This is a genomic window from Cellvibrio fibrivorans (assembly GCF_031457055.1).
GTDB lineage: Bacteria > Pseudomonadota > Gammaproteobacteria > Pseudomonadales > Cellvibrionaceae > Cellvibrio > Cellvibrio fibrivorans.
The window spans coordinates 749,731-865,073 of record NZ_JAVDVX010000002.1 but is presented as its reverse complement, the minus strand read 5'-3'; the positions used below and the strand labels follow the sequence as shown (position 1 = coordinate 865,073).

Here is a 115,343-nt window from a genome sequence, read left to right as displayed (position 1 = left end):
ACTGCTAGTACAGGCCAAGGTAGTGGCGCTAACGATGGTGCAGGTAAGGCGCTGGAGTCTGAGTTGGCTGTGACTTTGGAGGAGCTGGATAAATCCAAAGCGGAAAATACTGAATTAAGTTCGCGGGTAAAAGATCTTGAAGCACAGATCGAAACCATGGAGCGTTTGGTTGAAGTAAGCAATGAAAAATTGCGTGCATTACAGGTGGCCGCTGGCCAGGCTGCATCATCTCCAGCAGAGGTGGCTGAGGCTCCTATTGTCGCAGAGCCAGTTGCTGCGGTGGCGGATGTTGCCAGTTCTGAAGCTGTTGTAGCCAGCTCTGAAGCCGCCGCATCTAGTGTTGCTGCAGTGGCACCGCCACAACCAGCCCCGCCGAAGAAGGTCATTGTTCCACCTAAACCTGAGCCGACATTAGCCGATACTGCAGTTGAAAATGCACCTTGGATCGGCTTGGGGATTTTGGGTTTGGCCGGTGCAGGCTATTTTGCTTACCGCCGCCGCAAGCAGGCTGAAGAGCAGCAGGCTGAAGAGCAGGATGATGTTTTTGCCATGGATGATTCAGCTGGTGACAATGAAGAAGTGGCTGATGAAGCAACTCACTTCAATGAGACCGATGAAACGTCACTTTTTGATGAACCTAATGAAACGACTGCAGTTGCTGAAACGGGCGATGTAGTTGGCGAAGCAGATATTTATATCGCTTACGGTAAGTTGGATCAGGCTGAGGAAATGCTTCTCAACGCCCTGCAAAAAGATCCTGACTCAGCTGATATTCGCATGAAGTTGCTGGAGGTTTACTCCCAACAGCAAAATGGCCCTGCATTTGATAAGCATTACGCGGCGCTCTTGCCTCTGGCGGGTGGAGCCCTGCTGGCACGTGCATCTGAGTTGCGCGAGGGCATCTCAGGGGCGGGTGAATTCGATCCTGCCGCTTCAGTTGCAAATGAAGCACAGGATGCAGATCTGGATCAATTCTCTCTCGATGATTTTAATCTTGATGATGACCTTTCTGTCGCACCAGTCGCGACAGCAAGTGAGCCAACTAGTTTTGATTTTGACCTCGATCTGGACGATGACGAGTCCAATCTCTCGTCTGCTATCGCAGATGCGCCTGCAGCAGTGGAAAATGAATTTGAGTTGGATTTTGATGATGATCTGGCTGCTGAAGCCGAAGATTTGTCTGAGTTGTCATTGGCTCTCGATAATTTGGATGCTGACACTCTTCCTGAAGATCTGGAGGTTAAGGCTCCTTCAATCGAAGATGGGTTCAACTTCGATTTGGACGACGACCTTGAATTGAGTGAATCGGCAGTAGAGGAGTCTGCTGAACTTGTTGCGGCAGAGTCGGAGTCGTTGGAGGTCGCGGCAGATGATTTTAATCTGGACATGAATGTTGATGATGTCGATCTTGCAGCGCTTGACCATGAAATGGAAAGCCTGGATGTAGATTTTGATGATGACCTTTTAGGTGAAGATGGGGACTTGGGAATTGAAGATCTCGATCTCTCTGATGTGAAGTCTGCACAAGATGAAATTTCGACGTCAAAACTTAGCTTGACCGATGATTTGGATAAGCCTGAAACATCCATGGGTTTTGAACTGGATGATGATCTAGTTGATTTTGGTGTTGATGATAATGCCGAAGACCTGGAGGTGGATCTTGCAGGCGATACTGAAGCTTTGGCAGAAGCCAGTGCAGATGAATTGCTGCCAGATTTTGATTTGGGAGATGATGACACTTTTAGCTTTGAAGAAGACGCATTGGCTGACGGTGATTTGGATCTGGCTGCGCTTGAAGATGATCTTGGGGAGTTAAGTGAATCTACGGAATTTGACGGCGCTGACTTTGCGGTGGCGGATGATATTGTTGATTTGGAATTGCAGGATGAAATTCCTTCACGGCCAGAACCTGTCCAAGAGTCTCCTGCAGTTATAGCAGACGAGGCTGCGCTGGTTGATGCCGAAGAAGAGCATGACGAAGATTTGTTTGCGCAGGCGCTTTCAGATTTTTCAGGCGATTCAGACGATATCGATTTGAATGAGTTCTCCAGCGACGAGGCCGCACTGGCCGATTTGTCAGATGACGACATGGATGCAGAATTGGATTTCCTTGCCGATGCCGATGAGGCTGCAACCAAGCTGGATTTGGCGCGCGCTTATATCGATATGGGCGATAGTGAGGGTGCGAAAGATATCCTTTCTGAAGTCCTCGGTGAAGGTAACGATGAGCAGCGTAAAGAAGCCAATGAGTTGCTCGGCCGAATAGGCTAATTTTTTGCCTGATCGCAAAGCCTTGCATTCCGGTGCAAGGCTTTTTTATTTTGTGCAGTTTGGTTTCTGTTTGATGGTTTATTCCCATGAGTGAAAACTACATCCCCAGTTCTAAGCCCTATGCCCGCAATGGTGAGGTGGTGGCCGATACTATTTGGCCGCAAGGGATGCACCGTATTGCCTTGGGTGTTGAATATAAGGGGACGGACTACCACGGTTTTCAGGTGCAGCCAAACGGTGTTAGAACTGTGCAGCAGTCTTTGGAGAAGGCCTTATCTACAGTGGCGGATGAGCCTATCAGTCTCGTTTGTGCTGGCAGGACCGATGCTGGCGTACATGCGACTAATCAAGTTATCCATTTCGATACGCTTGCCTTACGCCCGGAAAAAGCCTGGTTGCGTGGCACCCGGCCGTATTTACCAGATTCGGTGTCGGTGCGTTGGGCGCGTGAGGTTGTACCGCAGTTCCATGCGCGTTTTAGCGCACTTAACCGCACTTATCGCTACTTGATGACCGATGCCAAAACCCCGTCCGGTTTATTGCATGACCAGGTGACTTGGTCATCGCGCCCGCTCAATGTTGAAGCCATGCGTGAGGCTGCAGCCTATTTGGTTGGTCAGCATGACTTTACATCGTTTCGTGCAACCCAGTGCCAGGCGAAAAGCCCGGTGCGTCGGATTGAGTATTTGCATCTGGTGCGCCGCGGGGATTTGATTGTTTTGGAGGTGCAAGCCAATGCATTCTTGCATCATATGGTGCGCAATATCGTTGGTGTATTGACGGCCGTGGGGGCGGGTGACAGGCCCCCCTGCTGGGTTGCTGAGGTGCTGGCGGCGCGCGACCGCAGTGCTGGCGGTGTGACGGCTAAACCTTTTGGTCTTTATTTGGTTGGAGTCGATTACCCGGTGCATTTTGGGTTGTCAGTGTGTCCTCCGGGGCCACTATTTTTTGCTGAACCGCTAGGTGGTTTTGCTTCTCAATGAAAAATGAGCCCTCGGCTTTTCGAGGTTATTTCTGTTAATATCCCCCCCTAATTTTTGCTTCACCCCTCGCCTTGCGAGTGAGTCAATAGCGTTTGGAGAGCCTGAGTTTGTCCAGAGCACGAGTCAAAATCTGCGGAATAACCAGCATTGAAGATGCTCTAGCAGTGGTTGATGCAGGTGCGGAAGCCTTAGGGCTCGTGTTTTATGCAGCTAGCCCGCGTGCTGTAACAATTATGCAGGCACGCGCGATTGCATTGGCAGCGGGGCCATTCACCGTGGTTACCGGTTTATTTGTGAATGCTGATCCAGAGTTTGTGGATGCCGTATTGAAACAAGTGCCGCTGCAATTATTGCAATTTCACGGTGATGAAGATCTGGATTATTGTGAGTCTTTTGCACGCCCTTATATGAAGGCAATTCGTATGCGGCCTGAACTGGATGTGGCAGCTACTATAGCGGAGTATCCCAGTGCATCAGGAATTTTGTTGGATGCCTATCGCCCCGGAGTTCCGGGTGGTACAGGTGAAACCTTTGATTGGGCGCGCGTACCCCGGCAATCGGCCAAGCCTTTGGTTTTGGCTGGAGGTTTAACTGCCGCCAACGTCTCAGATGCTATTCGGGCGACCCAAGTCTATGGGGTTGATGTCAGCGGTGGTGTAGAATCGGCACCCGGTAAAAAAGATCACGGAAAAATAACCTCTTTTATCAATAACGTACGGTTTGCTGCATCTTGATGTGCAGTCTTTACCGGCATCTTACAGGTGATTAAACGGTGAGTAACACTGAGCATTTTTCAGCTATTGATTACAGTGCTTTTCCCAATGCGGAAGGTCACTTCGGCCCCTATGGCGGCCGCTTCGTTTCCGAGACGCTGATTTATGCGCTCGATGAACTCCAATCTATCTATTTTAACTTGAAAGATGATCCTGGCTTTCAAGCCGAATTTGACAAGGACATGGCGCATTATGTTGGCCGTCCTTCACCTCTTTACCTCGCTGAGCGCTGGACCCGTGAGTTGGGCGGTGCGCAGATTTATCTGAAACGCGAAGATTTAAATCACACGGGCGCACACAAAGTAAATAACACTATTGGCCAAGCATTGCTGGCGAAATTTACTGGAAAAACCCGTGTTATTGCAGAGACAGGAGCTGGGCAGCACGGTGTTGCTACTGCGACAGTTGCAGCGCGTTTGGGTTTGAAATGCCGCGTTTATATGGGTGCCGAAGATGTTAAGCGTCAGGCACTCAATGTGTACCGCATGAAGTTACTCGGTGCAGAAGTGTTTCCGGTAACCTCCGGTTCGCGCACATTGAAAGATGCAATGAATGAAGCCATGCGCGATTGGGCGACTAATGTTGACGACACGTTTTATATCATTGGCACCGTTGCTGGCCCCCATCCTTATCCACAACTGGTACGTGATTTCCAATCGATTATTGGGCGCGAGGCGCGCCGCCAATGTCTGGAGCAGGCAGGTCGCTTGCCCGACGCGCTGGTTGCGTGTGTTGGTGGCGGCTCCAATGCGATAGGCTTGTTTCATCCATTCCTCACAGATGAATCAGTAAAAATGTACGGAGTTGAGGCGGGTGGTTTGGGTATCGAAACCGGTAAACACGCCGCGCCATTGAATAAAGGTATTCCCGGTGTATTGCATGGCAATCGCACCTATTTGATGGAAGATGAAAATGGCCAGATTATCGAAACCCATTCGGTGTCGGCTGGTTTGGATTATCCCGGTGTAGGTCCTGAACATTCATGGTTAAAAGATATTGGCCGCGTAAACTATGTGGCGATCAATGATGATGAAGCTCTGGCCGCATTTCGCAAAATTACCAAAACTGAAGGTATTATGCCGGCGCTGGAATCCAGCCATGCCTTGGCTTATGTGGAAAAACTGGCGCCAACCATGAGCAAAGACCAAATTATTATCGCCAACCTCTCCGGTCGCGGCGATAAAGATATTTTGACTGTCGCCGGATTGGATGGCATTACCGTTTAATCCAAAGCGTCAACAAGCTATTAAAAGATGCCGCTTACTGGGCGGCAAATAAAAATCAGGAATTTTCGATGAGTCGTATTTCCCAGCACTTGAGCCAAGCCAAAACGGCGGGTAAAAAAATATTAGTCGCTTATGTGGTTAATGGCGATCCTTATCCCCAAGCCACTTTGCCAACCTTGCATGCGTTGGTCGAGCAAGGTGTTGATGTTATTGAATTAGGCGTGCCTTTTTCTGACCCTATGGCAGAAGGCCCGGTGATTCAAAAAGGTCACGAGCGTGCGCTTGAACATCACATCAGTTTGCGCGGCACCCTCGAAATTGTTAAACAATTTCGGGCTACCAATAACATCACACCAATTGTGTTGATGGGTTATGCAAACCCGGTTGAGCGTTTTGGTTACGCAGAATTTGCCAAGGCAGCGGCAGAAGCCGGTGTTGATGGTTTATTAACTGTTGATTTGCCACCTGAAGAAGTTGTTGTGCTCAAAGGTGAGTTAGACGCGCATGGTTTGGATAATATTTTCCTGCTTGCCCCAACGACTACGCTTGAGCGCGCGCAAAAAATTGCAGCTTATGCCAGCGGTTTTCTCTATTACGTTTCACTCAAGGGTGTAACGGGGGCAGGCCATTTGGATGTTAATGCGGTAAAAGAAAAGCTTGCCGGTTTTGGTCAATTAACTGACCTGCCAGTATGTGTAGGCTTCGGTATTAAAGATCCTGAAACCGCCAAAGCAGTTGCGGTATTGGCTGATGGTGTTGTGGTTGGCAGTGTTCTGGTTGAAAAAATGGGTAGCATGGCCGACAAAAGTGCCAATGAAATTGCCGCAGCAGTAGGCGATATCGTTGGCAGTATTCGTGTAGCCATAGATTCTATTTGATAGCCCACAAGTTCAATTAATAGCAACGAAATTCCGGTGGCTCGCATGCGGGCACAACCAATCAACTAAATTGACATTGAGTACAGAGAAGCGACCATGAGTTGGTTAGATAAAATTATTCCGAGTATTTCCCGCACTGATACCAAGCGCAGCAACAAAGTGCCTGAAGGTCTGTGGGAAAAATGTGTTAAGTGTGATGCGGTTTTGTATAAGCCGGAAATGGAAAAAACGCTCGATGTTTGCCCCAAGTGCGATCACCATATGCGCGTTGGTGCGCGGGCGCGTTTGAATATGTTTTTGGATCCGCAAAATCGCCAGGAGTTGGCAACTGAAGTTGAGCCAATTGATCGCCTGAAATTTAAAGACATTAAAAAATACAAAGACCGTTTGACGGCAGCACAAAAAGAAACGGGTGAAAAAGATGCGCTGGTGGCAATGCGCGGTGAATTAAAAGGCATGCCGATTGTTGCAGTGGCTTTCGAATTTGCGTTTCACGGCGGCTCTATGGGTTACGTTGTAGGTGAACGTTTTACCCGTGCAGCGACTATTGCGCTGAAAGAAAATATTCCCTTCGTTTGCTTCTCCGCCACTGGCGGTGCACGTATGCAGGAAGCGTTAATTTCGCTGATGCAAATGGCCAAAACCAGTGCGGTTATTGAACGTTTAAAAATGCAGGGGACACCCTATATTTCGGTAATGACTGATCCGGTATACGGCGGTGTTTCTGCCAGTCTTGCACTGCTTGGCGATCTGAATATTTGTGAGCCGGGTTCACGTGCCGGTTTTGCTGGCCCAAGTATTATCGAGCAGACTATCCGTCAAAAATTGCCTAAGGGTTTTCAGCGGGCAGAATTTTTGTTAGAGCACGGCGCTATCGATATGATTATCCATCGCCGCGACATGCGCGATAAGTTGGCGTCACTGCTGGCGAAATTTACGCGCAAAGCAGCAGTGTAATTGTTGTTTTTCGATAGCCGCTACTATGCAACTTGATTCGCTATCGGCTTGGTTGGATTGGTTGGAAAAAAACCATCCGACCGAGATTGATCTCGGCCTTGAACGTATCACTCGTGTTGCGCAGCGGATGGCGCTCTTAAAACCAACGGCAAAAGTGGTCACTGTCGCTGGTACCAATGGAAAAGGCTCTTGCGTTACTGCCACGGCAGCCTTGCTCGGTGCTGCTGGTTTTTCAGTTGGTGTTTACACTTCCCCGCATTTACTTCATTACAACGAACGCATAGTGGTTGATGGCAACCCTGTTGCCGACGCAGAAATCTGTTCTGCTTTTGCAGCCATCTTTAATGCATGCCAGCAAACCTGTGCGGATTATCCTGAACCTATAAGCCTGACTTATTTTGAGTACGGGACCTTGGCGGCATTAGAAATTTTTCAGCGTCGACAAGTGATGGCGACGGTGCTTGAAGTGGGTTTGGGTGGGCGTTTGGATGCAATCAATATTATCGATGCCGATGTAGCGGTGATTACCAGTATTGCGCTCGATCATACCGATTGGTTGGGCGATAACCGCGAAGCTATCGGCTATGAAAAAGCCGGCATTATGCGTGCCGGCAAACCCGTGGTCTGTGCAGATTTTTCGCCCCCACAATCGCTGCTGGATCATGCGCAAAATCTTTCCGCGTCACTCCAGTTAATTTCGCGCGATTTTGGTTATTCAGTTGCGGGTGACTCCACCTGGAATTGGTGGAATAACAACGTACAATTTTCTTCGCAGACTCTTCCCCAGTTGCCACTTCCCAGTCTTGCAGCGGCACTGCAAGTTGCGTGCATTTTCGGTTTGGATTTGCTGGCAATAGATGCATTTACCCGCTTGGCTGCACTGCGTGTTCCCGGGCGTTTTCAAACAGTGCATTGGCGCGAGCGACAAGTGATTCTCGATGTGGCCCATAATCCTGCGGCGACCGCCTATCTGGTCGAACGTTTAGTGCAGGGTGGGGCAGTGGGTTCAAAAATACACGGCATAGTGGCGATGATGGCAGATAAGGATCGCGCCCAAAGTCTGGAAAATCTCAAAGGGTATATTAGCAACTGGTATATCGCCGATTTATCATTTATTCCGCGCGCGGCGACGGTTGAACAATTACGTCAAAATCTGGTCGATTTGGATGTGGAAGCAGAATTTTCCGGCAGCGTTTCTGATTGTTTGCACGCGGCCTTCAATAATTCAGATCCCGGTGATCGTATTCTTGTTTTCGGGTCTTTTTATACGGTAGCTGCCGGTTTGCAGGCGCTCGCCGCAACGACAGCATAATCCTGTTGCGTTTTAATCCTAGGTTATTGGTGCAGAGGTTTTAGGTGAGAGAATCCGTAAAACATCGTTTAATTGGTGCAGCAGTACTGGCGGCGATTGCCGTATTGTTTTTGCCCAGTTTTTTTAAGGATCGCCAACAATACCAAGTGGACACCAGCTCCCATATTCCCGGCCGCCCCAGCATTACCGCCGTGGATTTCAACGAACCTACGCGGCCAGAAGGTATTGAGCCTGCGCCAGCGCCCGAAACTATGTTTGTGCCTGATGAGGCTGAGTCAGTGCCTGTTGCTGAAGTCCTTCCCTCCGGGCAAGCCATAGTTGCTCCCGTGGCAACATCTTCTTGGCAATCGGCATCTTCTAAATCTGCTGCAACTGATGCCTCCGTGCCAGTTATCCCGCTTAATGCACAAGGCTTGCCTGACACATGGGTGATTCAGGTGGCCAGCCTCAGCGCGCAAGCAGCGGCAAATAAATTGCGCGACCAGTTACAAGCTGACGGTCATAAGGCTTATGTGCGTGCTGTCCCCAGCGCTAATGCGACTATTTATCGCGTATTTATCGGCCCTAAGCAGGATAAATCCGAAGCCCTTGCGATCAAGTCGCAATTAGACAAACGTTTGAAAGTGAATTCCCTTGTTTTACCCTTCAAACCCTAAAGCCATAATCTTGCGCCTCTGTTAGAATGCGCGCCTCTGTAAACCTCCCATCAATGATTTTGGAGTGGGCGCGCGAATGAATTGGGCTGATTGGGCCATTATTGGGATTTTTTCCCTGTCCTGTTTGATCGGTTTGATTCGTGGTTTTGTGCGCGAAGCCTTGTCACTAATAATTTGGGTCGCGGCTGTGTTGGTAGCCAAAGTCTTTGGTGGCCAGCTTGAAATCCTGTTGGCCGGCCAAATTGAATCACCCTCTGTGCGACTTATGACAGCCTACGCTGCGCTGTTTATCGCCACTCTATTGCTAGGCGCTATGCTGAGCTTCCTTATTGGTGCTCTGGTACGTGCGACTGGCTTATCTGGTACTGATCGTCTTCTGGGAATGGTTTTTGGTGCAGCACGCGCGTTTATTATCGTGATGGCCTTGTTAATTCTCTTGCCTGGTTTTATACCGGTCAATGAAGAAGCATGGTGGCAGCAGGCGCAATTAATACCCCATTTTCTCGCTTGTGAGGAATGGGTCAGGACAGCTTATGAGCAAGTCAGCCAGTGGCTAATGGCACTGTTTGGCAATGTTGAAAGTGGTCAGAAAGTTTAAAGTTGTTAACAAGTATTGAGGCAATCTTATGTGCGGCATTGTAGGTATTGTGGGTAAACGCGATGTGAATGTGCAGCTTTACGATGCGTTGACCATTTTGCAGCACCGTGGACAGGATGCGGCGGGGATGGTGACTTGTCAGGATGGCCGCATGAGCCAGCAAAAGGCTAATGGCCTTGTGCAAGATGTGTTTAGAACCCGCCATATGCAGCGTTTACTTGGCACTATGGGGATTGGTCATGTTCGCTACCCCACTGCGGGCAGTTCAGGCCCGGCTTTGGCTCAACCTTTTTATGTTAACTCACCATACGGAATTGCCCTTGCGCACAACGGCAATTTGACTAACGCCGATAAACTCACAGAAGATATTTTCAAAACTGATTTGCGTCATGTGAATACCGATTCAGATTCAGAAGTATTGCTCAACGTTTTCGCTCATGAATTGCAGATGCAAGGCAAGCTCAACCCGACCGCCGACGATATGTTTGCTGCGGTTGCCGGTGTTCATAATCGTGTGACCGGCGGTTACGCGGTAGTTGCGTTGATCGCTAATTACGGCTTGGTCGCCTTTCGTGATCCAAATGGTATTCGCCCGTTAGTGTATGGCAAGCGCCATTCGGAGGAAGGCGGTGTTGAATATATGGTTGCGTCCGAAAGTGTTGCGCTCGATGTGCTGGGTTTTGAATTGATCAGCGATGTTGCACCGGGCGAGGCAATTTATATCACTGAAGAGGGCGAATTAAATCGTCGCCAATGCGCCAAGTCACCGCGTTTGACGCCGTGTATTTTTGAGCACGTATATTTTGCGCGTCCAGATTCTATTATGGATGGCATTTCGGTGTACAAGGCGCGTTTACGCCAAGGTGAAAAATTGGCAGAAAAAATTCTGCGTGAGCGTCCGGACCATGACATTGATGTGGTGATTCCCATTCCGGATACCAGCCGTGTTGCAGGTCAGGCATTGGCTCAAAAATTAGGTGTGAAATTCCGTGAAGGTTTGGTAAAAAACCGCTACATCGGCCGCACTTTTATTATGCCCGGCCAGCAACAGCGTAAAAAATCCGTGCGTCAAAAACTCAATCCAATTGAATTGGAATTCAGGGACAAAATTGTATTGTTGGTGGATGATTCCATCGTCCGCGGTACTACCTGCCAACAAATTATCCAGATGGTGCGCGATGTCGGCGCGAAGAAAGTGTATTTCGCTTCAGCAGCGCCCGCGGTGAAATATCCCAACGTCTATGGCATCGATATGCCAACAACGACGGAGTTGATTGCAAGTGGTCGTACTGAGGACGAAGTGTGTGAAGAAATCGGCGCTGATTGGCTGATATATCAGGACCTTGAGGATCTGATTGCCGCATCTTCCGAAGGCAATAGTGAAGTCACCGCATTTGATTGTGCTGTATTCAATGGCGAATACTGTGCCGGCGACGTCACTCCCGAATATTTGGAGAAGGTTGCAGCCGCGCGCAACGATAGTGCTAAATCCGGTAAAAAATCCGTCAAACAAATGGAATTGCCGATTGGTTTACACAACGGTGCGGCGCGCGGATAAATTATTAAGTTGATGAGTAGATATGGAAAATTTTGACGAACAATTAGCTGAAGATCCGCTGTTCGGTGCGGCGCTGGATACCTTGGCGATTCGCGTCGGGCAATCGCGTTCGCACGAAGGTGAGCACAGCGAAGCGCTGTTCCTGACTTCAAGTTATGTTTTTGCGAATGCGCAAGAAGCGGCAGATCGTTTTTCTGGCGAACAGCCCGGCAACGTTTATTCGCGCTACACGAATCCCACCGTGCGCATGTTTGAAGAGCGTATAGCAGCATTGGAAGGTGCTGAGTCTGCCGTCGGCACTTCATCAGGTATGGCGGCAATTTTATCGACGTGCATTGCGCTGCTGAAATCGGGCGATCATATTCTTTGTTCACGCAGTGTGTTTGGTACGACGACAGTGTTGTTTACTAAATATCTACAAAAATTTGGTGTAACTACCACGTTCGTCAATCCAACTAATTATGTCGAGTGGGAAGGGGGCTTCACCGAAAATACTAAATTGGTATTTGTTGAAACGCCGTCTAATCCTTTGTGCGATGTTATCGACATTCAACGGCTTGCCGATCTAACTCATGCACGCGGTGCGTTGTTGGCGGTAGATAATTGCTTCTGCACTCCAGCATTACAAAAGCCACTGGAGTTGGGCGCGGATTTAATTATCCACTCAGCAACCAAGTACATTGATGGGCAAGGCCGCTGCCTCGGTGGTGTGGTTGCTGGTGCAAAAAAATATGTAGATGAAGTGCTCGGATTTATTCGCAGCGCTGGCCCAACGATGAGCCCTTTCAATGCGTGGGTATTCTTAAAAGGTCTTGAGACATTGCGTTTGCGGATGGAGGCTCATTCACGCAATGCGTTGGAACTGGCGCAATGGCTTAATGCCCACCCTAATGTAGAAAAAGTGTTTTATGCAGGTTTGCCAAGTCATCTTGGTCATGAGCTGGCTGCAAAACAGCAATCTGCTTTTGGTGGTGTCTTATCCTTCCGCGTAAAAGGCGGCAGGGCAGAGGCCTGGAAGGTTATCGACGCAACACGCATTATGTCGCTCACCGCTAATCTGGGCGATACCAAAACCACTATCGTCCACCCGGCTACAACAACGCATGGCCGTTTGTCGCCGGAGCAAAAAGCCGATGCTGGTATTACCGAAAACCTGATCCGTGTTGCCGTTGGTTTGGAAGATATTGGCGATTTAAAAGCCGATCTCGCACGCGGTTTAGGCAATTACTAAGGGTTTGCGAGGCCAAGGCACAAAAAAGTGTTGTTGGGTCTTGTCCTTGCGAATTCACCTTGGTAAAGTGCGCGCCTCTTTAGGACTATAGCTCAGTTGGTTAGAGCACCACCTTGACATGGTGGGGGTCAGCAGTTCGAGTCTGCTTAGTCCTACCAAAGTTCCTTAGAAAAGCCGCTTCTTAGCGGCTTTTTTATTGCCTGAAATTTGCATCCCCACAGCACCCTTGAATTCTTTGGCTACTACCCCATCTAGTGCACATCCCCGTCATTACATGGCGGATATTATTTGTTCACATCTTAGTTGTATGTACCCAGGAGTTAGAAAATGACCGTTGATGCCCGCAAAGAAACCCGTGGCTTTCAAACTGAAGCCAAGCAATTGCTGCATTTGATGATTCACTCGCTGTATTCGAACAAGGAAATTTTCCTGCGTGAATTGGTATCCAATGCGTCGGATGCCGCTGATAAATTGCGTTTTGAAGCAGTATCCAATGGCGACCTATATGAAGGCGATACGGAATTAAAAATTCGCATCAGTTTCGATAAAGATGCAAAAACCCTCACCATCAGCGATAACGGCATAGGTATGTCGCGTGATGAGGTGATCGAGAACTTGGGTACTATCGCTAAATCGGGCACTGCGCAATTTATGCAAAAGCTGTCAGGTGACCAGAAAAAAGATGCACAGTTGATTGGTCAATTTGGTGTTGGTTTTTATTCGGCATTTATTGTTGCCGATAAAGTGGTGGTAACCAGTCGTCGTGCCGGTGCACCAGCAAGTGAAGCAGTGCGCTGGGAATGTTCGGGCGATGCGGAATTTACTGTAGAGTCAGTTGAGAAAGCTGATCGCGGCATGACCGTTGAATTACACTTAAAAGATGATGCTTTGGAATTTGCCGACCATTGGCGTTTGCGTTCTATCATCAAAAAATATTCTGATCATATCGCCATTCCGGTAGTGATGAAAAAACAAACTCCGGTTGGCGATGATGCTGCCAATGCAGAACCGGAAGATGAAGTGATTAACACTGCAACTGCGCTCTGGACTCGTTCGCGTTCCGACGTGACTGATGAAGAATATAAAGAGTTTTATAAGCATGTGAGCCACGATTTTACCGATCCATTGAGCTGGAGCCACAACCGTGTGGAAGGTAATCTGGATTACACCAGTATGTTATTTATTCCAGCACGTGCCCCCTATGATTTATACAATCGTGATGCTTCACGTGGTTTGAAATTGTATGTACAGCGCACCTTTATTATGGATGACGCTGAACAATTCTTGCCCTTGTATCTGCGTTTTATTAAAGGCGTTGTGGATTCAAATGATCTTAGTTTGAACGTCTCGCGCGAGATTCTGCAAAAAGATCCCAACATTGATGCCATGCGTTCAGCGCTGACCAAACGTGTGTTGGACATGTTGGCGAAATTGGCAAAAAGCGAACCGGAAAAATACGCAACTTTCTGGAAAGAGTTTGGCCAGGTCATGAAAGAAGGTCCGGCAGAAGATTTTGCCAATCGCGAAAAAATTGCCAAATTGCTGCGCTTTGCTTCCACTCACACTGATACCGCTGAACAAAGCCAATCGCTCGACGATTACGTCTCGCGTATGAAAGACGGGCAGGAGAAGATTTATTACATTGCCGCTGAAAATTTCAACACGGCGAAAAGCAGCCCGCATCTGGAAGTCTTCCGCAAAAAAGGCATTGAAGTATTGCTGTTAAGTGACCGTGTTGACGAATGGTTGATGAGCCACTTGGCCGAGTTTGATGGTAAATCATTGCAGGATGTAGGCAAAGGCGAGTTGGATCTCGGCAAGCTTGACAGCGAAGAAGAGAAACAAGCACAAGAAAAAGTCGCTGAAGCTCTGAAGCCATTGTTGGATCGCGCAAAAGCCGCATTGGAAAATCAGGTATCGGAAGTGCGCATTACCCATCGTTTGACCGACTCACCAGCGTGTGTAGTCGTGGGCGATCACGACATGGGTGCGCAGATGCGTCGTATTCTGGAAGCTGCCGGGCAAAAAGTGCCTGATTCCAAACCGATTTTTGAATTAAATCCTGATCACCCGCTGGTGAAAAAGCTGGAGCAGGAGGCTAACGAAGAGCGCTTCGGCGATTTGGCGCATATCCTGTTTGATCAAGCCAATCTTGCTGAAGGTGCGCAATTGCAAGACCCGGCTGCTTATGTGCAGCGGTTGAATAAATTGTTGCTGGAATTGAGCAATTAAATTTTAGTTTTTCATTAAAGCTGCTATTAAAGATGACTTTGCCTATAATCGGGCAAGGTCATTTTTTTAACTGATAATTAACGGTTGGCGAATTAATTCTGACCTTATGAATCAACCCGGTGGACTATATGGAATACAAAGAGATTAGCCTACCTGCGGCAAAATCGATTGCGCTGGTAGCACACGACAACAAAAAGAAAGATTTAATCGCATGGTGTAAACAGAATCGTGCTGATTTAAGCATTCATACACTCTTTGCTACCGGTACAACCGGCACATTAATAGAAAAAGAAACCGGCCTGCCAATAAACAAACTTATTTCCGGTCCTTTAGGTGGTGACCAGCAAGTTGGTGCATTAATTACCGAAGGCAAAGTCGATATGCTGATTTTCTTTTGGGATCCATTTGAACCAATGCCGCACGATCCGGATGTAAAAGCTTTACTGCGCATTGCAGCGGTGTGGAATATCCCGATTGCGTGCAATCAAAGCTCCGCTGATTTTATGGTGTCATCGCCACTCTTCAACGGCGAGTCGCAACACTGGGTTCCCGATTACGCGGCCTATATGGCCAAGCGTTCGCAAATATAATTATGTTGGCGATTATCGGTGGCTCCGGCTTAAATCAATTTCCTGAATTGGAAATTGTTGGCGAACAGAAAGTCCAGACTCCGTATGGCGATTGTTCTGCTCCGCTCACTTTCGCCAGATTACGCGATCTTCAGCTAGTATTTCTTCCGCGTCACGGTCAAGGTCACAAGCTGCCGCCACATCAAATTAATTACCGTGCAAATATGTGGGCTTTAAAAGATGTTGGTGTAACGCGGGTGTTGGCGGTTAATGCGGTGGGAGGAATAAATTCTACGATGGGGCCTGGCGTGTTCGTGGTGCCGCACCAGATTATCGATTACACCTATGGCCGCGAGCAGAGTTATAACTTTCTTACTGATGGTTACATCAACCATATCGATTTCACCCATCCCTACAGTCAGGTCATGCGTCAACAATTGATCGCCAGTTTATTGGCAGCAAACCTGCGGTTTCAGGAGCGAGGTGTTTATGCCTGCACCCAAGGCCCGCGTTTGGAAACTGCGGCAGAAGTCTTGCGTTTGCGGCGTGATGGTTGTGATTTGGTTGGTATGACGGCTATGCCAGAGGCAGCACTAGCGCGTGAGCTGGGATTGGAATATGCCGCGCTTTGCCTAGTGGTGAACTGGGCTGCTGGCTTGGATAGCAATGAGCTAAATATGGAGGACATACTTAAAACTCTTGCCGCTGGCATGGCTGACATTAAAAAAACTATTTTCATATTTGCAAACCAGTAGGCTTGCGTAAATAAGCAACAAAAAAATCCCCTCTTATTTCTAACTTTTGTTAATATCTGTTAACACGGGTTTTTTCGTTCTATAAACCCGGTTGTGGATAGCTGCTGGCCTGCTGTGCTGGCGATCAACGGATGAAGCAAACCGAGCAAATAACAATAAAGCTTAAGGCTGTAGAGGTGTTTCATATGGCAGATCGTGAAATGGGCACTGTTAAATGGTTTAACAACGTGCGTGGATACGGTTTCATAACCAGAGGAGAAGGAGGCGAGGATATTTTTGTTCACTACCGAAATATCCGTGCGGAAGGTTACCGCTCATTAGCTGAAGGTCAAAACGTTGAGTTTCAGTTGCAACAAGGTGATAAAGGCTTACAGGCAGAAGATGTTGTGCTATTGGGCTGATGTAAACTTCACTCAGGTTTAAACGTTGTTTAAATAAAAACGCCGGCAATTGCCGGCGTTTTTATTTTGGAGAAAAGAAACCTGTTGTCATTGTGCCGTTGGCAAAGGAGTTGTTGCAACGGATGGGTAGGGGGTTACTTGAATGATGACATTCAATGCTGGGTGATCTATGTAATGGACTTCGCTGGTGCGCATATCGCGCTCTTGTTGCAATAATATAATTTGCCGAGTGACATAATTATTGGCTTCTGGTGCAGCTGCATTTGCATCAAAATTACCGTTCGACCACTGGGGATTTTCGTTCGCCAATGCTTGTTCCAATTCAGCTTCTACTTCTGAATCCAGTGACAAATTATTTATAGTTGCTGCTGTGTAGTTAGGTCGCAGCGGAATTTCGGGCCATGTCTGAGTAATTTCCTGGCCGACATTGACATCAAATTGTGCGAGCCACAAATTGGTTTGCAGTTCCAGATAGGTTGCCACGCTTAAACGAATACTGCCTTCCAATGCCTGATGTTGGCCAAACGTTTGGCCACCGTTAATAAGAATGGCTTTGGATTCTTTTTTATTGGTAATAACCTGCCGCCAAGCGTTGTGGAACAAAACTTCAAAGCGTGGGTTTCGCTGTAGCTTCTGCGCTTGTGTATTTAATTGGCGTTCACTCGCGGGTAACAAATAAAACGCTTCTTTGGTTAGATCCACTACGGGCGCAGTTGCAGTTGCAGATGCACTGTTATTTGTAGTATTGGGCACCTCAGTTGCATTGGGATCTTTCAATTCGACCCAGTCTCCGGGATAGCGCAATTTAATATTGCTGGGCCAGTGTTCCTGACCGGTATCATCTTTTCGAGCTACCACTATCATCTCTACTTGATACCAACCTTCGTGGGTTTTTGTTTGCGCTTGAGCCGATGGCGCCACTAATGCGCTCGTGAGAACAGCCGCAATGCCCAGTAATGTCGGCAGGTGTTTTATTGGCAGCAGTTTTATTAATTGATAAACCATAAATTAATTCCACCAGGGGGTGATAAGGATCAGCATTATTTGCCGGTCGTCAAATGATCTAATAAATCGACAACAGTTTGGATGCGCTTTTCAGTTGCTTCCAAATCCATTGTGAATTTCAGTTGATTGGCGCCTTCCAGCTTGTAGATGCGCGGTTGGCTTTGTACCAGTTTTACTATTTTGAGTGGATCCACCCGTGTGTCGCTGGAAAATTCAATTTTTCCGCCGCGTGCGTTAGCTTCCAGTTTGGTAATGCCAATCGTTTCGGCGGTAATTTTAATTTGCGTAACACGGAACAGGTTTTTAATTTGTTCGGGCAACATGCCAAAGCGGTTGATCATCTCAACTTGCAAGTCGCGCAGGGCTTCCTCGCTATCGGCATTGGCCAAACGTTTGTACATCACCAGCCGTGTGTGAACATCGGGCAAATAATCGGCAGGAATCAACGCCGGGATGCGCAGATTGATTTCAATTGCTTCGCTCAGTGCTTTTTCAAGATCCGCTTGCTTGCCTTGGCGAATTGCTTTTACCGCGCGATCCAGCATATCCATATAGAGCGAGAAGCCGATGGTTTGAATTTGGCCGCTTTGTTCGTCGCCCAATAATTCACCGGCACCGCGGATTTCCATATCGTAAGTTGCCAGGGTAAAACCTGCGCCCAAATCTTCCGCAGCGCTAATTGCTTCAAGGCGTTTTTGTGCATCGTCGGTCATCGAGCGGCGATCCGGCGTTAATAAATAGGCATAGGCTTGGTGATGCGAACGGCCAACACGACCGCGCAATTGATGCAATTGTGCCAAGCCAAATTTATCGGCGCGGTTAATAATAATTGTGTTGGCGCTGGGGATATCGATACCAGTTTCGATAATCGTAGTGCAAACCATAATGTTGAAGCGTTTGTGATAAAAATCCGACATCACTCGTTCAAGATCGCGCTCGCGCATTTGGCCGTGGCCAATACCAATGCGCGCCTCGGGAATTAATTCCTGCAACTCGCGCGCGACTTTCTCGATGGTGTCCACTTCATTATGCAGATAATAGACTTGGCCGCCGCGCAGGATTTCACGCAGTATCGCTTCTTTGATAACGGCTTCGTCATAGGTGCGCACAAATGTTTTTACCGATAAACGGCGTGCAGGTGGCGTAGCGATAATCGATAAATCGCGAATGCCTGCCATCGACATATTGAGTGTGCGCGGAATTGGTGTGGCGGTGAGCGTAAGAATATCGATCTCCGCGCGCAGGGCTTTGATCTGGTCCTTTTGTCTTACACCAAAACGATGTTCTTCATCGATAATCAATAAACCCAGATCTTTAAATTTAATATCAGGAGATAAAAGCTTATGTGTGCCGACAACGATATCCACTTTACCTTCTGCCAAACGCTCCAACACTTGGTTCACTTCTTTGGTGGTGCGGAAACGCGACAGCACTTCGACGGTGATTGGCCAATCTGCAAAGCGATCTTTTAAAGATTCATAATGCTGTTGGGCAAGCAGGGTGGTGGGCGCAAGAATCGCAACTTGTTTGCCGCTGTGGCTGGCAATAAAAGCGGCGCGCATGGCGACTTCGGTTTTACCAAAACCGACATCGCCGCACACAAGGCGATCCATCGGTTTGGACGAGAGCATATCTTCCATTACTGCTTCAATTGCGCGCTGCTGGTCGGCCGTTTCTTCAAACGGAAAGCTGGCGGAAAATGCTTCGTACGCAATTTTAGGATCGGGAAATTTGTGGCCTTTGCGCGCTGCACGGCGAGCATAGACTTCCAACAATTCTGCTGCGGTATCGCGGATTTGCTCGGCGGCTTTGCGGCGCGCTTTTTGCCATGACTCACTGCCGAGTTTATGCAGCGGCGCTAAATCATCTTCTGCACCACCGTAACGGCTGATTAAATGCAAGCTCGTCACCGGTACATAAAGCTTAGCTTCGTCGGCATATTCCAGCGTTAAAAATTCGTTGGTTTGGTTGTCGATGGTGATAGTTTCCAAACCGCGATAGCGGCCGACACCGTGGTCAATATGGACTACCGATGCGCCGATTTTTAATTCAGTCAGATTTTTAACAATCAGATCGGCGTTGTCTTGCGTCTGTTTACGGCGGCGCTGCTGTTGGATGCGCTCACCAAACAATTGCGATTCAGAAATCAGCGCAATTTTAGGCTTGGTTTGTAATAAGCCCTGCTCAAGTGGCGCAACGGTGATGGCCAGTTTTTCGCTGTGCGCCAGAAATTCACTCCAGCTATCAACAGTCGTGGGGCGAACGCGGATGCGGCCTAATAATTCTAGCAAGGTTTCGCGGCGGCCTGCGGATTCTGCGCAAAATAATACTTTGCCATCAAACTCCATTAAAAAGGCTTGTATGGCGGCGAGGGGATTATCCGCTTGCGCGCGAATAGGCAGTGACGGAGTGGCAGCAGTGGCAAAGTTATAATTACCCGCTTTTTCTTCCAATGTTGCTGATTCGACAAAGGTGCGGGAATAATTCTTCAGGTTGCCAAAAAATTCATCGATAGCGAGATAAATATCGCGTGGCGCCAGCAGTGGGCGCAAAGGATCTACCTTGCGGCTTTCATAGCGGCGCAATAATTCCAGCCAAAAGTTCTCGGCGGATTTTTCGATATCGCCCAGCGCATAAATTTGGGTGTTGACGGGCAGGTAATCAAATAGCGTGCTGCAAGCATCAAAAAATAACGGCAAATAATATTCGATACCAGGGGGCGATATGCCCGCACTCACATCCTGAAATACTGGACAGGCTTTGTGGTTGACATCAAATCGCTCCAACCATTTTTGTTTGAATAAACTGATCCCCGCTTTGTTTAGTGGGAATTCTTTGGCGGGCAGCAATTGGATTTTATCGACCTTGTCGATGGTCATCTGGTTTTCAGGGTCGAAGGTACGCAGGCTTTCTATTTCGTCATCAAATAAATCGATGCGATAGGGCGTCTCGCTGCCCATGGGAAAAATATCGATGAGCGAGCCGCGCACTGCAAATTCGCCGTGTTCGTAAACTGTATCAACACAATGATAGCCAGCGCGCTCCAGGTTCTGGCGCAGTTGATTAGCGTCCAGTTTTTCGCCGACGGAAACCATAAGGCTATTGCCGACTAAATAGGATTGCGGCATGAGTCGCTGCAACAATGTAGTTACCGGAACTACGAGAATGCCTTGTTTGACGCTGGGCAATTTATAGAGCGTGCTGAGGCGCTCTGAAATAATGTCTTGATGCGGCGAAATCGTATCGTAGGGCAGGGTTTCCCAATCAGCCAAATGCAATACCGGCAGCGGGTCCTGTCCTTTTGCGAAAAACGATAGCTCGCCCTCCATGCGAATGGCGGCACTGGTGTCGGCAGTCACCACTAAGCTCAGGCCTTGATAAGCTCGAGCGGCATTCACAATGGTGAGTGCTTGGGCGCTGCCAAATAGCTGTCCCCAATAGTGACGGTTGCCGGGCTTGTTAGAGATGGGAGGATTACTTGGGAGCTGTTGGGTCATAAATCGTTTATTAATCGCACGTCCAATAGGTGGTGCGCATTTTACCTGTGTTATGAAGCCTCTTGGGTGGCTGCTATGCAAATAAAAAATCAAAAAGATATTTGCCACTATGCTTAATCGATGTGCAAGCTTAATGAGAAGAGTTTTCATTGCTGCATTTGTAAGTGAGAAATGAGCGTAAAAAGAATTCGAATTTACCGAAAACGTGAGTAAAACATGCATCAAATCAATGCATTGCTATGGTGCTTGGTCGGGGTGGCGTTTATAATTCGCGGGTTTTATCGGGGCTAACTAAAACTTCTCATAAATCAATCTCTTGTGTGTTCTTTGCGCTTTGTGGGGCAGATGTTGATACAGAAATTGGCTGAAAGTTACTTGCCCTATGCTCCAGCGGTTTATTTACATCGTAGATACGCTCTGGTGCGCTCGCAGCCCAAGCACCTCCTCCACAAAGTCCCATCCAGTTCCCGCCAGGAAGTAACTGGATGATGACAGCTGGTTTATCGCTTGCTGCATCCTCACGGCCTGGGTTACCAGGTCTACATCCACAAGAACGACTAGGCAGAGACGTATGATAAAGATTCGTCGAGGATTGGATTTGCCCATTACCGGCAGCCCCAATCAATCTATTGAAGATGGCCCGCAGGTTCGCCAGGTAGCTTTAATCGGGTTTGATTACCATGGTATGAAGCCCACTATGGCGGTACAGGTTGGTGATAAAGTGAAACTCGGTCAGGAATTGTTTTCTGATAAAAAGAACCCCGGTGTTATTTACACTGCGCCTGCATCAGGTACTGTAAGCGCCATTAATCGCGGCGACCAGCGCGTATTCCACTCTGTGGTAATTGATGTGGAAGGTGATGATGCTATCGAGTTTGCTAAATATCCAGCTAATGATTTGGCTGGCTTGTCACGTGAAAGTGTCCAGCAAAATTTAGTGCAATCCGGTCTTTGGACTGCGCTGCGCACTCGTCCCTACAGCAAAGCACCAGCATTGGATTCAAAACCAAGTTCGATTTTTGTGCAGGCAATTGATACCAACCCATTAGCCTCTAACCCACATGTCATTATCGCAGGCAAAAAAGACGCTTTTGCGAATGGTTTGACGGTATTGGCGCGGTTGACTGACGGCAAAGTATTTGTCTGCCAGGCTGAAGGTGTAGATCTTCCCAAAGGGCAGGGCAGCAATATTGTCACTGAGACTTTTGCTGGCGTTCATCCAGCGGGCAATCCGGGCACTCACATTCATTTCCTTGATCCAGTCAATGCACATAAAACGGTATGGACTATCGGTTATCAAGACGTGATTGCTGTAGGTGAGTTGTTCACTACCGGTAAATTGAATGTTGAGCGTGTTGTTGCGCTGGCTGGTCCTCAGGTAGAGCGTCCACGTTTGGTGCGCACTCGCATTGGTGCCAATCTGGGTGAATTAACCCAAGGCCAAACCAAAGCCGGTGAAAACCGCGTAATTTCAGGTTCGGTATTTGGTGGCCGTCGTTCGCATGGCAATCTGAGCTTCCTTGGTCGCTTCCACAATCAAGTCAGTGTGTTGCTTGAAGGCCGTGAGCGCGAAATGCTTCACTACCTGCGCGCCGGCACTAATAAGTTCTCAGTACTGGGAATTTATATCTCCAAATTGCTTCCCTCCAAAGCCTTCGGTTTCACTACTTCTACTAATGGTTCAGAACGCGCCATGGTACCGGTAGGGTCATATGAGAAGGTGATGCCACTGGATATCCTGCCAACACAATTGCTGCGCTCGTTGATTGTGGGCGATACCGAAATGGCACAGAAACTGGGTTGCCTTGAACTGGACGAAGAAGATTTGGCGCTGTGCACTTTTGTGTGCCCCGGCAAATACGAATACGGCCCGATTCTGCGCAACAACCTTAGTCGCATTGAGCAGGAGGGCTAATTGATGAGTCTGCGAAAGATACTCGACAATATGGAGCCGCATTTCCATAAAGGCGGCAAATACGAAAAATGGTACGCACTTTATGAAGCTGCAGACACCATTTTCTACAAACCTGCAGATGTAACCAAATCCACCGCCCACGTACGTGATGGCGTAGATTTGAAACGTATTATGATCACCGTATGGCTTTGCGCATTTCCGGCAATGTTCTTCGGTATGTATAACGTGGGTTTGCAGGCAAATACGATTCTTGCTGCAACCGGTGCAACCGGTATCGATAACTGGCACGGCGCTTTGACGGCGATGTTTGCCGGCCACAACCCAGATAGCATTTGGGATAATCTGGTGTTGGGTGCCTCTTACTTCCTACCTATATATGCCACTGTATTTATCGTGGGTGGTATTTGGGAAGTGTGGTTTGCGATGGTTCGCGGTCATGAAGTTAATGAAGGATTCTTCGTAACCTCTATCCTGTTCGCCCTGACTTGCCCACCGGATTTGCCTCTGTGGCAAGCGGCTTTGGGTATCAGCTTCGGTGTAGTAATTGGTAAAGAAGTTTTTGGTGGTACTGGTAAAAACTTCCTCAACCCGGCACTTACTGGTCGTGCCTTCCTCTTCTTTGCTTACCCTGCAGAAATGTCCGGTGATGCAGTGTGGACTGCGGTTGATGGCTACACTGGCGCCACTTCACTTTCAATCGCTGCGCAAGATGGTATGAATGCCTTGGCAGGTCACGTTACCTGGATGGATGCATTCCTTGGTTTTGAGCAAGGTTCTATCGGTGAAACCTCCGTATTGGCATTGATGATTGGCGGTATCGCTCTGTTAGTAATGGGCATTGCATCCACACGTATCGTGCTCGGTGTTTTGATTGGTACTGTGCTGACCGTGCTGCTCTATAACTGGTTAGGTGCAGATAGTAAAAACCCGATGTTCCAAATGCCGTTCTGGTGGCATTTTGTTCTGGGTGGTTTTGCCTTCGGCCTGTTCTTTATGGCGACGGATCCTGTGTCCGCCTCGATGACAAATACGGGTAAGTGGATTTTCGGTGGATTGATTGGCTTTATGGTAATCACGATTCGAGTGGTCAACCCGGCTTATCCAGAAGGCATGATGTTGGCAATTTTGTTTGCGAACATGTTTGCTCCAACCATCGACTACTTCGTCGTTCAATCCAACATTAAACGGAGACTGGCGCGTGGCTAACCAACAAACAGCAAAATATACCATCACAGTCACATTGATTATGTGCTTGGTGGCATCCGTACTGGTAGCTGGTTCGGCAGTCCTGTTGAGACCCGCACAGGTTGCTAACAAAGCACTGGATTTCAAACGCAATGTGCTGTCGATTGCAGGCATTTTGAATAAAGATCAGTCAGTTGAAGAGCAGTTCAAACAAGTTGAGATTAAAATTGTTGATCTGAGCACCGGTCGTTTTACCGATGCCATCACTGACATTGAAAAATTTGATCAAAATGCGTCAGCTAAAAAGCCAGATCTTTCCGATAAGTTGTCAGCAGAAGAAGACATCGCAAAAATCATCAGCCGTGAAAAGTACGCCAAAGTATTTTTGGTAAACGATGCTAATGGTTTGTCAAAGGTGATTCTGCCTGTGCGCGGTTATGGTCTCTGGTCAACTATGTCAGGTTTTGTTGCATTGGATAAAGACCTGAATACTGTCCTCGGTTTCGGTTTCTACTCTCATGCTGAAACCCCTGGCCTTGGGGGCGAAGTTGATAATCCAAAGTGGAAACAAATTTGGATTGGCAAAAAGATTTACTCAGAAACCGGTGAAGTTAAAATCGACGTGATCAAAGGTCATGTAGATGATGCAACTGCCGATGCCGAGTACAAAGTAGATGGTTTGTCAGGTGCAACACTTACCAGTAATGGTGTGCGTAATCTGATGAAGTTTTGGATGGGCGACAAGGGTTATAAATCATTCCTTGCTAACTTGAAGAACGGAGAAGCGTAATCATGAGTACGAAAACCAAAGATCTTCTCGTAAAACCAATTTTGGAAAATAACCCGGTTATTTTGCAAATTTTGGGCATTTGTTCTGCCTTGGCAGTAACGTCCAGTGTGAAAGTTAGTTTGGTAATGGCGATAGGTTTGACTCTGGTATCTGCTTTTTCCAACTTCTTCGTATCTCTGGTGCGTAATTTTCTACCTAACAGTGTGCGTATTATTGCGCAGATGATCATTATCTCTGCATTAGTAATCGTGGTTGATCAGGTATTGAAAGCGGTCGCTTACGACATTAGTAAACAGCTTTCAGTATTTGTTGGTTTGATTATTACCAACTGTATCGTGATGGGTCGTACGGAAGCATTTGCACTGAAAAATCCACCAATTCCAAGCTTTATGGATGGTATTGGGCACGGCTTGGGCTATTCGGCATTGCTGATTGTCATTGCGACTTTCCGTGAAATTTTCGGTGCGGGCAAGTGGTTTGGTATCCAAATTCTGCCTACCGTTTCTGAAGGCGGTTGGTACGTACCTAACGGATTGCTGCTGCTCCCTCCAAGTGCTTTCTTCATCATCGGTATTATCATTTGGGGTATGCGTACCTGGAAGAAAAATCAGGTAGAGAAAGCGGACTTTAAAATCGCTCCTAACTCAACTACCACACAGGAGATCGCATAATGGAACAGTTGCTCGGTTTGTTTGTGCGCTCGATTTTTATCGAGAACATGGCGCTCGCGTTCTTTTTGGGTATGTGCTCATTTATGGCAATGTCCAAAAAAATTAACGCGGCTATCGGTTTGGGTATTGCGGTTATCGTTGTGCAAACCTTAACCGTTCCGGCTAACAACCTGATTTTGACTTATCTGTTGAAAGAGGATGCACTGGCGTGGGCTGGTGTAACCGGCGTTGATTTAACTTTCCTCAGCTTTATTTCTTTTATCGGTGTGATTGCTGCGATTGTGCAGATTATGGAAATTGTGATGGATAAATATATGCCAGCGCTTTACAACGCGCTGGGTGTGTTTTTGCCATTGATTACCGTGAACTGCGTAATTATGGCGGGTTCGCTGTTCATGGTTGAGCGCGACTATCATTTTGTCGAGAGTGTTGTTTACGGTGTTGGTTCTGGAACCGGTTGGGCAATTGCTATCGTTGTGCTTGCCAGCATCAAAGAGAAAATGAAGTACTCCGATGTACCTGAAGGTCTTCGTGGCTTAGGTATTACCTTTATCACCGTGGGATTGATGTCATTGGGCTTTATGTCCTTTGGCGGCATCTCTCTCTAGGCTAAGCGAGGAATCCAATGAATACCGAGATTTTATTAGGCGTAGGAATGTTCACCTTCATCGTGCTTGCACTGGTGGTGGTGATTCTTGTTGCCCAAGCAAAATTAGTGAACAGCGGCGATGTGCAAATTCTTATCAATGATGAGAAGACCATTACAGTTCCAGCAGGCGGTAAGCTGCTGCAGACACTCGCAGCGAGCAACGTATTTTTAGCTTCAGCTTGTGGTGGCGGTGGTAGCTGTGCTCAATGTAAATGTGTGGTGAACGATGGTGGCGGCTCTATTCTGCCAACAGAAGAAGCGCACTTTAATCGTCGTGAGCAAAATGAAGGTTGGCGTTTGAGCTGTCAGGTTCCGGTAAAACAAAACATGAAAATTCATGTTCCGGAAGAAGTGTTTGGTGTGAAGCAGTGGGTAACTACTGTGGAGTCCAATCCTAACGTGGCGACTTTTATCAAAGAGTTGACGCTGCGTCTGCCTGAAGGTGAAAGTGTTGATTTCCGTGCGGGTGGTTATGTACAACTTGAGTGCCCACCCCACCATGTTAAATTTTCTGACTTTGATATCGAGCCTGAGTATCGCGGTGATTGGGAGCGTTTTGGTTTCTTTAATTTGGAATCAAAAGTAACCGAGCCGGTGATTCGCGCCTATTCGATGGCAAACTATCCTGAAGAAAAAGGTGTGGTTAAGTTCAATATCCGTATTGCAACTCCTCCACCCAAATCGCAGGGTATTGCTCCTGGTCAAATGTCTTCCTACGTGTTCAGCTTGAAGCCGGGCGATAAGATTACTGTGTACGGTCCATTTGGTGAGTTCTTCGCCAAGAAGACCAATGCAGAGATGGTGTTTATCGGCGGTGGTGCTGGTATGGCGCCGATGCGCTCGCATATTTTTGATCAGCTGCGCCGCTTGAAAACCGATCGTAAAATGACTTTCTGGTACGGGGCTCGCTCTCTGCGTGAGCTGTTCTATAAAGAAGATTACGACATGCTGCAAGCTGAGAACGAAAACTTCAAATGGCATGTGGCGCTGTCCGATCCTCAACCAGAGGATAATTGGTCAGGCTTGACCGGATTTATTCACAATGTTCTCTACGAGAATTATTTGAAAGATCATCCGGCACCAGAAGATTGTGAGTTTTATATGTGCGGCCCACCAATGATGAACGCCGCCGTAATTAAAATGTTGAAGAGTCTGGGAGTTGAGGACGACAACATTTTGCTCGACGACTTCGGTGGTTAATGCATAAGGAAAACGAGGCTGGGTAACCTGCCTCGTTTTTTCTTTTAGTGGTAAGTATTTTTAAATTCTTAATAAAGGCATTGTTGCCTGGGAGTCAATCGTGGCTGTTCTTGTGGTTACTCTATTAGTGATGTTGTTTGTTGCGCTCGCATTGTCTATCAGTGTTCTCGCCGGAAGAAAACCAGTATCGGGCTCTTGCGGAGGTGTTGGTAAGGCGCTCGGTGATCCTAATTATGTGTGTGAGCTTTGTGGTGGCGATGAAGCCAAGTGTGCCGAGGAAAAAGCAAAGCCAACACGGTCTGCAACAGACAGTGCCGATCTTTCTTATGATGCGAGCAGGCCATCAAAAAAGTAAAAAGGAATAATTGTTGCTAGACTATCAGCGTATTCGGTTAATAAGATTAAGGGGAATAAATTGACTGGTCGTAAAAAATCGGCAGATCACAGCTACGATCTTTTGGTTATCGGTTCCGGTCCCTCGGGTGAGGCAGCAGCTATAGCCGCGTCCAAAGCGGGAAAGCGGGTCGGTGTGGTAGAGAATAGGGCGCTGGTGGGCGGTAGTTGTGCACACAAGGGAACCATTCCTTCCAAATCATTGCGTCATGTCGTTAAGCAAGTTATTCAGTTCAAGAGCAACAGCTTGTTTCGCGAAATTGGTGATAGCCGCCGTTTAACTTTCCCTCGGGTATTGCAATCAGCCGTTAAAGTTATTCCCAAACAAGTTGAACTGCATACAAATTTTTATGTGCGCAACCGCGTTAATGTACATATCGGCCAGGCTTCATTTATTGATGCCAACACTGTAACTCTGGTGCAGCTGGATGGTGGTATTGAAACCATCTCGGCTGACAATATTGTTATTGCTACCGGTTCGCGCCCCTATCGCCCAGCGGATGTTGATTTTAATCATCCGCGTATTTACGACAGCGATACCATCCTGGATATGCAACATACACCACGGCATATTATTGTTTATGGTGCAGGTGTGATTGGTTGCGAATATGCCTCAATTTTTTCCGGCTTGGGAATGCGTGTTGATTTGATCAATAACCGCGAGCGGTTATTGTCATTTCTCGATGATGAAATTTCTGATGCGTTAAGTTATCACCTGCGGGATAGCGGCGTCACTGTGCGTCACAGCGAAGAATATGAGGCGATAGAGGCGAGCGATTCAAGCGTTACCTTATTTTTAAAATCGGGTAAGCGTTTGAAGGCAGATGCAATTTTGTGGTGTAACGGCCGCAGTGGTAACACTGATGGATTAAATCTTGAAGCGGCAGGTTTAACTGCCGATCATCGCGGTAATTTAAAAGTTGATAATTGCTATTGCACCCAAGTTCCCAATATTTATGCGGTAGGTGATGTGGTTGGCTGGCCAAGTTTGGCGAGTGCTTCCTATGGTCAGGGGCGTGCAGTATCCGGAGGTATTTTTGGTGATGAATGCAAGTTAGTGCAGGATGTTCCCACTGGTATTTATACGCTGCCAGAAATTAGTTCTGTCGGTAAAACTGAAACCGAATTGACTCAGGCAAAAGTGCCCTACGAAGTTGGCCGTGCATTATTTAAAAATACCGCGCGCGGGCAAATCAGCGGTGAAGATGTGGGTATGCTGAAGCTGTTGTTTCATGTTGATACCTTGGAAATTCTTGGCGTACATTGTTTTGGCGCTGAAGCAGCAGAGATTGTCCATATCGGCCAGGCGATTATGACGCAGAAAGGTGATGGCAATAATATCCATTACTTCCTCAATAATATTTTCAATTATCCGACTATGGCTGAAGCCTATCGAGTTGCTGCGCTTGACGGTATAAACCGTATCAGCCGCCGTTAGTTAATGATGCGAACTCAATAAAAAAGGGTGCAATCTATTGCGCCCTTTTTTATTGCTACACATTATTGTGTGGATACTACGGGTTTTCTTTGGTGGGATTTGCTTCGGACGGGTTAGCTTTGGGCTGAAAATTTCTCACGCAGTGAATGACCGTATTGCTATCAAAATACACCGTAAATTCTTGATACTTCCAGCGCGAGATAGGTGGTTGCCCCTTTGCTGGAATTTCTTCCAATGGCTCACCAAACAGCGCTTTCACCCGCTCTTTGCTCATGCCTTTGGTGGGCATATCAACAGGTATTTGATTTTTGGCTTGTTCGCCAACTGGGATCCGAATGTCTTCTGCGAGTGAAGTCTGAATACAGATAGTAAATCCCACCACACAGACGAAGAATAGGTTTAGGAGTTTTCGCGGGGTCATATTGGTCAAATCACCTTTAACAATCATAGTTACTGGAGCGAATGCTGACTTCTCCGGCGTTCGGCCATTTGTGCCCGCATTATTTGTTGACCGATCAGCTGCTGTTGCGCATCGGTCACGCTATGAAATTTTGCCGCAATTTGATATTCCCCTGTGTTACTGGGTTCACAGCGAATGATTTTGGCAAACAGGACAAGGCCCGCGTTGCTTGGTAAAAAAATCAGCCTTAGGGCGATGTGGGAGTTTGCTTCCAGTGCGCGCGAGCTGCCAAAGGCGATTCCACCCTCGCTCAGGTTTACCTGTTTAATCGTTTTTGATGGGGGCAGGGGTTTGGAGTCGGTCATCAACTGTTGGCTGATAATGTCTAACTTGCGGTTCAGGTTGTGCAAGTATTCACCCAGTGCGCGGCTGGTATCTTTGATCTGGTGAAATAGATGGGCATTGTCATTGTCAATCTTGCGTAATTCAGCAAAGAGTTTAAGCGATGCGGTATTGGGGAACTGCAACTCCGCCGCAGCGGTGTTTGCGGTAATCTCATCAACCTCTTTGAATTCAATAGCGATACTTTCATCAATGCGAAAGTAACTGCGACGTTCGCTCATAACCCGGCTCTTCCAAATTTTGTGATGCAGTAAACATAGCACAAGCCAGCGATAAGTGGCGCGGCTTTATCGATTATGGGGAGCGGTTTTGCTTGAGCAAATGGGGCCAATTGGGTTTAATGCGCCCATGTTAAAAAACATCCCTCTTTATATCGGCTTGCGCTATACCCGCGCCAAGCGCCGAAACCAGTTTATCTCTTTCATTAGTGCCTTCTCATTGGTGGGTATGGCACTGGGTGTTATGGCTCTGATTATCGTATTGTCGGTAATGAATGGCTTTGACCGGGAAATGAAGGAGCGCATCCTTAGCGTAATCCCCCATGGTTTTGTCGATCAGCTTCCTGCCCTGAAGGATTGGCAAGCACTATCCGCGCAGGTTAACCAGCATCCACAGGTAGTGGCTTCTGCCCCCTATATCGCCAGCAGTGCCATGGTGAACTACGCCGGTGGCGTGGAGGCGATAGAGTTACAGGGCATATTGCCTGAGGCTGAGGCACAAGTATCAATTGTCGAACAGAGAATGGTAGTTGGCTCAATGATGCAGTTGCAGCCAGGTGAATACGGTATTGTCATGGGGCGTTTGCTCGCGAGCCGTTTAATGCTGGCTCCCGGCGATAAAATTCGTATTACCTCACCCGAAATCAACATCACCCCGATGGGAGCTTTTGCTCGCTCGCGCAGTTTTACATTGGTTGGTGTCTTTGAAGTCGGTGCTCAAGTGGATAGCACTCTTGCGCTCATTCATGTGCAAGATGCGCAAAAGTTTTTGCGTAAACCTGGTGTGCAAGGGCTACATGTGAAAACCGACAATATGTTTGTGGCGGCGCAGATAATGAGTGAGCTGCGTGCACAATTGGGTGATGACTATAGAGTTAAGGATTGGAGCCAAACCCAAGGCAGTTTATTCCAGGCTGTGAAGATGGAAAAAATCGTCGTAGGTTCACTGCTGATGATTATTATCGCGGTCGCGGCGTTTAATATTGTCTCCAGTTTGGTGCTGATGGTTGCTGACAAACGCTCGGATATTGCGGTATTGCGAACCATGGGTGTGAGTGCGCGGCAGGTTATGGCGATCTTTATTGTGCAGGGTAGTGCGATAGGTTTTTTTGGAACCTTTATCGGTACCGTTATAGGGTGCATTGTTGCTTCGGCACTGACGCCTATCATGAGCGCGGTAGAATCATTATTTGGTGTGCAGGTATTTGATCCAGAGATGTATTTCATTAGTCAATTACCTTCAATTTTACTCTGGCAAGATGTTGCATTGATTTGCTGTATCGCATTGCTACTGAGTTTTATCGCCACACTATATCCCGCTTACCGCGCCTCCCAAATCGAACCTGCGGAAGCCTTGCGTTATGAATAAATGTTTCGTCTTTGATTATCCTTGCGTTCGCTATACGGGCCCAGTGTTATGAATGATTCCGCTCCGGTTTTAGTTTGCCAGCAGGTAAGTAAAAGTTATCGCCAGGGTGCACTTGCGGTAGATGTGCTGCGCAATGTGAATTTCCAAATTAATTCGCGTGAGCGTGTGGCGATTGTCGGTGCGTCCGGCTCCGGTAAATCCACGCTGTTAAATATTCTCGGTGGTTTGGATGTGCCCGATAGCGGTGATGTGAGTGTGGCAGGTGAACGTTTATCGCATCTGAGTGCCGATGAGCGCGGTCGTTTACGCAACCGCAGTTTGGGTTTTGTTTATCAGTTTCATCATTTATTGCCTGAATTTACTGCGCTTGAAAATGTCGCTATGCCATTGTTGATTGGTAAACAGTCAATGGCAATTGCAAAACAACGTGCATTGGAATTGTTGGCGCGTGTTGGTCTGGCCAAACGTGTGGATCACAAACCCTCCGAGCTTTCGGGCGGTGAACGTCAGCGTGTCGCCATTGCTCGCGCGTTGGTAACCAATCCAGCCTGCGTGTTAATGGATGAACCGACGGGCAATCTCGATAGCCATGCAGCAGATGCGATTCAGGCGTTAATGCTGGAGTTAAATCAATCCATTGGTACTAGTTTTGTGGTGGTAACTCACGACCCACGCCTTGCTGCGCGTATGGATCGCACGCTCACGTTGGTCGATGGCGCCTTGGTTGGCGCAGAGGCTTATTAATGTTTAGCCGCTATATATTTCTGGTTGGTACCCGCTACGGAATTTCACAGGGGCACAGTCACTTAGTTTCATTTATTTCGCGTTTGTCCACCGCAGGTTTGGTAATTGGCGTTGCGCTATTAATTCTGGTCATGTCGATCATGAATGGTTTTGATAAAGAGCTGCGCGAAAATATTTTGGGCGTTATGCCGCATGCGAGAATCTATCACAGTCACGCTATTAAACATCCCGAAAAACTAATTGCTGATCTGAAACAACATCCTCGCGTCCTTGCCGCATCGCCTTATGTGGAATTACAAGGCTTGCTTAGCTATCAAAAGCGCGTAGCACCGGTGGCTATTTTTGGAGTCGATGCTGAACTGGAAAAAGCCACTTCCAAGCTGCCTGGGTTACTACCTAAAGGAACACTTGAATCGCTGGCAACAGCTGAAGCGGGAATTGTGATAGGTCGAGGAGTTGCGGAAAAATTAAATGTGGCTGAGGCCGATTCGATCAGTTTAATCATTCCTGTTGAAGGCGGTTCATCACCGCGTGTTAAAGTCGTTACTGTGTTCGCCATTTTTGATACCCATAGTGATGTTGATAACGCACTGGCTCTTATGGATATCAATGCCGCAGCAGAGCTTTCGGGTTACGCAGGGCAAATTACCGGTGTGCGTTTAAAAGTAGATGATTTATTCGCTGCCCCGGAAATCGTGCGTGGAATTATGCAAACGTTACCACAGGATTATTACGGTTCCAGCTGGATGGCCACCCACGGCGGTGTGTACCAGTCCATTAAAATGTCTAAAAATATGGTTGGTATGTTGCTGTTTTTAATTATCGCTATTGCTGCGTTTAATCTGGTGTCCACCCTGATTATGGTAGTAGTCGATAAGCAGGGTGATATAGCGATACTGCGCACAATGGGCGCGTCCACCGCAGAGATCATAACGATTTTTATGGTGCAGGGCGGCTTGATTGGTTTGATTGGAACATCTATTGGTTTAGTGCTGGGCGTGACGCTCTCTTATTTTGTTACACCGCTGGTGCAATGGATTGAAAAAATTTTTGGCGTTCAGTTTTTACACTCAGATGTATATCCCATTACTTACTTGCCATCGGAATTGGTTGCCGGTGATATTGCCAAAGTGGTCATTACGGCGCTGCTGATTAGTTTTTTTGTCAGCCTGTATCCCGCTTGGCGCGCGAGTAAAATCCAACCGGCAGATGCACTGCGTTACGAGTAGTTGGATAAAATATTGTGCACAAAAAAGCCCGCGCTAGCGGGCTTTTTTTACGATTTTATTTTTGCTCTTCTGCCATTTTATCAGCACGCATTTTTTGGCGCTTTTTCCAGTTGTGGTTTACATGCCAGCGCCAATAGAGTTGCATTCCAAAATATCCCAGTGCCCCAAAAATCAAACCGGTTAACACCGAGCCCGCCAATAGGGGTTTCCATAGGTGGCCGAACTCATTGGCCAGCCAATCCCAAGTTAATTCCGGCTCAACCATCAGTGGTTCAGACTGCAAAATCACACTGCCGACTTGATAAGTGATAAAAAAGAAAAACGGCATGGTGAAAGGGTTGGTAATCCACACTAATGCAACAGAAATAGGCAGATTGCAGCGAAACAAAAGCGCCGCACCCGCTGCAACAGGCATTTGTCCAGGAATAGGTAAAAGTGCAATGAACAAGCCCCAAAAAAAAGCAACAGAGACTGAGTGGCGGTTTAAGTGAAATAGGTTAGGGTCATGCAGCAAGTCCCCTAGAAAGTGCAGGGCAGGGTTGCTTTTGATTGCAGCGGGGGTGGGAATAAACCGTTTCAGTAGATTGCGAGCCATGCTTAAACCAGAGTACTGCCAAAAATGAACCGGCATTATGCCTTTAAATGATCATGAAGACTATGTGATCTGCAGATGAGGGGCATGTGAGCTGCGACCTTGTCTGCTGCCGCAGGATGCCATAAGCTGCGCGACAATCTGATGACAAAGGAATTTCGGTCAGCAGGTTGTACCTGATGTAACCACTGGCAATAAGGAATATCGCCATGCCCTTCGCATTATTGCTGTTTTCCCTCGGTGTTATCGCGGTTAGTTTTGCCCCTCAACTACCTCCTTTATGGAGCCTGGTGTTTTTATTTCCTCTCTTTGTAGCGTGTTGGCGGTGGCGGACTATGCGTCATTGCTTGGCCATATCACTTGGTCTGGCATGGGGGATCGCTGTTGGCCATAGTTTGCTTGCTATGCAGTTGGATGATGATCTGGCGGGTAAAGATCTTATTGTCACCGGACATATTCAGGGGCTACCAGAGCGCGATGATCGTCGCTTACGTTTTAACCTTCGCGTCAATTCCGCTGTCACTGCTGCAGGTCAGGCTATTCCTGTCGAGCACTTTCCCGCCAAGCTTCAACTGAGCTGGTACTTGTATCAACGCAAAGGGTCCTTATCCGACCTTCCTGCTCTTGCAATTGGTGATGAGTGGCAGCTGCGTGTGCGGCTCAAGCGACCGCGTGGTTTTGTCAATCCGGCGGGGTTTGATTATCACGCCTGGCTGTTGCGCCAGGGTATAGGTGCAACCGGTTATGTGATTGATCATCGCAATAATCATCACCTCAATTCAGGTGATGATTATTTTAATCTGGATGATTGGATCAACCAGCAGCGTTACCAACTGCAGCAGTGGATAGTTGCGCGCAGTAAGAGCAGCGAACGCGGAATTTTAATTGCGCTATTGATTGGCGATTCCGCCTTGGTTGATAAAAGCCAATGGGCGCGTATGCAGCAGACAGGCACTAGCCACCTGATAGCGATATCCGGCCTTCACGTTGGTTTTCTTGCGATCTTTGGCTTTTATGTCGGCCTCTCGTTGGGGAAGTGTGTGCAGCTGGTGTGGCATCGTTGCCCTGCGTTAATGATCGCCTGGTGTTCGGCGATTCTGTGTGCGAGTTTTTATTCGGCGCTCGCCGGTTTCAATATTCCCACTGTGCGCACCTTGATTATGTTGGTGGTTTTTTATCTCGCCTGTTTAGGGCGGCGCAGTATTAACATCGCGGATATTTTCTGTCTCGCACTTGCGTTGGTGGTAGTGCTTGATCCTCTCGCCGCGTTGGATATGGGATTTTGGTTATCCTTTGGTGCGGTGGCGCTATTATTAATTTATTTTTCCGGGCGCTTGGTGCCCAAACAAACCGCCGAGCCTTGGTCGGGTTACAGTGTTGCTAATTTGATAGTGGGTTTTATTCGCTCGCAGTGGGCCATGTTCATTGGTTTATTAGTGCCGCTCAGTGTGTTAGTCAGTTGTGTCTCTTTGGTAGCGCCTGTCGCCAACGGTATTGCCATTCCCCTGATTACTTTTTTAGTGGTTCCACTGCTATTAGTTAGCGCAGCTACTCGCAATCTCTTGGGTGATACCAGCGATTTTTTATTGAGTGGTGCAGGCTGGTTGATGGAAATATTAAAAATATTTTTAGAGGGATTACTTGCGGTTGGCGGTGCTTGGTCAAGCCCTGTTGTAGCTTTTAGTCCGACACTGGCTTTATTAATCGCATTGAGTTGTTGTGTGTTGCTGCTTCCCAAAGGTTTATTTCCCCGCGTACTGGGTTGGTGTGGTTTATTGTTGGGTGTGGGGTTGGGTATTGTTATTGATCCGCCGAATCAGCCTGATTTAAAACTGAAAATATTGGATGTGGGGCAGGGTAGTGCCTTTGTTGTACAGGTTGGTGAGAAAACACTGGTATACGATACTGGCCCAAAATATACCGACGACTTTAATGCGGGCAGCGGCATAGTCGCCCCTTATTTATATGCACAGGGAATTAACCATATTAATCGATTAGTGGTGAGCCATGGGGATATGGACCATGCCGGCGGCTTAACGGGATTGCTGGAAAAAATAGCGGTGGAGCATCTTTTCGCGGGCGAGCCGGAAAAAATTCCGCCAGAAGTGGCGAACACAATTGAATCACAATCTTGCCATCAAGCGTCTGAATGGCAGTGGCAAAAAGTGCGCTTCCAGTTTTTACAATTTGCACAAGCAACGGGGACCAGTGCTAATAATCACTCCTGTGTATTGTTGATCAGTTATGCGGGGCAACATATTTTATTGCCCGGCGATATTGAAACGTCTGTTGAGAATCAATTATTGCGCAATCAAAATCTGCCGGAAAAATTGAATGTATTATTGGCTGCACATCATGGCAGCCGCACGTCCTCCGGGGCAGGTTTTGTTAATAAAATGCAACCGGAGGTGGTTATCTATTCTGCAGGCTATCGCAGTCAGCACGGTCATCCGCACCGGCAAGTCCGGCAGCGTTATCAGGCCGTGGGTAGCCGTGAGCTCAATACCGCGTACTCTGGTGCGATTTTATTTGAGTGGGATCAGGGCAGCTTGCATCTAGTTCGTGAGTACCGCCAGTCTAATCGGCGGTATTGGTTTGACTGATACAGCCAATACCGGGTACAGATGCAACTTCTTCACACATTTGCAGACAAAGCAGTCTGCCCCATGGCAATCCCTGGTTCTTGTGGTAATGTACGCCGCGACATGGAGCCATGCGCTCAACTGATTTGTACAATAAGAGGAAGCATCTGTGTTTGAGATTTTTTTAGCTGGCGGTATTTTGATGTGGCCAATCCTGGCCTGTTCATTGATTGTGATTGCAATCAGCGCCGAGCGTTATTGGACGCTCAATCCCGCCAAAATTGCCCCTAAGACCTTGTTGGCACAAGTGTGGAGTTGGATTAAAAACAACCAGCTCGATGCCTCCAAACTGCGTGAGCTCAAGCAATCTTCCCCTTTGGGCCAAATTCTCGCCGCTGGTTTGAGCAATTCCAAACATGGCCGCGAAGTGATGAAAGATTCGGTGCAGGAAGCGGCGAGCCAGGTAATCCATGAGCTCGAGCGCTATGTAAACATTCTTGGCACCATCGCGAATATAGCGCCGCTCCTCGGGTTGTTGGGTACTGTGTTCGGTATGATCCAAGTGTTTAATTCGATTATGGTTCAGGGCACAGGTAATACCGGAGTGTTGGCTGGCGGTATTTCGGTTGCGCTTTACACCACAGCGGCGGGATTAATCGTCGCGATTCCAGCAATGATTGCGCACCGGTTTTTCCAGCGCCGCATAGATTCCATTGTTGTCACCATGGAAGAGGAAGCGATCAAATTGGTTGATGCACTGCACAGCGACCGTCGAGTCGATGTGAAATTGGTTTAAGGCGCGGGGTCGCAACGTGAAATTTCGTCGCCAGAGAACTGAAGATGAAGGTATCAATCTAACGCCTTTGATTGATGTGGTGTTTTTGTTGCTGATCTTCTTTATGGTTTCCACCACCTTCACTAAAGAGACGCACTTGAGTGTTGATCTGCCGGAAGCTGTCGGTGAGCAGAGTAGTGAGTTACCGGATCAGATTGAAATTCTTATCAGCACTGAGGGTAGTTATTCGGTAAATGGCCAAGCGCTTGTTAACAGTAAAATTGAAACATTGAAGTCGGCAATAACCAAAACTGCCGAGGGTAATACCAAAGTTCCATTGGTGATTACCGCCGACGCCAAAACTCCGCACCAAGCGGTCGTGCAGGCTATGGATGCAGCGGGTCAGCTGGGTTTCGCCCATTTGAGTATCACCACCCGCCAACCCGAGCCTGAAAAAGACTAGCGACTCGGTTACAATTCTGCCCAGCTTCGCAACCCAAAGGACTTTTGTATCCCCGATGCAAAAGTCCTTTTGTTTTTACAGGATGATTATCTGAACTCCCCCGGTCAACAAACACCTGTTTCTTCAGGTTATAACCCACACAACCCCTGGCTGGCAGCCTGGTATGGCAAGCGTGTCTGGACGTTTTTGCTATTGCCTCTGACAGTTGTCTTTGTGCTGCTTGCGGCGTTCCGTCGCTTTTGGATTCTCCGCTACACGCAAAAGCGTTTGGTTACGCCCGTAATAGTCGTGGGCAATATTTCTGTTGGCGGCACCGGCAAAACGCCTTTGTTGATTGCACTGGTGAAAGGTTTGCAACAGCAAGGGTTTAATCCCGGTGTGATCAGCCGTGGTTATGGCGGCAAGGCGAGTCACTACCCCTATCTGCTCAATGCAGCAAGCACTGCTGCTGAGGCTGGTGATGAGCCTGTCACCATCTACAGGCAAACGGGTTGTGCTGTGTGCGTGGGCGCAGATCGCGTTGCGGCTGCCCGCGTATTGGAAGACGAAAACTGCGATATCTTATTGAGCGATGATGGCTTGCAGCATTACCGGTTAGCGCGCGATATTGAAATCGCCGTGGTCGATGGCCAGCGCGGTTTGGGTAATGGTTGGCGTTTGCCCGTTGGCCCTTTACGCGAATCTAAAGCGCGTTTAAAAACGGTGGATTGGGTGGTGGTGAACTCTCCTTCTGATAATTTTGCGCTGCCGGGTTTGGCAGATTTGTTTTATGTGCCTATGCAGATCTGCGCGCACGAGTTGGTCAATCTTCAATCGGGTGAAAAAATTTCTGCGGCCGAATTTAATTCAACAAGTGTTCATGCAGTTGCGGGTATTGGTAATCCACAGCGATTTCAGGATACATTAACCCAATTAGGTATAACTGCAGAGTTGCACGCGTTTCCTGACCACCACACCTACAGTGCAAACGATTTACAGTTTGCGAATAATGTCCCGGTGGTGATGACGGAAAAAGATGCGGTTAAATGCCGCGAATTTGCACAGCCCCATTGGTTTTACTTACCGATTGCGGCCAATTTGCCCGAGAGTTTTTGGCAAGCACTGCTGCAAAAACTGGAGCGGATTTGCGAGCAGAAAAAAACCATTTTTAAATCGAAATAGACTTTATTTGATGGAACCCCAGTATGAGTTTCTACGTCGTTATTCCCGCGCGTTATGCTTCAACACGCCTGCCTGCCAAACCCTTGAAGGACATTGCCGGCAAGCCGATGATCCAACACGTCTACGAGCGCGCGTGTGAAAGCGCGGCGGCACAGGTTATCATCGCCACTGACGATGCACGGATTGAGGCAGTTGCCAAATCTTTTGGTGCGCGTGTGTGTATGACATCCGCTGCGCATAACTCAGGCACTGATCGCTTGCAGGAAGTGGCAGCGCAGCTTGGTTTAACGTCGGATGATATTGTCGTGAATGTGCAAGGAGATGAACCCTTGATCCCCCCGGCAGTGATTAATCAAGTTGCCGCCAATCTCGCCGCGAATAATTACGCAAGTGTTGCGACACTGAGCGAGCCTATTCATAGCCTGGATGATTTTCGCAATCCAAATATCGTCAAGGTAGTCGCCGATCAAACAGGAAAGGCCTTGTATTTTAGTCGCGCACCCATCCCATGGCCGCGCGATCATTTTGCCAAAGCAGCTAGCAATAGCTTGCCCGATAATTTTCCGGCGCAGCGCCATATTGGTATTTATGCTTATCGCGTGGCCCTGCTCAATCGTTTTATTACTTGGCCACAAGCGCAACTTGAGCAGATTGAATCGCTTGAACAATTGCGCGTATTGGCCAATGGCGAAGCTATCCACATCGCTGAAGCCTGCGCTGCGGTACCCGGTGGTGTAGATACCGAGGCAGACCTGTTGCGTGTAAAGGCGATTTTGGAAAATTGAATCTAGTGAATGCAAAATGACGAAAGTATTATTTGTTTGTCTGGGCAATATTTGCCGCTCGCCCACCGCGGACGGCATTTTTCGCGAGCTGGTGGCGCGCGAAAAATTGGATCAAAAAATTCTGGTAGATTCGGCTGGAACCGGCGATTGGCACATCGGCAAAGCACCTGATTCGCGCACAATTGCCGCCGCGCGCCAGCGGGGTTACGACTTATCGGTATTGCGTGCCCGTCAAGTAAGTGCGCGGGATTTTGCAGAATTTGATTATGTATTGGCGATGGATAAATCCAATTTAATGAATTTGCAGCGCATGAAACCATCGACCTATACCGGACACTTGGGTTTGTTTCTGGAGTTTGGTTCGCGCGGCAATTATCTCGAAGTGCCCGATCCCTATCACGGCGATAGAGACGATTTTGAGTTGGTGTTGGATTTGGTAGAGGATGCTGCCCAAGGTTTGCTAAACCATATCTGCAATAATGCATTGCGCTAAGCTGCCATAAAAAATAGTGTAAGACTTTCAACCAATCAGGTAATTCTGCTGTGCCACTTTTTTTGCCTCATTTCAATTTGCAGAAATTCAATACGCTCGCTGTTCCTTCGCTGGCGCAGTATTTTGTCAGCGTAAAAACGGATGATGAATTGCGCGAGGCGCTGGCGTTTGCGCGTACGGAAAATTTACCGCTGCTGTTATTGGGTGGCGGTAGCAATATTGTGTTGCGTGCTGATTTTCCCGGTTTGGTGGTGCAGATAAAATCCCAGGGCAGGGAAGTGGTTGATGAAAATGAGGAGTTTGTTTGGTTGAAAGTGGCCGCCGGTGAAAACTGGCATCAGCTGGTGGTGTTTTCGCTCGATAATGCGCTTTATGGTTTGGAAAATTTATCGCTCATCCCCGGCAGTGTTGGCGCTGCACCCATCCAGAACATTGGCGCTTATGGGGTGGAGATTAAAGAGCTGGTGGCTGAATTGTCTGCGCTTAATATCCGCTCGGGTTTATCGGTGACTTTTACTAATGAAAGCTGTCAGTTTGGTTATCGCGACAGCATTTTTAAACAGTCACTTAAAGACCAGTACGTGATTACTTCGGTGACGTTTCGTCTGCGCAAACAGCCGCACCTGAATCTCACTTACCCCGCACTACGCGCGGCGCTGGCCAACACGCTTGAGGAGGACATTACACCGCAGCAGGTCAGTGCAGCAGTCATTGATATCCGCCAAACAAAATTGCCCGATCCGGCAGTTATCCCGAATGTAGGGAGTTTTTTTAAGAATCCGGTTATCAATCAACAACAATTTGATGCTTTGAAAGCTGAAAATCCGACGATTGTTTCTTATCCCGCTGCCGCTAATCAGGTCAAGTTGGCGGCGGGCTGGTTGATTGATCAGGCAGGTTGGAAGGGTAGGGAAGTCGGTGGCGCAGCTGTCCATGAGCAGCAGGCGCTCGTGCTCACTAATCCACGTAAATCCTCGGGTCAAGCGGTGTTAGCGTTGGCCGATCTGATCAAGCAATCGGTGTTCGAGCAATTTGGTGTGATGCTGGAGATGGAGCCCCGAATTTATCCCTAGGTACCCTATAAATTAGAGCTTAAATTCGACACCATTCTTATGAATTTTATGACTATTACTGAAAAGGCAATAAAAACAGCGACATAATCGATCAATGGCATTTAACCAGGCGTAATCAGCACATTAAATAGTGGTAGTTTGTGCAGAGTCTCACTACAATCATTAAAAATGTGCCAGCGGTATTGTGGTGGTTATAACAACAATGTTTTGTATCCGATTTCGGATTGGGGGCTAGTTTGACAAAGATTCTCGTAGTCGATGATCACGATCTAGTTCGCATGGGGATAGTGCGTATGCTAGCCGACATAGACGGCTATCAGGTGGTTGGGGACGCCAAGAGTGGCGAAGAGGCGGTGACAAAGGCGCGAATTTTAAAGCCTGATGTTGTCTTGATGGATGTAAAAATGCCGGGGATGGGCGGCCTTGAAGCAACTAAAAAATTATTGACCGTAAATCCGGTTATCAAAATTATTGCAGTGACCGCATGCGATGATGACTTGTATCCAACTCGCCTGATGCAAGCAGGTGCCGTTGGTTATGTCACCAAGGGCGCAGAGTTCACTGAGATTACTGATGCGATCAATAAAGTGATCCGCGGTGATCTGTACATGAGCAACAGCATTGCGCAACAGCTTGCACTCAGAACATTTTCGGGTAATAACAATCAGGAATCGCCGTTTGAGAAGTTATCCCAGCGCGAGCTGCAGACGGCAATGTTGATTGCCAATGGCCAAAAGGTAAATGATATCGCCAATACCTTTTGTGTCAGTCCAAAAACAGTTAACTCCTATCGCTATCGTATTTTTGAAAAATTGGATATCAATAGCGATGTTGAATTGACACTGTTGGCGGTGAAGCACAATCTTCTCGATCCGGAAGCAGTCGTTTAATCGACTGCTTTTGTTCCATCTACACAGATACTTTTTCTGATGACGCACGCTAGCGCTGATCTGTTTGATCATTCCCGTTTTCTCGCCAATACCACCCAGCAGCCAGGTATCTACCAAATGTTTGGTGGTGATGGGGAGATTCTCTATGTGGGTAAAGCAAAAAACCTGAAGGCGCGACTGGCGAGTTATTTTCGCAAAACCGGTTTAACCCCCAAAACGCAAGCGCTGGTGTCACGCATAGCACGCATTGAAGTGACAGTGACAGCGAGTGAAACAGAAGCGCTGATTCTTGAACAAAATCTGATTAAATCCAATCGTCCGCCGTACAATATTTTATTGCGCGACGATAAATCCTATCCCTATATTTTTATTTCCAGCGGTGAAGATTATCCACGGATTTCGTTTCATCGCGGCGCGAAGAAAAAGCGTGGTGATTATTTTGGACCCTTCCCCAATGTGGGTGCAGTAAAAGAAAGCCTGCATTTTCTGCAAAAAACCTTTCGCGTGCGCCAGTGTGAAGACAGCGTATTTAAAAATCGTACACGTCCTTGTTTGCAATATCAAATCAAACGCTGTACTGCACCCTGCGTGGAATTTATTTCACCTGCTGATTACAAAACTGACGTGTACCACACCAGCTTGTTCCTAACTGGCAATGCGGACAAATTATTGGGCGAGTTGGCGGATAAAATGGATGTTGCCGCACAGCAATTAGCCTTTGAAAAAGCTGCTGCTTACCGCGATCAGATTACTGCATTGCGCACTGTGCAATCGCAACAAGTGATTGAGGAAGGGAATGGGGATATTGATGTAATCGCGGCAGAAATGCGCGCAGCTGCGATTTGTGTGCACGTATTGTTTATTCGGCAGGGGCGAATTCTCGGGAGCCGCAGTTTTTATCCATCGGCCACACTGGCAGAAACACCTGCAGAAATTCTCGCTGAGTTTATCCCACAATTTTATCTCGCCAGCAGCGGCCGTGAAATTCCGCGCGAGCTTATTGTAAGTAATCAATTAGAAGAGTTTGAGTTGCTCAGTGCCGCCTTGCAGCAATCGGTTGGGCGTCAGGTATTAATCAATCACCAGGTGCGCAGTCATCGCGCGCAATGGTTACAAATGGCGGCAACGGCTGCACAACAAAATTTAATTGCCCATATCAATAATAAGAAGAATTCGCTCGATCGTTTTATCGCATTGCAGGAAGCGCTTAATCTGGATGAAACACCGCAGCGTTTGGAATGTTTTGATATCAGCCACAGTAGCGGCGAACTTACCGTTGCCAGTTGTGTGGTGTTTGATACCAATGGCCCACTCAAGTCTGATTATCGCCGCTTCAATATTGATGGAATTACGCCCGGTGATGATTACGCGGCAATGGAGCAGGCGCTTACGCGGCGCTACACCCGCTTGCAAAACGGTGAAGGCAAGTTGCCTGATATTTTATTGATCGATGGTGGCAAAGGGCAGTTGGGCAAGGCGATAGAAGTGCTTGCTGAGTTGGGTGTACAAGGTGTGCAGTTAATTGGTGTCGCCAAAGGTACAACGCGCAAAGCAGGTTTTGAAACTTTGTTCGATGGTGAAACTGGTGCAGAGATAGTATTGCCCGGCGATTCACCTGCATTGCACTTGATCCAGCATATCCGCGATGAGTCGCATCGCTTTGCCATTACCGGTCACAAGCAGCGGCGCGATAAAAAGCGCAAGACGTCGACCCTGGAAGATGTCCCCGGTATTGGCGCTAACCGCCGCCGCGAGTTGTTGCGTCACTTTGGTGGTTTACAAGAGGTACAAAACGCCAGTATCAATGATTTGGCGCGCGTCAATGGCATTAGCCAGCGGCTTGCCGAAGAAATCTATGCCTTTTTCCACAATGATTAATCCTCCTCGACACATACTCCAATTGTTTCAGTAATATAACCAAAGCGTGTTAATAGCTTGTTGCTGGTGTATTATCGCGCCCGAACATACAGTCTCCCGGGAACCGCTTATGACCCTTGCCAACCAACTTACCTTGGTGCGGATTTTTTTAATCCCGCTCTTTGTAGTGGTCTTTTATTTACCCTTTGGCTGGGCTTACATAGTCTCTTCATTGATTTTCAGCGTCGCCGCCATTACTGATTGGGCGGATGGTTATGTTGCGCGCAAATACAATCAAAGCACACCTTTTGGCGCCTTTCTTGATCCCGTCGCCGATAAGTTGATGGTGGTGATTGCGCTCCTGTTGTTGGTCACGCTGCACCATGATTCAGTCTGGTTTGTGGTTGCCGCCGCAGTTATTGTTGGGCGTGAGATAGTCATATCGGCATTGCGTGAATGGATGGCCGCGGTAGGGCAGCGGGCAAGTGTGGCTGTATCGAGTATTGGCAAAATCAAAACAACGCTGCAAATGACAGCCATTATTGTATTGCTAGCTAATATCCCAATACTGCTTCCTATTGGTTTTATTGCCTTGGCGGGTGCTGCAGTGCTGACACTCTGGTCAATGATTCTTTATTTGCGTGCCGCCTGGCCTTATTTGTTACCAGAGTCGCCTGAAAAATAACGCCTTTTTGATCGACCTGCACAGCATTTAGTCAACTGTCAAAAAACCTTCCTGCGACCTGGATAAAAGACTAGGATTTTCAAAATGAGTCCGCTAGAATTGCGGCCTCTCGAAATGGCGCGATAGCAAAGCGGTTATGCTCTGGATTGCAAATCCAGCTAGTCCGGTTCGACTCCGGATCGCGCCTCCATTTTTCCCCTTTTACGTACCGACGTAAAAGCACTCCGCCCGAGTGGTGAAATCGGTAGACACAACAGATTTAAAATCTGTCGATCTTTTGGTCGTGCCGGTTCAAGTCCGGCCTCGGGCACCATCTACAAATCGCAAGTTATTGCGATCACCTCAAAGCCCTGCAATTGCAGGGCTTTTTGTTTTCCATAAGCAATTTCTTATTGATTAATAATCGGTGAGCTTCTGGCTCAGAGACTTATTTCAATCCTTTGTTGGCAGTGAGCGCTGGGTTTAGCTAGCGTCAATGAGTTTTAAAATACTTGCTTTATCAGTGTTGCAGGAAATGATTTTTTAGGTGATACCAACTTCTTGAAAATTATAAGAATATTCTGTGGTGATTTGCACTTCCACTCGAATACCTCAGCCAAGTGGGAAGCAAAGTGTCTGGCGCCATAATCGGAGCTAAAATATCCTACTCCAATTTGGTCGTATTTTCTTTTGGATCTATCGATACACTATTGTTTACAGTGTCTTTTTCAGAGCGGCCTACGGAATCTATTTTGGCTGCTCGATTTCGTAGAATCATCGCTACGATACCGAAAATAATAGAGCTGAAAATACCGCTACCAACCATAAGTTATCTTCAGTAACCGACATAAATTACTCCACAGTTTCCCCTGATTGCACTCCCAAATGTGTTTGACCATAGACTTAGGCTAAAACAGTGTCGGTGCAGATGCGAACATACGGCAATCACATTCAATAAATTGCAAATGCTTGCAAAAGTGAGTAGAGATTTCCCGTTAATTTTTCGTCGCACTATTTGTGTGAGGTGCATCTCTTTATTGTGGTCGTTCTTTTGGAGCAAGCCCGTACGGTTGAATAACACCAACCGTACGAACCATTTTGGCCATTCGTATCCTCGGTAATCAATCCAATTTCGCTATCAAAAACATCTGCCTAGTGTGACCTATTTGGCTAAAAAACAGCTGTTTAATCCCATGTTTCTGCAAGTCGCCAAAGTGAGATGAGTTTTGCTCCAGTGGTTCCTATCATAGGCTGGCTCAGTGAACCCTATAACTCTCCGTTTAATCACAAGTAAGAATAATAAGTAGCAAGGTTTTCAGTGGGCAATCAACTGTGAGGTTATTCCGTAATTTCATCTCCATTTTTTAACTTCCACGCAGCACACCGTACATAGCAAGTAATGCTTTGGCGTCGCACTGCGTCATTCCGGTTCTATTGGAGGCAACTCAATGAACACCTTTATAAATATAATTAGGTGGTGCAGAAGTATTCACAAGCTGTGTTACGCGCTTGCGGTAGTTATATCTGCGCTGTTTGTCGCTGCATCAGCAACGGCGCAAGCTCCCAAGTCCACTGATTTTCAGCGGACGGTGGTAGCGGAGGGATTGGATTTACCCATGGAGTTTGAAATTTCTGCCGATGGCCGCGCATTTGTCGTGAGCAAGTGCGGCAAGTTTTACGGTTGGAAATTGGATGCGGGTATCGCTACTGTCACATCTACTGTACCGAATGTGCGCTGTGTATTTGAAGACGGATTACTGAGCGTTGCGCTTGATCCCAAATTTACCCAAAACGGATTTATTTATTTCCAATACACCTCGCCGGGGAGTAAAACCCGAGTGTCGCGTTTTACGGTGAATGCCAACAACGCGCTGATTGCCGGTTCTGAATCCATTTTGTTGGAGTGGATTACTGGTAATGAAGCGCATGGCCATATGGGCGGCAGTTTGAAGTTTGATAAAAACGGCAACCTGTTGATTACCACCGGCGATAACAACGCCGCGAGCGGTTATTTCTCCGAGGGTGCGCAAGCGACCTCGGGTAATACCAATGATTTGCGCGGTAAAGTCTTGCGTATTACGCCGACAGCTGATGGCAAATACACCATTCCGGCAGGCAATTTATTTCCCGCCAGTGCAACCCATCGCGCTGAAATTTACGGCATGGGTTTTCGCAATCCCTTCCGGATTAATATCGATCCCTTGACGGGTTATGCCTACCTTGGCGATATCGGCCCTGATTCTTCCACTGCAAGCGCAGAAGGTCCCGGTGGAATGGATGAGCTGAATGAACTGCGCGCGGCAGGAAATTATGGCTGGCCCTATATTGTCGGTTTTAACGAGCCTTATGCCGGTTTTAATCCGAATAACATCGTCAATAATCATGCCCGCAATACCGGTGCAAAAAATTTACCAGCGGCTAAACCGGCGCTCTGGACTATTCGCCACCAGGCGACCATGGCAGGCCCGGTGTATCGTTTTAATCCAGCAATCACCAACGAATTTAAATTGCCTGAGTATTACGATGGCCGTTTGATTTTTTGGGATTTTAACAGCAGCAAATTTTCAACAATCAATTTGGCGGCGGGTGGCAATCCACCGATTGCTGAAGATTTTCCGTTGAACACGGCAAATTTTCAGGGTGCGATTGATGTAGAGCTTGATCCGCGTACCCATCAACTTTATGTATTGCAATGGGGTTCAGGTTGCTGCGATAAGGAACCCTTTGGTAACGGAGTTTTGTATCGCTTTGATTACATCGGCGACCGCGATAACGGCACCAATGTCGCGGTGGGTGGTGTTGCAAATGCAACGACTGAAACCGGTGGAAATCTCGCGGCTTATGCGATTGATGGCAACCCGGCAACTCGCTGGGAAAGTACCGCTGCAGATCCACAAAGCCTGACCATTGACCTTCGCACACCCACAACGATTGCGACCATTATTATTAAATGGGAAGCCGCATTCAGTTCCAAATACATTATGGAAGCTTCAGTGAATGGCACAACCTGGGAGCGCTTGGTCACCAACAATAACGGCACCGGTAATGCCGAATTGCATATGATCAATTCAACCACGGCTTACCGTTATGTACGTTTGACCGGAACGGCGCGTGCGAGTGCCTATGGTCATTCTATTTATGAGTTTGAAATATTCGCAGGTGCACAACCGGAGCAGCCGCTCACGCAATTTGCCTATTTGAATATGCCCAAAACATTGGATGCCAGTTTCACCGGCGTACCTAAACTCTTGTCGCAAACCGGCGTATTCAGCAACACACCTAACATGGTGCCCATTGCCAATCTCATCCCTTTTGCGCCTAACAGCCAACTCTATTCCGATAACGCGACCAAAGCGCGTTGGATATCGCTGCCTGCGAATACCAAAGTGAAATGGGATGCGAAAGAAAACTGGGTTTATCCGCAAGGCACAGTAGTGGTGAAAAATTTTGAATTGCCCACTAATGCAAATAATCCGGCAACCAAAAGACGTCTCGAAACCCGTTTGTTGGTCGTCAAGGCCGATGGCAAAGTTTACGGTGTTACTTACAGATGGCGTGCTGATAATAGCGATGCGGATTTGTTGACCACCGGCGCGCAGCAAAATGTCAGCATCACCAATGCGGACGGCACAACAACAACGCAAACCTGGACTTACCCAAGCCCGACGGAATGTATTGATTGCCACAACGCGCAATCCAGCCAGGTTCTTGGGTTGAGTACGCGTCAGTTGAACGGCAATTACACCTATCCCAACGGTGTGACAGAAAACCAATTGGTGAATTGGAATAATCGCAATTTGTTTGCGCCTGCGTTTATCAATAGCCAGGTTTCCGGTTTTGACAAAATGGTCGCACTCAGTGACACCAGCGCTTCGTTGGAAACCCGGGTGAAATCCTATCTCGATGCCAACTGTGCGCATTGCCATGGTACGGGTAATGGTGGATCGCAATGGGACGCGCGCTTTAATACGCCCGTGAGCCAAATGAAAGTCGTGAACCTCGCGACTACCGGTATTCGCGACTACCTCGCGGACTACGGCATTACCAATGCAAAAGTCGTTGCCGCTGGTGCTCCGCAGCAATCGGTGCTGTACATCCGCGATAAGAGCATCAACCCGAATGACCGTATGCCACCCATTGGTCGCTCGTTGGAGCATAAGGAATACATCGCGGTATTGGAGCAGTGGATCGCCAGTTTGTCGGGCACTCCGCCACAACAAGGCAGGACGTTATTGTCAAAAGGCAAGCCGGTGACTGTCTCGTCATTTGAGGGTGGTTTTGTTGGCCCCAATGCTGTTGATGGTGATGTGTTAACCCGTTGGGGTAGTCAATTCTCCGATCCGCAATGGATCGAAATCGATCTGCAAACTGTGCAAAGTATCAGCGAAATCAAACTCGTCTGGGAGGCTGCTTACGGCAAGTCTTACACCATTCAAGGATCGCTGGATCGCACCCAATGGACCCCGATAGTGACCAAAACCAATGGCACTGGCGGTGTTGAAACCCATACGAACTTGTCTGGATCCTATCGCTATATCCGTTTGAACGGCACTGTGCGCGGAACTGGCTATGGTTACTCGCTATTTGAGTTTGAAATCTGGGGCGGTACGGGTACTCCGCCGGTTGAGCCACCTGTGGAACCGCCGGTACAGACGCCAGTGCTGATATCGCAAAACAAAACGGTTTCAACCTCGGCAGTAATTGGCGGCAACAACGGCGCGGCAGCGGTCGATGGCAACATGGGCACGCGGTGGGAAAGCGTGTTTGCGGATAACCAATTTATCCAGATCGATCTGGGCAGCAAGATGAAGATCACCCAGGTAGTGCTGGAGTGGGAGGCGGCTTACGGCAAAGGTTACGTGATTGAAGCATCGGATACCGGAATCGGCGGCTGGACTGAATTGTTCCGCACGACTACCGGTAATGGTGGGCAAGATGCCTTGACCGTCAATGGCCAGGGGCGTTATGTCCGCTTGACCGGTATCACACGTGGCACCCAGTACGGTTTCTCGCTGTGGGAATTCCGTGTCTACGGCACTTCTCTGGATGTCGTTACTACACCAACTATTAGCATTGCCGCACCAACAGCGGGCCAACAGTTTGTGCAAGGTAACAACGTCAGCCTGCAAGTGACGATTAGTGATGCGGCCTGGTTTAGCGCGGGCGGCAGCTATCGTTACTCGCTCAATAATGGAACTGCGATCAGGGTTACCAGCGCAACGCCTGTCAATCTGGGCGCCTTGCCCGTCGGTAACCACAGTGTTTCGGTCACCTTGCTGAATGCGCAAAACCAGGTGGTAGGTGTTAGTAGCACAGTTGGCTTCAGCGTTATCACGGGTGGCGTTACACCCACGGCGACACCAAGCCCAGCCAAGCTGACGCCGACTGGGTCAACAGCCTCCAGTTTCGTCGGTATCAATACGATAGCGAGTGTACACGACGGCAATGTAACAACACGGTGGGAGAGCGCGCAGACCGACACCCAATATATCCAGCTGGATATGGGCAAGAGCGTGCACTTCACCCGCGCGGTGCTGAACTGGGAAGCCGCTTATGGCAAGAGCTATGTGATCGAGGTATCTGAAAATGGCAGCACCTGGGAGATCGCCAACACCACGACTAACGGTGACGGCGGTATCGATACTCTGGTGCTGGATGGCCAAAAAGGCCGCTATATCCGTATGCGCGGAGTGCAGCGTGCGACTGGCTACGGTTATTCGCTGTTTGAGTTTGAGGTTTACGGCGTTCCTGCCGATGCAAACCTTGCATTGATCAGTTTCCTGTCGCCGGCAAATGATGCGGTGATCGCGCAGACTGAGGCAGTGAAATTCCGCGTTGCCATTACCGACGCGAATTGGTTTGCTGGCGGTGGTTATGTCTATTACCTGGATACCAACCAAGCGGTGCGTGTTAACAATCTCAATGAAATAAATCTGGGGCTATTGCCGACTGGCCAGCACAGCCTGCGCATCAGCTTGGTGAACAGCAGCGGTGTGGAAGTCAGTGTGCCCAAGGTGCGCAAATTCCGCGTGAGTTGCGGCACGACTTGTCCGAAAGTGTTGGTCTTCTCCAAAACCTCCGGCTTCCGCCACGACTCTATCGCGGCCGGTATTGCGATGGTGCAGCGGATCGCTCAGGACAATGGCTACACAGTCACGACCTCGGAAGATGCGAGCCTTTTCACCACTGCAAATCTCGCTCAGTACTCCACGATTGTGTTTATGAATACCACTGGCGACATCTTCACTGCTGCGCAGGAAGCTGCATTCAAAACCTATATGGAAACCGGTGGCGGTTTTGTCGGTACTCACTCGGCGGCGGATACAGAGCACGGTTGGCCCTGGTATACCGGAACCCTGTTTGCCGGTGCGGAATTTATTCATCACGGCGATGGAATCCCGCGCGCAAAAGTGAAGATTGAGAAACTGGAAAATCCGTTGGTGAAACACATCGGTGCTGAGTGGATGCTCGGTGATGAATGGTATTTCTGGAAAACCAATCCGCGCGGAGTGGGCAATGTGGAAATTCTGGGCACCCTGGATCGCACCAGTTATGTCTCGAATTATCCGGTTACCGACCATCCGGTGATTTTCACCAATACCATCGGCACTGGCCGTATGTTCTACACCGCGATTGGCCATGTCGATGCCAATTTCTCCGATCCCAATATGGTGGAAATGATCCGCAAAGCAATTGAGTGGACGTCTGCCAATTAATTAGCAATCAATTATTAAGTTTCATCCTCGCTTCTCCGCGCTGTTAATACAGCGCGGATTTTTTCATGCAGCTTTGGTGTCGAAAACGTTATGAACAACAATAAAGTAAAAAACCGATTTAAAAATATTTCGCATCTTTCAATGAATGTATTGCCGGCTTCTTTGTTATTGAATGCAATGCCGCTTTTTGCACAGCAGAATGCTATCGAGCAAATCATTGTTACGGGAACATACAACCCACTCACTATGGAACAAGTGTCATCCAGCGTGAGCGTGGTTGATCGGGAAATGTTGGGGCAATTGAATAAAACCAATCTGGCCGACGTACTGCAATCGGTACCGGGCGTATTGATTGAGCGGCAGGGTGGCCCCGGTGGATTAGCGGTGGCATCCATTCGCGGTGGCGAATCAAATTACACAGTAGTGATGATTGATGGCATCGCGATGAATGATCCAGGCAATAGCCGTGGCGGTGCATTTGATTTGGGCAGCATCAATGTGGATTCTATCGAGCGCATTGAAATAGTACGCGGCCCGCAGTCTGCTATTTACGGTGCGGATGCACTTGCCGGTGTTATTAATATTATTACGCTGCGCCCGCAACAGGGCCATCAGCAATCGATATCTGCCAGTGTTGGCGATGAAGATTTTCAGCAGGCGGGTTTTAGTGCGCTGGGTGCTGGCGATAAAACCGATTATGCAATGCAAGCGCGCGTGCGCGATTCAGGCGAACCGGTTGCAGGAAGCAGGGCAGAAGACAGTGAAATTAATTTACGTTTGGGGTGGCGGCCAACAGACGCACATTCTATAAGCGCAAGCGCCCGTTATTTTGATGGCGACCGCAGCAGTTATCCAGAGCAAAGCGGCGGCCCGCAATTCGCTACATCCCCTGCATTGGACTACACCGACTACACCAATAAAAATGCAGCCTTGGGTTGGCAATTCCAGATCGCCGAACAATGGAAAAGCCATTTGCAAGCGACACATTACGAGCGCAGTGAATCATTTGATTCGCCGGGTATTGCCCCTTACAACGCAATTCCCCCCAATGGTGCTGACACCGAATTTGAACGTCAGCAAATATCATGGATCAACACCATTGGCCAGCAGGGAAAGTTGTGGGCGAATATCGGTTTGGAAAATCGTAAAGAAGAAGGCGACAGCCGCGGCTATTTGGATTTCGGTTTTGTAATGCCGACAGATTTTGCATTGGATCGCACCACCGACAGTGGCTTTCTTGATCTCAATGCGCAACTGAATGAAAAATTATTGTTGCAGGGTAGTGTGCGCAATGATGATACCGATGGTTTTGGTTGCGAAACATCAACCAGACTGGGGCTGCGCTATCAATTATCTGAATCTATTGCGCTACGTGCGAATCGCGGTGACGGTTATAAATTACCGAGTTTTTTTGCTCTCGGGCATACATTAGTGGGTAATGCAAATTTAAAACCCGAAAAAGTTGATAGTTGGGATGCAGGAATTGCATGGCAAGTGTCAGATCAACTCAACACCAGTATCGATTATTTTGCCTATGATTTTCGTGATCCCATTGATTTTGACAGCGAACTTTTTACCAACGTCAATCGCGAGCAAATCAAAACCAGCGGTGTCGAGTGGCAAGCGCAATGGAGCAGCGTGGATAATCGTGTAGGATTGCGCGGCAATGCGACCTATACCGATATCGATGTGAAAGACAGTGTTTCGGTGTTAACTGGCCGACCACAGTGGCGCGCTGGCGTCGCAGCGCATTGGCAGCTGAACGAAAGTGTGCGCACCAGTCTGGATTATCAGCAAGTGGGTGAACAGTTCGCCACCAGTCAACACACAGGTGAGGCATCATTACATGAGCTGGATGACTACCAACGGTTTGATGCCAATCTGTTTTGGTCGGTCAGTGATTCATTGGATATGACTGTTTCAGTAGAAAATCTATTTGATAGTTCGGCCGCTACAGCCGTTGGTTTTCCTGCCCCGGGGTTATGGTGGCGGATTGGCTTGCAGTGGAAAACGGGCCAGTAATCGCAACAGGTAATAATTACAGTCACGCTATTTTTCTGCCCGCCCCTTGTAAACTTCGGTCGGGCAGAAAAGTTTCATTTTTTGTTGCTGCGCACCAAACGTAAAGGTAAGCGATCACCACGAAAGCCGTTGTAATAATTCGATACGCCTGTGACAAAATCGACCGTTTGCGCATGTTCAGGATAATTTTGATAAGTGGATACGGACCAGTAGGGGGCTTCCAAGGTTAATTGAAAAATTTCAGGATTAACTGTTGTTTTTTCGGCTGTGTTGGTTGCCAACGTCTTTAACTCATCAATAGTTGGCACTCGCCAGTCATCAAAACCACATAGCTTTTCAGTATTGGTTGCATTGAGCAGGCTATTCCAGTCATCAAAAAAAATCGTTCCGGTTTTTTCTGCACCCTTGCCACCCCAGCGATAAATATTGTCTTTATCGTGGGCACTGGCGTCATCGGTTTTTAGTTCCCATGTTAAACCAGAGGCGATAATAGTGGCGCAGCGTGCATGTGCGGTGACGGTTTTGCCTTGTGCATCCAATAATGTGTACGATCTTTTATCTGCTGAGGTCGATGCAGTCACAGGTTCAGTTGCATCGCAGTTTAAAATTAAAATATTGGTGGTAATAAAAATGGTTAGTGTTGCGGTTGCTTTCATTCGTTTTATCAAATGCATGGACTATACCTCTGTGTGGGCATTTTTATTATATAGCAAGCTGTTTGCTGTGCAGAAGGTGATTTTTAAGGGTGAGAATGTAGGGCTGTTGGGTAGTGCTGACAGGAGCTTTAAGAGAATTCCTTTTCTCTTGAGGCCAATGTTACTTCTGGGCTAAAAGCTCTTCTTTGCGTTGTGTCAATTGTTCACCAAGGGCATACATGTCCAGTTTGCTCGCCTTGGCTTTTGGGAATATTTCATTTTGCTCTTCTTTCACGTGGTGCTTAACGTATTCAGAAAGTACTTTTACTTTAGCGTCATACATTTCGTCGTCCGGCTCACCTTCCTCTATTTGGGCAATCAGCTCTTTAAGCGTTGCGTGTTCCACAGTTGCTTCCGGAATTAATTCCTTGTCCTTTAAGGCTGCCTTTACTTGAGGATAGAAAATCTCTTCTTCGATTTGCGCATGCACTGTCAATTCAGTACAAATTTGGGAAACTATAGCCTTCTTTTTGGTGGATGATTTGGCGCTTTCATATTGCTCAAATAACAAATCCACTGCTTTGTGGTCTGCTTTAAGCAATGCAGTAGCTTCCTGCGCCTTAGGGGCCTTCTCTGTGCTAACTGATTTCTTTTGTGCGGTTGCCATATCAATCTCCAGGGTTTTGTTTAAGTGACAGCTCAAGTTCGAGCCTTGCTTATTTATAAGTCAATAGCGACGGCATCTCGGTGCTACACCTAACATACAGAGCGAAATGTTTCTTACAACTATTGGTCAAGATAAATCCTGCTTTGTGCAATATTGCCTTAAGGTCGTAAGATGACTTTTCTGCAAGCATCTTCCTTCTTATCAAAAATTCGATAACCATCGGCGGCACTTTCAAGGCTTAGGCGATGGGAAATAATAACTTCCGGATGCAAATCGCCTTTCAAGATATGTTCAATAAGGGTGGGCAAATATGATTGCACATGTGTCTGGCCCGTTTTAAAACTCAGGCCTTTCTCAAACACATCACCGAAGAGAAAACCATGGATAAAACCGGCGTATACGCCGGGCACGCTGATAGTGCCTCCACGCCTTACGGCTGCTATACATTGACGCAGTGCTGCACCACTACTGCCTTCCATTTTTAAAGCAGTGAGGGCGGTTTCCAAAGTGCTTCCTTTTGCTTCAAAACCCACTGCGTCTATTGCCGCATCAACTCCACGATAGCCGGGTGTCTGTTCAATAATTGCGGATGCCGGGTCATCTATGTCATCAAAATTAATGGGAATGACACCATAATTACGCAGCGCGAAATCCAAACGGTATTGATGGTGATCAACCATAAAGATTTGCTGGGCGCCTAACAGACGAGCGCAGGCAGCGGCCATAAGCCCCACCGGGCCAGCACCATGAATAACGACACTGCTGCCGGGGACAATTCCGGCGTTAAGGGCAGCTTGATATCCAGTCGGAAGAATGTCGGAAAGAAAAAGTACTTTTTCGTCATCCATTCCTTCAGGGATTTTAAATGGCCCAACATTGGCTTTGGGCACGCGCACATACTCTGCCTGGCCACCCGGAATGCCACCGTAAAGATGACTAAAGCCAAACAATGCGGCACCTGGTGGTATTTGTTTTTTATTAAGGATTGCACCGCGCCCAGTGTTAGTTGTTTCGCATGCGGCTTGCAAATTCATCGAGCAAAAAAAGCAGCTACCGCATGCGATGACAAAAGGAATTACCACGCGGTCGCCCTTTGCGACCGCCGTTACACCACTACCGACTTCTTCAACAATACCCATAAATTCGTGACCAAAAATATCGCCATCTTTAGTATCGGGAATTTTTCCGCGATAAAGATGTAAGTCAGAACCGCAGATAGCAGTGGCAGTTACTTTCAAAATAATATCGTCAGCTTCTTGAATAACAGGGTCGGGCATATTATCTACCCGAACATCATTACTGCCGTGATAAGTGAGCGCGCGCATAGTGAATCTCCAGTCCAGTGAAATTACTTACCCTTTTTTCGTGCTTCATGCTTGCCGCCTCAGGTTTCACACCGGGCATGGATCTTTTTCCCGTTCAAATGAACGGTGTCCGGCTAACGCGTTTTTAAATTGCGTGAGCGATGCGTCCTGGATTTTTTCCTGGTCAACGATGACAGCTGGGTCGGGAGTGCCATCAGCAAAAGTTGAAGGAACGCCTGCTACTGCTAACAATATCCCACCGCCAATTGAATATATCGGCTTACAATGGCGATATTGTTGACGTACAAAATCGAGCGCGTCGGCGTTGTGTTGGAGTGAGCCATCGCCCTGAACAATGATCACACCATCGTAGAGTACCGAAGGGCCTGCCTCTAATGTGATTTCAATATCCAGCGCGGCGCCATCAGCAGTTGTTACTTTACCCAGACGGGTACCCACGAGCCTCGGCACAGCGCCATCTTTAAGCAAATCTTCGTAAAGAGTGGATACGCATTTTTGGTCAATACCATTACTGATTAGTAGCGCAACGCGACGTGTGGCGATACCAGTAGTGCCCGGTCTTGTTAACAATGAGAGCGCAGGAGAGGGCGGATAAGTGGGAATTGGCAAGTTGGATGCGAGTGGCATCGCCGGAGGAAGCTCAATACCCAAACCATCTGCAACGCTACCGGCCAATAACTCATTCACATTGACTAACAGGGAAAGGACGCGCGCGCGGATGGCCGGCGTTTGTACGCGTGTCAGTTCAAAACGAAATGCATTGATAATGTGGATTTGCTCTGCGGGTGATTGGCTTTGCCAAAATAATCTTGCCTGCGAATAGTGATCAGAAAAAAGTTCGGGATTCCCACGCACCTTATCTTCTGCGATTGGTTCTGGATAACTTTTGTAACCCGACATTCCCGCCTGGAACGGGCATCCACCTGCAAGCGAATTTGGCTCGTAGTTAACGCGACCGCGATTGATGGCTTGGCGATGCATGCCATCACGTTGATTATTGTGCACTTGTGCTACAGGTGAATTGATTGGAATTTCGTGGAAGTTTGCGCCTCCCAAGCGACTAATTTGTGTATCAACGTAGGAGTGAATTCTGCCTTGCAATAGTGGATCATTCGAGAAATCGATTCCCGGTACAACATGCGCGGTACAAAACGCGACTTGCTCGGTTTCTGCAAAAAAATTATCCGTATTTCGATTCAATACCATTTTCCCAACCGGTGTAATCGGAACCAATTCTTCCGGCACTAATTTGGTAGGGTCGAGCACATCAAAAGGAAAAGTGTTCGCGGTATCTTCTGTAAATATCTGTAGCCCTAATTCATATTCCGGAAATGCACCTGCTTCAATAGCTTCCCATAAATCGCGGCGATGAAAATCCGGATCGGCGCCAATAATTTTGGCCGCTTCGTCCCACACTAATGAATGCGTCCCAGCCAAGGGTGTCCAATGGAATTTACAAAATACCGACTGACCTTCAGCGTTGACCAAACGAAAGGTATGTACACCAAACCCTTGCATAGTGCGATAACTTCGCGGAATAGCGCGATCAGACATTTGCCACAACAGCATATGTGTTGATTCCGGCATCAGCGAAACAAAATCCCAAAAGGTATCGTGTGCGCTCGAAGCTTGTGGCATAGCGTGATGCGGCTCGGGTTTAACCGAATGCACAAGATCCGGAAATTTCATCGCATCCTGAATAAAAAACACGGGAATATTATTGCCGACTAGATCCCAGTTGCCTTGATCGGTATAAAATTTCACTGCAAAACCGCGTACGTCACGTACTGTATCAGCAGAGCCACGTTCACCTGCAACCGTTGAAAAACGTGTAAACACCGGCGTGCGTTTTCCTTCTGCACTAAAAGGCGCCGCCGTAGTAAATTCTGTTAACGCGCGATAGGATTCAAAATAGCCATGCGCAGCAGAGCCTCGCGCGTGAACTACACGTTCTGGAATGCGCTCATGGTCAAAATGCGTAATTTTTTCGCGCAGAATAAAATCTTCCAGCGCAGTTGGACCGCGTAACCCAATTTTTAATGAGTGTTGGTTGTCGGCAATTCTTACACCTTGATTCGTTGTTAACGGCTGATTACTGCTATCAACTCTCACCCGGTCCAGGGAATCCACGGTAGGGTTTGATCCTGGAAAAAGTATTCCTTCACCTGTTTTTGGTGAAGCAATAATTTCTGAAGATGTACTGCTACCGGCTGCGGGGGAGGTAGGCTCAACTATCGCTCCGGTAAGGGGAGTGCGCGAAGCTTCGCCATACTCATGTGGCTTATTAAGATTCGATGATATTTTTTCAGCCAGCTCCTGACCGCCTAGTGTTTTGTCTAACAAGCGTTGCTTAACTGGATCATCTGATCCAAGTGTTTTTGGCGGTTGGTTGGTTGAGGGTCCAGAAACGGTACTTAAGACAGAGCCTGCACCTGCTGTATCTTTATAGGTGTCACTGAATTTATCTTTTTTACTGACTTTACTGTCATTTGTTTTTGAAGAGTTGCTCATAAAAATATCCTTACAAAATATTGCATTGATCGAAAGGGATGTTTATCCAAGCGGATTTATCGATATAAATCCGGTGGAATGGGTAAGGACAATGAAGCTTGAAAACAGGTAGCCTGAACAATATTGGCTGAAAATTTATCTGTTTTTTTGCCATGATTAAAACTCATGGCAAATGCGCCCCTCCAGTAACCCCGATAACTTCGGCAGTGATGTAACTGGATTCCTGGGATGCAAGAAAGACAAAGGCCGGTGCTACTTCTGCGGGTTGCCCTGCGCGACCTATGGGAACTTTGCCTCCAAAATGTTGGAGTTTTTCATCGGGTTGGCCTCCACTTTGTTGCAATGGTGTCCACACCGGACCCGGAGCAACGGCATTCACGCGAATGCCTTTTTTAATTAACATTTTTGCCAAACTTTTGGTGAACGCGGTGATTGCACCTTTGGTGGATGCGTAATCCAATAACCCGGGTGATGGCTGGTAAGACTGGATTGAGGTTGTATTGATAATGCTGGCCCCGGGGGGCATATATGGCACAGCAGCTTTGGTAATCCAAAACATAGCAAACACATTTGTGGCATAGGTTTGTGTAAATTGTGCGGTAGTTAGATTTTCCAACTCTTCAACAAATTGTTGCTTGCCCGCATTGTTCACCAGAATATCAATTGATCCTAATTCTTCGACTGTTTGCTGAACGAGCGTTTTGCAAAAAGCTTCGTCGGTAATATCACCTGGGATCGCAATGGCTTTTTGCCCTGTTTGTTGGATCATATTCAGGGTTTTCTGGCCGTCGATTTCTTCGCTAGGTAAGTAATTGATGGCGACAGCGGCACCTTCGCGTGCAAATGCAATTGCCACCGCGCGGCCGATACCAGAGTCGCCCCCGGTAATAAGTGCCTTTCTCCCCGAGAGACGATTTGCGCCACAATAACTTTCTTCGCCATGATCAGCTTGCGGTTTTAAAATGGCGTCCAATCCGGGTTCCGGTTGTCGGTCGTCGGATTTTCCTTGCGCTTTGGGGTATTGGGAGCGCGGATCTTGCATAGTGTATTGATTGAAGTTCGACATAGTGCCCTCCTGAAATCGCTAACAGATGCGAGGAGGTTGTTCTCAAACCAGTACATAATCTGTGCGGTGAGTAACTCAGTACAATATTTATGCGGGATTTCGCTATTTGATTTAAATCTTGCCTCAGTTATAGTCAGTAGCCTCTATCCAGTCATTTAAATCATTTAATCAGGTCAATTAGTTTTAATACTGTTCTTGCTCTCCGCTTATTTATGGGATTTGCGAGTTGGCTACCTGTCCTCTGCCGCAGAATATTCATGTCAAATATCGCCGTTGTTGTTATCGCGTTGATCATTGGTTTGTTATTACAACGAGCCAAACGGTTTCCTGAAAACGCCGCATCTACCTTAAACCTTTACGTGATTTATGTTGCTTTGCCTGCGTTAATTTTGGCGGAGATTCCCAAACTGTCGTTTAGTCATGAGGCATTGATTCCAGTTGTTGCCGCCTGGGTAATTATGTTGCTTAGTGCATTATTGACATGGTGTACGGCACGGCTGATGAAATGGTCGCGCGCGTTAACCGGTGCATTAATGTTGTTGGTGCCTTTAGGTAATACCGGATTTGTCGGCATTCCACTTATTGAGGCGCATTTAGGTTCTAAAGCAATTCCCTATGCGATTCTTTATGACCAATTGGGTACGTTTGTGGCCCTGAATACTTATGGAATTGTGGTTGCCTGTTATTACTCGTCTGGTTCTACCTCTGCAGTAAAGATTTTGCGCAGCATTCTGATTTTTCCACCGTTTATTGCACTGATTTTGGCCTTTGCAGCGAGTGCATTTGTATACCCGGAATGGTTGGCGGAGGCGCTCGCGAGAATCTCATCTACACTTGTACCTGTGGTCATGGTTGCCGTGGGTTTGCAGTGGCGTTTGACCCTAAGCCCGGAGTACTTATCGCCGTTGGTGGTGGGCTTGTTATATATCTTGTTGGTCTCACCCGCGCTTGTCTTGTTGGGGTTGTGGCTGTTAGGTATTGAAGGGCTGGTTGCCCAGGTGGTTATATTGGAAGCCGCTATGCCCGCGATGATTTCGGCAGGTGTGTTAGCGATAAGCCATAATTTGGTACCGCGGTTTGCATCATCTTTAGTGGGTTACAGTTTGCTGATCGGCTTGGTCAGCGTATGGCTGTGGCGAGTGGTGATTTAGTAACCGGTTAAAAAACAAAACTCTAAAAATTATTCAGTTAAAAATCAATTGCACGGATGGTTTTTATGTATGTCGCGTGATCAACAGTCATTCGTGTCAAGTGAACGTTCGCCTGTGTGGAGTCCATTACAGGTCGGCGCTTATGCTGACTATCTTGCGCTCTTGTCTGCGACTAATCCGGTTGTGGCGGTTGAAGACATTCTTGCGCGTGATGGTGAATTACTGCTTACTCAAGCCAGTTTGCTGGATCAAAAAAGCATCGTGCGCTTAAAAAATAAAATGCTGGCGCGGCCACTGGCAGATTCCATCCGTATTGAAAAAACCATTACGGCTGGAGATTTATTACAGCACCTGCTCGACACTATTCGTTCGACCGAATATTTTCAATCGCTGGCTGAGCGGAAACACCCTTTAAGCTCGCTTGAGCCTGTTTGTGCGATGCTGTCGGATTTACCGTTGGTGCAGCAATTTTTGACGGTGATGGCGGCGCAGATGAATGACTTGTATCACCGTACGCTTTGCGTGAGTCTTTGGTCGCTATACATCGCACAAGAAATGCGTTTGCCTGCGCATGATTCGGGCGAGATTTTTTTGGCTGCGCTTACCCATGATGTGGGCATGCTGCATCTTAATCCACAAATTCTCCATAAACCGGATGAATTGACTGCAGATGATTGGCAACACGTGCAAAGTCATGTCGATATATCAACAAAAATCTTACGTGATATTCCCGGCGTGTCACCAGCGATTGTTACGGCTGTTACGGAGCATCACGAGCGCTGTGATGGCACAGGTTACCCGTTCGCAAAAGTCGAAAGTGAACTTTCTATACCGGGGCAGATCCTCGCCGTTGCAGATGCCATTGTCGGTATTTATTTTAATCGTTTTAAAGCGCAAGGGCGGCGCTGGCGCGAAGTAATCCCTGTGTTGGAAATGAACCGAGCCGCTTATTTGTACCGCAGCTGCGATATCGTAACCACCATGATCTTGCGCAGCGAGTTGCCATTGCCCAATCTTGTAAGCGGCAGTGGGGTGCCTGAATTTGCGGAGCGTATGCTGCAACAAAATTTACATTTGCAAAATTGGTTTACGCAGCTGCGCGAGTGTTTGACCTCAGTGGGTTACACCCATGGTGACCGCAAGTTGCACGCATTGCAAAACGTTGTCTTGCACATTGCGACCACGTTTAAAGGTAGCCTTTTATTCAAAGAGGATTTGCGTGAATCCTTAGAATCTATGGCGAGTGAGGAGGCTGACAGCATCAGCAAAGTAGTTGCCGATGCATCGCTTGTACAACAGGAAATGGCGTTCCATTTGCAACGATTAAGTCGAATGATGCAAATGTATATTTCGTCGGGTGAGGGCAAGGATCCAAAAATCACCCAGCGGTTACAGGATGGTTTTACAAAAATCAGCGGCTATATTGGAAGTTCCACCAATACGCCGCAGTCTTGATTTGTGCCTATCTTGATTTTCTTTATATAGTTTATTGTTGATGCCAAAATGGCTGGCCGATAGTCGGTGTGCTCGGACTGGCGGTTTGGCGTTTCTGCATGAGCCCCGCTTTATAGGCTTTTCTCCCCGCATCAATTGCATCGCCAAAGGCTTCTGCCATCATCGGTGGATTCAATGCTTTGGCTACAGCGGTATTCAATAAAATTCCATCAAAACCCATTTCCATTGCTTCAGCTGCTTGAGATGGCGCACCAAGCCCTGCATCGATAATCATAGGCACATCTTTAATCCGCTCGCGCAGTGTGCGCAAATTGTAGCGATTTAATAAGCCTTGCCCGGTACCGATAGGTGCTCCCCAAGGCATAAGTACTTCACAGCCGACATCGAGCAGCCGCTTGCACAGGATTAAATCATCAGTGCAATAAGGCAATACTTTAAAACCTTTTTTAATCAATATTTCCGATGCCTCAACCAAACCAAACGGATCGGGTTGTAAATTGTAATCATCGCCGATGACTTCCAGTTTGATCCAGTCTGTATTAAAAATTTCGCGTGACATTTCCGCTAGTGTCACTGCTTCTTTAACGGATTTACAACCGGCAGTGTTGGGCAGCAAACGACAGCCGCTTTCCTGGATAAATTGCCAAATCGCATCACCGTCGCGATTGGCCGGGTTTTGGCGGCGCAGGCCGAGAGTGACGATTTCACAGCGCGATTGGATAATGGAGTCGCGCATTAATTGTGGCGATGCGTAAAGTGCAGTGCCCAATAAAAAGCGGCTGGAAAAAGTTTCGCCGTAGAGCGTGAAATCTTTTTCGGGTTTGTTGTAATTCATATCAACCTCCACCAACCGGTTTGACGATATCGATTTGATCGCCATTCAATAATTCGCGCTCGGTGTAAGTCGAGCGGGGTACAAATTCGCCATTGATGGCCACGGCGATTTTGCTTTCGCCGTAGCCCCATTGTAGTAAGGCGTCGCTGAGTAATGTCTTGCTGGTCAGCGATATGCTTTCGTTGTTTACACTCAGTTCAATAGTCATAAGCTCGTGCTTTTTAGTGGTGATTCAGCAGTGCAGAAAAAACCGGATCAGTTTTTTTGAAGATGTGTGCCAGCACATTTTCAACTACCGCTGGCGCTAATAAATAGCCGTGGCGAAATAATCCGTTGGCGGTAATCAATCCATCGACGATGGTCACTTTTGGCAAGTTATCCATAAATGCCGGACGTAAGTTCGTATCCATTTCAATAATGCGCGCTTCCGCAAATGCCGGAGAAAGTGTGTAGAGTGCACTGCTTAATTCCAGCGATGATTGAAGCGTGACCGGCGTTCTGTCTTCGCTTTCAATTTGCGTCGCGCCAATAATAAAACGGTTATTCGGTTTGGGTACCACATAAAGTTGGTAGCGCGGGTGCATCAAGCGTACCGGGCGCCGCAAATGGATTTCTTTGGTTTCCACATGCAAGGTTTCACCGCGCACACCACGCAAATTACGCAGCTGTTTTTTTGCACCCAGCCCGCGGCAATCAATTACCAAATCAAAATGTTCTTCGCTGCTATCGGTAACAATCTTTCCTGGAAGTGCCTCGACTGAGGTGAACTCGCGGATCGTCGTACCAAGTTTCAATAATTCATCGCCAATCAAACGCAAAAACTCGCGATTATTCACATGACCTTCTTCGCGTAAAAAAATTCCGCTATGAAAGTTGGAATGCAAATCAGGTTCGAGCTGGTGAATCTCATGTTGGTTAACATGTTGATAGCCTTTGCAGCCGGGCAATATAAATCCGAGCTCGCGCTCAAATTGTTCGAGTTCGCTTGTATCCTGTTGATGCGCCACCACGAGACTGCCGTTATTAAAAAACAGCGGCGTTTCGTTCGCCGGTAATTGTGCAATCCATGTGGGCCATTGCTGCAGTGCAAAAATGCCCATGCGGTACACACCTTCGTCAGACACAACAGCTTCGCTCAGTGGCGCGACCATCCCGGCCGCAGTAAAGGCGGCGGCGCGAAGGCTTTGTGGTGCGTCCGGCGTAAAACTGCCCGCTTCAAATAGGGTGATATTGATTCCGGCGCGCTGCAATTGCCAGGCGAGCAAGCGCCCGAGTAAACCGGCACCGGCGATAGCAATTGTTTGTGGGAATTTATGGTTGGTCACATTGCCTCGGAATTGTGAGGCGGAGGGCAGTGAATAGCCGCAGCTATAAGCACCTTGTTCCCTCCGCAGGTATTAGCCTGTTCAGGTTCTACGGATTGGGCCGAACCCATCTCAGCCTTCGTGCAGACAATGTCTACCAAGGCGCTCCGACAAGAAAGTGGCCAATATACTGGCCACGAATTTACTTCGCAATCTATACGCAGGTTATTTGCTGATGGATTCCACCCGGCATACAAATTCCCCCTGTGCAACGCGCGCATTAATCACTGTGCCTATTTTGACCTGATTACTGCTGGTAATCACTTTTTTGGTGTGTGCGTCCGTAATTAATCCATATCCGCGTTCGAGTGTGCTCAGGGGATTCAACGTATTTAACATGCGCATCGTTTCACCAAGTGCTTGTTGTTTACGCTCAATCAACCGATGTTGCGCTGTTTGCAAGCGTTGGTGATGCGCTGCAACGCGCTCCCTGAGTTGTTGCAATCGCACTTGCGGATGATGTGGCTGTTGGCGGATCTCCAATTGGCGGATATGGTTTTTAAAATCGCTCAGCAGGTGTTTAATGTGGTTTTTCAAGCGCAATTCGAGGTTATCCAACCGCTGCGACTGCTGTTCCAATCGCTCACGGGGATGGCGCAAACGCTGGCGCAGGTTGAGTAAATGTTTCTGCCATTGCTGGAGCCGGCGCAGCATGGCTTCTTCAAGTAAAACTTCAAAACCGATAAATTTATCAAGCCAGTCATCGGCATCGGGTACCAGAAGCTCAGCCGCAGCCGAGGGCGTGGGCGCACGCAGGTCGGCGACAAAATCGGCGATGGTGAAATCCACTTCGTGACCAACGGCGCTGACGATGGGCAGCTCGCTGTTAAAGATTGCGCGGGCGACTATCTCCTCGTTGAATGACCAGAGGTCTTCCATCGAACCGCCGCCGCGCGTAAGCAGTAATACATCAAATAAACCGGCGCGGTTGGCGAGATCAATGGCTTTAACGATTTGCGGGGCTGATTCTTTTCCTTGTACCGCAACAGGAATCACTGTTACGGGAATGCCGGGAAAGCGGCGTTCCAGCACACTCAATACATCGTGAATCGCGGCGCCTGTGGGGGAGGTGATAACGCCGATATGTTTCGGGAGGCTAGGCAGCGCTTTCTTGTGCGCCTCATTAAACAATCCCTCCTGGGAGAGTTTGTGTTTGAGTTCATCAAACGCGCGTTGCAGGGCGCCGCTACCGGCTTCTTCCATGTGCTCGGCGATAATTTGGTAATCACCTCGCCCTTCGTAAAGGCTGACCCTTGCCCGTAATAAGACGTGTTGCCCCTGTTGCGGCTTGAACCGCACCAGCATATTGCGGTTGCGGAACATGCAGCAGCGCACTTGGGCCTGGTCGTCTTTAAGGGTGAAATACCAGTGCCCGGAGGAGGGGATGGATACGTTGGAAAGCTCGCCTTCCACCCACAATAATGGCAAATGAGTCTCCAATAGCTGCCGGGCCTGGCGATTAAGCTGGCTGACACTGAAGATTTCACGCTCGGGGGTTTTGCTAAACAGATCGGTAGTCATGGGCGCATTCTAGGGGAAGCGGGCTCGAGGGTATAGCCTCAGTGTTGCCCTTAAACACTAGATATTGTGGTTTTTGGTTTACCCGAGGCGCCCAAGTGGCTATAATTTCGCGTTTATTTTTCCCCTGCTTTGAGGTTGGTTGGTATGTTGCGGATTGCTGAAGAAGCCCTCACGTTTGACGATGTTCTGCTGGTGCCCGGTTATTCCGATGTGACCCCCAAAGACGTGTCCCTAAAAACCCAGTTGACGCGCAAAATTCAATTGAACATTCCACTTATCTCTGCGGCCATGGATACCGTGACCGAAGCGCGTCTGGCGATTGCTATCGCGCAAGAAGGCGGCATCGGCATCATTCATAAAAGCATGACGATTGAGCAACAAGCTGCTGAAGTGCGCGCGGTTAAGAAATTTGAAGCCGGTGTGGTGAAGGACCCAATTACTATCGACGCTAGCGCGACCATCCGCGATTTGATCGCATTGACCCGCAAAAACAACATTTCCGGTGTGCCGGTGCTGAGCAACGGCGATCTCGTCGGTATTGTGACTGGCCGAGACGTGCGCTTTGAAACCAATCTGGATGCCAGTGTTTCCAGCATCATGACGCCAAAAGAGCAGCTCGTAACTGTGAAAGAAGGCGTGTCTGCTGAAGAAGTGCGCAACTTGCTACACAAACACCGCATCGAAAAAGTATTGGTAGTTAATGATGCGTTTGAATTGCGCGGTCTGATTACCGTAAAAGATATTAACAAAGCTGAAAAATACCCGAGTGCATCGAAAGACCCTGAAGGTCGTTTGCGTGTTGGAGCCAGTGTTGGCACTAGTCGTGATACCGATGCCCGTGTTGATGCTTTGGTTGAAGCCGGTGTGGATGTGTTGGTAGTTGATACCGCCCACGGCCACTCCAAAAATGTATTGGATCGCGTACGAGCAATCAAATCCAAATATCCTGATGTGCAAGTGATCGGCGGCAATATCGCCACTGGTGCCGCGGCACTTGCGTTGGTTGAAGCTGGTGCGGATGCGGTAAAAGTCGGTATTGGCCCAGGTTCAATTTGTACTACCCGTATCGTTAGTGGTGTAGGTGTTCCGCAAATTTCCGCAATCGCTAATGTAGTTGCTGCGTTGAAAGGTACCGGTGTTCCAGCCATTGCTGACGGTGGTATTCGTTATTCAGGCGATATCGCGAAAGCCATCGTTGCAGGTGCGCACGCCGTCATGATGGGTTCCATGTTCGCCGGTACTGAAGAGGCTCCGGGTGAAGTGGAACTGTTCCAGGGTCGCACTTACAAAGCTTACCGCGGCATGGGTTCATTGGGTGCAATGGCGCAGACCTCTGGCTCAAGTGACCGTTACTTTCAGGATGCGAGCCAGGGTGCAGAGAAACTTGTGCCGGAAGGTATCGAAGGCCGTGTGCCATATAAAGGTTCATTGACCGCAATCGTGCATCAAATGATGGGCGGTGTGCGTTCCGCTATGGGCTACACCGGCTGTGCCGATCTGGAAACCATGCGCACCAAACCTGAATTTGTACGTGTGACCTCTGCCGGCATGGGCGAAAGCCATGTGCACGATGTGCAGATCACCAAAGAAGCGCCCAACTACCCAATAGGTGGCGGGCGTTAATCACTGACTTGTTTGGTGCTTACAAAAACTCGGGTAAAGCCCGAGTTTTTCGTTTAAACAGAATTCATTTTTCGTTTTTCTTTTTCTTGTTTTTTTATTCTACTTTTTGAGCAGGAACCAGCATGCCTCACGATATTCACGCACAGCGAATCCTTATTCTCGATTTCGGTTCGCAGTACACCCAATTAATTGCGCGACGTGTGCGCGAGATCGGTGTCTTCTCTGAAATTCGCGCATGGGATATGAGCGAAGAAGAAATTCGCGCGTACAACCCCAAGGGAATTATTCTCGCTGGTAGCCCTGAATCAACCACTGAAGCAGGTTCGCCGCGCGCACCGGAAGTTGTGTTCAATTTAGGTGTTCCCGTATTTGGTATTTGTTACGGTATGCAAACCATGGCCATGCAAATGGGTGGTTTGGTTGAAGGTTCAAACATCCGTGAATTTGGTTACGCGCAAATTAAAGTGAATGGCCAATCCTCACTGTTACACGATATTAAAGATCACGTTGATCACGACGGTAGTGCTTTGTTGGATGTGTGGATGAGCCACGGTGACAAAGTGACCAAAATGCCGGAAGGGTTCAGCTTGATGGCATCAACTCCATCATGCCCGATTGCAGGTATGTACAACGAAGCTAAAAAATTCTACGGCGTGCAATTCCATCCTGAAGTGACTCATACATTGCAAGGCAAACGCATATTCGAGCATTTTGTTTTGCAAGCCTGTTCGTGTGAACCGCTCTGGACGCCCGCAAACATTGTTGAAGATGCATTGAAAAAAGTGCGTGAGCAAGTCGGTACAGACAAAGTATTGCTTGGCCTTTCCGGTGGTGTTGATTCATCCGTCGTTGCTGCTCTGCTGCACAAAGCGATTGGTTCACAGCTTACTTGTGTGTTTGTCGATAACGGTTTGCTGCGCAAAAATGAAGGCGATCAAGTAATGGATATGTTCGCCAAAAATATGGGCGTAACAGTTATTCGCGCTGATGCTCAAGATCAATTTTTAACTAAATTGAAAGGCGAAAATGATCCCGAGAAAAAACGCAAAATTATTGGTGGAACTTTTATCGATGTGTTTGATGCTGAAGCGACCAAACTCAAGGATGTTAAATGGTTGGCACAAGGAACCATTTATCCGGATGTAATCGAATCTGCCGCTGCCAAAACTGGTAAGGCGCATGTGATTAAATCGCACCATAACGTTGGTGGCTTGCCAGACGATATGGCGTTCAAGTTGGTTGAACCGCTGCGTGAGTTGTTTAAAGACGAAGTGCGTGCGATAGGTTTGGAATTGGGGCTGCCTTACGATATGGTTTATCGTCATCCCTTCCCAGGCCCAGGTTTGGGAGTGCGTATTCTCGGTGAAGTTAAAAAAGAATATGCCGATATTTTGCGTGAAGCCGATGCTATCTTCTTGGAAGAACTGCATGCGTCTGGTTGGTATCACAAAACCTCACAAGCCTTTGCGGTATTTCTGCCGGTGAAATCAGTCGGTGTAGTGGGCGATGGTCGTCGTTATGAGTGGGTGATTTCATTGCGTGCGGTGGAAACCGTAGATTTTATGACGGCACGTTGGGCGCATCTTCCTTACGAATTATTGGAAAAAGTGTCTGGCCGTATCATCAATGAAATCTCCGGCGTATCGCGCGTTTGCTACGATGTATCAAGCAAGCCGCCTGCAACGATTGAATGGGAATAAGTTTTACAGGATTTTTGCGGCACAGGGATGTGCGTGTTTGTTTGCGGTTGTGAGTTATTCTTCTAATAAGGCAACAAATACAACGAGACGCCGATCATATGCGCCACACGCTTGGAATCAACCATCAAGAATCAATCAATCATCACGAGCTAGGCAACATTATTTCATCCGTTTTGCTTTTTGTTCTCTTTTTCTTGTGCGTGTGCTCTAGCTTTGCACAAACAGAAATCCCTCCTGCAAACGAATCATTGGTTAGCAGTCTAAGTGCCAGCAGTTATCCCGCTACTATCGATGCTGCGCAATCTTCATCGACTAATAACTTGCAGGATTCAACACTTGAGGCTTCTCCTTCTGTCTCGTCCATAGCATCAGCAAGTGCGTCTGTGCTTGCGGTTGCAGAGACTTCACAAGCGCAATCGGCGATAGACACATCGTCTGCATTTTCTTCGGCCGTGGCAACAGTTTCATCTTCAACTGCAAGTGACATTTCATCTGCCAGCGGCGATTTGTCAGCAGAGAATTCATCGGTCAACTCGTCGCTGCATAACGAATTATCAAGCGCGGCTGATGTTGCGACCTCCGTTGAACCTTTATCGCTTTCTAAATTTATTCTGGACACGGAAGTTAAACCTGGAACGTCGGTGCGTCTGACATGGAATTCGGAAACTGCTGTTGGTGGTTTCAGTGAGGCCACTCCTATTCTTGTCGTGAATGGGGCAACCCCAGGCAAAACACTGTGTTTAACTGGCGCTGTTCATGGCGATGAATTAAATGGAATCGAAATGGTGCGCCGTGTTGTGTTTGACATAGATCCGGCCAAGTTGACGGGAACAATTATCGGGGTGCCCGTGGCTAATATTATGGGCTTTCGCCGCAACTCGCGTTATCTTCCCGACCGCCGTGACTGGAACCGCTACTTCCCCGGTAATACCCATGGCAGTTCGGCATCGCGTTTGGCGCACTCATTTTTTACCAAAATAATTATGCATTGTGACTCGTTGGTAGATTTGCATACCGGCTCATTTCATCGCACTAATTTGCCGCAATTGCGTGCAGATCTTGCAGATGAAAATGTTGCGCGGCTCGCACAAAATTTTGGTGTGATTGCTGTGCTTAATGGGCGCGGCAATCCGAATTCTTTACGTGCAGCTGCGGTGCGCGCAGGTATTCCCGCTGTAACCCTTGAGGCGGGCGAACCTATGGCCATGCAAAGCGAAGTGGTTGAAGAGGGTGTCAAGGCGATCAACACCTTGCTTGCCAAAACGGGTATGTATGGGAAACAACAGCGCTGGACGCGCATCGCTCCGGTTTATTATCGCTCGGCGTGGGTGCGTGCCAATCAAAGTGGAATTTTATTTAGTAAAGCTACGCTCGGGCAGCGTGTAAAAGAAGAAGATATCTTAGGCACAGTAACTGATCCAATTACTAACGCGCGCACCACGATTAAGTCTCCCTACAACGGCCGCATTATCGGTATGGCGCTCGATCAAGTAGTGCTCCCCGGCTTTGCCGCCTACCACATAGGTATCCAGACACCGGAAGCTATTTTGATCGAAGAAAGTCAAATGAACGAAGGCGTGTTGGAAGAAGATGAAGAAGACGGTGATGATTCCGGTGTGGATTCTTCCGATGAAATCGATGAGCCCGAAACCGGCGTGAGCAAGGCGCAAGATCGGATGGCGGATGAGTAGTTGTGTTAAGCAAAAGGAGTGATTGTTAAAAAGAAAAGGCCAGCAATTGCTGGCCTTTCTCATTAATACATTCTCTGGTATTAGATTTTAAGACGGCGGCGCATAACGCTCAGCCCTATAAGCCCTAATCCAAACAACAATAAACCTGATGGCTCGGCGACACTGGTGAATTTTCCAAACTCAGTAACATGACTAATTGTCGTATTTCCCAAATCTTTAAATTTGAATCCACTATTGAGTTGTGAAAAGTCAATCACCCCCCAACTGGCGTTGGCATTGTTTTCAAAGAGTGCCCACCACTTGGCATTTTTTACTAAAAAATAACCAGGTGTAGCTGCCAATTCAAAAGCATATACGTAGCTGGATTCCGTCGTGGCGTAAATCTCGACGCTATTGGTTTTGGTGACATAGGTAGTGTCTGGGTTTAGTAAAGAGTTGACCCAGTTAGTTTCAGAGGTGGGGTTGCTATTGCCTTGCATGAGGGTTTGCCCAAGCAAGGTATCCAAGCTGCCCACATTCGTCCCTGCATAGATTTCACCTGCTTTAATCGTATAAGCGGACGCTGGCGTGCACACCGTAATTACTGCGGTAACTAACAGTGATGAAATGAGTTTTTTCATAACAACTTCCTGTGGGGTTGTCGTGTTCGGGTGGCAAAAATTAAGCCTTAATCTTAAATTGATGTAAATTATTTCGGTCTGCTGTTTAAGGGCTTATTGACGTGTTTCTGCTGGGGTCTAATGCGTTAGCAGTTTGATCAAAAAGTGACTACAGCAAATCGTTAATGAGTTTCCACTCATCAACTGTGACCGGTTGTGTTGATAAGCGACTCTGTTTTACCAGTATCATATTTTCTAATCGCGGTTGCGCTTTGATTTCCGCTAGCGCAATCAACCGCGGGAATACTTTAGTGAGCTTAATATCCACCGAAACCCAACGCGGATTTTCTGGTGTTGATTTGGGATCGTAATAATCGCTTTCCGGATTAAATTGGGTTGGGTCGGGGTAGGCGGTTTTTACGACTTTAGCGGTGCCGACTATGCCGACATTTTTGCAACTGCTGTGATAGATAAATACTTCATCATTCAATGCGACTTGATCGCGTAAAAAATTACGGGCTTGGTAATTGCGGATGCCATCCCAGCGGCCGATTTTATCGGGCGCAGCCGCGAGATGGTCGATACCGTAGATGTGTGGTTCTGCTTTAAATAGCCAGTATTTTTTTGCCATCACTCACTCCTTAATCATCTACGGATTTATGATTGCTACAGCCATGCACTCAAACGCTGTGCTGTTTCTTCGGTTACTAATTCCAAGCTGATTTTGCGCTTCTCAACATCAACGTCGTTGATCACCACAAATACTTTTTCATCGAGTTTGTAAGTCTTGCCTTCAATTGTCAGGCTTAGGCGACGTGAATCAAATTGTGCTTTAATGTCACTCTCTTTGGGAGCTAGTAGTGCATAGCCTTCCAAACCCCAATCTTCCATTTTTACGCCGATACCAAACGAGTTAACCAAACCGATACTGGCGGGATGCACACTCCCAATGTGCTGCTTCGCATATTGGCAACCGAGCCAGGTTTCCGCATAGCGACATGCTTGGCGGCCAGTGTTGAGTTGGTTTTGTAACTGTTCGGCAAATTGTTTTTTATTGCCCACATTTTCTGCTGGCAAGCCGCGCAATATGCGTTTAATCGCAAGATGGTTAAACAGATCGTTATAGCGGCGAATAGGTGAGGTCACCATCGCATAAGCTTTAAAGCCCAAACCAAAATGCGGAATGGGATCAAAGGTTAATGAGCCAGCTTGCAGCATGCGTTGTAAGAGTGAATGCAGGCTCGCGCTTAAAGGATTACCTGTCGGGTTTGAGCGCAATTCGCTAAATAATTTTTGGAAGCTATCCAACTGAGTTAAGTCGCCAATGGTTAAATCCGGGCGGTCTTCCTGAATCAGTGCGACCGCATCATTGATACGTTCCGGGCGAAACCCGATGTGACTGGAAAAAATACCGTAGCCGGGATGCTGCAAAAATAATTCGCCTGCGCAGAGGTTAGTAACCAGCATTGCCTCTTCAATCATGCGGTGCGCGATATTACGTTCGCGTTTTTCTACGTGATCAATTTTTCTTTGGTCATTGAGAATGTAGGAATAGTCGGGGCGCTCCTCCATCACCAACGCATTCGCTTGGCGATATTGCGCACGCGCTTGCGCAAATCCTTTCAATTCGACGAGCATATCGTGGATAAACGCTGGTGCGGCGAGTAGTGATTCGCCGGTACTCATCAGGGCATCGAATACACCCTGGTAACTCAATTTAAAATGCGAGCGAATTTGCGCTTCAATAAATTCAAATGTGCTGATAGTGCCATCGTGCAAAATTTGCATGCGGCATACCAGCGCAGGGCGTTTTTGCTCCGGTACTAATGAGTAAGTATCGTGCGATAAATCGACCGGCAACATAGTCACCGTTTGGCCGAGTAAATAAAGCGTACTTGCACGCGCACGCGCGGATTGTTCCAGCGGGCTATCAAAACTGATGTGTTTGCTGGGATCGGCAATAGCGGTAATTAATTCCCAGCCATTTTCGTTGGGTGCGATATAAATAGCATCATCCATATCGCGCGTATTTTCGGAATCTATAGTGACGAAGGGCAGGTGGGTTAAATCCAGTTCACCATTTTCAAACGTGAGTGGCGACCAATTAATTCCGCCTGCTTGAGTTTGCGCGGCCGGTTGCCATTCAAACGGAATCTGGAATTTGGCGATGCTGTAACGGCTTTCTACACCAGGCTCTTCCAAGGTGCCGATTCGGTTGCGAATATGAATCTGGGTTTTGCCTTCACTATTGAACGGGTGACGGGCAACTTCGCAGTGAATTAAATCGCCGACTTTATAACCTTTGCGCTCTTGCGGTGGAATAAATAACCAGCGATTAAAATTGTTTACGTCTGGCTCCACAAAATCGGTGGTGCCTTTGTTCACGTAGCGGCCAACAAATTCGGTCAGGCCGGGTTTGATCAGCTTGATTAATTTTGCTTCAAATTGGCCTTTGCTGTTGGTGGTAATTTCCGCTTCGACGCGGTCATCAGGCAGTACGCGCATCATTTGGTCGGGGTCGATAAAGGCTTCGCGGCCGTCGTCGAGAATCAAAAAACCAAAGCGTTTGGTGGTGGTGCGAACCAGGCCTTGTGCGACATCTTTGGTTACAGCGATAGCGGACTTTAATTGAGCGAGTTGCTGCAGGGCATCTTTATTGAGCATGTAATACAACTTATAGGTAAGGATTATGGCGCGATTATAGCTCGATTTAACTGGCCTGTTGCGCAAATCTGGGGCAGCTATTTTTTTGGTAAAAGTAGTCTTTACTGATTGTTAACAGTAATGCTTTTGACAGTCTTGGGCGCCATCGGGTTACAATCGCCTTAATGTTAGTTATTGTTTTTATTGAATTTCTGGATAAGGGTTAGGTTTTGGACGCAGTTACCATCAACAATATTTTGCTCGTTGGCGCCCTCTTGGTCGCCGCCAGTATTTTGCTGAGCTCTATTTCTACCCGTGTGGGCGTGCCAATTCTGGTGATTTTCCTCGCGGTGGGGATGCTTGCGGGAGTGGATGGCCCCGGTGGAATTGTTTTTAATGATTACTCTACTGCTTATCTGGTGAGTAACCTCGCGCTGGCAATTATCCTTTTGGATGGTGGTATGCGCACCCGCGCAGCAACTTTCCGTGTTGCGCTTTGGCCTGCGCTGTCATTAGCGACTGTCGGTGTGATGATAACAGCAGGTTTAACGGGCGTTGCAGCCGCTTGGTTGTTCGACCTCTCCTTACTTGAAGGCTTGCTGATCGGCGCGATTGTGGGTTCGACAGATGCCGCTGTGGTATTTAATTTATTGAATGGCAAAGGCCTTAATGAGCGTGTTGGTTCAACGCTGGAGATCGAATCGGGCAGTAACGACCCCATGGCGATGTTCCTGACGGTGACCTTAATTGCCATGCTTGCCGCCGGTGAAACCAGCTTCAGCTGGGGCGTGCTGACCAGTTTGGTGCAGCAGTTTGGGATAGGTATCGCCCTGGGGTTGGGTGGCGGTTGGTTGCTATTGCAACTGATCAATCGGCTGTCGATTGCCGGTGGTTTGTACCCGCTATTAGCCGTTAGTGGCGGCATTATGCTCTACGCGATTTCTGGTGCTATCGGCGGCAGCGGTATCCTGACGGTGTATGTGTGTGGTTTGCTGATCGGTAATCGACCAATCCGAAACCGTCATGGCATCCTCCATATGTTCGATGGCCTCGCCTGGTTGAGCCAAATTGGTATGTTTTTGGTGTTGGGGTTGTTGCTTACGCCCAGTGAACTTTTGCCCATCGCGGTGCCAGCATTGTTGCTGTCGCTTTGGATGATTTTATTCGCTCGTCCTCTTTCCATTTTTGTCGGTTTATTACCCTTCCGCAGTTTTAACTTGAAAGAGCGCACATTTATATCCTGGGTTGGTTTGCGCGGTGCGGTGCCTGTTATTCTCGCGGTGTTCCCATTAATGGCGGGGCTTCCTAATGCGCAGCTTTTTTTCAATGTAGCGTTTTTTATTGTGTTGGTGTCCTTGCTGGTGCAAGGAACGACATTAAGCTGGGCCGCCAAAAAAGCCAAAGTTGTTGTCCCGGCTGTGCCTTCGCCATTTTCACGCGCTGGGTTGGAAATTCATGTCACCAGCCAGTGGGAATTGTTCATCTATAAATTGGGGGCTGAGAAATGGTGTATTGGTGCCGCATTGCGCGAGTTGCATATGCCGGAAAATACCCGCATAGCAGCATTATTTCGCGATAAAGAATTATTCCACCCATCCGGTAGTACGCGCTTGATGGCGGGTGATGTGCTCTGCGTAATCGGCCATGAGCAGGATTTACCAGCGCTCGGAAAATTATTTAGTGAAGCCCCAAAACGTACACTGGATTTGAGTTTCTTCGGTGATTTTATTATTCAGGGCGATGCAGAGTTGCGCGATCTGGCGATGCTGTATGCGTTGGATATGAAAGGCTACGAAGAGCATAAAACACTAGGCGAGTTGATTGGGCAAATGGTGGGCGGAAAGCCGGTAGTAGGTGATCAAAGCGAATGGAGTGGAATGCTCTGGACAATTGCCGAAGTGGAAGGAAACCGCGTACGTAAGATCGGAGTTAAACCCGTGGTTAAAAAAAATATGCCATCCAATGATTAGTGCAGCCGATGTTTAATCTACGTAATTCATTGCTCTTGCGGACGCAAGCATTTATCGACGGTGAATGGTGTAACGCCGATACGCATAAAACCTTTGCAGTAAAAAATCCCGCGACTGGAGAAATTATTACCCAGGTTGCAGATTTGGGTGTTACCGAAACCCGCAGGGCGATAGTTGTAGCGGCTCGAACACAGCAGGTATGGGCACAAAAAACGGCAAAAGAACGCAGCCAGTTATTGCGCGCATGGTTTGACCTGGTAATGCAACATCAGGATGATCTCGCGCAGATCCTTACTATTGAGCAAGGTAAACCCTTGGCAGAAGCGCGTGGGGAAATTGCTTACGGCGCAAGTTATATTGAATGGTTTTCTGAAGAGGCTAAACGTATTTATGGGGACGTGATTGCTCCGCCCAGTGTTGATCAGCGGATTTTGGTGATCAAACAACCCGTCGGTGTTGTTGCGACAATCACTCCCTGGAATTTTCCCTGCGCAATGCTAGCGCGAAAAATTGCTCCCGCATTAGCAGCTGGCTGCGCCGTCGTTGCTAAACCTGCTGCTGAAACACCGTTATCTGCGTTAGCTCTGGCATTTCTTGCTCAGCAAGCGGGTATTCCTGGGGGCGTTATTAATATCGTCACGGGAGCTGATTCTGCTGCAATTGGTTCGGAGTTAACGGGCAATCCACTCGTGCGGAAGTTGTCGTTTACGGGCTCGACTGCAGTGGGTAAACAATTAATCCAACAATGTGCCCCTGATGTAAAACGCATCACCTTGGAGTTGGGTGGTAACGCTCCGTTTATTGTGTTTGATGATGCTGATTTGGATGCGGCTGTTGCTGGTGCAATGGTCTCTAAATTTCGCAATGCCGGGCAGACTTGTGTTTGTGCCAATCGTTTTTATATACACCGCTCGGTTTACGCCCAATTCAGTGAGAAATTAATCGCCGCAATGAATTTGCTGTCGGTCGGAAACGGAATGGGTGAGGGTGTAAGTGTTGGTCCGTTAATTTCGTTAGCCGCGGTAAAAAAAGTGCAAGTGTTGGTGGATGATGCGCTCGCAAGAGGTGCACATATCGCATATCAAGCCACACTTGATTTAACTGAAGCGGCGCAAGGCAATTTTTATCCACCGACGTTATTGTTGAATGTTTCTCCTGATTCAGCGTTAACTCGTCAGGAAATTTTCGGTCCGGTAGCAGGATTGATTGCATTCGACACCGATCAACAAGTTATCGCATTTGCGAATGACTCTGAGTTTGGTTTGGCTGCTTATTGTTACACGCAGAATGCGAAACGCATAAAACATCTATCCGAAGTGCTGGAAGCAGGGATGCTGGGGATTAATACCGGCATCATCTCCAATGAAATGGCCCCTTTCGGTGGTATTAAACAATCCGGTTGGGGCAGGGAAGGTTCGCTTTACGGTATCGATGATTATGTGAGCGTAAAATACCTGTGTGAGCGTTTTTAATTACCAGCCTTCTATTGTTTTTTCCTTCATCTGTTAAATCTGCAACAAATTTCTGCAGCATAAAAGCCTGTCCGTAGCTAAATTCCGAATCCTTACTAAACTTGAACGTATCAGTATCCATATCTGATACATCACAATAGAAAATTAATGATGAGGTTTGCCATGTTTGGCTGGTATCAAGGATTAAGTTTACGTTGGAAGCTCACACTTCCTTTGCTTCTGTTGGTTGTGCTGGTGTTGTATATGGGCTTGCATGCGATCAGTACGAGTAAAATGCTGGGCGGGAATGCGGCGACTATTGCGAAGGTTAACTTGCCCGAAATTCAATTACTGATACAAGCTGATCGGGACCTTTATCAATCGCTGCTTGCTGAGCGAGCGTTGTTGCAGCTCGATAGCAGCAAGCATCAAGACTTATTCACGGAGCAAGGCGACAACGCCAAGCAGGCGCAGGATCGGGTTTATCAATCGCTTGACCTTTCTGATACGGCTACTGCTGCCGAGCGGGAGGAGTTTACCCGGCGCTACAATGCGTGGAAAATTCAGGCCGCCGACGTTATCAATTCTGCACGCCTTTCCGATGAAGCCAGCCGCACAGCTGCGCTACAAAAATCCTATGGTAGCGCTGCCGACGCTTTTGGACATTTGCGTGATTATATTGATGAACTACAAGAAAAGCGCTTGGCTCATGTCGATCAATTCACTGTTCAAATCGATGAAAACCAATCAACCAGCTCTGCACAGTTACTAGCGTTAGTGGTTGTTGGAACGCTCGTGAGTTTATTGGCAGCTTATTTTTTGCCGATATTGGTTGCCAATCAAGTCCGCCAGATCAGTCATCGTATTCAAAATATTGCGGAAGGCGATGGTGATTTAACGGCTCGCTTACCTGTCAACACCAATGATGAATTGGGGCAGCTGGCTACTAACGTCAATCAATTTATTGAAAAACTACAGCGCATCATTGGCAGTGTATTAGCGAATGCGGCAGAGGTTTCCAAGGCGGCAGAGTCTTTGTTGGTTGTATCCAGCAATAGCCAGCGCGCTGCAGATGACCAATGCCATGCAATTACCATGGTAGTGACCGCCGTGAATGAGTTGACCATGGCGATTCAGGAGGTTGCGCGCAATACCAGCAATACTGCGCAAAATACCAAAGAAGCGACGGCAATTACTGATCGCGGCCAAGAGCGTATCCATCTTGCCGTTGAACGTGTACAAGGTTTGGCTACACGGATTAGTGAAACCGCAGAGTTTATGTTGCGCTTGGAAGGAGAGGCGAAAAATGTAACTTCCGTTATTGATGTCATTCGCGGTGTTGCTGAACAGACCAATTTATTAGCGCTCAATGCGGCAATTGAAGCCGCGCGTGCGGGTGAACAAGGGCGAGGTTTTGCGGTGGTGGCTGACGAAGTGCGTACGCTGGCTAGCCGCACACAGCAGTCGACTACTGATATCCACGGAATGTTGAGTAAGCTGCAGCAGGGCGTCCAACATGCGGTGGATGCAATGGGTAGTAGTGCAGCTATGACTTCAGAAGCGGTTACCTCTGCCACTGAGGCAGGGGATTCATTAACGGGAATAAGCACGGCAGTAAAACAAATTTCAGATATGACGTTGCAAATCGCCACAGCAGCAGAAGAGCAGAGTTCAGTTACATCTGAAATTGATAAAAATTTGGTGCAGATTAATTCGTTGGCAATGAATAATGCAGAGGGCGCGTCCAAAACTGCAGTGGAAAGTCAGCGTTTGAATGAATTGTCTATCCAGTTGCGCCAATTGCTGATGCAGTTCAAGGTGTGATTCTAGCTTTATTGTAGAGATACAAAAAAACCGGGTGTTGACGCCCGGTTTTTTATTGCTTGAGCAATTTGATTTAAATACTAGATCGGTAGCTGCGTAGTAAATTTCACTTGCTTCAACGCAAACGCCGAATTGATCGAGCCAATATTCGGCAAATGGATCAGGGTTTGTTTCATCAGTCGTTCGTAGTGCTCTACGCTTTCCACCACCACCCGCAAGACATAATCTTTTTCACCGCTGGTTGAGTAGCACTCAACTACTTCCGGTATTGCCTGCACCATTTCCTCAAAGGCTTCTAGTGAGCTGGCATCGTGGTTTTTAATCGTGATGTAGGCGTGGACAGTCACCCCCAGGTTAAGCAGTTTGGGGTCAAGCAGGGTCACTTTACCGCGAATCACTCCTTCTACTTCCAGCCGTTTAAGGCGGCGCCAGCAGGGCGTGTGCGACAGGCCAATCATATTGCCTAAGTCTGCCATTGAGTAATCGGCATTCTCCTGAAGGGCGCGCAAGATCTTGCGATCATATTCATCGAGTTCTACTGACTTGGCCATGAAAAAGTAATCCTGAAAAGCATGATTGATATTGAGGCATTCTAGGATGAAAATTTTCATATGACAATAAATTGAGGATGTATTTAACAGTAACGTCCTAATTAACTCGGTGATATATTAAAAATTGCCATCTTATGGTGCTTTTCTAGGAAGAGGCTCAACCGGCATATTGTGATTGGGGTCATGGGCGTGTATCGTAACGCCTCTTTTGTTGGGCATTTTGTGCCGTGTTCGAGGACAAGGGTATTCCCCATTTGGCCCGATAAAAATAATGCTGAGGAGCAATCCGAGATGAGAGTGATATTGTTGGGCGCGCCCGGTGCTGGTAAGGGTACTCAGGCGCAACTGATCATGGAGAAGTTTGGCATTCCGCAAATCTCCACTGGTGATATGTTGCGTGCCGCTGTAAAAGCAGGCACATCCTTGGGCTTGCAGGCGAAAGACATTATGGCCGCTGGCGGTCTGGTACCGGATGATCTGATTATCTCCCTGGTAAAAGAGCGCATTGCCTCCAGCGATTGCACCAATGGTTTCTTGTTTGATGGTTTTCCACGCACCATCCCCCAAGCGCAAGCGATGTTGGATGCCGGTGTCGATATCGATCACGTGATTGAAATTCATGTGGCAGATGAAGAGATTGTGTCCCGCTTGAGTGGCCGCCGAGTGCATGAAGCCTCTGGCCGCGTGTACCACGTTATTCACAATGCACCTAAAGTAGCCGGGCACGATGATCTGACGGGTGAGCCGCTGATCCAGCGCCCTGATGATACCGAAGAGACCGTGCGCAAGCGTTTGGGTGTATACCATGACCAAACTGAACCACTAGTCGGTTTCTACCAAGGCCTTGCGGCTTCAGGTAAAACCAAAGTGCCCAAATACACCCGTATTAGCGGTATTGGCAGCGTCGATTCAATTCGCCAGCAACTGCTGACTGTATTGGGTTAATCTAAATCAATACAGCAAAACTAGGCTCTACGGAGCCTATTTTTTTGTCCCGTGTTTCATTGTGTTTACTGTCAATTTTTCTGTGTTCCTCCTATGAGCCTGATTCTCGCCCTGGATTCTTCGACTGATGCTTGCTCTGTCGCACTCTATGCCAATGGACAACTGGATGTCCGGTTTGAGCTGGCCGCCAAAAGCCATACCCAACGGTTGTTGCCGATGGTGGATGAGTTGCTGGGCGACAATAGCCTCAAGTTACATGACCTTGATGCTATTGCCTTTGGCCGCGGACCGGGTTCATTTACCGGATTGCGGATTTGTATGGGAATAGTGCAGGGCTTGGCATTTGGTGCGCAGTTGCCAGTGATCCCTGTATCCACTTTGGAGGCAATGGCATTAGGTTTTTACCGCGCAAATCCTGAGGTTAGCTTGCCTGTATTAGTGTCGTTAGATGCTCGTATGGATGAGGTTTACTGGGGCTTATTTACCCGTACAGGGGATTCAGTCTCGGCCTTGAGTGATGAGTTTGTAATGAAACCTGAATTGCTGTCTGAGCAAGATGTTATCCGTTCGCTGGCAGGGCAGTTTATCGCTGCTGGACCTGGATGGCATTATCCGGCAATGCAGGTGCTGGCCGCATCCACTATAGTGGTTGATTCCCAACCCCAAGCTGAAGATATGGCTGTAATTGCCGCGCAAGTATGGTCTGCCGGTGGTGCGATTGATGTACTCGATGCCCAGCCAGTGTATTTGCGCGATACTATCTCCTGGCAAAAGCGCCAGCGTATTCGTAATCCCAACTAGATTTTGGTGAGTTTATTATGACTGCCTCTTGTTCCATGGTGGATTTCAACACCGGTTTGCTCGAGTTCCTGTACTCATCCCCCACAGCTTTTCATGCCACTAAAAATATCGCAGGCAAATTGTTGGCGGCTAGTTTTATCCCGCTTTATGAGGGTGATATCTGGCAGCTTGAGCCTGGCAAGCGCTATCTGGTGATGCGCAATGATTCATCGATTATTGCGTTTGTGTACGGTAAATCACCGTTGTTGGACTCAGGTATCCGCATGCTGGGTGCCCACACCGATAGCCCTTGTTTGAAAGTGAAACCGCGTGCAGAGCTAAATCGTCGCGGTTATTTTCAGCTGGGTGTGGAGGTCTATGGCGGTGCTTTGTTGGCTCCTTGGTATGACCGTGATTTATCCATGGCGGGGCGGGTGACATACCGCGATCAATCCGATCAAATCGCCAGTGCATTGGTTGATTTTGAGCGCCCTGTCGCGGTGGTACCGAGCCTTGCCATACATCTGGATCGCGAAGCCAACAATGCCCGTTCAATCAATGCGCAAAAAGATATAGTGCCGCTGTTGTTGCAGCTTCCCGCTGAAGATGCGGCCTTGCCGGACTTTCGCGGATTGTTGCACGCCGAGTTGCTGCGGCAGCAGCCGGATCTCGCAATCAAACAAGTGCTGGATTACGAGATCAGCCTTTACGATACCCAGCCACCGGCCATAATTGGTTTTGAGCAAGATTTTATCGCCAGTGCGCGGCTTGATAATTTATTGAGTTGTTTCATTGGGTTGCAAGCTTTACTTGAAGCTGATGATCAAGTTTCCAGCCTGTTGATTTGCACTGATCATGAAGAGGTTGGCAGCGCTTCTTGCTGCGGAGCCAAAGGCCCGATGTTGCAACAGTTTCTTGAGCGGCTATTGCCCGATGGTGAAACGCGCGCGCGCGTGATTGAGCGATCGATGATGATATCGGCCGATAATGCCCACGGTATTCATCCTAACTTTATGGATAAGCACGATGAAAACCATGGCCCGCTGTTGAACCGCGGCCCGGTTATCAAAGTCAACGCCAACCAGCGGTATGCAACGACCAGTGAAACCAGCGCCTTCTTCCGCCTGCTGTGTGAAGCGGCGGAGGTGCCGGTGCAAGAATTTGTGGCGCGTACTGATATGGGTTGCGGCAGTACTATCGGCCCGGTGGTGGCATCAGAGGTTGGAGTGAAAACGATTGATGTTGGATCGCCCACCTTTGCCATGCACTCCATCCGCGAGCTCGCAGGTGCCCGTGATGGCTGGTATCTCTATAAAGCGGCAGTTGAATTTTTTAGCTATAGCAAAGCACCTTTTGCCTTAATTTCCCGCAGCTAATGGGTGTGCAGAAACTTTGAGCAAGTCTTTTTGGCTGAGCGGTTGTATTATTGTGATGAAAGTGCAACCGCTCGCAATCCGGCTGTGATCCAGTACTAATACTGACGACAAGCCTGACTCTTGTAGCTGTCGGCTGTTTATACTCGCGCATATTTCTCTAATAAAAAACAATTTATTATTTTATCGATAGTCAGAATTAAGCCTTTGTGATTAGCGTTGAATGATCCTGATTAGAGTTTAGTGGAGTCGAAAATGGCGATTAGCCTTGATGTATTAGCGTCTTTTGCGCCTTTTAATACCCTCAATCATGAATATTTGGTACAGGTTGCCGAGAAAGCCGCACTACGGGAAATCACCAAGGGAGCGATCATTTTTAAACGGGGTCGCCCGTTTCCTGAAAAAGTGTATTTGGTCAGTGGTACGGTAGATCTTATTGATTCCAGCTTTCAAGTGAATACCATCAACCCTGCGAGTGAATCACGTCGTTCGCCGCTCAATATCACCCAACCAACCCAGGTCTCTGCTGTCGCCAAGTCCGATGTCACCCTCTTGTCGGTTGATAGCGATTTTCTCGATCTGGTGCTTGCCTGGAGTGAATCCAGCGATGAAGAGGCTGATTTATCGGGTGTGAGCCTGCACGATGACAGCGATTGGATGTCATCGCTATTGCAGTCCCCATTATTTAGTCGCTTACCTCCGGCGAATATTCGCCAACTGTTTATCCGTTTCAAGGCGCAAAAAGTATTGGCCGATGAAGTTGTTATCAAGCAGGGCGAACGCGGTGATTATTTTTACGTGCTGGAATCCGGTAGTGCGATGGTGATGGATACGGCGGGAAAGATTTTGGCGGCGCTGCGCCCCGGTCATTATTTTGGTGAGGAGGCATTGGTTGGTGATACCACGCGCAATGCCACCGTAAAAATGATTACTCCCGGCAAGGTAATGCGCTTGGATAAAGAAGATTTCCGTGAGTTGCTGCAAGAGCCGGTGCTTAAATATGTGAGCGCCGAGGATCTCAAAGCGCGTGCGACGGATCAACCTGCTTATCAAATCCTCGATGTACGTTTGCCACTTGAACGGCGTGCCCAAGCTGTTCCTGATAGCCGCAATATCCCGCTCAACCAATTGCGCAACAATCTCAAAAATCTGGATGATACAGTGACCTATGTAATCACCGACGATTCCGGCCGCCGCTGCGACGTAGCCTCGCACCTGTTGACCCAGGCAGGCTTTGACAGTTGCATCCTGCGCGATTCTGCTCGCTACTACTCTGGTTTGTAATGCCGGCTCAAGCAAGCTGCAAATTTTTGTGGCTTGCCTGTATGATGGCGCCCTGATTTTTATCGCCACACCAACTGGCTATCCATCGATAGAGATAGGGCATCATGAGTAAACAACGCGTATTAACCGGCATTACCACCACAGGCACTCCGCACCTCGGCAATTACGTTGGCGCCATTCGTCCCGCTATTCAGGCGAGCCAAAGTGCAAATGTGCAGTCCTTTTATTTTTTGGCGGATTTTCATGCGCTGATCAAATGCCAGGATCCGGATCTGGTTCATCAATCCACCCGTGAAATTGCCGCTACATGGATGGCATTGGGGCTGGATACCGACAACGCGATTTTTTATCGCCAATCTGATGTGCCGGAAATTCCCGAGCTGTGTTGGGTTCTTACCTGCAATGCAGCGAAAGGGTTAATGAATCGCGCCCACGCCTATAAAGCATCAGTTGATGCAAATCTCGAAGCCGGTGAAGATACTGATTACGGTATTACTATGGGGTTGTATTCCTACCCGATTTTAATGGCCGCCGATATTTTAATGTTCAATGCCAATAAAGTTCCTGTAGGTCGCGACCAAATCCAACACATCGAAATGGCCCGCGATATTGCCGCACGTTTTAATCATCACTACGGTGAACATTTTGTGTTGCCAGAGGCGCAAGTGGATGACAATGTGAATGCGGTATTACAAGGGTTGGATGGCCGCAAAATGAGCAAGAGTTACGGCAATACCATTCCGTTATTTTTGCCGGAAAAACAACTGAAAAAATCGATTAATAAAATCCTTACCAATTTACTTGAACCAGGTCAGGCAAAAGATCCTGATACTTCCCCGGTATTTCAAATCTGGCAGGCATTCGCGACACCAGAACAAACTGCGCAGTTGCGCCAACAGTTTGCAGAAGGTATTGCCTGGGGCGAAGCAAAACGCCAATTGTTTGAATTGATCAATGGTCAGTTAGCGGAGGCGCGTGATAAGTATGAATCGCTTTTGGCAAACCCCGTCCATATTGAAGAAGTGCTGCAAAAAGGCGCCGCAAAAGCGCGAGCTTACAGTCAGCCGTTGCTGGAAAAAGTGCGCGAGGCTGTTGGGATTCGCAAAATAAAATAATTGTATTTTGTGCAATAAAAAATCCCCGCACGTGTAAACGGCGGGGATTTTTTATTGTGTTGTTAGTGTTATTGTGGTGATAATTACTTGGTTAGTGTCGCCACCACTTTTAATACTGCCGAAGTCAATTTGCTTAATTGATCTTTGCTGATAATAAACGGGGGCATTAAATAAATAACATTGCCGAATGGTCTTATCCATACGCCCAACTCTACAAACATTGGCATTAACTTGCTGGTGTCCACCGCATTCTCCAGCTCGACCACGCCAATCGCACCCAGTACGCGCACATCGCTAACGTAGGAAAAATCCTTGCAGGGCGCTAATTCTGCGCGCATTTGTTGGCCGATATTGGCAACGGTCGTTTGCCAATCGGAGTTGAGTAATAAATCGATACTGGCGTTGGCAACAGCGCAGGCGAGTGGGTTGGCCATATAGGTGGGGCCGTGCATAAAAATGCCGTTCTCGCCCTTGCAGATACCGTTACTGATTTTATCGTTGCAGAGTGTCGCTGCGAGGGTGATATAGCCAGCGGTGAGCGCTTTGCCGATGCATAAAATATCCGGGCTGATGCCCGCGTGTTCACACGCAAATAATTTTCCCGTACGACCAAAACCGGTGGCAATCTCATCGACGATCAACAAAATTTCGTTTTTATCGCAGAGTTCGCGCACGCGGCGCAAATAATCCGGTGAATAAAAACGCATGCCGCCAGCGCCCTGGACAATGGGTTCGAGAATTACTGCTGCAATTTTTTGGCGATGCTGCTGGATCATCTGTGCAAATTTTGCGATGTGTGATTCTTGGAATGGATCATCAAAACCGCAGGGTGGAGCTTCGGCAAACAAATGATGTGAGAGTGCATGATGAAACAAGTGGTGCATTCCCGATTGCGGGTCGCATACTGACATAGCGCCAAAAGTATCGCCGTGGTATCCGCGTTTCAAGGTCAAAAACATGGTGCGCTGCGCTTGGCCCTGTGAATGCCAATATTGAATTGCCATTTTGAGCGCAACTTCGACGGCGACTGAACCTGAATCTGAAAAGAAAACTTTGTTCAAACCCTCTGGGGTGATTTTGGCGAGGGTAGTGGCGAGTTTTACCGCGGACTCGTGAGTGACGCCGGCAAACATCACATGCGCCATTTTGCCCAGTTGATCAATGACTGCCTGATTTAATACTGGATGATTGTAGCCATGCAATGTGCTCCACCAAGAGGACATGCCATCGATTAACACTCGACCGTCGGCCAAATGTAATTCCACGCCTTGCGCATGGCTCACTGCTGTGATCATGCCCGGTTGGGTAAACGAGGTGTAGGGGTGCCACACATGGGCGCGGTCTAAACGCAGCAAATCATGGTTGGCAATTTCTTGGGTGTATATCATGGGAATTCCACATCATTCGCACAAAATAATTATCTGCCTTGCCCAAGCTTAACGAAATTTTTTGCAAAAAGCTGAATCAATTTCATTTATTAGGCTGGGTATTAATTAAATCTGATGATCAAATCCAGTTGTTTATGCGAGAGTTTATCCATTTCGCTATTCAGCCCGTCAGCAATACTGATCTCTTGTTGTGTTTGATCGGAAATGCGCGCAATCGATTGAGTGTTGCGTTCAATTTCCAATGCCATAGAAGATTGTTCTTCTGCCGCTGTGGCAATTTGGTGGGACATCTGGTCAATCGTGTTGACTGAGTGAGAAATCGAATCCAGCGCAGTACGGACATTGCTCATTTCATGCACGCTGCGATCGGCTAGATCTAAACAATTTTTCATGTTGAGACTGGCGTCTTCAGTGGCTTTGCCCAGGTTGCCGATGATTTGTTGGATGTCACCGGTGGATTCTTGCGTTCTCTGCGCCAGCGAGCGCACTTCATCGGCCACTACCGCAAAGCCCCGCCCCTGTTCACCTGCACGCGCGGCTTCAATTGCTGCGTTCAGTGCAAGTAGGTTGGTTTGTTCGGCGATCCCGCGAATCACATCAACCACATTGGCAATTTTGCTACTGTCTTCGCTCAATTTATTGAGCACACTACCGAGGTTGCCAACGGTTTTTGATAAATCATCAATTGCGTGGCGGGCACCTTCAATAACAAGATTGCCTTTGTCCACTTCTCCAATCGCCGCTCCGGTCGCCATCGATGTTTGGTTTGCGCCGCTTGCGACCTCTTGCACCGCCAACGCCATTTGCTGCATTGCGGTGGCAACACCCGCGGTCTCTTGTTGCTGGGCGCTCATACCTTCGTAGGTTTTGCGCGCGTGATGATGAGCTGCCCCTGCTTTGTGTTGCAGCTCTTTGGCTGACTCACCAAAGCGCCCGAGTGCAGTACGCAAGCGCGATTTTATGGCGTGTTGCGCCAGTTCAATTTCACCCATAGCATCGCAGCGACCGGTGTAAATATAAGCGGCAAAAGGATCGTTGATGGTGTTGCGGGCCTCTTGTAATGCCTGTGCAATACGGTTTTGTTGCAGCACTTGCGCAGTGCCGCCGATGATAACTGCGATTACGGCAGTAGCTATGACTGAGGTGATTGAAAGCGAAGCGAACATGCCGGTAGCGACAAGTAACAATATCCAGCTTGTCAGTGCAATGAGGGTGCTACCGCCAAAGTCACTCCAAAATTTTTCCCAGGACGAATAGGGTGGTTTACCTTGGTTCAAGCGTTCATAGACATATTCCGCACGGCGAACCAGATTGGGGTCTGCTTTGGCGCGCACGGATTCATAGCCATACACCTGACCCTTTTCGCGCAGTGGGGTGATATAGGCATCGACCCAATAATGGTCACCATTTTTGCAGCGGTTTTTAACTATCCCCATCCAGGGCTTACCGGCTTTTAATGCTGTCCAGAGCATACCGAATGCCGCTGGCGGCATTTGCGGGTGGCGCAAAATGTTGTGCGGTTGGTTGAGCAATTCTTCACTGCTGTAGCCGGAAATGCGGCAAAACGTTTCGTTGCAAAATTCGATATCGCCGCGCAGGTTAGAGGAGGAGACGATTTCTTCGTGGTTGGAAAGGTGTACTTCCCTGCCGGTTACATGACCATTATTGCGCATGAGTGAATTCCTGAAATATCGACAAAAACTTGATCTTTCGTGCCCTGTTTTTGTCAAATTGCAAAAAACTCACGAGCAGATCATCTATCTTGGTTTTTCAAGCCTAGTCCAAAATTGGCGAATCTCTAGTTGCCTTATAGCCATTTAGTTTTCAGGCGGCTCGGGTGTTGGTTGACTGGGGAGCGTAGAGTTTGCCATGGACGAGTTGCGATTCGCGCAGAAATCGGGCGAGAGCGGTGCGCGTCTCTTCCTCCATATCGATAAACTCGACACTAATTTGAGTGTGGCGATAAGGGCTACGGCCGATACGAAAGGCGCAGATACGCGCGCGGCAGCGGATCTGTAATTCATCGTTGATATCGACTTCGCACATAGGCAAGAGCGCGCCATGGCGCAAGTAGGGAAGCATGTTGCCTGCTATTATCAGGCGCAGGCCGCCTGTGGAAATATCTTGCAGGGTGCCATAGCTTGGCTCCTGCCCGAGGGTACGAATTTTTACTGAGAGCGGTGATTGGTGGCCGATGATATAACGCGGGGAGCTGCGTCTGGGCATGTAGTAGACGAATTCGGGCAGGGTGATTGCAAAGCCAGAAGCATTATATGTTGAACCCATGGCGACAATATGTGCACGAATGACAAGTTGCTCGCCATTGCGGTGATGGCGCAAAGTGATCTCGTCACCCGCGTCCAATATATGCTGTTGGGGAAACAGATCGTCCAGCCATAATAGGCCGCGCTCAACATCAATTGCCAGGATCATACTTTGATAAACGCGGCTGGCGCCTGTGATTTTTACCTCCAGCAGTTGTCGTTGTTTTAGCAGCTCCCAGAGTGGGAGATACTGGTCGGGAATATGACTCTCCGGAGATATGCCGTCCTGCTCCGTAAGCGGATTTTTTAGCTCTGGGGTCTGGTGTGTGACAGAAGAGCGAAAACTTTTCTTGAACAGTTTATCGAGAAACGACATTACTACCTCCTCGCGGCAAAGATTCTCCCCCGGAGTTAATTTCAGCGGGGTTTGATAGGGGTAAGAGCAAGCCCTATGCCAGATACTTGAGATGCCAGTTTGATAAGGTGTGCGGGCGGGGCTTGCTGCTGTTTCAACCATTTAGCCTGCAATTCCGGAATTATAGACCGGCAATGCCTTGCCGCGTTCCGGTGATTGATTTCAACTTGCGCGCAAAATCCGTACAATGCGCCGCTCGCCGACCCAGTCGCCGTTTGATCTACCCTCCCGCACGAGTTATGAGTCCATGAAAGAGTTACACGAACGCAAAGATCGCCTTGAATTTAACAAGCTGCAAAAGCGTCTGCGCCGCTTGACCGGTTCAGCGATAGTCGATTACAACATGATCGAAGATGGCGACAAGGTGATGGTGTGCCTATCAGGTGGTAAGGATTCATACACGATGCTGGATATCTTGATGAGTCTGCAAAAGACTGCGCCCATTTCGTTTGAGCTGGTTGCGGTCAATATGGACCAGAAACAACCGGGTTTCCCTGAGCACGTTCTGCCTGCCTATCTTGAGCAGGTGGGTGTGCCTTACCATATCATCGAGCGCGATACCTACAGCATCGTCAAAGAAGTGATTCCGGAAGGCAAGACTACCTGCGGACTCTGTTCGCGTTTGCGCCGCGGTACGCTCTATGGTTTTGCCGATGAGATAGGCGCGACCAAAATCGCGCTTGGCCATCACCGCGACGATATTATCGAAACCCTATTTTTGAATATGTTTTTCGGTGGCAAATTAAAAGCCATGCCGCCCAAATTATTGGCGGATGACAAGCGCAATATCGTCATTCGCCCGCTGAGCTATTGTGCCGAAGAGGACATTGCGCACTTTGCCGAATTGAAAGGTTTTCCCATTATTCCGTGCAACCTTTGCGGGTCGCAGGAAAATTTGCAGCGCCAAGTGGTGAAGGATATGTTGCAACAGTGGGAGCGCCAATTTCCTGGCCGTACCGAAACGATTTTTTCCGCAATCCGCAATGTGCAACCATCGCAGTTGGCAGATTTGAATTTATTTGATTTTGTAAATCTGAAAACCAACAAAGATGCATCTGTTGATGATTCCGGCACGGATTCTTGCAGCATATTGTCGCTGGCACCCCTTACTGACAATTCGGTTCAGTATGTTGATGTGTTGGATATTCATTGAGAAAAGTTAGCGATATCCGTGAAAAAGGCCTGATTGAAAAATCAGGCCTTTTTTCATTGTAAATTAATAAAAATTAATTTTTGGCGGTGAGATAAATCGTTAATTCTTGACCTGGATGAATGTAGCTTTCATCTTTCACTTTATTCCAGTTCAAAATATCTTTTTTGGATACATCAAATTTGCTGGCAATTTTGTGTAGGGTATCGCCGCTTTTAATTTGATAAGTGATTTTGTTATCTGCAGGTTGGGTAGCAGTTTTATTGACCACTAATAATTTTTGTCCCGGTTTTAATTTTGCGTTAGCCGGTAATTCATTCCACTTCAGCAAATTCTTAACGCTGGTATCGTGTTTTCTGGCGATGGTCCAAAAACTGTCGCCCGATTCGATGGTGTAGTAGGTGCCGGTATTTTTTTGTGAGCGCTGGGCTATCTCTTGTTCTGCTTGGATTGCATAGGGCGAGCTCATCGGCGACTGGCCGGGAATGCTTAAACTTTGGCCAACTTTTAATTGTGATGATTTGAGATTATTAGCGGATTGAATTGCAGCAACACTGGTTCCAAAACGTTTGGCGATTGCACCAAGAGTATCACCGGATTTTACTTTGTAATCGCCAGCTACTTGCATGGTGGCGATTTTGGGAAGCTTGTCGAGGTTCAGAGTAAATTGCGCGGCATCGGCAACAGGCACAAGAAGTTGGTGCGGACCAGTGGGATCAGTGATCCATTTGTTGTAGCCCGCATTGAGATTGCGCAGCTCTTTAGGGTCAATCTCCGCCATGCGTGCCGCTTGGGCAAGGTCAATTGGTGCGCTCACGTTCACAGTGGTGAAGTAAGGGTTATTGGAAATTTCACCCAGCTCCAGATCATATTTTTCGGGGTTAGCTATCACCTTGGAGAGCGCGAGCAATTGCGGAACATAGGATTGGGTTTGTTGCGATAACGGCAGCGACCAGAAATCTGTCCCCTTGCCTTGTTTGCGGTTTTTTTCAATCGCGCGGCGAATGGTGCCTTCACCTGCGTTGTAAGCGGCGATGGTCAACAGCCAATCGCCATTAAACATGGTATTCAGACGTTTAAGGTAGCGTACGGCGGCATCGGTGGAAGCAACTATATCGCGACGACCGTCATACCAATGGTTTTGCTTGAGTCCGAAATTGCGCCCGGTCTGTGGCATAAACTGCCAAACGCCAAGAGCCTTGCTGGGTGATGAGGCAAAAGGGTCATAAGCACTTTCAACGATGGGAAGGAGCGCCAGTTCCATTGGTAATCCGTTTTCACGCAGTTCATTCGCAACATAATAGAGGTAGGGTTTGCTTTGTTCTGTTACTCGATCAAGGTAGCGCTGATTGTTGGAAAGCCAGCGCAGATTTTTGTTGACCTTGGCATCACTGATTTCGGGAAAGCTATACCCATCTGCAATTTCTTCCCAGAGATTGCCGTAATCACCGGTGTGTTCTCGGAGTTTTGCACCCAGTTCGGATTCTTCGGGTGGAGTGGCGGGTTCTGTGGTGCTGGTATCAGCAACGGGTTCATCGGTCTTTTTCAAGGTGCTACAGCCAGCCAACGCAATAATCCAGGCAAAGCAGATGAGTAGCAACAGCGGGGAGCGGTTTTGATGGTTCATAGGGTCACTTGTCAGGGTTGCTTTTCCACCCCGAAGGGTTGGAAAATCCGGTTGATTTTGGCCTTCTTTATTCTTGCGTCTTAGGATTTTCATCCTATTAATTCGCCAAATAACGGCTATTTAGTGATTACCTTCGCCCTCCCTGGGGCTGTGGATCTCGGATTCTAGGTGCAGGCGTCGCATGGGTCAACGCCTAATTCGGAATAAGGGCAGCCGGTCACAACCTGCTTGAGAGCTGATCGGGAATTTGTTTGCGGTGCTTATCCTATTTAGTTTGGCAAAGCGTTTTTCAATTGGGCCAAGTGTCTTTGATTAGACGCAGAGCACCAAATATCTCTGCTGATGTTTCCGGTATTTGGTGCATTTCGTTTTCAATGAAGATTTTGATGCCAGGGTGTTGACAGCGCAAAAACGGATTTGTTCGTTTTTCCAGCAAAATATTCGAGGGCAGGGTGATACCGCCTTGCGCTCGGGTCTGTTTGACCTGCTCAAAGCGGGCGCAAAGTTCCTGGTTATCAGGCTCTACCGCGACGGCAAATGCCAGATTGGCTTGGGTATATTCGTGGGCGCAATAAATTTGGGTGTCGTCAGGAAGCGCTGCAAGTTTTTGCAAGGAATTCCACATAATTTCAGCAGTGCCATCAAATCGTCTTCCGCAACCACCTGCAAAAAGTGCGTCACCGCAAAATAGTAGCGGAGGTGATATTTCATTCCATGAAGACGAGAAATAGGCAATATGTTCCCAAGTATGACCAGGCACGCCAATGATCCTGAATGTAATTCCTGCTAACTGCAGTAAGTCGCCATCGTTGAGTTTGTGGGTTACTTGTGGGATGAATTCTGAGTCAGGGCCGTAAACGGGCACTGGCCACCGCTCCAGCAAACCTGCGATTCCCTGAATATGGTCGTGATGACGATGGGTGATAAGAATGGCAGCCAGTGTTAACTGATTGCGGACAAGGTAATCGATAACCGGCGCGGCATCACCTGGGTCTACCACGTAGACAGCGTTTGTATCAGCGCTAGGCTGAATCACCCAAAAATAATTGCTGTCGAGTGCGGGAATCGGGGTAATCATTAGCACGCTGGCGCCTCGCTAAAATGGTGCCCACTATTCTACGCCTCTCCTGCGGTATGTTTTAACGCTAATTTGTCCCTGGCTCTTGTGCTAGATTGTTGTCAGCCTTATATAAGAGCACTTGCAGTAGATGATGAGCGCGAAAAATGCATCGTAAGTTGATCAAAGCACCGCATCGATTACTAATCCGTTTTTCCGCCATCTGGAAAAAGCGTTTCGGTGTATTGCCCATGCGGGAGTCTATTGGTGACTTGACCGATTGGTTTGAATCTCCGCTTGGGCGTGCATTGCTGGAAGAAGAGCAGGAGGCAATTTCCGATGGTTTGCAGTGTGTGTTTGGGTACCATCTGTTGCAACTCGGAATCAGTGGGCGAGTGAACTTGACGGGAGAGTGCCGTATCTCCCACCGCTTTGTATTGCATCCCCAACTTGAAGATACGCTGCACAAAGATAACCAGCAGCTGGGTGCCTTGGCAGATTTCAATCACTTGCCGCTTGCGGCCGAATCCATCGATGCGGTCGTGCTCCACCATAGTCTCGATTTCAGCCAAAGCCCCCATCATTTATTACGCGAGGCAACACGCATCGTTATTCCCAAGGGGCACTTAATTGTGGTTGGATTTAATCCCTGGAGCCTCTGGGGATTGTGTGCGAGTCTGACGCGTATTGTGAAATCCCAACCGCGCTGGCGCTTTCAATATTTGCGTTTAGGTCGTTTGATGGACTGGTTGAAGCTGTTGGATATGGAGCCGATTGCGGTCTACCAAGGTTTTTTCCGGCCGCCGTTACCACAGGAAAATGCGATTAAACATTTGCATTGGCTGGAGCGCTGGGGTAAAAGGCTGCGCTTGCCTTGGGGTGGATTTTATATGGTGGTCGCGCGCAAGGATCATATCCCGCTGATCCCCATTAAACCTGCATGGCAACAATACCGCCCCTTGCGCGGTTTGGCGGTGACACGGATCCTCGGCCCCGCGCCCGGTTTGCGTTCGCACTTTCGTCTTTTGTCGCCACGATGAATACACCCAACTACAGGGTTACTTTTAAGACCTGACCTAAGGTTTAAGAACATGCGTCAAATCGTACTGGATACTGAAACTACCGGCTTGGAAACCTCCCAGGGGCACCGGATTATTGAAATCGGCTGCGTAGAGTTATTCAATCGCCGCCTCACGGGCCGCCACTACCATCAATACATAAAACCCGAACGTGAGATAGATGCAGGCGCACAGGCTGTGCATGGTATTAGCAACGCCATGTTGGAAGATAAACCGGTGTTTGCACGTATTGCAGATGAGTTTTTGCAGTTTATTGGCGATGCGGAATTGATCATCCATAACGCCGCGTTTGATATCGGCTTCCTCAATTACGAAATGAATATGCTGCGCCCGGGTTTTGGCAGCATCAGCGACCGCTGCCATGTCATAGATACTTTGTTGATGGCGCGCGCCAAGCATCCCGGTCAGAAGAACAACCTGGACGCGCTCTGCAAACGCTATGGTGTTGATAACTCCCAGCGCGAGTTGCACGGCGCTTTGCTCGATGCCGAAATTTTGGCCGACGTCTATCTTTTAATGACCGGCGGCCAGACTGCCTTATCCCTTGGTGGTAACCAATCCAAAAACGAAGATGGCGGCGACCAAAATGAGCTGCGTAGACTGGCGCCCGGTCGCAAGCCCTTGCCGGTTATTTTGGCCACGGAAGAAGAGCTGGTATTACACGAACAAAAATTGGCGGTGATTGCTAAAAGTAGTGGCGACAATTGCGTTTGGCTGCGCGAATAAGCAGCGGAAAAATTCCGTTGGCATACCAAGTAGAAAAAATGATCAAGTGAGAGATGTTTGGCAATCTCCCGGACTTGCCCCGCTTATTTGTGCGGCAGCGGTGAAATAAGGCCAAACATGGTATAGAGTCAATGTGACTTGTATGTATTGCTTGGCTTGCCGCCGTTGTGTGCGAGCCCCAACCCGTTAAGAGACAAACGCCAGGATGTTATTGTGAGCACAACAGAAACCTTAAATCTCGCCTCCCTCAAAATGGTTCAGGACGAACTGGTTGCCACCATTGAGCAATCGGCCATCCGCTTGGAGCAGTTTTCGCAAGATCGCAACAACGGCGAGCTGCTGCAAAACTGTATTGATGGTATCAAACAAATTCGCGGCATCCTCAGTTTGATCCAGCTGCGCGGTGTGGATTTGTTGGCCGAAGAGCTGGTCATCCACATTACCGATATCACCTTGGGTGAAGACGAAAAAACTGATGCGAAATTGGAGTTGCTGACATCCAGCTTTTTTATCCTGCCGCGCTATCTTGAATACTGCACACAAACCGCGCGCAGCATGGCGATGCTGTTGATTCCCCACATAAATGAATTGCGTCTGGCCCGCAAGGTGGCGCCGCTGCCGGAAAGTTATTTTTATCCGTTGCCCTCTGTAAAAGCGAACCGCAGTTTGGTTGCTGCGCAGCAATTGCCGGAAGATTTGAGTGTGCTGGTGCGCCGCTTGCGCCACATGTACCAAACCGGTTTATTGAACGTCCTTAAAAATGTGCAAACAAAAGCCTCGCTGGGCATGATGACCCGTGCATTGCAACGCTTGGAAGCTGCTGCCGCTGGCAGTGTGCTCAGCAACTTCTGGTGGTTGAGCAGCGCTACACTGGCAGCACTCGCTGAAAAAAATATGCGCCTGACCAAAAGCCGCAAAATGCTTCTCAGTGCAATCGAGCGAGAAATAAAGCGGTTTCAGTTTGAAGGTAAAGCTGTCTTCACTCGCGAAGTAGAGCCAGCGTTGCAAAAAGAATTGGTTTACTTGCTTGCGCTCTCTCATTCTGAGCAGGAGGTTTCCAAAACCGTTTTGTCTGCTTACGGTATGCCATCGTTAAGTTACACCGAGGCAGAACTTGCACGTGAAATGGAGTTCCTCAATGGCCCCAGCGCCAATACCATCAGTTCGATGGTCGCTGTGTTAACCGACGAGTTGCACAGCACCAAAAATATTCTCGAGCGCGCTGCGCAGGGCGGCGCTGAACTTTTGAGCGAATCGCCAGAATTATTGGAAACCCTTAAAAAAGTGGCCGATATTTTATCGATTGTGGGTCTGGTATCGCCAAGCAATAGCCTCAAACAAGAAATCGAAAAGATCGCTGTATGGCAAGCCAATCATACACCTGTCACACCCGATGAATTGCTGGTGGTTGCCGATACCCTTTTATACGTCGAAAGCACTATTGCCGGATTGCATAACGCCAATCTGTCTGATGAAAAAGTGGCACAGATCAATGCGCTGTCGCGCGATGCGGCAATGGCCAATAACCAAATCGCTGAAGCTGAAAAAATCGTTATAGATGAGGCGGAAGCTGGTTTGTCGATGGTCAAGCGTGCGCTTACCGCATTTGCAGAATCCAATTACGACAAAGGCCATATCCGCAATATTTCCGGCATACTGGATTCAGTGCGCGGTGGTATGTTCTTATTGGGGTTGTCGCGCGCGGCGAACGTACTTGCAGGTTGCATGCGTTTTGTCGATGAGGATTTATTGGCTTCGGATCAGCATCCCGCAGTGCAACATCTGTTAGAAACTTTTGCCGATGCAGTTATCAGCCTTGAATATTATCTCGATGCAATCAAGCTTGATAAAAATGCTGATACCAGTGTATTGCAAATTGCCGAAGAGAGTTTGCAAGCGCTGGGCTACAACGTCTAATCATGTCTTTCCGTTTTGATCCCGCTTCATTTGAATTTCACGCCTCCACTATAGCGCCGGTTGTTTCCCGCAACCGGCGTTTTATTATTGTCGCGGCATCGCCTGCTTATCGCTGCGACCAGCTGCTTTGCGATACCTATGGTCATTTGTTGCTCGCCAATGAATCGCATCTGCAAGACTTTGGTTTAACTCTCGCAAGTGAGCACTATTTGGGTGTCCTCAACGGCGAGGATTTGTGGGTCAAGGTATTTGCTTCCGGTGTTTTGCCTGGGGAGTATCAGTGGCTCGGTTTGCGTTCGCAGCTAGAGATTTTATCGGCAAGTGAATTTCAGTTGGCGGGGCGCGCCCTGCAGGTCGCGCAATGGTTTTATGATCATCGCTACTGCGGCCGTTGCGCGCGCGAAACTTTGCAGGATGATGTCGACCGGGCCAAAGTCTGTAGTGCGTGCGAACTCCGTTTTTACCCGCGCATATCCCCTTGTATGATCGTACTGGTTACTCGCGGAGAAGAATTGTTGCTTGCACATCATCAACGCTCTACAAGGGTGATGTATTCAACTCTGGCAGGATTTGTGGAGGCAGGGGAAAGTGTCGAGGAGTGTGTTCGCCGCGAAATTTTGGAAGAGGTAGGTGTAACAGTCGGCAAGTTGGAGTATTTCCGCAGCCAACCTTGGCCATTCCCCAGCCAATTAATGCTCGGCTTTTTTGCAGAATATGAGGGGGGCGATATCCATATTGACCCTACGGAAATTGTGGATGCGAAATGGTTCCGTTACGACCAGTTGCCTCAGACGCCAGCACCCGCTAGTGTAGCGGGGCAATTGATCGCTCATCACATCGAGCGCTTGCGTCAAATCAACCCTCACCATAAACAATAACAAGCTGTTAACACAGGTAGGACATTTATGATTTTTACCTTACTGGCGATTCTTATTGGTCTTATTGCTGCCTATCTAGCGTATAACGCGGTGAGCCTCCTCTGGAAAAATTCCTGGTTTGTCGGTTTTTGCCGGGGGATGTTTGGTTTGGCATTGCTGGCTGCAGGCACACTAGTGGCGCTAACTGCTTATGATGTCTACAGCTACAAGCAAGTCTTGCAAGAGCAGGTGGTCGCCACCATTAACTTTGACAAGATCGAAGACCAGCATTATTTTGCGGTGCTCTCCGATAAGGATGGCAAAGAGCAGCGTGTTGAGATACGCGGTGACCAATGGCAACTGGATGCGCGTATTGTGAAGTGGAAAGGGTATCTTTCTACCTTTGGTCTCAAGCCCGCATTCAGGCTCGAACGTTTGAGTGGCCGCTATTACGATATCGAGCAGGAAACCACCTCCAAGCGCACCGCTTACACCGTGCATGACAGCTTGTACGGTGTTGATGTTTGGAAAATTTTTCATTCCAATCCTGGATGGGTGCCAGTTGTTGATGCCGTTTACGGCTCAGCTACCTACTTGCCGATGAAAGATGGTGCTTTGTTTGAAATCAGCCTTTCCAATACCGGTTTGGTGGCGCGCCCCATAAACGAAGTTGCCCGTGAAGCAGTGGCAGAATTTAATTAATTTTTGTTGTCCCCGATTCATTTCATTTAAAAGTTGTACGGAGTTTACCCTTTGGAATTTTTAACAGAGTACGGTTTGTTTCTCGCCAAGACGATCACCTTCGTTGCGGCCATTGTTGTCATAATTACAGTTGCGGTATCAATGGGTGGGCGTAACAAAAAGTCAGATAAAGGGCATATTGAGGTGACCAAACTCAATGAGAAGTTTGATCACCTGCGCGACTCCTTGCGCGATGCCATGTTGGATGACGAAGAGTACAAAGAGTTTGAAAAAGCGGAAAAGAAACGCTTAAAAGAAGAGAAGGCACAAAAGAAGAAAGCTGCCAAAGAAATGGCAAAAACCAAAACTGACGAAACCGCCAGTGATGCCGCAGAGACAACGAAAAAGCGTATCTTCGTGTTGGATTTTTACGGTGATATTAAAGCTTCCGAAGTGGAATCGCTGCGGGAAGAAATCAGCACCGTCTTAACCCTCGCTAAACCTACTGATGAAGTGGTCGTAAAAGTAGAGAGCGGTGGTGGCATGGTGCATAGTTATGGTTTGGCATCGAGTCAGTTGGCGCGTATTACCAACAAAAATATCCCACTCACAGTATGCGTTGATAAGGTTGCTGCCAGCGGTGGATATATGATGGCCTGTGTGGCCAATAAAATTGTTGCCGCACCTTTTGCAATCCTTGGATCTATCGGTGTAGTTGCGCAGCTACCCAACTTCCATAAACTGCTCAAGAAAAACGATATTGACTATGAAATGTTTACCGCTGGCGAGTACAAGCGCACAGTGACCATGTTTGGTGAAAACACCGAGAAAGGTCGCGCAAAATTTGTAGAAGAACTGGAGGACACCCATGTTCTGTTTAAGGAATTTGTCAGTGAACATCGCCCACAGGTTGATGTAGTAAAAGTTGCTACGGGTGAGGTATGGTTCGGCCGTCGTGCAATAGAAGTCAACCTAATTGATGAATTGCAAACCAGTGATGAATATTTATTCGCTCAAGCTGAGAATGCGGATATTTATGAAGTTGAATTCACTTACAAAAAATCCCTGCCTGAAAAACTGGGCTTTGCTGCCCAAGCTGCAGTAGACAGATTATTAATGACCTGGTGGGAGCGGCTGAATATCAGCCGCTGGTTCTAACCTGATGTTTTGACTGCGAGCGGTGCCTGAGGGCACCGTTTTTGTTTGCATACCTTTTTGTTTGTATAAAAGTATTTGTCTGAATATGACGGGAGCAATCAATGATTTTCTCAACCACCAAACTCCAAATGCCCGCACGCGACCAAGCCTTGAAGGGCAGGGAAGATGTTATGCGTGTTGATAATCAACACGCTGTAAAGAATGCGACTATCAAACCGCCGTTTCCCGATGGACATGAACAGATTGTATTTGGCTTGGGTTGTTTTTGGGGGGCGGAGCGCAAGTTTTGGCAGCAGCCGGGGGTTTATACAACGGCGGTGGGGTATGCAGCAGGTTATACGCCAAACCCAACTTATGAAGAGGTGTGCAGTGGTTTAACCGGGCACAATGAAGTTGTATTAGTGGTCTTTGATCCCAAAGAAACCTCACTGGAAAAATTATTAAAGGTATTTTGGGAATCGCACAACCCAACCCAGGGTATGCGGCAGGGTAATGACCGTGGCACCCAGTATCGCTCGGGTATTTATTATTTTAATGAAGCACAGCGCGAATTGGCTGAGCAGACAAAAGCGGCTTATCAGGCCGCCTTAAATGAAAAAAATATCGGCGAGATAACCACCGAAATTTTACCCGCCAGCGAATTTTATTACGCTGAAACCTATCATCAACAATACCTGCATAAAAATCCCGGTGGTTACTGCGGTTTGGGCGGTACAGGTGTTTGCTACGCTGACGATTTTTAATCGTGTTAAATATCATCGTCATACCCGCGAGCGCGGGTATCTATTACTGTTGAATAAATATTACATCGCCTCGTAATAGGGGCCACTGCCACCCTGAGGTGGCACCCAGGTAATATTTTGTGTGGGATCTTTAATGTCACAGGCTTTGCAGTGGATGCAATTGGCGGCATTGATTTGCAAGCGCGATGTTTTATCTTTTTCGATAATTTCATACACGCCCGCCGGGCAATAGCGTTGTTCAGGTGCTGCATAAAGCGCGAGATTCGTCGCAATCGGTATAGTGGTATCGGCTAATTGTAAATGAACTGGTTGATCTTCCTCGTGTTGGATATTGGCTAAATAAATTGACGCCAAACGATCAAAGGTGATTTTCCCATCTGGCGCAGGATAATTAATGGGCTGCGCATCTTTTGCCGCAACCAGTGTTTCATGATCCGCCTGTTTATGTTTTAACGTCCACGGAAGGGTAATGCCAAGTGAGTGCAGCCACATATCCACACCACCGTATAAAGTCCCTCCAATATTCCCCCATGCCGAAAGCGCCGGTTTGATATTGCGCACCTTATATAAATCTTTCCACAGCCATGAGGAGCGAATTTTTTCCGGGTACGCATGCAATAGCGGCTCGTATTGGTCGTGCGCCAGAGCGGCAATAATAGTGTCCGCCGCGAGCATGCCGGATTTCATTGCATTGTGTGAACCTTTAATTTTTGGCACATTGACAAAACCCGCGGAACAACCAATCAACGCGCCACCAGGGAAGATTAATTCCGGTAGCGATTGCACGCCGCCTTCATTAATGGTGCGCGCGCCATAAGAAAGTCGTTTGGCATTCTGTAATAAAGGTTTAATGGCCGGATGGGTTTTAAAACGCTGGAATTCCTCAAAGGGATTTAAATAAGGATTGCGGTAATTTAAATGCACCACAAAACCCAGCGCAATTTTATTGTCAGTCAGGTGATACAAAAATCCGCCGCCGCCGGTGTGGTTATCCAGCGGCCAGCCCTGTGTATGCAGCACCGAGCCTTCATTGTGTTGGCTCGGGTCAATACTCCAAACTTCTTTAAACCCTAAGCCGTATTTTTGCGGCTCGGCATTCGCGCGCAAATTAAATTTTTGCTCCAGCGATTTTGCGAGTGATCCCCGTGTACCTTCTGCTATCAACGTATAGCAAGCATGTAATTCGATTCCGGCAGAAAACGTATTCTTATGGCTTCCATCGCGTGCAACGCCCATATCGCCGGTGATAATGCCTTTAACACGGCCATCATCACCATAGAGAATGTCGCTGCCGTTAAAACCAGGAAATAAATCTACGCCTAATTCTTCTGCTTGCGTTGCTAACCAACGGCAGACTTGCCCAAGGCTTACAATATAATTGCCGTGATTATTCATTAGCGGCGGTAAGACCGCAGCGGGAATTTTGTAATGGTTATTTTCAGTCAGCCATAGGAATTGATCCTGTTTCACCTCTGTTGTGATAGGTGCGCCTTTGCTTTTCCAATCGGGAATTAATTCATTCAATGCTATAGGGTCAATCACTGCGCCGGATAAAATCTGCGCACCGACTTCAGCGCCTTTTTCCAACACGCAAACACTCAGGTCGCGCCCCTGGTCACTGGCAAGTTGTTTCAAACGAATGGCAGCAGCAAGGCCCGCAGGGCCGGCACCGACAATCACTACGTCATATTGCATTTGATCGCGTTGGGTCATAACAAACTCAGACAGAAGAGGTGATAGAAGACGTTAAACGTATTTCGTCACTGCGTTTTATATTGGCGGTGAGCGTGCGGCAATAATCGAGAAAGGCAATCATCGCTGGTGTTTGGTAACGGTTTTTATGCCACACAAACATAAATTGGCGACGCAAATCCAACATGGGTGTTTTAATTTCTACCAAGCTTCCGCGCTTGAATGCATCGCGCACGGCCAAGCGTGAAATGCAACCAATGCCCAGTCCGGATTCTACCGCGCGTTTAATTGCCTCAGTGTGTTCCAGTTCCAAACGAATTTTTAATTGAGGTAAATAGTGGCGCAATGCCTGATCGAAGGTTTCGCGAGTACCCGAACCTTGCTCGCGCAATATCCAGGTGGCCGCTAACAACTCATCTATTGTTGCTGCACTTTTAGTGGCGAGCGGATGGGAGGGTGCGCAAAATACCGCGAGCTCATCGTCAATCCAGCTTTCTGCTTGCAGCTCTGGGTGATGGCAGCTGCCTTCAATTAATCCTAAATCTAATTCATAGCCTGCAACCTGCTGCAAAATCGCCTGGGTATTTTTTACCTGCAGCGCGATATGGCAATCCAGATGATTCTGCATAAATTCGCTGATGATCATAATTGCCAGATAGTTGCCGATCGTGAGGGTCGCGCCGACATTCAAATCCCCCAGCGCCGACTTTCCCTCCAATAGCTGCTGGATTTCGCCCGCTTGGGTGAGCAAGCTGCTCGCAACAGGTAACAGGGTTTTACCCAAAGCGTTGAGTTTAAGCAGCTTGCCGTTGCGGTCAAAGAGTTGGCAATCAAACTGCCGCTCCAATTCGGCCAGCGCGGTGCTGGCGGCGGATTGGGATAAAGCGACCATTTCTGCCGCACGGGATACGTTTCCGGTGCGGGCGATGGCCACAAAGATCTCTAGTTGGCGCAGCGTATATCTCATATCTACTCTGTGAATATATAAAATATGGATTATCAATTTAACAAATATGCTAGCGCGAAATAGAATGGACATCAACAAGCATCTTGCTGACTTTTGATGGAGACTCGCAGTGAAAGTATTGATCGCGGTTAAACATGCCATTGATTACAACGTAAAACCCAATATCCATACCGAAACCGGGCAGGTAGAGCTCGCCCAAGTGAAAAAGGCGATCAACCCGTTTGATGAGATCTCACTGGAAGAAGCGGTGCGCTTAAAAGAGCGCGGGCAGGTGAGTGAGATCATTGCGGTATCAATTGGTGGTGCTGAGGCTAAAGACAGCTTGCGCCATGCCTACGCTTTGGGCGCTGATCGCGCCCTCTTGATCGAAACTGACGCGCAACTACAACCCCTTGCGGTAGCCAAACTATTAAAAGCGATAGTTGCTCGCGAGCAACCACAACTTATCTTCCTCGGTAAACAAGCGGTCGGTGAGGATTACGGCCAAACCGGGCAGATGCTCGCGGCATTACTCGGTGTAGGTGTGGGTACTTTTGCATCAACGATTCAGCTTAATGACGATCACGTTGTAGTGACACGTGAAGTGGATAAAGGAACGCAAACCCTCTCGGTAAAACTACCAGCAGTTGTTACATCGGATTTACGTTTGAATGAGCCGCGCTTTATCAAATTACCCAATCTGATGATGGCCAAGAAAAAAGCGATTGAAACTATCTCGGTGAGCGAGTTGGATGTTGATCTCGTGCCACGCTTTAGTGTCATTAGCTCGCGTGAGCCACAACAAAAACCCGGCGCAATCCAATTGGCCAATGTGCAGGAATTGGTTGCGAAATTGCGTCAAGCGGAGGTGTTGCAATGAGTGTATTAGTGTTGGCAGAACGCGAAGGTAAACAATTAAAGCCATCTACCTATCAAGCGGTGACCGCCGCTGCGGCCTGGCAATTGCCGATAGATTTATTAGTGTATGGCGATGATGTGGAAGCTGTTGCAGCAGAAGCAAAACAATTGGCTGGTGTGCGCCGTGTACTGACTGCACAAGCAGGGCACTTACTGCATCCGCTGGTGGAAGATGTGCAGGAATTGGTTTTAAGCATTGCTAAGCAATACACTCACATCCTGAGTGCACACAGTGTGCTGGGTAAAAGTGTGGTGCCGGGCATTGCTGCACGTTTGGATATCGCACCCATCACCGATGTTATTGAAATTAAAGCTCCCTCAACTTATGTGCGCCCCGGTTATGCGGGTAATATTTTATCCACCATTGAAAATCATGAGCCTGTGCAAATTATCACTGTGCGCGCTACTACATATCGTGCAATCACTCGCGGTGGTGATGCAGAAATTTTCACTATTGATGTGCCCCCAGCGCGTGGAATCAGTCAATGGATTAGCGAACAACTTACCCATTCTGAACGCCCTGAGTTAAATTCGGCGCGTGTTGTGATCGCTGGTGGCCGCAGTTTAGGCGAGGAATTCAATGCGTTGCTGGACCCTATCGCCGTGCAGTTAGATGCAGCAATCGGTGCAACTCGCGCGTGTGTTGATGCAGGATTTGCTGCTAATGATTTACAGGTGGGGCAGACGGGCACCATCATTGCGCCTGAGTTATACATCGCAGTTGGGATTTCCGGTGCAATGCAACACCTTGCTGGTATTAAAGACAGTAAAATAATTGTGGCGATTAATCACGACCCAGATGCTCCCATTTTTAAGCATGCTGATTATGGTTTGGTGGCAGATTTATTTACGGTCTTGCCTGAATTGAATTCGGCGTTACAACAAAGCTAACTATTCGATGGTAGGAATTTTTTAATGAGCGCATTTAATACGCAAAAGGTTTTGTCGGTTACTCACTGGAACGATAGTTTGTTTAGTTTTACTACAACCCGCGATGAATCATTTCGTTTTGAGAATGGCCAGTTTGTCATGATTGGTTTGCAGGTAAATGATAAGCCGCTGCTGCGAGCTTATAGTATCGCCAGTCCCAATTACGCCGAGCATTTGGAATTCTTTAGTATTAAAGTTCCCAATGGGCCGCTTACATCGCGCCTGCAAAATATTAAAGTGGGTGATGATATTTTGGTTGGGCGCAAGCCAACAGGGACATTGCTGTTGTCAGATTTAAAGCCCGGTAGGAATTTATACTTCTTATCAACGGGAACTGGTCTTGCTCCTTTTATTAGTCTGATTCAAGATCCGGAAGCCTACGATAAATTTGAAAAAATTATTCTTGTGCACGGCGTGCGCAAAGTGGACGACCTTGCTTATCGCGACTTCATCACCAAAGAATTACCGAACAATGAATTTTTAGGTGATGATGTAAAGCAAAAATTAATTTATTATCCGACTGTCACACGCGAAGCGTTTGAAAATGAAGGTCGGTTAACGGATTTGTTAGCCAATGGAAAATTGTTGGCGGATATTGGTTTGCCGCCGCTGAACCCGGAAACGGATCGCGCCATGCTTTGCGGTAGCCCGGGTATGTTGGATGATACCTGTGTGTTGTTGGATGGTGCAGGTTTGCAAGTGTCGCCGCGTATTGGTATTGCGGGTGATTATGTTATAGAGCGTGCGTTTGTGGAAAAGTAATTTTCTCTATCTTCTTTGATAAAAATAAATCCGGAAGATAATGATATGTTTTCCGGATTTTTTATTCTTCACTTCTTCACTTCTTCACTTCTTCACTTCTTCACTTCTTCACTTCTTCACTTCTTCACTTCTTCACTTCTTCACTTCTTCACTTCTTCACTTCTTTATTCTCTTTTTTCTACTTTTTATTGGCTTTACTCCTCGTTTACCGCAATTTTGATTTTTTGTGTTTTTCTATTTACGCAGTTTTTACGCGAAAAATATTTTATGGGAAATTTATTTCACGTTTACGGCTTGTTAACGATGTAAAAAATTAAACGTAATACACTGATTAAAAGTTAAGGAAATAATTTTTATATATCGCTTTTTATTGGTGTAAAAAATCCGTTTAACAGGCGTTAATTCGACGTTAATTTCCCGTAAAGAAAATATCTGGTTTTATAGCTTAAACGGTATAGAAGTAAATATTGTAGATCTCTAACTTTAAAGATGTATTGGTTATGACTTATAACGCAAATAAAACGGTTTTAGAAAAATCCAGCGGATTAATCTTTGTTGCACTCTTTCATGCGGTCATCATCTATGGACTTGCAGTGGGCTTGGGGCATGATCCAATGAAGCTGGTTAAGCAGCAAATTGATGCAAAAATTATTGAAGATGAAGCGCCGCCAGAAGAGGAGGCGCCACCGCCACCTCCGCCGGATTTTGTACCTCCACCACCGGATTTTGTGCCGCCCCCGGATATTGATTTTGCACCGGATGTAGCACCTGCGAATGCCAACGCGATTACTGTTTCTACCAAGCCCGTAGAAGTAAAAGCTACGCCAGCACGTTCACCGAAAAAAGGTCTGAGCAAGCCACCTTACCCATCGGGATCGCAGCGTTTGGGGGAGGAAGGTGTAGTCGGTTTGGCGCTTTATCTCGGTGAAGACGGCAAAGTTATGGATGGAAAAATTGATAAGTCCAGTGGTTTTGAGCGCTTGGATGCATCAGCACTGAAGCACGCAATACGCGCTTGGAAATTTGAGCCTTGCACTAAATCGAACCAACCGGTTGCTTGTTGGCATCGCATTAATTTCCGTTTCAAACTCGATCAAAAATAGTGAACGCATGGCGCTGCATTAAATGCGGTCGCCAATAAGTTTAAAAGTAATCCAAATAGCCATCGTTTATTTACATTGGGGTTTTTAAAAATGAAAACAAAATTCTCTACATCCATTGTTTTACAACTAGTGCTGTTATTGGGGGCACCCCTGTACGTGACAGCAGTTTATGCGCAAGACACAACAACCGATGTCTCTGTCACTGTAGCTCCTGTCGATACCAGCGTTCAGCCCGGGGATGCAGCAGCGGAAGCAACAGCAATTGATGCCAGCATGGTGACACCTGAACAAGCAACCGATGGAGCTGCCCGTATTGACACCAGTTCGGTAGCAACATCCGACGCGGCTGCCAATGCCGCGACAACCGCAGAGGCGGCCACGGCAGAAGCGCACAGCCAATATGGTTTGGGTGCGCTCTGGGCGCAGGGCGATGTTATTGCGCGCGGCACGTTGATTATTATGATTCTGATGTCGGCTGCAACCTGGTACGTGCTGGTAACCAAATTAATTCAGCAACAGGGTTTGCTGTCGCAAGCAAAAGCCAGCCGCAAATTCTGGGAAGCCAAAGAAATGGCTGAGGGTTTGAATACCTATAAATCCGATAGCGCATTTCGTGCAGTGGCAGAAGACGGAATCCTCGCGGTGAAACAACACAACTCCCGTAACGGTGAAAAAATTGAATTGTCTGAATGGCTTGCCCTGCAATTACAGCGTTCGGTTGAGCGTGTAAGTAGCCAACTTCAAAACGGTTTATCACTGCTGGCAACTGTCGGTTCATGTTCACCGTTCGTGGGTTTGTTTGGAACTGTATGGGGTATTTACCACGCCTTGATCGCGATTGGTTTGGCCGGTCAAGCAAGTATCGACAAAGTGGCTGGCCCTGTGGGTGAGGCTTTGATTATGACGGCGATTGGTTTGGCGGTCGCGGTACCTGCAGTGCTGGGTTACAACTGGTTGGTGCGCCGCAATAAAGTGATTGTCGATTCATTGCGTAACTTCGCAGCCGATATGCACGCAAACCTCGCGATGGGTGTGCGCGGCGGACAAAATAACCAAGCCTGATGTCACGTTTATTCGCGCCTGCATGCTGCGGGCGCGAATAAATAACTGGCTATCAATACTGACTGTGAAGTGAGAATTATATGGGCATGAATATTTCGTCCGGCGATGAAGAGCAGCTCAATTCAACGATCAATACCACACCCTTGGTCGATGTGATGTTGGTGATGTTGATTATCTTTTTAATCACGATTCCCGTAGTGATTAAAACGGTACAAGTTGATCTGCCGAATGTGTCCAATACGCCGACACAAACCAAACCTGAAAATATTGTGATCGCTGTTACTAAAGAGGGTGAATATTTTTGGAATGAAGCACGCGTTGCAGATAAAGCGGCGCTGTTAGTTAAATTGAAAACCATCTCTGTTATGCATCCGCAACCAGAGGTGCATATTCGCGGCGATTTGAATGGTCGTTATGAACATGTTGGCCGCCTGGTTTTATATTGCCAGCGCGCGGGTATTAGCAAAATAGGTTTTATCACTATACCAACGCGTTAATCACATACTTTAAAGAGGTTTAAGCCATGGGCATGAATATTGGCAATGGTGGTAATGACGACGTTATGGTGGAGATGAATACCACTCCACTGATTGACGTGATGTTGGTGTTGATTGTGATGCTAATCATTACCTTACCCGTTCAGACACATGCAGTAAAAATGGATATGCCGGTAACAAATTCACCACCACCGACCGAGCTGCCGGTGGTGATCAATATTGAAGTCGATTTCGATGGAACCATGCGTTGGGATGGCAGCGTGATTCGCAATGGCGAAATGTTAAAAAATTACATGCTTCATGCCGCCAATATGGAACCAAAACCAGAGGTTCATTTAAAGCCGCATAAGCTCGCCAAGTATGATGTGGTTGCAAAAATACTTGCCACTGCGCAGCGTTTGGGGTTGACCAATATTGGTATTGTCGGCAATGAAAAACTGGAATAAACATTTTCTTCCACTTTTATTGCCTAAAAATCACATCGTTAAAAATGGTTAAAGTTATGAATCCAACAACAAAAATGATTCGTCTTTTACGTGTTGCTGTGCTGGGCGTTTGTTCCTGTGTAGCAATTGCCCCGCTGGTTAGCCACCACGCATTTGCCGCCAAGGCGGCAGAAACTCAACAAGTCAGTGCCAAGGTGGGCAAGCCGTTAAAAAAAGCGCGCGAGTTTATGGATGCAAAACAATGGAAAGAAGCGCTCGCCAAAACTAAAGAAGTAGCAGCGATGCCAGGGAAAAATCCGGCTGAAGAAGCGATTGTCAATGAGATGCTCGCGTACTGCATGATGAACCTGAAAGATTATGCCGGCGCAGTCGGTGTGTACGAAACCATGTTGACGGCCGGGCAGTTTAAAGAGGAAGAGATTCCCAAACGCCTATTGACCATGTCGCAAATTTATTTTGCACTGAAAAATTATCCAAAATCCATCCAATATGGTGAGCGCTATTTAAAAGAAGCAGGCGCAGATTTGGAAGTCTTGCGTCAGGTTTCGCAAGCTTATTATTTGCAAAATGATTTCGCACATGCAGGTGAGTATGTGCAACGTTTGATCGATGCCGCGAAAAAACAAGGCAAGCCAGTTGAAGAAGATTGGCTGAAATTGTTGATGAGCACGCAGCATAAACAAAACAAAAAAGTAGAGGTAGTAGCTACCCTTGAACGTTTGCTTGCCACATATCCGAACGATCAATATTGGTCAGATATGTTTACCTATTTATTGCAAGGTTCATCGTTTAGCGATGGTGAAAATATTATCTATTTGCGGTTAGTCCAACAGGCCAATTTGTTGCAAGCCAATGAATATGTGGAATTGGCAGAATTATCACTGGCAATAACAAATCCTGGTGAGGCCAAAGCTGTTTTAGAGGAGGGCTTTACTAAAGGTGTGCTGGGCAAAGATGAATCCAAAGATCGCGATTTGAAATTATTGGCGATGGCAAGAAACCAGGCTGCCGAGGACTTAACCCTGCTGCCTTCAATTGAAAAAGAAGCAGCCGCTAAACCAACCGGCGAAGCATTGGTGAAAGTGGGAGACGCCTATTTGGGGCACGGCAAATATGAAAATGCGATTCCGGCGTTTACGAATGGGCTGGCAAAAGGCGGAGTCAAAAATAAGGATGAGGCCAGTATTAATCTGGGCATTTCGTATCTGCGTTTGAACAAATCTGCTGAAGCAATCAAGGCATTCAATTCAGTTCCTACTTCATCGAAACTGGCTCTTATGTCGCGCCTCTGGGTAATTCAGGCGGGCAAAAGCCAATAAGTTGTTGTAGTAAGTGCGGTTAATCCCCCCATTTCACCCGTACGGACGCGGGTCAAGTGGGTTTTTTCTGTTTGCAGCGCTGTAATGTGCTGTTATTCCTTCTTGTTGGTTGTGTGTGTTTAGATGCCAGTGTGTTGTCGCCCTGGCTATTGAGTTCAATGCCTGCGGTAGTTTTTCAGCCTGAGGTATTGATGCATGTCGCCGCTTCCCAACAAAACCCGCCTGTACGAAGCCTTAGGACAGATAGTGGTGTCGTTCAAAACCTTGGAGCAGGGCGTTGATGGCCTTATTTTGGCCTGCATGAAATCGCCAGCAACCGAGGGCAAGACCATTCTTATTGACCAGATACCCTTCGCGCACCGGGTCAGTAGCGTGAGCGAGCTGGTTAGGGAATTGCACCGTGAATATGAGCTGGGTGCATTGAATCAAACCTTAGCTGCGTTAGTGGAGCGCTGTGTTAGCTGTGAGCAGCAACGCAATAATTGGATTCGCTCTTACTGGGTGCCGGAAGTAGAAAGTGCTGTAGGTACAGTGATGCGCTTGCGGCGCTCAGGTGACACCTATGGTGTGAGATTGGAGCCAGTTGATATCGTTGAGTTGGAAAATTTTATTGTGGTACTGAATGCGACAGTTGCCTATCTATACGGATTCCATCAAAAACTTGCTGTTAATTTCAAACGTATTGAGGGCGTTCAACATCACGAGATTTTTTTAAAAACACCCAGGCTTTTAGATGGCCTGGGTGGTAGTAATTGATAGTCGGAAAAATTACTTTTCAACATTCGCTGCATGTAACCCGCATTCTTTTTTCGTGGCTTCTTCCCACCACCAGCGACCTTCACGCTCGTGCTGCCCAGGCGCAACCGGACGCGTGCAAGGCTCGCAGCCGATGGAAACAAAACCGCGCTCGTGCAATTCGTTGTAAGGCACTTCGCACATGCGGATGTAATCCCAGACTTCTTTGGATGACCAATTAGATAGCGGATTAAATTTCGTGAGTTTTCCGCCGGGGCGTGCGAATAATTTATCGTCTTGAATAACCGGAATTTCGGCGCGGGTCGGGCTTTGGTCCTTGCGTTGACCGGTGATCCAGGCATCCACAGTCAGCAATTTTTTGCGCAGTGGCTCAATCTTGCGGATGCCACAGCATTCTTTGTGGTCATCTTCATAAAAACTGAACAGGCCTTTCTCCTGCACTAGTGCGCGCACTGCTTCGCCATCGGGTGAAATCACATCAATCTTGATGCCGTAATGCTTGCGTACTTTTTCGATAAAACGATAAGTCTCTGCATGCAAGCGGCCAGTATCGAGACAAAAAACTTGTACATCCGGGCGATAGTTGCGGGCCATTTCGATCAGCGCCACGTCTTCCGCACCGCTAAAGGAAATAGCAATATTGTCGAATTGGCTGAGCGCATACTTGATGATCTTTTGCGGGCTTTCCTGTTGCAGCTTGGCGTCGAGGTCGATGAGGTTTATCTGGTTGTCGGTCATGTTGGCTACTCACGGTCATTCGTTCTGGGTAGGTTCTAGGTATGGGTGGCAGGATACCAGAGGAGGGCATGCCAGCCCAAGCAATCCGGCCGGTTTGGGTTTGCTTTAGCCGGTTAAAACGGGTAGATTGCCGCCACTCTTTTGGGCTTATTAGTCTATTTATTAACCGTTTTGGAGGTTGTTGTGGAATTAGCATGTCTTGATCTGGAAGGTGTACTTGTCCCGGAAATCTGGATCGAATTCGCGAAAGTTACCGGCATTGAAGAACTCAAAGCCACCACCCGCGATATTCCTGATTACGATGTATTGATGAAGCAACGCATTCGCATCCTGGAACAACACAAGCTCGGCTTGAAAGAAATTCAGGATGTCATCGCAACCCTTAAACCACTCGATGGCGCTGTTGAATTTGTCGATTGGCTGCGCGAGCGCTTTCAGGTCATCATCCTGTCAGATACTTTTTATGAGTTCTCCCAACCGCTGATGCGCCAACTGGGTTTCCCAACCCTGTTATGCCATCGTTTGAATGTGGACGAGCGCGGTATGGTAGTGGGTTACACCCTGCGTCAACGCGATCCAAAGCGTCAGTCAGTATTGGCTTTGAAAACCCTTTACTACCGTGTAATTGCAGCAGGCGACTCCTACAACGACACCACTATGCTGGGCGAGGCAGACCAGGGCATCCTGTTCCACGCACCGCAAAACGTGATCGAACAATTCCCGCAATTCCCTGCGGTTCATACTTACGAAGACCTGAAGAAAGAGTTTATTAAAGCGAGCAATCGTGAGTTGAGTTTGTAATTCTTAGCACGAAAAAAATGCAAGCAATAAAAAAGGGTCGATTGTTCGACCCTTTTTTATTGGTAGTTAGATGCTCAATAAAAATCTGTTTTTCACCCTACCAAATCTTCACCCGCACTTTCTCATCGCGATACATCCCATCACCCGCTTTCACGTCATATACCTTATAAAACTCCGGCATATTCGACAGTGGTCCCAGTACGCGATACATACCGGGTGAGTGGGGGCCGTTGATGACTTGGCGGCGCAAAGCCTCATCGCGGTATTTGATTCGCCATACTTGCGCCCAGCCCATAAAGAAGCGCTGTTCAGCGGTAAAGCCATCAATAGTTTTGCCGGATTTTCCCGCGAGTGAATTTTTAAAAGCCCGATGGGCGAGGGTGACGCCGCCGAGGTCGGCAATGTTTTCGCCTAAACCCAAGGCGCCTTGCAGGTGCAAATCATCAATCGGGTTGAATGCGCTGTATTGATCGATCATTAATTGCGCGCGGGATTTAAATTGCGCAGCGTCTTGTTCAGTCCACCAATCGCGCAGATTGCCGTCGCCATCCGAGTGACGGCCTTGGTCGTCAAAGCCGTGGGTAAATTCGTGGCCGATGACCGCGCCAATTGCACCGTAGTTAACCGCATCATCCGCTTGCACATTAAAGAACGGTGGTTGCAGTATTGCAGCAGGGAACACAATCTCATTCATGCTCGCGTTGTAATAAGCGTTCACGGTTTGTGGTGTCATGCCCCATTCAGTGCGATCAACCGGTTTGCCCAGTTTTGCAACCGCGCGCTCGTGTTCGCATGCTGCTGTGCGGCGCAAATTAGCGATTAATTCTTTTGCATTGATATTAACGCACTCGTAGTCGCGCCATTTATCCGGATAGCCAATTTTGGTGGTGAATTTTGCAAGCTTTGCGCGCGCTTGTGTTTTGGTCTCCGGGCTCATCCATGTCAGTTCATCAATTGATTGGCCGTAAGCGATGCGCAGGTTTTCAATCAATTGATCCATGCGCGCCTTGGCATCTGGCTGAAAATGTTTATCCACGTATTTTTTGCCGACGAGAAAACCCAGTTGGGTATCGGCCAATTTCGCCGCGCGTTTTTCGCGGGGGCGCTGCTCTTGCACGCCGCTTAATGTCTTGCCATAAAAATCAAAATTGGCATCGACAAAGGCTTTGCTCAAATTACCTGCGTCGTTATTGATCAAATGGAATTTCAAATATTGTTGCCACTGAGCAACAGGAATTTGGGCTTGCAATTTGGCAAAGGCGTTAACGTAGGTGGGTTGGTTAATCACCACTGCGTCAATATTGCCTAACTGCGCCGCTGTGAAAAATGCGTTCCAATTCAAACCGGGCGCTTGTTTATTGAGTTCAACCAGCGTCATTTTGTTGTAGGTTGCTGTGCGGTCGCGATTTTGTACGCGGGTCCAATGCAGATTGGCGATTTTTTTCTCCAGCGCGACCACATCAGCGGCAGCTTTTTCTGGTTTAGGTATTCCGGCCAAACTCAATATTTTGGCAATGTAAGCCTGATATTTTCCGAGCAGTTCAACAGAGACCGCATCGTTTTTTAAATAGTATTCGCGATCAGGTAAGCCTAAGCCCGATTGATAAGCGCCCGTAATATATTGATCGGATTTTTTTTCATCCTGGTCGATATAAAGTTCAAGCGGAATGCCGATGCCATAGGCTTGCCACTCGCCCCAAAGCACAGCCAAGTCCGCGTGGGATTTCAGTTTATCGATTTGCGCCAGATTATCTTTTAGCGGTGTTAAACCCAATTGCTCGGCTAAGGTTTCATCTAAAAAGGATTTATACAAATCCGCAATTTTTTGCTCGTCAGATCCTGCGATCTGTTGGGTTGCCGCAAGTTCCTGGATTAACGCGCGCACATCATTTTCTGCATTTTCTGCCAATGAATCAAAACTGCCCCAGCGCGCTTTATCGGCAGGGATTTGCGTGTTGTCTACCCACTTGCCATTTACATAGCGGAAAAAATCCTGCTGCGGTGCAACGCTGGTATCCATACTGGCCAGATCAATACCTGAGCCAAGGGGCACGCCTGCTTGTGTTGTGGATGGATCTTTTTTGGGCGAGCTGTTATTGCTGCAAGAGCTAACCCCCAGCGCGAGCGAGATACCCAATGCAATTGCGGTCATTTTTTTCATTGCGGTTTCCTTTGAAGTTTATCTATCGTAGTCGCCTGATTGTTTTTAAAAATGAATAGAGTAAGTTTTCAACTTAGTAGAGCACACGTTTGAACATGCCCAGCGCCGTTTGGTAGCCCCATAATTGCAATTCAGCATCGTAGCGGTCGCCTTCATCGCGCATAAACGCGTGAACACCATTCACTTCGTGCCAGGTAAAGTTCACATTGCAGGCAACGAGATTGGCATACACTTTTGCGCGCCCTTCCGGTGGAATATGCGGATCTTGTTTGCCCCAGATCATTTGCAGTTCGCCTTTGATCTCGCTGGTGCGGGTCAAGCTTTCATTGCCGGGTTTTGATGGCGTTAAACCTGAATGGATATCGGTCGCGTAAAAACAACTGGTTGCACTGATGGCAGGATGAATTGCCGCGCGATAGGCCAATCCACCGCCTAAACAAAAGCCCATAGCGCCGATCTTGCCGGAGTAGTAGGGCAGGGTTTGCGCATAGTC

98 protein-coding genes, 3 tRNA genes and 1 riboswitch (2 of these 102 only partly in view) are annotated in these 115,343 nt (G+C 47.9%); of the genes, 72 read left to right on the top strand and 29 right to left on the bottom strand.

From position 1 onward, the window contains the following. The 16 genes from J2X05_RS08575 to J2X05_RS08500 form a co-directional block, all read left to right on the top strand. A protein-coding gene (locus tag J2X05_RS08575; RefSeq protein WP_310071264.1) for a motility hub landmark protein FimV crosses the window boundary here: on the top strand, positions 1–2,271 show its 3' portion. 906 nt of this gene lie to the left of the window's left edge; the window shows 2,271 of its 3,177 coding nt (coding positions 907–3,177); its start codon lies beyond the left edge, outside the window; its stop codon occupies positions 2,269–2,271. Between the two features lie 86 nt (positions 2,272–2,357). Further along, positions 2,358–3,254, top strand: a complete 897-nt coding sequence (gene truA / locus J2X05_RS08570; RefSeq protein WP_310071262.1) for a tRNA pseudouridine(38-40) synthase TruA — start codon at positions 2,358–2,360, stop codon at positions 3,252–3,254. Between the two features lie 107 nt (positions 3,255–3,361). Further along, the gene (locus J2X05_RS08565) at positions 3,362–3,988 is read left to right on the top strand and encodes a phosphoribosylanthranilate isomerase (RefSeq protein WP_310071259.1); all 627 of its coding nucleotides are present in this window, start codon (positions 3,362–3,364) and stop codon (positions 3,986–3,988) included. 38 nt (positions 3,989–4,026) lie between these two features. Continuing rightward, positions 4,027–5,253 carry a tryptophan synthase subunit beta gene (gene trpB / locus J2X05_RS08560; RefSeq protein ID WP_310071255.1) on the top strand — a complete coding sequence of 409 codons (1,227 nt, stop codon included), beginning with the start codon at positions 4,027–4,029 and terminating at the stop codon, positions 5,251–5,253. A 68-nt stretch (positions 5,254–5,321) separates the two neighbouring features. Next, a complete protein-coding gene (gene trpA / locus J2X05_RS08555; protein ID WP_310071252.1) occupies positions 5,322–6,131 on the top strand; it encodes a tryptophan synthase subunit alpha in 810 nt (269 codons plus the stop codon). A gap of 96 nt (positions 6,132–6,227) precedes the next feature. Then, positions 6,228–7,088 carry an acetyl-CoA carboxylase, carboxyltransferase subunit beta gene (accD, locus tag J2X05_RS08550; RefSeq protein ID WP_310071249.1) on the top strand — a complete coding sequence of 287 codons (861 nt, stop codon included), beginning with the start codon at positions 6,228–6,230 and terminating at the stop codon, positions 7,086–7,088. A gap of 25 nt (positions 7,089–7,113) precedes the next feature. Then, positions 7,114–8,400: a bifunctional tetrahydrofolate synthase/dihydrofolate synthase gene (gene folC, locus J2X05_RS08545; RefSeq protein ID WP_310071246.1), complete on the top strand. Its 1,287-nt coding sequence runs from the start codon at positions 7,114–7,116 to the stop codon at positions 8,398–8,400. 44 nt (positions 8,401–8,444) lie between these two features. Then, positions 8,445–9,056 (top strand): SPOR domain-containing protein, encoded by a 612-nt coding sequence (locus J2X05_RS08540; protein WP_310071242.1) that lies wholly within the window; start codon positions 8,445–8,447, stop codon positions 9,054–9,056. Positions 9,057–9,132: 76 nt separating this feature from the next. After that, on the top strand, positions 9,133–9,654 hold the full coding sequence (locus J2X05_RS08535) for a CvpA family protein (RefSeq protein ID WP_310071239.1): 522 nt from the start codon (positions 9,133–9,135) through the stop codon (positions 9,652–9,654). A gap of 28 nt (positions 9,655–9,682) precedes the next feature. After that, positions 9,683–11,212, top strand: coding sequence for an amidophosphoribosyltransferase (gene purF, locus J2X05_RS08530; protein ID WP_310071236.1), 1,530 nt, complete (start codon positions 9,683–9,685; stop codon positions 11,210–11,212). 22 nt (positions 11,213–11,234) lie between these two features. Then, positions 11,235–12,443 carry an O-succinylhomoserine sulfhydrylase gene (locus tag J2X05_RS08525; protein WP_310071233.1) on the top strand — a complete coding sequence of 403 codons (1,209 nt, stop codon included), beginning with the start codon at positions 11,235–11,237 and terminating at the stop codon, positions 12,441–12,443. An 81-nt stretch (positions 12,444–12,524) separates the two neighbouring features. Further along, positions 12,525–12,601: transfer RNA gene (locus tag J2X05_RS08520), tRNA-Val, on the top strand. A 169-nt stretch (positions 12,602–12,770) separates the two neighbouring features. Further along, the gene (htpG, locus tag J2X05_RS08515; RefSeq protein WP_310071231.1) at positions 12,771–14,675 is read left to right on the top strand and encodes a molecular chaperone HtpG; all 1,905 of its coding nucleotides are present in this window, start codon (positions 12,771–12,773) and stop codon (positions 14,673–14,675) included. Positions 14,676–14,803: 128 nt separating this feature from the next. Beyond that, on the top strand, positions 14,804–15,265 hold the full coding sequence (locus J2X05_RS08510; RefSeq protein WP_310071226.1) for a methylglyoxal synthase: 462 nt from the start codon (positions 14,804–14,806) through the stop codon (positions 15,263–15,265). 2 nt (positions 15,266–15,267) lie between these two features. Next, on the top strand, positions 15,268–15,999 hold the full coding sequence (locus J2X05_RS08505) for an S-methyl-5'-thioinosine phosphorylase (protein ID WP_310071224.1): 732 nt from the start codon (positions 15,268–15,270) through the stop codon (positions 15,997–15,999). Positions 16,000–16,184: 185 nt separating this feature from the next. Beyond that, on the top strand, positions 16,185–16,400 hold the full coding sequence (locus tag J2X05_RS08500; protein ID WP_133682220.1) for a cold-shock protein: 216 nt from the start codon (positions 16,185–16,187) through the stop codon (positions 16,398–16,400). An 87-nt stretch (positions 16,401–16,487) separates the two neighbouring features. Here J2X05_RS08500 and J2X05_RS08495 read toward each other — a convergent pair whose 3' ends face one another. Together J2X05_RS08495 and mfd are read right to left on the bottom strand one after the other, a co-directional pair. Further along, positions 16,488–17,405 carry a CsiV family protein gene (locus J2X05_RS08495; protein ID WP_310071221.1) on the bottom strand — a complete coding sequence of 306 codons (918 nt, stop codon included), beginning with the start codon at positions 17,403–17,405 and terminating at the stop codon, positions 16,488–16,490. A 35-nt stretch (positions 17,406–17,440) separates the two neighbouring features. Next, positions 17,441–20,902 carry a transcription-repair coupling factor gene (gene mfd, locus J2X05_RS08490; RefSeq protein ID WP_310071218.1) on the bottom strand — a complete coding sequence of 1,154 codons (3,462 nt, stop codon included), beginning with the start codon at positions 20,900–20,902 and terminating at the stop codon, positions 17,441–17,443. 571 nt (positions 20,903–21,473) lie between these two features. On the opposite strand from mfd, the gene J2X05_RS08485 reads away from it, so the two are divergent. The 8 genes from J2X05_RS08485 to sthA all read left to right on the top strand — a co-directional run bounded on the left by J2X05_RS08485 (position 21,474) and on the right by sthA (position 29,143). Then, the gene (locus tag J2X05_RS08485) at positions 21,474–22,817 is read left to right on the top strand and encodes a Na(+)-translocating NADH-quinone reductase subunit A (RefSeq protein ID WP_310071216.1); all 1,344 of its coding nucleotides are present in this window, start codon (positions 21,474–21,476) and stop codon (positions 22,815–22,817) included. Positions 22,818–22,820: 3 nt separating this feature from the next. Beyond that, positions 22,821–24,023 (top strand): NADH:ubiquinone reductase (Na(+)-transporting) subunit B, encoded by a 1,203-nt coding sequence (locus J2X05_RS08480; protein ID WP_310071214.1) that lies wholly within the window; start codon positions 22,821–22,823, stop codon positions 24,021–24,023. Continuing rightward, entirely contained in the window at positions 24,016–24,792 is a 777-nt protein-coding gene (locus tag J2X05_RS08475) for a Na(+)-translocating NADH-quinone reductase subunit C (RefSeq protein ID WP_310071211.1), read from the top strand. The genes J2X05_RS08480 and J2X05_RS08475 overlap by 8 nt, the downstream gene beginning before the upstream one ends. A gap of 2 nt (positions 24,793–24,794) precedes the next feature. Then, positions 24,795–25,463, top strand: coding sequence for an NADH:ubiquinone reductase (Na(+)-transporting) subunit D (locus J2X05_RS08470; RefSeq protein ID WP_310071208.1), 669 nt, complete (start codon positions 24,795–24,797; stop codon positions 25,461–25,463). Continuing rightward, positions 25,463–26,071, top strand: coding sequence for an NADH:ubiquinone reductase (Na(+)-transporting) subunit E (nqrE, locus tag J2X05_RS08465; RefSeq protein ID WP_310071205.1), 609 nt, complete (start codon positions 25,463–25,465; stop codon positions 26,069–26,071). The genes J2X05_RS08470 and nqrE overlap by 1 nt, the downstream gene beginning before the upstream one ends. Positions 26,072–26,088: 17 nt before the next feature. Next, on the top strand, positions 26,089–27,312 hold the full coding sequence (gene nqrF, locus J2X05_RS08460) for an NADH:ubiquinone reductase (Na(+)-transporting) subunit F (RefSeq protein WP_310071203.1): 1,224 nt from the start codon (positions 26,089–26,091) through the stop codon (positions 27,310–27,312). A 100-nt stretch (positions 27,313–27,412) separates the two neighbouring features. Further along, positions 27,413–27,667, top strand: a complete 255-nt coding sequence (nqrM, locus tag J2X05_RS08455) for a (Na+)-NQR maturation NqrM (protein ID WP_310071201.1) — start codon at positions 27,413–27,415, stop codon at positions 27,665–27,667. A gap of 60 nt (positions 27,668–27,727) precedes the next feature. After that, positions 27,728–29,143 carry a Si-specific NAD(P)(+) transhydrogenase gene (gene sthA, locus J2X05_RS08450; RefSeq protein WP_310071198.1) on the top strand — a complete coding sequence of 472 codons (1,416 nt, stop codon included), beginning with the start codon at positions 27,728–27,730 and terminating at the stop codon, positions 29,141–29,143. Positions 29,144–29,219: 76 nt separating this feature from the next. Here the strand turns inward: sthA and J2X05_RS08445 are convergent, their stop codons facing one another. Both J2X05_RS08445 and J2X05_RS08440 read right to left on the bottom strand, forming a co-directional pair. Then, complete coding sequence (locus tag J2X05_RS08445; RefSeq protein ID WP_310071195.1) at positions 29,220–29,564, bottom strand: hypothetical protein; 345 nt, start codon at positions 29,562–29,564, stop codon at positions 29,220–29,222. A gap of 29 nt (positions 29,565–29,593) precedes the next feature. Further along, on the bottom strand, positions 29,594–30,166 hold the full coding sequence (locus J2X05_RS08440) for a PilZ domain-containing protein (protein WP_310071193.1): 573 nt from the start codon (positions 30,164–30,166) through the stop codon (positions 29,594–29,596). A gap of 127 nt (positions 30,167–30,293) precedes the next feature. Between J2X05_RS08440 and J2X05_RS08435 the strand changes: the two genes are divergently transcribed. From J2X05_RS08435 to J2X05_RS08425, 3 genes are read left to right on the top strand one after another with little or no spacing between them, the layout of a single operon-like run. Continuing rightward, positions 30,294–31,532: a lipoprotein-releasing ABC transporter permease subunit gene (locus tag J2X05_RS08435; protein WP_310071191.1), complete on the top strand. Its 1,239-nt coding sequence runs from the start codon at positions 30,294–30,296 to the stop codon at positions 31,530–31,532. Between the two features lie 48 nt (positions 31,533–31,580). After that, positions 31,581–32,276 carry a lipoprotein-releasing ABC transporter ATP-binding protein LolD gene (lolD, locus tag J2X05_RS08430; protein WP_310071189.1) on the top strand — a complete coding sequence of 232 codons (696 nt, stop codon included), beginning with the start codon at positions 31,581–31,583 and terminating at the stop codon, positions 32,274–32,276. Beyond that, positions 32,276–33,505, top strand: coding sequence for a lipoprotein-releasing ABC transporter permease subunit (locus J2X05_RS08425; protein ID WP_310071186.1), 1,230 nt, complete (start codon positions 32,276–32,278; stop codon positions 33,503–33,505). Before lolD ends, J2X05_RS08425 begins: the two co-directional genes overlap by 1 nt. A 55-nt stretch (positions 33,506–33,560) precedes the next feature. Here J2X05_RS08425 and J2X05_RS08420 read toward each other — a convergent pair whose 3' ends face one another. Then, positions 33,561–34,100, bottom strand: a complete 540-nt coding sequence (locus J2X05_RS08420) for a DUF2062 domain-containing protein (RefSeq protein ID WP_310071184.1) — start codon at positions 34,098–34,100, stop codon at positions 33,561–33,563. Positions 34,101–34,306: 206 nt separating this feature from the next. Between J2X05_RS08420 and J2X05_RS08415 the strand changes: the two genes are divergently transcribed. From J2X05_RS08415 to J2X05_RS08350, 14 genes are all read left to right on the top strand, one after another. Beyond that, positions 34,307–36,700: a DNA internalization-related competence protein ComEC/Rec2 gene (locus J2X05_RS08415; protein ID WP_310071182.1), complete on the top strand. Its 2,394-nt coding sequence runs from the start codon at positions 34,307–34,309 to the stop codon at positions 36,698–36,700. Positions 36,701–36,848: 148 nt separating this feature from the next. Next, complete coding sequence (locus J2X05_RS08410) at positions 36,849–37,475, top strand: MotA/TolQ/ExbB proton channel family protein (protein ID WP_310071180.1); 627 nt, start codon at positions 36,849–36,851, stop codon at positions 37,473–37,475. Between the two features lie 16 nt (positions 37,476–37,491). After that, complete coding sequence (locus J2X05_RS08405; RefSeq protein WP_310071177.1) at positions 37,492–37,917, top strand: ExbD/TolR family protein; 426 nt, start codon at positions 37,492–37,494, stop codon at positions 37,915–37,917. A 69-nt stretch (positions 37,918–37,986) separates the two neighbouring features. Continuing rightward, positions 37,987–39,078 carry a tetraacyldisaccharide 4'-kinase gene (lpxK, locus tag J2X05_RS08400; protein WP_310071174.1) on the top strand — a complete coding sequence of 364 codons (1,092 nt, stop codon included), beginning with the start codon at positions 37,987–37,989 and terminating at the stop codon, positions 39,076–39,078. A gap of 23 nt (positions 39,079–39,101) precedes the next feature. Then, on the top strand, positions 39,102–39,863 hold the full coding sequence (gene kdsB, locus J2X05_RS08395; protein ID WP_310071173.1) for a 3-deoxy-manno-octulosonate cytidylyltransferase: 762 nt from the start codon (positions 39,102–39,104) through the stop codon (positions 39,861–39,863). Positions 39,864–39,879: 16 nt separating this feature from the next. Continuing rightward, a complete protein-coding gene (locus J2X05_RS08390; protein ID WP_310071171.1) occupies positions 39,880–40,356 on the top strand; it encodes a low molecular weight protein-tyrosine-phosphatase in 477 nt (158 codons plus the stop codon). A gap of 50 nt (positions 40,357–40,406) precedes the next feature. Beyond that, complete coding sequence (gene murB, locus J2X05_RS08385) at positions 40,407–41,429, top strand: UDP-N-acetylmuramate dehydrogenase (protein ID WP_310071170.1); 1,023 nt, start codon at positions 40,407–40,409, stop codon at positions 41,427–41,429. A 236-nt stretch (positions 41,430–41,665) separates the two neighbouring features. Further along, positions 41,666–42,319, top strand: coding sequence for a response regulator (locus tag J2X05_RS08380; RefSeq protein ID WP_310071165.1), 654 nt, complete (start codon positions 41,666–41,668; stop codon positions 42,317–42,319). Between the two features lie 39 nt (positions 42,320–42,358). Beyond that, positions 42,359–44,197, top strand: coding sequence for an excinuclease ABC subunit UvrC (gene uvrC / locus J2X05_RS08375; protein ID WP_310071162.1), 1,839 nt, complete (start codon positions 42,359–42,361; stop codon positions 44,195–44,197). Positions 44,198–44,306: 109 nt separating this feature from the next. Further along, complete coding sequence (gene pgsA / locus J2X05_RS08370) at positions 44,307–44,861, top strand: CDP-diacylglycerol--glycerol-3-phosphate 3-phosphatidyltransferase (protein ID WP_310071159.1); 555 nt, start codon at positions 44,307–44,309, stop codon at positions 44,859–44,861. Positions 44,862–44,977: 116 nt separating this feature from the next. After that, positions 44,978–45,051, top strand: a tRNA-Cys gene (locus J2X05_RS08365). 36 nt (positions 45,052–45,087) lie between these two features. Beyond that, positions 45,088–45,174: transfer RNA gene (locus J2X05_RS08360), tRNA-Leu, on the top strand. A 1,282-nt stretch (positions 45,175–46,456) separates the two neighbouring features. Continuing rightward, the gene (locus J2X05_RS08355; RefSeq protein ID WP_310071156.1) at positions 46,457–51,556 is read left to right on the top strand and encodes a discoidin domain-containing protein; all 5,100 of its coding nucleotides are present in this window, start codon (positions 46,457–46,459) and stop codon (positions 51,554–51,556) included. Positions 51,557–51,646: 90 nt separating this feature from the next. Next, positions 51,647–53,578 carry a TonB-dependent receptor plug domain-containing protein gene (locus tag J2X05_RS08350; protein ID WP_310071153.1) on the top strand — a complete coding sequence of 644 codons (1,932 nt, stop codon included), beginning with the start codon at positions 51,647–51,649 and terminating at the stop codon, positions 53,576–53,578. Between the two features lie 74 nt (positions 53,579–53,652). Here J2X05_RS08350 and J2X05_RS08345 read toward each other — a convergent pair whose 3' ends face one another. The 5 genes from J2X05_RS08345 to J2X05_RS08325 all read right to left on the bottom strand — a co-directional run bounded on the left by J2X05_RS08345 (position 53,653) and on the right by J2X05_RS08325 (position 59,782). After that, complete coding sequence (locus J2X05_RS08345; protein WP_310071150.1) at positions 53,653–54,252, bottom strand: Lcl C-terminal domain-containing protein; 600 nt, start codon at positions 54,250–54,252, stop codon at positions 53,653–53,655. A gap of 142 nt (positions 54,253–54,394) precedes the next feature. Next, positions 54,395–54,880, bottom strand: a complete 486-nt coding sequence (locus tag J2X05_RS08340; RefSeq protein ID WP_310071148.1) for a hemerythrin domain-containing protein — start codon at positions 54,878–54,880, stop codon at positions 54,395–54,397. A 158-nt stretch (positions 54,881–55,038) separates the two neighbouring features. Beyond that, positions 55,039–56,205: a zinc-dependent alcohol dehydrogenase gene (locus J2X05_RS08335; RefSeq protein WP_310071144.1), complete on the bottom strand. Its 1,167-nt coding sequence runs from the start codon at positions 56,203–56,205 to the stop codon at positions 55,039–55,041. Between the two features lie 66 nt (positions 56,206–56,271). Next, a complete protein-coding gene (locus J2X05_RS08330; protein WP_310071141.1) occupies positions 56,272–58,716 on the bottom strand; it encodes a catalase in 2,445 nt (814 codons plus the stop codon). A 163-nt stretch (positions 58,717–58,879) separates the two neighbouring features. Beyond that, positions 58,880–59,782, bottom strand: a complete 903-nt coding sequence (locus J2X05_RS08325; protein WP_310071139.1) for an SDR family oxidoreductase — start codon at positions 59,780–59,782, stop codon at positions 58,880–58,882. 257 nt (positions 59,783–60,039) lie between these two features. On the opposite strand from J2X05_RS08325, the gene J2X05_RS08320 reads away from it, so the two are divergent. Together J2X05_RS08320 and J2X05_RS08315 are read left to right on the top strand one after the other, a co-directional pair. Then, complete coding sequence (locus J2X05_RS08320) at positions 60,040–60,933, top strand: AEC family transporter (RefSeq protein ID WP_310071136.1); 894 nt, start codon at positions 60,040–60,042, stop codon at positions 60,931–60,933. A gap of 69 nt (positions 60,934–61,002) precedes the next feature. After that, positions 61,003–62,388, top strand: a complete 1,386-nt coding sequence (locus tag J2X05_RS08315; protein ID WP_310071133.1) for an HD-GYP domain-containing protein — start codon at positions 61,003–61,005, stop codon at positions 62,386–62,388. A gap of 31 nt (positions 62,389–62,419) precedes the next feature. Here J2X05_RS08315 and J2X05_RS08310 read toward each other — a convergent pair whose 3' ends face one another. From J2X05_RS08310 to xseA, 4 genes are all read right to left on the bottom strand, one after another. Beyond that, positions 62,420–63,223 (bottom strand): thiazole synthase, encoded by an 804-nt coding sequence (locus J2X05_RS08310; protein ID WP_310071132.1) that lies wholly within the window; start codon positions 63,221–63,223, stop codon positions 62,420–62,422. Position 63,224: 1 nt separating this feature from the next. After that, on the bottom strand, positions 63,225–63,431 hold the full coding sequence (gene thiS / locus J2X05_RS08305; protein ID WP_310071129.1) for a sulfur carrier protein ThiS: 207 nt from the start codon (positions 63,429–63,431) through the stop codon (positions 63,225–63,227). A gap of 13 nt (positions 63,432–63,444) precedes the next feature. After that, on the bottom strand, positions 63,445–64,548 hold the full coding sequence (locus J2X05_RS08300; RefSeq protein ID WP_310071127.1) for an FAD-dependent oxidoreductase: 1,104 nt from the start codon (positions 64,546–64,548) through the stop codon (positions 63,445–63,447). A gap of 41 nt (positions 64,549–64,589) precedes the next feature. Further along, positions 64,590–64,707, bottom strand: a riboswitch (TPP riboswitch). 45 nt (positions 64,708–64,752) lie between these two features. Beyond that, a complete protein-coding gene (gene xseA / locus J2X05_RS08295; protein WP_310071123.1) occupies positions 64,753–66,108 on the bottom strand; it encodes an exodeoxyribonuclease VII large subunit in 1,356 nt (451 codons plus the stop codon). A 144-nt stretch (positions 66,109–66,252) separates the two neighbouring features. Here xseA and guaB point away from each other — a divergent pair, with 144 nt between their 5' ends. Both guaB and guaA read left to right on the top strand, forming a co-directional pair. After that, positions 66,253–67,731 carry an IMP dehydrogenase gene (guaB, locus tag J2X05_RS08290; protein ID WP_310071120.1) on the top strand — a complete coding sequence of 493 codons (1,479 nt, stop codon included), beginning with the start codon at positions 66,253–66,255 and terminating at the stop codon, positions 67,729–67,731. A gap of 122 nt (positions 67,732–67,853) precedes the next feature. Then, positions 67,854–69,431 carry a glutamine-hydrolyzing GMP synthase gene (gene guaA, locus J2X05_RS08285; RefSeq protein WP_310071118.1) on the top strand — a complete coding sequence of 526 codons (1,578 nt, stop codon included), beginning with the start codon at positions 67,854–67,856 and terminating at the stop codon, positions 69,429–69,431. Positions 69,432–69,705: 274 nt separating this feature from the next. Here the strand turns inward: guaA and J2X05_RS08280 are convergent, their stop codons facing one another. Beyond that, positions 69,706–70,050 carry a hypothetical protein gene (locus tag J2X05_RS08280; protein ID WP_310071115.1) on the bottom strand — a complete coding sequence of 115 codons (345 nt, stop codon included), beginning with the start codon at positions 70,048–70,050 and terminating at the stop codon, positions 69,706–69,708. Positions 70,051–70,072: 22 nt separating this feature from the next. Between J2X05_RS08280 and J2X05_RS08275 the strand changes: the two genes are divergently transcribed. Further along, complete coding sequence (locus tag J2X05_RS08275) at positions 70,073–71,122, top strand: succinylglutamate desuccinylase/aspartoacylase family protein (RefSeq protein WP_310071113.1); 1,050 nt, start codon at positions 70,073–70,075, stop codon at positions 71,120–71,122. 80 nt (positions 71,123–71,202) lie between these two features. On the opposite strand, the gene J2X05_RS08270 is transcribed toward J2X05_RS08275, so the two are convergent. The 3 genes from J2X05_RS08270 to J2X05_RS08260 all read right to left on the bottom strand — a co-directional run bounded on the left by J2X05_RS08270 (position 71,203) and on the right by J2X05_RS08260 (position 74,385). Beyond that, positions 71,203–71,742: a PEP-CTERM sorting domain-containing protein gene (locus J2X05_RS08270; protein WP_310071110.1), complete on the bottom strand. Its 540-nt coding sequence runs from the start codon at positions 71,740–71,742 to the stop codon at positions 71,203–71,205. Positions 71,743–71,890: 148 nt separating this feature from the next. Next, positions 71,891–72,352 carry an EVE domain-containing protein gene (locus J2X05_RS08265; RefSeq protein WP_310071108.1) on the bottom strand — a complete coding sequence of 154 codons (462 nt, stop codon included), beginning with the start codon at positions 72,350–72,352 and terminating at the stop codon, positions 71,891–71,893. A gap of 35 nt (positions 72,353–72,387) precedes the next feature. Further along, a complete protein-coding gene (locus J2X05_RS08260) occupies positions 72,388–74,385 on the bottom strand; it encodes a VacB/RNase II family 3'-5' exoribonuclease (RefSeq protein ID WP_310071106.1) in 1,998 nt (665 codons plus the stop codon). Positions 74,386–74,594: 209 nt separating this feature from the next. On the opposite strand from J2X05_RS08260, the gene J2X05_RS08255 reads away from it, so the two are divergent. The 3 genes from J2X05_RS08255 (at position 74,595) to J2X05_RS08245 (ending at position 79,609) form a co-directional block, all read left to right on the top strand. After that, positions 74,595–76,334 carry a potassium/proton antiporter gene (locus J2X05_RS08255; RefSeq protein WP_310071104.1) on the top strand — a complete coding sequence of 580 codons (1,740 nt, stop codon included), beginning with the start codon at positions 74,595–74,597 and terminating at the stop codon, positions 76,332–76,334. Between the two features lie 8 nt (positions 76,335–76,342). After that, positions 76,343–77,806 (top strand): NAD-dependent succinate-semialdehyde dehydrogenase, encoded by a 1,464-nt coding sequence (locus tag J2X05_RS08250; RefSeq protein ID WP_310071103.1) that lies wholly within the window; start codon positions 76,343–76,345, stop codon positions 77,804–77,806. Between the two features lie 147 nt (positions 77,807–77,953). Beyond that, positions 77,954–79,609 (top strand): methyl-accepting chemotaxis protein, encoded by a 1,656-nt coding sequence (locus J2X05_RS08245; protein ID WP_310071101.1) that lies wholly within the window; start codon positions 77,954–77,956, stop codon positions 79,607–79,609. An 80-nt stretch (positions 79,610–79,689) separates the two neighbouring features. Here J2X05_RS08245 and J2X05_RS08240 read toward each other — a convergent pair whose 3' ends face one another. Next, positions 79,690–80,160, bottom strand: a complete 471-nt coding sequence (locus J2X05_RS08240) for an Lrp/AsnC family transcriptional regulator (RefSeq protein WP_310071099.1) — start codon at positions 80,158–80,160, stop codon at positions 79,690–79,692. A gap of 291 nt (positions 80,161–80,451) precedes the next feature. Here J2X05_RS08240 and adk point away from each other — a divergent pair, with 291 nt between their 5' ends. The 5 genes from adk (at position 80,452) to J2X05_RS08215 (ending at position 85,657) form a co-directional block, all read left to right on the top strand. Further along, positions 80,452–81,105 carry an adenylate kinase gene (gene adk, locus J2X05_RS08235; protein WP_310071098.1) on the top strand — a complete coding sequence of 218 codons (654 nt, stop codon included), beginning with the start codon at positions 80,452–80,454 and terminating at the stop codon, positions 81,103–81,105. A gap of 93 nt (positions 81,106–81,198) precedes the next feature. Beyond that, positions 81,199–81,906: a tRNA (adenosine(37)-N6)-threonylcarbamoyltransferase complex dimerization subunit type 1 TsaB gene (tsaB, locus tag J2X05_RS08230; protein ID WP_310071094.1), complete on the top strand. Its 708-nt coding sequence runs from the start codon at positions 81,199–81,201 to the stop codon at positions 81,904–81,906. Positions 81,907–81,923: 17 nt separating this feature from the next. Next, positions 81,924–83,261 carry a M18 family aminopeptidase gene (locus J2X05_RS08225; protein WP_310071093.1) on the top strand — a complete coding sequence of 446 codons (1,338 nt, stop codon included), beginning with the start codon at positions 81,924–81,926 and terminating at the stop codon, positions 83,259–83,261. 252 nt (positions 83,262–83,513) lie between these two features. After that, entirely contained in the window at positions 83,514–84,542 is a 1,029-nt protein-coding gene (locus J2X05_RS08220; RefSeq protein WP_310071090.1) for a cyclic nucleotide-binding domain-containing protein, read from the top strand. A 104-nt stretch (positions 84,543–84,646) separates the two neighbouring features. Beyond that, positions 84,647–85,657, top strand: coding sequence for a tryptophan--tRNA ligase (locus tag J2X05_RS08215; RefSeq protein ID WP_310071087.1), 1,011 nt, complete (start codon positions 84,647–84,649; stop codon positions 85,655–85,657). Between the two features lie 83 nt (positions 85,658–85,740). Here the strand turns inward: J2X05_RS08215 and bioA are convergent, their stop codons facing one another. From bioA to J2X05_RS08200, 3 genes are all read right to left on the bottom strand, one after another. After that, positions 85,741–87,045, bottom strand: a complete 1,305-nt coding sequence (gene bioA, locus J2X05_RS08210; protein WP_310071085.1) for an adenosylmethionine--8-amino-7-oxononanoate transaminase — start codon at positions 87,043–87,045, stop codon at positions 85,741–85,743. A 101-nt stretch (positions 87,046–87,146) separates the two neighbouring features. Next, positions 87,147–88,718, bottom strand: a complete 1,572-nt coding sequence (locus J2X05_RS08205; protein WP_310071083.1) for a methyl-accepting chemotaxis protein — start codon at positions 88,716–88,718, stop codon at positions 87,147–87,149. A 151-nt stretch (positions 88,719–88,869) separates the two neighbouring features. Beyond that, the gene (locus J2X05_RS08200; protein ID WP_310071082.1) at positions 88,870–89,685 is read right to left on the bottom strand and encodes a flagellar brake protein; all 816 of its coding nucleotides are present in this window, start codon (positions 89,683–89,685) and stop codon (positions 88,870–88,872) included. Between the two features lie 286 nt (positions 89,686–89,971). On the opposite strand from J2X05_RS08200, the gene ttcA reads away from it, so the two are divergent. Then, positions 89,972–90,877: a tRNA 2-thiocytidine(32) synthetase TtcA gene (gene ttcA, locus J2X05_RS08195; RefSeq protein WP_310071081.1), complete on the top strand. Its 906-nt coding sequence runs from the start codon at positions 89,972–89,974 to the stop codon at positions 90,875–90,877. A 73-nt stretch (positions 90,878–90,950) separates the two neighbouring features. Here the strand turns inward: ttcA and J2X05_RS08190 are convergent, their stop codons facing one another. Next, positions 90,951–92,501 carry a lytic transglycosylase gene (locus tag J2X05_RS08190; RefSeq protein WP_310071080.1) on the bottom strand — a complete coding sequence of 517 codons (1,551 nt, stop codon included), beginning with the start codon at positions 92,499–92,501 and terminating at the stop codon, positions 90,951–90,953. A 289-nt stretch (positions 92,502–92,790) separates the two neighbouring features. After that, a complete protein-coding gene (gloB, locus tag J2X05_RS08185) occupies positions 92,791–93,579 on the bottom strand; it encodes a hydroxyacylglutathione hydrolase (protein WP_310071357.1) in 789 nt (262 codons plus the stop codon). 146 nt (positions 93,580–93,725) lie between these two features. Between gloB and J2X05_RS08180 the strand changes: the two genes are divergently transcribed. The 7 genes from J2X05_RS08180 (at position 93,726) to msrA (ending at position 100,719) form a co-directional block, all read left to right on the top strand. Continuing rightward, the gene (locus tag J2X05_RS08180; RefSeq protein WP_310071078.1) at positions 93,726–94,598 is read left to right on the top strand and encodes a methyltransferase domain-containing protein; all 873 of its coding nucleotides are present in this window, start codon (positions 93,726–93,728) and stop codon (positions 94,596–94,598) included. Positions 94,599–94,649: 51 nt separating this feature from the next. Further along, entirely contained in the window at positions 94,650–95,363 is a 714-nt protein-coding gene (gene dnaQ, locus J2X05_RS08175) for a DNA polymerase III subunit epsilon (RefSeq protein ID WP_310071077.1), read from the top strand. A gap of 213 nt (positions 95,364–95,576) precedes the next feature. Beyond that, positions 95,577–97,280, top strand: a complete 1,704-nt coding sequence (locus J2X05_RS08170) for a FimL-related protein (protein WP_310071075.1) — start codon at positions 95,577–95,579, stop codon at positions 97,278–97,280. Positions 97,281–97,282: 2 nt separating this feature from the next. Beyond that, positions 97,283–98,158, top strand: a complete 876-nt coding sequence (gene nudC / locus J2X05_RS08165; protein WP_310071073.1) for an NAD(+) diphosphatase — start codon at positions 97,283–97,285, stop codon at positions 98,156–98,158. Positions 98,159–98,185: 27 nt separating this feature from the next. Then, a complete protein-coding gene (locus tag J2X05_RS08160) occupies positions 98,186–98,839 on the top strand; it encodes a peptidoglycan DD-metalloendopeptidase family protein (protein ID WP_310071071.1) in 654 nt (217 codons plus the stop codon). Between the two features lie 51 nt (positions 98,840–98,890). Beyond that, a complete protein-coding gene (gene sohB / locus J2X05_RS08155; RefSeq protein ID WP_310071068.1) occupies positions 98,891–99,976 on the top strand; it encodes a protease SohB in 1,086 nt (361 codons plus the stop codon). A gap of 101 nt (positions 99,977–100,077) precedes the next feature. Then, entirely contained in the window at positions 100,078–100,719 is a 642-nt protein-coding gene (gene msrA, locus J2X05_RS08150; RefSeq protein WP_310071065.1) for a peptide-methionine (S)-S-oxide reductase MsrA, read from the top strand. Positions 100,720–100,779: 60 nt separating this feature from the next. Here the strand turns inward: msrA and J2X05_RS08145 are convergent, their stop codons facing one another. Further along, entirely contained in the window at positions 100,780–102,432 is a 1,653-nt protein-coding gene (locus J2X05_RS08145) for an electron transfer flavoprotein-ubiquinone oxidoreductase (RefSeq protein WP_310071063.1), read from the bottom strand. Positions 102,433–102,439: 7 nt separating this feature from the next. Continuing rightward, positions 102,440–103,378 (bottom strand): LysR family transcriptional regulator, encoded by a 939-nt coding sequence (locus J2X05_RS08140; protein WP_310071061.1) that lies wholly within the window; start codon positions 103,376–103,378, stop codon positions 102,440–102,442. Positions 103,379–103,487: 109 nt separating this feature from the next. On the opposite strand from J2X05_RS08140, the gene J2X05_RS08135 reads away from it, so the two are divergent. From J2X05_RS08135 to J2X05_RS08095, 9 genes are all read left to right on the top strand, one after another. Then, on the top strand, positions 103,488–104,237 hold the full coding sequence (locus J2X05_RS08135; protein ID WP_310071058.1) for an electron transfer flavoprotein subunit beta/FixA family protein: 750 nt from the start codon (positions 103,488–103,490) through the stop codon (positions 104,235–104,237). Then, positions 104,234–105,166: an electron transfer flavoprotein subunit alpha/FixB family protein gene (locus J2X05_RS08130; RefSeq protein WP_310071056.1), complete on the top strand. Its 933-nt coding sequence runs from the start codon at positions 104,234–104,236 to the stop codon at positions 105,164–105,166. Before J2X05_RS08135 ends, J2X05_RS08130 begins: the two co-directional genes overlap by 4 nt. 24 nt (positions 105,167–105,190) lie before the next feature. Continuing rightward, the gene (locus J2X05_RS08125; RefSeq protein WP_310071053.1) at positions 105,191–105,967 is read left to right on the top strand and encodes a ferredoxin--NADP reductase; all 777 of its coding nucleotides are present in this window, start codon (positions 105,191–105,193) and stop codon (positions 105,965–105,967) included. Positions 105,968–106,467: 500 nt separating this feature from the next. Next, positions 106,468–107,070 (top strand): energy transducer TonB, encoded by a 603-nt coding sequence (locus J2X05_RS08120; protein ID WP_310071050.1) that lies wholly within the window; start codon positions 106,468–106,470, stop codon positions 107,068–107,070. 90 nt (positions 107,071–107,160) lie between these two features. Then, positions 107,161–108,132: a MotA/TolQ/ExbB proton channel family protein gene (locus tag J2X05_RS08115; RefSeq protein WP_310071047.1), complete on the top strand. Its 972-nt coding sequence runs from the start codon at positions 107,161–107,163 to the stop codon at positions 108,130–108,132. Between the two features lie 80 nt (positions 108,133–108,212). Next, positions 108,213–108,629 carry an ExbD/TolR family protein gene (locus tag J2X05_RS08110; RefSeq protein WP_310071045.1) on the top strand — a complete coding sequence of 139 codons (417 nt, stop codon included), beginning with the start codon at positions 108,213–108,215 and terminating at the stop codon, positions 108,627–108,629. 26 nt (positions 108,630–108,655) lie between these two features. Then, positions 108,656–109,075: an ExbD/TolR family protein gene (locus J2X05_RS08105; protein ID WP_310071042.1), complete on the top strand. Its 420-nt coding sequence runs from the start codon at positions 108,656–108,658 to the stop codon at positions 109,073–109,075. 56 nt (positions 109,076–109,131) lie between these two features. Next, positions 109,132–110,394 (top strand): tetratricopeptide repeat protein, encoded by a 1,263-nt coding sequence (locus J2X05_RS08100; protein WP_310071039.1) that lies wholly within the window; start codon positions 109,132–109,134, stop codon positions 110,392–110,394. A 195-nt stretch (positions 110,395–110,589) separates the two neighbouring features. Beyond that, positions 110,590–111,150, top strand: coding sequence for a hypothetical protein (locus J2X05_RS08095; RefSeq protein ID WP_310071037.1), 561 nt, complete (start codon positions 110,590–110,592; stop codon positions 111,148–111,150). 12 nt (positions 111,151–111,162) lie between these two features. Here J2X05_RS08095 and J2X05_RS08090 read toward each other — a convergent pair whose 3' ends face one another. Further along, entirely contained in the window at positions 111,163–111,888 is a 726-nt protein-coding gene (locus J2X05_RS08090) for a phosphoadenylyl-sulfate reductase (RefSeq protein WP_310071035.1), read from the bottom strand. Between the two features lie 183 nt (positions 111,889–112,071). Between J2X05_RS08090 and thrH the strand changes: the two genes are divergently transcribed. Beyond that, a complete protein-coding gene (thrH, locus tag J2X05_RS08085; protein WP_310071032.1) occupies positions 112,072–112,689 on the top strand; it encodes a bifunctional phosphoserine phosphatase/homoserine phosphotransferase ThrH in 618 nt (205 codons plus the stop codon). Positions 112,690–112,786: 97 nt separating this feature from the next. On the opposite strand, the gene J2X05_RS08080 is transcribed toward thrH, so the two are convergent. Then, complete coding sequence (locus J2X05_RS08080) at positions 112,787–114,850, bottom strand: M13 family metallopeptidase (protein WP_310071030.1); 2,064 nt, start codon at positions 114,848–114,850, stop codon at positions 112,787–112,789. Between the two features lie 73 nt (positions 114,851–114,923). After that, a protein-coding gene (locus tag J2X05_RS08075) for a dienelactone hydrolase family protein (RefSeq protein ID WP_310071029.1) crosses the window boundary here: on the bottom strand, positions 114,924–115,343 show its 3' portion. The gene runs 333 nt beyond the window's last position; 420 of the gene's 753 nt are visible here — the last part of the coding sequence; its start codon lies off the right edge, out of view; the stop codon is at positions 114,924–114,926.

Coding starts and splice junctions, on each gene's coding strand:
- truA (WP_310071262.1), top strand. CDS start 2,358: ATGAGTGAAAACTACATCCCCAGTTCTAAGCCCTATGCCCGCAATGGT.
- trpA (WP_310071252.1), top strand. CDS start 5,322: ATGAGTCGTATTTCCCAGCACTTGAGCCAAGCCAAAACGGCGGGTAAA.
- accD (WP_310071249.1), top strand. CDS start 6,228: ATGAGTTGGTTAGATAAAATTATTCCGAGTATTTCCCGCACTGATACC.
- folC (WP_310071246.1), top strand. CDS start 7,114: ATGCAACTTGATTCGCTATCGGCTTGGTTGGATTGGTTGGAAAAAAAC.
- J2X05_RS08535 (WP_310071239.1), top strand. CDS start 9,133: ATGAATTGGGCTGATTGGGCCATTATTGGGATTTTTTCCCTGTCCTGT.
- purF (WP_310071236.1), top strand. CDS start 9,683: ATGTGCGGCATTGTAGGTATTGTGGGTAAACGCGATGTGAATGTGCAG.
- J2X05_RS08525 (WP_310071233.1), top strand. CDS start 11,235: ATGGAAAATTTTGACGAACAATTAGCTGAAGATCCGCTGTTCGGTGCG.
- htpG (WP_310071231.1), top strand. CDS start 12,771: ATGACCGTTGATGCCCGCAAAGAAACCCGTGGCTTTCAAACTGAAGCC.
- J2X05_RS08510 (WP_310071226.1), top strand. CDS start 14,804: ATGGAATACAAAGAGATTAGCCTACCTGCGGCAAAATCGATTGCGCTG.
- J2X05_RS08505 (WP_310071224.1), top strand. CDS start 15,268: ATGTTGGCGATTATCGGTGGCTCCGGCTTAAATCAATTTCCTGAATTG.
- J2X05_RS08500 (WP_133682220.1), top strand. CDS start 16,185: ATGGCAGATCGTGAAATGGGCACTGTTAAATGGTTTAACAACGTGCGT.
- J2X05_RS08495 (WP_310071221.1), bottom strand. CDS start 17,405: ATGGTTTATCAATTAATAAAACTGCTGCCAATAAAACACCTGCCGACA.
- mfd (WP_310071218.1), bottom strand. CDS start 20,902: ATGACCCAACAGCTCCCAAGTAATCCTCCCATCTCTAACAAGCCCGGC.
- J2X05_RS08485 (WP_310071216.1), top strand. CDS start 21,474: ATGATAAAGATTCGTCGAGGATTGGATTTGCCCATTACCGGCAGCCCC.
- J2X05_RS08480 (WP_310071214.1), top strand. CDS start 22,821: ATGAGTCTGCGAAAGATACTCGACAATATGGAGCCGCATTTCCATAAA.
- J2X05_RS08470 (WP_310071208.1), top strand. CDS start 24,795: ATGAGTACGAAAACCAAAGATCTTCTCGTAAAACCAATTTTGGAAAAT.
- nqrE (WP_310071205.1), top strand. CDS start 25,463: ATGGAACAGTTGCTCGGTTTGTTTGTGCGCTCGATTTTTATCGAGAAC.
- nqrF (WP_310071203.1), top strand. CDS start 26,089: ATGAATACCGAGATTTTATTAGGCGTAGGAATGTTCACCTTCATCGTG.
- J2X05_RS08445 (WP_310071195.1), bottom strand. CDS start 29,564: ATGACCCCGCGAAAACTCCTAAACCTATTCTTCGTCTGTGTGGTGGGA.
- J2X05_RS08440 (WP_310071193.1), bottom strand. CDS start 30,166: ATGAGCGAACGTCGCAGTTACTTTCGCATTGATGAAAGTATCGCTATT.
- J2X05_RS08435 (WP_310071191.1), top strand. CDS start 30,294: ATGTTAAAAAACATCCCTCTTTATATCGGCTTGCGCTATACCCGCGCC.
- lolD (WP_310071189.1), top strand. CDS start 31,581: ATGAATGATTCCGCTCCGGTTTTAGTTTGCCAGCAGGTAAGTAAAAGT.
- J2X05_RS08425 (WP_310071186.1), top strand. CDS start 32,276: ATGTTTAGCCGCTATATATTTCTGGTTGGTACCCGCTACGGAATTTCA.
- J2X05_RS08420 (WP_310071184.1), bottom strand. CDS start 34,100: ATGGCTCGCAATCTACTGAAACGGTTTATTCCCACCCCCGCTGCAATC.
- J2X05_RS08415 (WP_310071182.1), top strand. CDS start 34,307: ATGCCCTTCGCATTATTGCTGTTTTCCCTCGGTGTTATCGCGGTTAGT.
- kdsB (WP_310071173.1), top strand. CDS start 39,102: ATGAGTTTCTACGTCGTTATTCCCGCGCGTTATGCTTCAACACGCCTG.
- J2X05_RS08390 (WP_310071171.1), top strand. CDS start 39,880: ATGACGAAAGTATTATTTGTTTGTCTGGGCAATATTTGCCGCTCGCCC.
- uvrC (WP_310071162.1), top strand. CDS start 42,359: ATGACGCACGCTAGCGCTGATCTGTTTGATCATTCCCGTTTTCTCGCC.
- pgsA (WP_310071159.1), top strand. CDS start 44,307: ATGACCCTTGCCAACCAACTTACCTTGGTGCGGATTTTTTTAATCCCG.
- J2X05_RS08355 (WP_310071156.1), top strand. CDS start 46,457: ATGGAGTTTGAAATTTCTGCCGATGGCCGCGCATTTGTCGTGAGCAAG.
- J2X05_RS08350 (WP_310071153.1), top strand. CDS start 51,647: ATGAACAACAATAAAGTAAAAAACCGATTTAAAAATATTTCGCATCTT.
- J2X05_RS08345 (WP_310071150.1), bottom strand. CDS start 54,252: ATGCATTTGATAAAACGAATGAAAGCAACCGCAACACTAACCATTTTT.
- J2X05_RS08340 (WP_310071148.1), bottom strand. CDS start 54,880: ATGGCAACCGCACAAAAGAAATCAGTTAGCACAGAGAAGGCCCCTAAG.
- J2X05_RS08335 (WP_310071144.1), bottom strand. CDS start 56,205: ATGCGCGCGCTCACTTATCACGGCAGTAATGATGTTCGGGTAGATAAT.
- J2X05_RS08330 (WP_310071141.1), bottom strand. CDS start 58,716: ATGAGCAACTCTTCAAAAACAAATGACAGTAAAGTCAGTAAAAAAGAT.
- J2X05_RS08325 (WP_310071139.1), bottom strand. CDS start 59,782: ATGTCGAACTTCAATCAATACACTATGCAAGATCCGCGCTCCCAATAC.
- J2X05_RS08320 (WP_310071136.1), top strand. CDS start 60,040: ATGTCAAATATCGCCGTTGTTGTTATCGCGTTGATCATTGGTTTGTTA.
- J2X05_RS08315 (WP_310071133.1), top strand. CDS start 61,003: ATGTCGCGTGATCAACAGTCATTCGTGTCAAGTGAACGTTCGCCTGTG.
- J2X05_RS08310 (WP_310071132.1), bottom strand. CDS start 63,223: ATGAATTACAACAAACCCGAAAAAGATTTCACGCTCTACGGCGAAACT.
- thiS (WP_310071129.1), bottom strand. CDS start 63,431: ATGACTATTGAACTGAGTGTAAACAACGAAAGCATATCGCTGACCAGC.
- xseA (WP_310071123.1), bottom strand. CDS start 66,108: ATGACTACCGATCTGTTTAGCAAAACCCCCGAGCGTGAAATCTTCAGT.
- guaB (WP_310071120.1), top strand. CDS start 66,253: ATGTTGCGGATTGCTGAAGAAGCCCTCACGTTTGACGATGTTCTGCTG.
- guaA (WP_310071118.1), top strand. CDS start 67,854: ATGCCTCACGATATTCACGCACAGCGAATCCTTATTCTCGATTTCGGT.
- J2X05_RS08270 (WP_310071110.1), bottom strand. CDS start 71,742: ATGAAAAAACTCATTTCATCACTGTTAGTTACCGCAGTAATTACGGTG.
- J2X05_RS08265 (WP_310071108.1), bottom strand. CDS start 72,352: ATGGCAAAAAAATACTGGCTATTTAAAGCAGAACCACACATCTACGGT.
- J2X05_RS08260 (WP_310071106.1), bottom strand. CDS start 74,385: ATGCTCAATAAAGATGCCCTGCAGCAACTCGCTCAATTAAAGTCCGCT.
- J2X05_RS08250 (WP_310071103.1), top strand. CDS start 76,343: ATGTTTAATCTACGTAATTCATTGCTCTTGCGGACGCAAGCATTTATC.
- J2X05_RS08245 (WP_310071101.1), top strand. CDS start 77,954: ATGATGAGGTTTGCCATGTTTGGCTGGTATCAAGGATTAAGTTTACGT.
- J2X05_RS08240 (WP_310071099.1), bottom strand. CDS start 80,160: ATGGCCAAGTCAGTAGAACTCGATGAATATGATCGCAAGATCTTGCGC.
- adk (WP_310071098.1), top strand. CDS start 80,452: ATGAGAGTGATATTGTTGGGCGCGCCCGGTGCTGGTAAGGGTACTCAG.
- tsaB (WP_310071094.1), top strand. CDS start 81,199: ATGAGCCTGATTCTCGCCCTGGATTCTTCGACTGATGCTTGCTCTGTC.
- J2X05_RS08225 (WP_310071093.1), top strand. CDS start 81,924: ATGACTGCCTCTTGTTCCATGGTGGATTTCAACACCGGTTTGCTCGAG.
- J2X05_RS08220 (WP_310071090.1), top strand. CDS start 83,514: ATGGCGATTAGCCTTGATGTATTAGCGTCTTTTGCGCCTTTTAATACC.
- J2X05_RS08215 (WP_310071087.1), top strand. CDS start 84,647: ATGAGTAAACAACGCGTATTAACCGGCATTACCACCACAGGCACTCCG.
- bioA (WP_310071085.1), bottom strand. CDS start 87,045: ATGATATACACCCAAGAAATTGCCAACCATGATTTGCTGCGTTTAGAC.
- J2X05_RS08205 (WP_310071083.1), bottom strand. CDS start 88,718: ATGCGCAATAATGGTCATGTAACCGGCAGGGAAGTACACCTTTCCAAC.
- J2X05_RS08200 (WP_310071082.1), bottom strand. CDS start 89,685: ATGTCGTTTCTCGATAAACTGTTCAAGAAAAGTTTTCGCTCTTCTGTC.
- ttcA (WP_310071081.1), top strand. CDS start 89,972: ATGAAAGAGTTACACGAACGCAAAGATCGCCTTGAATTTAACAAGCTG.
- J2X05_RS08190 (WP_310071080.1), bottom strand. CDS start 92,501: ATGAACCATCAAAACCGCTCCCCGCTGTTGCTACTCATCTGCTTTGCC.
- gloB (WP_310071357.1), bottom strand. CDS start 93,579: ATGATTACCCCGATTCCCGCACTCGACAGCAATTATTTTTGGGTGATT.
- J2X05_RS08180 (WP_310071078.1), top strand. CDS start 93,726: ATGCATCGTAAGTTGATCAAAGCACCGCATCGATTACTAATCCGTTTT.
- dnaQ (WP_310071077.1), top strand. CDS start 94,650: ATGCGTCAAATCGTACTGGATACTGAAACTACCGGCTTGGAAACCTCC.
- nudC (WP_310071073.1), top strand. CDS start 97,283: ATGTCTTTCCGTTTTGATCCCGCTTCATTTGAATTTCACGCCTCCACT.
- J2X05_RS08160 (WP_310071071.1), top strand. CDS start 98,186: ATGATTTTTACCTTACTGGCGATTCTTATTGGTCTTATTGCTGCCTAT.
- msrA (WP_310071065.1), top strand. CDS start 100,078: ATGATTTTCTCAACCACCAAACTCCAAATGCCCGCACGCGACCAAGCC.
- J2X05_RS08145 (WP_310071063.1), bottom strand. CDS start 102,432: ATGACCCAACGCGATCAAATGCAATATGACGTAGTGATTGTCGGTGCC.
- J2X05_RS08140 (WP_310071061.1), bottom strand. CDS start 103,378: ATGAGATATACGCTGCGCCAACTAGAGATCTTTGTGGCCATCGCCCGC.
- J2X05_RS08130 (WP_310071056.1), top strand. CDS start 104,234: ATGAGTGTATTAGTGTTGGCAGAACGCGAAGGTAAACAATTAAAGCCA.
- J2X05_RS08125 (WP_310071053.1), top strand. CDS start 105,191: ATGAGCGCATTTAATACGCAAAAGGTTTTGTCGGTTACTCACTGGAAC.
- J2X05_RS08120 (WP_310071050.1), top strand. CDS start 106,468: ATGACTTATAACGCAAATAAAACGGTTTTAGAAAAATCCAGCGGATTA.
- J2X05_RS08115 (WP_310071047.1), top strand. CDS start 107,161: ATGAAAACAAAATTCTCTACATCCATTGTTTTACAACTAGTGCTGTTA.
- J2X05_RS08110 (WP_310071045.1), top strand. CDS start 108,213: ATGGGCATGAATATTTCGTCCGGCGATGAAGAGCAGCTCAATTCAACG.
- J2X05_RS08105 (WP_310071042.1), top strand. CDS start 108,656: ATGGGCATGAATATTGGCAATGGTGGTAATGACGACGTTATGGTGGAG.
- J2X05_RS08100 (WP_310071039.1), top strand. CDS start 109,132: ATGAATCCAACAACAAAAATGATTCGTCTTTTACGTGTTGCTGTGCTG.
- J2X05_RS08095 (WP_310071037.1), top strand. CDS start 110,590: ATGTCGCCGCTTCCCAACAAAACCCGCCTGTACGAAGCCTTAGGACAG.
- J2X05_RS08090 (WP_310071035.1), bottom strand. CDS start 111,888: ATGACCGACAACCAGATAAACCTCATCGACCTCGACGCCAAGCTGCAA.
- J2X05_RS08080 (WP_310071030.1), bottom strand. CDS start 114,850: ATGAAAAAAATGACCGCAATTGCATTGGGTATCTCGCTCGCGCTGGGG.